Here is a 115343-nt window from a genome sequence, read left to right on the forward strand (position 1 = left end):
TTGTTCAAGCGCATTGTCGCCGCCGGTGCTGGTCGCCCGCTAGGATCCGACGGTCATACGGCAGGTCCATGGACCCCAGAGCTTCTTGCGGAGGCCATAACGCATGTAGATCCTAAGCGGATTGGCGTCGATCTTCGAACGGTTCAGCTCTGGTTTCAAGAGAATGAAAAAGGCATAAGCACGACCAACATCGGGTTGCTGGCAAGAGTTTTAAGTTGTGGTGATACGGTTGCTACAAGCGAATGGAGTATGGAACTCAGCGCTGCACACTCTCGGCTTGTCGCCAAAAGACGTGAGCAGAAGAAGACTGAAACAGCCGAACCGTCGGAGCCAGCCCAAGTAGAAGCCCTAATTGCAACATCGGACTCCGCAAGCGATAACGATGGTAAGCGATGGAATCTGACTAGATGGTCAGAGAAGCTTTTCGTTGAGGGGTCTCCTCTGAATCTGTCTGCCTCGGTTTTTGCTGGAATGTCGGCTCTCGGGTTCATTTCGTACATCATTGGCATTCACAACGTAACATTCACCCGATCGGATGGCGTGATCAAGCAGGTCGGATTCCTTTGGGCGGCGAACTGGACCCTCGTGTTCATGGTGTTTCTTCCGGTCTTCCTGGCCTTCGTTTCCGAACTGGTGCATTCGTGGAAGCACGAAGAACGTCGTCGGCTTTTCGATGGCGCGCCCGAGGACAGCGACCGCGCATGGCGACATATTATCGACGCCTCATCGGGTTCGTTTTGGGCAGTCTTCCTGATTTGTTTGCTATTTGCCGGTGTGTTCCAGTGGATCGGCGTTTGTCTGGTCCCCCTTATTGATGGAGGAGGAAATTACGCAACCGATTGGGGCACAATCGCGATAGTCCGGCCTGAAATCGTAACGAGACCTGCTGCGATCATTTTTACAGCTTTCGCCTACTTGTATATGAGCCTATCCTTTTATCTATTTTTCGCCGGTCTCATCCTGATTTATTCGGTCATCAATGACTTATCGAGAATCCGCGAGGCTGCAAAATTGCAGACCAACCCGGGCTGGAGCAATCCAAGCGAGACTGATTTTTGGGTCATGCGGTGGGTATTCCGCTGCACGGTCTTAGGCTTGCTGATCGCTACCGTTATGAAGCTGCAAAGCTCTTATCTGGCCTCAAATGGCACGAGTGTCGTTGCCTGGGTAATTAGCGATCTTTCATCGATCTTATACGAGCGTCCAGAGGCTCAGAGCCGCTTTAGCTATAGAATGCCTACGCACTACAGCAGCCTGCTTATCGCCATATCGACCAGTTTTGTCTTTTTATATGGAGTGATTCGCGCAGGGGCCGGAAGTCATTTCAAAGTGTCATTGTGGAAAATGACCGCGGTTGTGGTGCTTCTATTCGCAAGCTATTTATCTATCGACGCGTTTTTCGGCTTTACGGTGCTGATGTTTGCCGGGCTCTTAATCGCTATTTATGGCTTATTTGATCCGGCTTTGGGCCCCGGCGTGCGAGTGAGGTAAGTAATCAAAGTGTTTCATACTTGGCTTGATCAATGGGATGAGAAACGGGCACGACGCGGAGAAGATGCTAAAAAAGCAACAGCCGTTACTCTGGACGCAAAACGTGCGTTTCCGGACGCTGACAATGTTACCAATATCGAGGAATTCTGCCAGCTAGGCATGCAGGCTGCCGCTACGCCATCGTTCTTCAGAGCGCCATTCGGCAACGATATTGATTTCGAGCGGGCAGGCGATTTTCTCAAATTTCCATCTGACATTTTGACAGACGTTGAGGAAAATAACCTGGTCTGGTCCAAGATAACCGATAGCGGCTCGCGGGACAAAGCACTCGTGATTTTTCATCATTGGAATGCACGGTCCCGCAACCGTCAGATAGCAAGTTACTTGTCGAAAAGAGGCATTACGGTCGTCGAGATCGCTATGCCTTATCATTTCGAGCGGAGCCGTCCGGGGGCCGAATACGCCGATTATATGCTTAGCGCCAATCTCGGCCGAACGATTCAGTCGCTACGACAGGCCGTGTGGGATGGACAGAAGCTCATCCGCTGGCTGAAAAGCGAAGGGTATCGAGAAATTTCCGTACTCGGAATGAGCCTCGGTTCATGGGTCGCAGGGTTGGTAGCAGCCCATGATACCAACGTTTCGAAAGCTTCGCTGTTTCTCACAGCTGGTAGTCTGGCCGGGATGGTTTGGACTGGGCGTGCAACGCGAGCCATACGCGAAAGCTTTGAGCCTACAATAGACCTGTCTCATCTGCATAGGGCTTGGGCACCGCTCGATCTGGGAAATTACGCCTACAGTCTTGCTCGTCCCGATTTGGATATACAGATTGTTTTGGCAAAAAGAGACAAGGTTGTACTGCCAGAATTGTCAAATGCTCTGTTGGAAAGTCTGAATAATGCTGGCGTAAATCCGAATGTTTTGCGATTAAACTGTGGTCACTATTCACTAGCAATTCCTCCGTACATTCTCAGGGCTGGAATCAAATTAAAGCGATTTGTTGCCTCAACATAGACCTGCGGGTTCCATAATTTACATTATGTGATTGCTTTTTTGTAGCCGGGTGGGTTCTAGTTTGAAGTGCGACTTGTAAATGATAACAATGAGTTATCCGATGCAAGGAACCCGTCATGGAACGCACCTATTCGCATATTGATCTGGATGAACGTCGCAGAATAGCACGCTGGCGCATTGCAAAGCTTTCCGTTGACGTTATTGCTGAGAGGCTTGGAAGGCATCGCTCGACCATTTTTCGTGAACTTAAGCGTAACCAGTTTACCGATGATGAGATCAAGGATTTAAACGGCTATTACTGTACAATTGCTGATCAGAAATGCCGTGAGCGTCGCGCGAAGCAACGCAAACTCATCCGGTATGGTGAGCTCCGGCAGTCCGTGATCCAGCACATCAACGATGGATGGTCGCCGCAACAGATTGCCGGGAGAATGCGGTTGGAGCGGCATCCCATCTCTGTCAGTCATGAAACGATCTATCAGTTTGTGTATTCGACCGACGGTCGAAAAGAAGAGCTTTGGAAATATTTGCCCGAACGCCGTGCCCGACGCCGTCCACGCCATGCCCGGCGTCATCATGGGCGTCGATTTCCGCCTGAACTCAGCATCTTACACCGCCCGGACATGGTTGCCAGGCGCAAGCAGTTTGGACACTGGGAATGCGACCTCATCCAGTTTCGCAAGAGGTTCGGCAAGGCCAATGTAACGTCTCTGGTCGAGCGGGTGAGCCGCTTCACGGTTTTGTTGCGCAATAATGATCGTCAATCAAAGCCGTTGATGGAAGGTGTGATTAGAGCACTCCAGCCCCTGCCCCAAATGGCCCGCCGATCGATTACGTTTGATCGTGGTACCGAGTTTACAGAGTGGTCCTATCTGCAGAATGGGATAGGGTCGCAAATCTGGTTCTGCGATCCGCAATCACCCTGGCAAAAAGGCACCGTTGAAAACACCAACAGACGCACAAGACGCTGGCTTCCCCGAGACCTTGACCCGCTTACCCTCAGTGATCGAGATCTCGCATTCATTTGTCATCGCCTCAACAATACACCGCGCAAATGTTTAGGGTACAAAACACCTGCAGAAGTCTTTCGGCAGAAACTCTTCGCAAACAGACATCGTTTTGCGTAAACTCAAACCGAAAAGTCGCGCTTCAGCCTGACCTCACACGGCAATATACAGATGCGACACATGGGCAATTTAGAGATGCGACATTTTTTGCATCACTTGCCCTTTTCAAATCGAACGCGGAAAGGAAGACTGGGCTTTCAGCAGCAAACAGCGGATGGGAGCCGTCATGTCTTGTTTGATCACGATGTCGCAGAAAGAACTCAACCGGCTGAAGACCGTTCAGCAAATCAGAGATAATCAGCTTCGTGTGGTGGAGGCAGCGGCGCTGCTTGGCCTCAGTCGCAGCCAGGTTCATCGGATGTTACAGGCATTTGATCGGCTTGGTGCAACGGGCCTTGTTTCGGGCAAGCGCGGTCGCCCGAGCAATCGCCGTTATGGAGAGGATTTCCGGAATGATGTTCTGGATATTGTACGGACGTATTATCGGGACTTTGGGCCGACACTGGCCTGTGAGAAGCTGATTGAACGCCATCAGCTTTCAGTCAGCAAGGAGACGCTGCGGCAATGGATGACAGCAGCGGGATTGTGGACTTGTCACGGTTTGATTCCGCCTCCTTGAATAGACTATTTGTCATTAAGGAGAAGATTTATGGCAGTGTTACATACTGATGCTTTCCGACGCGAAGCCGTTCGGATTGCACTTACAAGTGGCCTTACTCGGCGCGAGGTAGCGTCTGATTTGGGCGTTGGCCTTTCCACTTTATCAAAATGGATACAGCGCTCTCGTCCTGCGGATATGCCTCCAGCTAGCGATATTGATCTGGCGAAAGAAAATGAACGCTTGCGCAAAGAGAACCGCCTACTTCCGGAGGAGTATCCGTCTTATTCAAGCGCGATGTTGGACCCATTTCCGGTCGGCTTTTAACAAGATGTTCGCTAATATTATTAGCTTACGCATAATCGCTGTCAGTGCGACTTTTTTTACCTTACCTGCCGTGAGTAATTGTTGATATTTCTCCCGCATATCTGGGTTAACGCGTGTGGCCACTAGGGCGGGCATATAGATTGCGCGGCGTAATATAGCTCGGCCACCTTGAATACGCTCCTTCCCTTGCCATTTCCCTGAACTCTGGGACATTGGGGCTAACCCTGCTAAACTTGCCGCTTGCTTATTATCTAGCGTACCTAACTCAGGCATATCTGTGAGAACCGTGATCGAGGTGAGCACACCAATACCCGGAATGCTGCTTAGAATATCAACCTGTCGAGCCATGGCTGGATCATCTGTCACATGCGCGATAATTTCTTTATCAATCTGCTCAATGTCGGATTGGATTTGCTTCAAGCGCCTTTCTAGCTGCCGTTTGATTAACGGAACCTGAGCGGTATCCAGACGTGCTTTGGCAGCTGTCTGGTCTTTAATAAGCCCACGTCTTGCCGCTATTAAATCCTTGAACAAATATAATATTTTAGGCTGGGGATCTCGTGCCGTGAGATCGAGTGCAACCCCCATGCGTGCCAGCATTGAAGCATCCACCTTATCTGTTTTCGCTAGCTTTCCAACAGCTTGCGCGAACCGCCGTGCCTGTTTGGGGTTTACCTTTACAAAGGGCGTGGATGATGTTCCCAATGCCATTTCAAACTGACGATGATAAGCTCCAGTTGCTTCAAATACGAAAAGGACTTCTGGCGCTTTTTCAATCCAGCGTAGGAGCTTTTGATAGCCTTTATAGTTATTGGAAACTTGTATCTGCTGGTTCCCTGGCAGCTTGCAGGCGTCAAGTGTCTCTTTGGAGATGTCTACTCCGATTACAACGCGGTTGGTCAATTGTACCTCCTCTTGTCGTACGGGCCCAAAGCCCTATTATCCGTTCAAGTCGACCAATTGAACAAAGGTGATCCTACTCCTCCACGGTCCATCATGACCCAGAGGGAAACGATCCATCCTCTGCCATGACACAGCACGGTATTAATACCGTGCTGTGTCATGGCCCCAGTATCGCACCGGAGCGTTGATATTCATAAGACAAGAGGGAAGTTTTAAAAAAAGCCACCGTGTTCTTCGCGAACCAAAACAAGTAAGGTTTGCTTTCGTGGAAGAACACCGCCATCAAATTTCAGTTCATCGGCTCTGCCAGATTATGGATGTTACATCACGTGGTTATCGTGCGTGGCGCAGACGACCATTAGAGCGTTTCCCTTTCAAGTTGGATCATATCCGCACGAGTTGAAGTAATTCTGAGCCTCTTGCGGTTCGATGAGTTCAACCATCTTACCGATGCGATCCCAAAGCCCATTGACTGTTCTCTCGGCAGCCTTTCGCAAAAGCGCCTTCAGCTTGGAGAAGGCCTTTTCGATCGGGTTGAAGTCTGGACTGTAAGGTGGAAGGAACATCATTGTCGCGCCGACCGCCTCGATCAATTCTCTTGCTGCCGGTCGTTTGTGGCTGGACAGATTATCGAGGATGACAATATCACCTGGTTTCAATGTTGGAACCAACACCTGAGCGACATACGCCTCGAACCAATCACCGTTGATGGGGCCGTCGATGACAAGTGGCGCGACCATTCCCGTGTTGCGCAGCCCCGCAACCAACGTGGTCGTTTTGCGATGGCCGTGAGGAAAACCCATTCGCAACCGCTCACCCTTGCGGCACCGCCCATGACTACGGGCCATATTGGTCGCTGTCCAGGTCTCATCGATGAACACGAGCCGCTCTGGATCGAGATCAAGTTGCTCCTCGAACTGAACCGTCCCACGTTTGCCGGAGGCTAGTTGGTTTAAGTTATGCTGCCATGAGCTGTTCGTCCAGTATGGCATAATATTCTTCTTCGGCCTCTGCGGGCGGGATATTGCCAATGGGTTCCAGCAGACGCCGGTTGTTGAACCACTCGACCCACTCCAATGTGGCAAATTCGACGGCTTCGAAAGAGCGCCAAGGTCCTCGTCGGTGGATCACTTCGGCCTTGTAAAGACCATTAATGGTCTCCGCCAAAGCATTGTCATAGCTGTCGCCAACACTTCCCACTGAAGGTTCAATCCCTGCTTCGGCGAGGCGCTCGGTGTAACGAATAGACACATATTGAGAACCGCGGTCGCTGTGATGAACCAGACCGCCTCGATGGGCTGGACGCCTCTCGTGAATCGCTTGCTCCAAGGCATCCAGCACGAAGCTGGTGTGAGCTGTTCTGCTTGCCCGCCAGCCCACAATCCGGCGAGCGTAAGTATCGATAACGAAGGCCACATATACAAAGCCCGCCCAAGTGGCCACGTAGGTATAATCTGAAACCCAGAGCATATTCGGCGCAGGAGCGGAAAATTGTCGGTTCACATGGTCAAGCGGACATGGAGCAGTTTTGTCGCTCAAGGTGGTGCGAACCGGCTTGCCCCGGATCACGCCCTGCAGGCCGAGATCACGCATCAATCGCGCCACAGTTGATCGGGCAACGGCAAAGCCTTCGCGCTGCATCTGCCGCCAGACTTTACGGATCCCATAAACACCAAAGTTCTCCGAAAATACGCGCAAAATCTCTGGTTTAAGTGCAAGATCGCGCTTCGCACGGGCCGACTGCAGCGCAGGATTGCGGCGCTGCGCTATGCGTTCCCAGTATGTGGATGGGGCGATCGGCAGAACACGGCAGATCGGCTCGACCCCATAGTCATCGCGGTGCTCGTCGATGAAAGCAATCATTTGCGAAACGGGCGGTCGAGTATCTGTCTTGGTCAAGGGCGGTCAGGCAGCCAATTCCGGCTTTCGCGCAGCAAGGTGTTTGCAAGAATGATGATGCGCCGCATGATGGCGGTAATGGCAACTTTCTTGGCTTTTCCGACCTTAAGTAGCTGCTGATACTTGTCGTGAAGGTCCGGGTTGAAGCGGATGGCGACAAGTGCGGGCATGTAGATCGCGCGCCGAATTGATGACCGCCCCCCGGTGATTCGCTCTTTGCCTTGCCACTTTCCAGATTGCTGCGTCATTGGCGCAAGTCCTGCTAAAGCAGTGATCTTCTTGCCGTCGAGGTACCCAAGCTCTGGCATGTCGATCAGCATGGTGGTCGCGGTCAGTCGACCGATCCCCGGGATGGTCATCAAACGGCGGATGCGCTCTTCAAGGGTACCCCGCTGCTTGGCGATCTGGGCGATGACCTCGTCAAGCGCTTGAATATCGGCACTGATATCTTCAATGCGGCGACCAAGTTGCTCTCGTACGAGCGGGTTCAGCGCAGTAGCAAGCCGCGTCTTTGCGGTTACCTGATCTTTGACCAAAGCGCGGCGGGCAGTCAGCAACTCTCTGAGATCATGAACATCTTCGCCCTCAACGACTTGAGGCGTCAGGTCAAGCACAACGCCCATGCGCGCCAACATTTTGGCGTCGACACTATCAGTCTTTGCCAGTCGCCCGATGGCCTGCGCAAAACGCCGCGCCTGCTTTGGATTGACTTTTATGAAGGGGAGCTCTGCCAGGCTGAGATGTCGCTCAAGTCCCCGGTGATAGGCACCGGTTGCTTCGAAGACGATGAGAACGTCTTCCTCTTTTGCCAGCCAGTCGCACAATTGCCCAAAACCTTCGGGCGTATTGGGTAAGCAGCACGCCTCCGTCCGGGAGTGCCAGAATGCGTCAAGACGGTCTTTCGACACGTCAATACCAATGGTATCCTTAGCCATCTTTTCTTCCTACCTATGCTTGTCGTTCGGGCCCGCAGCCCACGTATCTGTTCAGGTCGTTAGAAAAGACGGGGGCTCGTCAAACTCGACCGCGGTCCTGCAAGACCAAGCTCCGCACGACGCCACCCCCGCCGCTGCCCCGCAATTTGCGGTGCTGGGCAGCGGCTCCTTTTTGCATCAAGAGCCAAGAATTCCATAAGACAAGCTCCGCCTGGGCAAAATATGCCGAAGCCTTACGTAATATCTCGTTGGCTTGCCGTAGTTCACGGTTCTCACGCTCCAGGGCTTTTAGGCGATCTGTCACTTCGGTGGACACACCTACCCGTTTGCCACTGTCGATCTCAGCCTTCTTAACCCAGTCATGCAGGGTGGACGGTACACAGCCAATCTTCTCAGCTATCGAAACCACTGTCGCCCAGCGAGAAGGATAATCTCGTTCATGATCCAACACCATGCGGATCGCGCGTTCCCGAACCTCGGGTGCAAATTTGTTCGTCGTCTTGCTCATAATGGCTCCTTCTACTCAAGAGTTGGAGCCTCCGGCAAACGTGGGACGGTTCAAACCAGCATTGCCGCTTTTCCAGAACGTCTGGACGGCTTTGCTCTACAGCATGGCCAGTCTTTTTTTACGCGTTTGTTCGTGCCGGACAAGAAAGCGGTGCAGTGCCGACTTGCTGATTATGATGCCTTGGGCGGCCAAATCACTGCGAAGTTCGAAGAGAGTACCGTCCCTGTGTTCGGCGAGCCAGATCATGATCTGATCAGCATGAGCTTCTGTCTTGTGAGAATTGCGGTCGCCGCCCAGTGGACCGGGTCGAACATTTCCCTGCTGGAGTTGAAGGTTACGCCAACGGCTAACGCTGGCTGCGCTTACACCGAAACGCTCAGCAGCCTCTCGATGCGATGCACCGCCATCAACGGCAGCAACTACACGTATGCGAAGATCAATGGAAAGGGCTCGCGACATATCTGCCGACCTCCATCGGCAGATAGCTTGAATCAGAAAGTGACTGATTTGCAAAGCCTGCCGATTCAATCAGGCAGGGAAACGCTCTAAGCAAGCGGCAAAGACAGGACATGGTGATCCTCGCTCATATTCGAGAGCAATATCATCTTAGCCTTCAATCTTATGGTCGGCCTCGCATGACGCAAGAACTCCAGGATATAGGATTATCTGTTGGGCAACGACGCGTTGGCCGTTTGATGCGCCAGAACAACATCTATGCGGTTAGAACCCGCAAGCATAAGGTGACAACTGACAGCAACCATACTTTCAATATAGCCCCGAACTTGCTGGATCAGGATTTCACAGCTGACAAGCCCAATCAGAAATGGGCGGGCGATATCAGTTACTTATGGACACGCGAAGGATGGTTATATCTGGCTGTTATCATCGATCTCCATTCACGGCGCGTGGTGGGGTGGGCTGTCAGCGATCGTTTGAAACAAGATCTTGCATTACAGGCATTGAACAGAGCAATTGCTTTGCGCAATCCAGAGCCAGGCTGCATTCATCATACAGACCGTGGCAGTCAATACTGTGCTCATGACTATCAAAAGCGGCTGAAACAGCTCGAATTCCAGGTCTCGATGAGTGGAAAAGGAAACTGCTGGGATAATGCTGTGTCAGAAACATTCTTCAAAACACTGAAGGCGGAGCTGATTTGGCGCCATGCCTGGCAAACACGTCAGCAGCTGACCGATGCACTTTTCAAATACATCAACGGATTTTACAATATTCGCAGAAGGCATTCGACGCTCGGAGGAATATCGCCCGCCCAATTCGAAAAAATATCTGCCGAAAAGAGATCATGAGGCGGAAATAAAGCGGGACAAGTCCACATTCAATCTGCAACACTCTCATAGGCATCACCCACTATCAGCTAGGGGTCGGTGACTACAAACCTTCGCGTTCGACTTCCGTCACGCACATCAACGATACCCTTGATATGACGTCCCTGGGGCTGAAGTTCCCGGTGGAAAAAGATCGCGTTGAAATAAACAAACGCCGTTGCTACGGCCATCGTCCTCAACGGATAATCAACGAAGGAGTGAATAAGCACAAACAGGATGCCCAAAAACGCCGCTTTATGGAAGTGACTGTGACGGACACGTACGAGTTGGGAGAGTAACATGCCAAGATAGGCTAGCATGAGTAAAACAGCCAGCATTCCGCCCTCAAAAATCAATTCGAGATAATCATTATGCGCATGATTAACGTAGTGCTGGAATATCATCCCAGGGTCTTCATAGACCTGATAGGCGGCTGGAAAATTTCCGTAACCTATTCCCAGAAACCAATTATCTTTAATCCCAGTGATGGTTGTGCTGGCGAATTCGGCTCTAGTCAGATCGGAAAGATCGCGGGCTTCAATCAGGGCCCACGTACCTGCGCTATAAGCGCCCAGGACTGCTACCACTATAACCATGCCCCAGATCCCGATACGTGAACGTGATGCAAAGAAAGCAACCGACAACACCAATGCCGCAAGCCCAAGTAAAACACCTGCACGAGAACCAGCTGCCAAAAGTACAAGCAAAACAAGAAAGATGCCCAGAACTGACCACAGTCGCGATCCTTTGAAGGTCGCTAAATAAAGAAGAAATGGCAGCGCGGTATAAAGCAGTGAGCTGAAATGATTTCGATTGGCGAAGAAGCCAGCCATGATAGTGTACGGAAGCAGGCCGTCAATCATAACCCGTGAGGAGGCTGAATACTGGATCAATGCTGCAATACCATTGCAGGCAACCCCTACCAGCAGGAACGGAAGCAGTGCGTGGAGTTGATCGCCAGGCAGACGCAGCAGGGCAAGCTGAAGAATAATCAGCACCGCGACATATAGGAGTGCTTCCAATGTCCGGCCGAGACCAAGACTTATAAACTCTAGCCCTCCCCCAACGAGCTCCATACGACCACTCGAAAGGAGCTCGGTGCGAAATAAGCGTACCAGATCGACAGGTAACGGCAACAGCTGAATTGCGGTCACAGCTACTATTAAACCGCATAGCCATTTGACCCTGGGATCAATGGTTTCTCCATCCCGCGCTGCAAGGACCGGGGTCGCACAAACCAATATGAGTATCTGAAGAACGGTGTCGGTCCAAAGGCCCGGCGCTGCTCCTCCGCCAAGCAGGGCTGCGGCAATAAAGACAAAGCCAAGGAGATATTTGCGCAATTCAGCCTTCAGTTTCGGCAAGATCAGCTCTCTCTATCGTGACAAAATGAAAACGGACCTGACCTGAGTAGCGGTTCTGCCAACTCTCCGCGATTACATCTGTGGCAAGTTCGATCCTTTGTAGAGCGCACTTCGTTACATCAAAATCAGCTTCCAGACGTCGTCCTTGATAGCTTCCTTCAGGAATATCGAGACGTAGCAGTTCTTCACGCTGATCTTGGCATCTAACCCGCCAATACAATGCACGGGGCGCACGCAGGCTGGAAGCATCAACCTCGGCAACAAGCCTGTAGCGACCCGGCGCTAACACCAGTGTCTGGTGTAGTACAATGTCCTTGGCTGGCGCACTGAGGAAATTGACTGAGGCGCCGGATAAGGTACCAACCGCTGGCAGTCGGATTTCAGCTGCACGGCTATTGCGATACTGCCAAGAGAATGGCAGCGAACTCAACGAAGAGGGCAAAAAAGCACTGTTGTAGATGAAGCCCGCCAAAGCGCGCTCTTCCTGTGGAATGGTGAAGCGAAACAGACGATAAGCTTCGTCATAACGCTTTGCCGACATAAAGCCACGAATGACGGTCGAGATTTCACCTTGTTTGGCGGGATGCGTCGTATCGGCAAGCTCCAAAAGAAGCTGATAGGCAAAGCCAAGGCCTTCTTCCTGACGCGCCAAACCGTTCAGCAGACGCGCGCGCCACGGAGCGTCTGTTGCCATCGCTGCTGCGATCGTCGCATAGGCAGTTTTATGGGTGAGAAGTTGCGGTAGCAAGGGGAAAACAGCGTCTGCACGATCCGGCCATCGCCTTAACAGTACGTCGATATACTCCACCGCCTCGGCATAGTCACCTGTCTCAATAGCGTGTTCGATTAGATATTGAAGCGCATGCACTTCAGTATGCGAAAGTCGATGAGCCTGAAGAAAAAGCCTATGGGCCTCTTCATTATCACCTGATCTCAAGCGAAGCTCTCCAAGCAAGCTATGAAACCTTGCGTCGAGAGGGCTGAACAAGAGACCAGCATAAGTCACGCCCAAGAGATCCTCCAAAGAAGATCTTTCATAGCTTTCGTTTAGCGCTGCAATTAACAGAGCTGCGCGAGCATCAGAATTGAGCGGATCGTACTGAAAGGCGTGCCCGGGAGCAAGTGTCTCAATCGATCGGCTTAAGCCGTTGAGCGAGACGACCAGCAGAAGCACGAACGATACGCCCCAGACGATCCACGAATGACTTGGACTTCTCGATTGCAGTTTTGGGGTCACCCTGTCCCTCCGGCTTTGGAAGTTCATGACCATATTGGTAGTAATAGTAGTTGATGTATTTGTATGCGTAGTTATAGTCGAACTTTCCAACACTGAATCTGGTCAGTGCCGCCCCAATAACGTTGGCACCTGCAGACCGCAATCTTTTTAGAGCGGCTTTAGCAGACTTCCGCGACACATTATTCGACGAAACAAGCAGCAAGGTGCTTTGTGCGATACGACCGATAATTGGTGCATCTGAGAGGCCGATCACAGGCGGGCTGTCGATAATTACTAGATCAAACCGCGCTGTCATATACTCCACAAGAAGCGCCATCTTGGTTGATGACAGGAGATCCGCTGGATTGGGAGGAATAGTTCCAGAAGTCACCACCCAAACATTTTCTTCTTTTGTCTTCTTGACTGTACGTGGCAAATCCTCGCTTCGCACCGAATTCGTCAAAAGATTGCTGAGACCCAGTGTATTGTCCAGACCAAACTGCCGGTGCATGGTCGGTTTACGCATATCAGCGTCAATGATCAACACCTTCGTACCAAGTGCTCCAAAGTCCACTGCGAGTTTACGTGTTGTAGTGGATTTTGTTTCGCTTGGCTCGGAACTAGCTATCATCAGCGTCTTTGGCATACCCTCAGTTCCCGAAAACTGGATTGAGGTTCTTAAACTCCGATAAGCCTCAGACAGGCCCGATTTAGGATCCGCTAGGCTTGCTGCCAGATCTTCATCCTCAATCTTAGGTAAAATACCCAGAACTGAAAGACCAAGATCCTTCTCGATCTGATCTGGGTTTACGAAGGTATTATTGAGCAGTTCCAACAGATAAATGATCGCCGCTCCAAGTCCAGCGAACAGAGCAAGAGCGATAGCAAGGTTAATTGAAAGTCGTGGTGCCACTGGGCTGCGCGAAAGAACGGCCGGGTCAACGATCGAAGCTGTCTGGGTTCTTAGTTCAGAGCTAACCCCAACCTCGTTTAACTTAGTAATCAGTGACTCATATTGCGAGCGATTAGAATCGACCTCACGCTTAAGAATCGTATATTGAATGCTCTTGTCCTCATAGGCAATCTGATCTCGTTCAAGGTCGCCAAGCTTGGCCCGCAGTTCAGCCTCACGCTTGATCATCTCTTCGCGCTTCATGCGGATACCGTCGAGGATTACTGCTACACCGTCCTTATACTGCCGCTCAAGCTCGCTAATGCGCATTTGAAGCTGCTGCATATCTGGGAAACCCGGCTTGAATGCTGACAGCTTTTGCTGGTATTCGGCTTTAAAGTCCACAATGCTAGATCGTAATTTCTGAAGTGGTTCGCTGCTGAGAACCTGCCCAAGGCTCTCTCCGCGGTCCAGTTCTATCTGCCCAACAAGAACGTCACTGTCGAGCCTATCCTCAATCGCCTTGGAGAGGGCTGTGTTGATCGCCTCCATATTGGAAGCAATCAGTGATTTCTCATTGCCCGCAAGCGTAATTCCAGCCTCACGGGCGTAATCCACCAGCTCTTGTTCTGAAACCTGCAACCGATCCTTGACCTGCAGTACCTGCTCCTGAATAAACTGACGTGCCAATTCGGAAGTCTGACCAGTTTGATCGACGCGCTGATCTATGAAGCTTTGCGCGATTTGATTGGTAATGTCGCGGACATATTCGGGGTTCTGGCCACGGAACGAGATCGCCAATAGGCTGGTGTTCGGGACAAGATTCACAGACATGCCTCGAAGCACGCGCGATATGGCAATATTTTCACGCTGTTCAGGACTATCGACGGCAAGCTGCTGGCCAAGGCTAAGTCCAAAAGCCCGATTAATGATATTCACAGGCGAAAAATCGGGGGCAGGATAGAGGAAGTCAGGTCTATCAGCCAGACCCAGCTGGTAGACAACCCTCTGAGCGAGAGCCCGGCTCATTATTTTTTCGCGCGCTGTTTGAAAAGCCCGAATATCGGATGTCTCAGACATCACCTCAAGGTCTTGAAAGACACGGGCTGAAGGCACCATGACCTCCATGCGAACGGAGGACTGGTAGATGGGTGTCGTCATTAAGGTCACAACAACGCCAATGACGAGCGCGCAAGCCACCGTGAAAGCGATCAGCAAGCGATATTTTACCAGCAGAAACAGAAGCTTGAGCGGATCAAACAGCCTCTCGTGCGCAGGTTCATCAAAGCTATACGGGTGGTAGCTAGCTGGAACCTGCAAATGCCGCATCCCGCTATCTTGTACAAGATATCTGTCATTCGGCACTGAGCCTGAGCGATCTAACATATTATTTGCCTTATGAATATCGGCTTAAGGAAGAGTGGCGAGGCGGGCACCGGAAGTAGCAACGCCCAACACTTCCTTCAGATTTTGTAAGGCGACACGTGATTGGGACGGAAACACTACGACTACGTCTCCTCCGTGAACGGCAGGGTTTTTACGCTTACCTCGCCGAATATCATCAACGCTGTAATTGGCAACATACTTAGTGTTGCCCAACTGCCGAAACACAAATACTTTCGACGGATCAGCCACTTGGCTAAAACCTCCCGCGAGCGCGACCGCGTCTAGCAGTGACGACGAATGCGGTAATGGGAAGATACCGGCCCGTCTAACCTCACCATCCACCGTCACACGGCGCGCTGATGATTCTTTGACCAAAACGGAGGCACTGGGCGACTGGAGATAGTTACTTCCGTAAGCCTTCTCGATATCACGCTGCAGAACCTGAACCGACTTTCCGGCAGCATGGATCTGGCCAATCAGTGGAAGCGATATATAACCGCCCTCGTCTACTTGAACAGTTCGTGAAAGATCCGGCACTTGAAAAATTGTGACGTCCAAAATGTCCGAAACCGATACCGGCTGGGCAACACCAGCCTGGGTAGCGGGAGGCGATGGAAGTTCCGCAACTACACGTAGTTCACCGTCGGTTGCACCCGGTACAATGCCTGTTAACGCAGTTTGCATTCCGGTCTGATCAGCAGTCGGAGCAGACAATTCCGTTGAGGCGCAAGCCTGTAATCCGACCATCCCCACGGACATGAGAATAGCAATCAAGGGCTTTGACAGTCGTTGCCTAAACATTTTTTATCCACTCGACAAACCGGCTAAAACCCATAGGCTTTACACGCGGCTGCCCTGACCATGAGGCTGCAGCATTAGATGTGCTAAGAGCTGATGCTATCGGTTTGTTTTCCAGAATTAATTTTGGCCGGTGTATTACAAGATCATCCGCAAGGTCTTTACCGTAGCGAGCTTCAACCATATCCCTCGCCTTGGAGAGACCTGGTAACCTAGAATGCGTATTATGCGCATCACTTGCGATGATATCCACTCGGCCCTCCTCCAGCATCCGGTCTGCTAGGCTCTGCGCCCTGCGGCCAAATCCCCCGACCAAGGCCGCTGCTGTGATCTGTATAAGGCATCCTGCCACATTGATACGGTGAATGACGTCATAATGCGAATTTGTCCATCCCAATCGCTCAGGGTGGGTCAATATGGGCACGTAGCCCGCATCAATAAGACGCTTTACAAGGGTCTCAATATTCGGCGGCATAACCTGGTGCGGCGGCTCAAAAAGAAAATAACGTGAGCCATTGATCGTCGGGATAGATCCCATGTCAAGTTTGTCACGAAGATCCAGAGCTATATGAACATCCGCACCCATAACGAGCGTGAGATCGACATCTGCCCGAACCAATGCCTCACGGAGTGCAGTGACTCTGACTTCAATGCCAGCAGAGTCATTATCGTAAAGGCCGGGCAATATGTGAGGCGTACATGCCATAACCCTCACCCCATCATTCACCGCGATCCGAGCCATGGCTATCGCCGTCTCAAGATCTTCAGCGCCGTCATCACATCCAGGAAGAATGTGAGAATGAAGGTCGATCATATTTTGAAAACTAGTAGCTTGCTGATTGATGGCTATCTTCCTCCCCCCTGCCTACGCCAAAGCAGGAAATAAACATGGAGATATCAAATCCACCAGCTTCGCTCCACCAGGACCGTAACCTCTTACGAGCCTGGCTCTCTTATAGAAGTCTTACCCACGCTTTGAAATCCACCCATCAAAATGGGCCCAGCAACTGAAAACCAATCATGGGCTTGCCGGATTGTCATCTCCAGTCGAAATAGCAATGACACCAGCTGTAGCACCGATACCAGCAGCAATTCCCATTACAACAGGATTGTTAGCCTGAGCAGCGACAGGTGGGGTCGTGTTAGCAACAGCAACACACAAAGCCTGTTCCGTAGGGACAATAGAAAGCGCAGCCTGAGAACCCAAATTCAGCGAGCATTGGCCCACCGAAACTCTGGTCGAGCTTGCAGGACCCGTTTCAACCCTGCTACCAACATATAGCGGCGCTCCGGACGTGGCGGCGACCCAACCATTGCCACCTAAAACATTAATCTGGCCAACGGCAGAGGTTAGTTGCCCAATAATTTGCCCTGATTGAACACTTGATAAAGGGACGAGACAATCGCACTGCTGTGCGGATACACTCACCCCCGATCCAACAAACAAGCAACCACCAGCGATGATGCGCACGCTAATTGAATTTACGATTTCAAGCGCATTTTTCAATCTAAATGACATCAAAGCCTATCACCTTATCTATGGTATTCTTGTTACCACATATAACTATAACAGTTTTTTTATAACCCGCGTTTCGAGAGATGGCGGGTACATCACTGTCATAATCAAGAAATGGTTACTATGCATCTGCAACGTTCTCATGACAAAATATCATTCTCATGCTAACGGGCAAAAATGGCCTGCTGGCACAATCTAGAACGAAAACCGCGCCTACCGAACACGTCAACACACCAGGCGAGAATATTTCTTTGCCTGAGTCATTAAGGGAGGCTCGATCATTGTTTAATCAAACGACCGAATATCCCAATCTGGACAATAATCCGTAACTAGCGATTTATCGCCTATCCACCAAACTTCATAAGGGATTTGTGTAGCTCGATGCCAACTTCAATACCCTTTCTTAATTTTAAGACTGCACTTCAAAAGTTTCAGTCTAGGGAGGGGTAGGATATACGCCGAATCACGGGCTAGCGGGCTTGTCGTCCCCTGTGGAAACCGCGAGAACACCACCCACAGCCGCGAGCCCTACACCAACAGCAATAAGCGCAGTATTATTAACCGCCGGGGCCGTGTTAGCAACAGCAACACAGAGAGCCTGGTCAGTTGGAGTAATTGAAACTGTAGACTGAGCAGCCACATTAAGTGAGCACTTCCCAATCGATATCGACGTTGAGCTTCCAGGTCCAGTTTCAACCTTGCTATCAGCGAATAATGAACCGCCGTTCGCAGCACTGACCCAACCACCTTTACCAAGAACATTCACTTGGCCTGAGATCGAGTTAAACTGCCCAATCGCCTGTCCTGCCGGCACACTCGATACTGGAACAAGGCAACCACACGTTTGCGCGGAAGCACTGATCCCAGTATTTGCAACAAGAAAAAGCCCTATAGCTACGCTTTGAACCCGCGGCCGAAATTTAAAGCAAAAAGACATGATACTCAACAATCCTCATCCTGCATCTGTATCGATCATATATAACCCTAACGCTATCTTCAACCCATGTTTCGGACTGAAACAATCCGAAGCATTGTAAGATGCCATTTTTATTTGCATTGAGCTTAGAAAATATTGCCGGCACCAAGTGTCTGGACTTCCCCTTCAAAAGTGGAGTATCCGTTTTAATCAAGCAGTTTTATCGGACCACATTCGTTCCTGTTTAAGCAGCGCGTTCGCGATTATAATAAGCTTTCGCATGATTGCGGTTATGGCCACTTTTGCAGGTTTTCCTACTTCTCTTAAAGCGGTGTACTTTTGCTTTAAATCCGGATTGAAGCGCAGAGCAACTACGGCTGGCATGTACATGGCACATCGCAATGTCCTTCGCCCACCTTTGATGTATGCGTTGCCTTTCCATGTTCCGGACTGCCTGGTAAGCGGAGCCAAACCTGCGAGAGATGCGGCTTCTTTCGAATCCAAACTTCCGAGTTCGGGCATTTCAATCAACATTGTGATTGCGGTGATTGCGCCAATACCTGGAATGCTTCTGAGAATTTGATAGCGCCTGTTCAATTGATCATCACTTTCAATCAACTCGATCAGTGCGCCATCCAACTCGGCTAGCTGCTTCTCAATGAAACGAAGGCGAGCTTTTAGTTGACGTCTCACCAAAGCTTGCTGAGCTATTTGCAATCGGTTAGCCGTAGCTGTGCGATCCTTGATGAGCCCTAATCGAGACATCGATAGCTCTTTAAGCACATGTAATAGTTCGACTTTTACTGTGCTTTCTTTTAAATCAAGTGCGGCCTCCATCTTGGCGAGCATGGCCGCGTCTATTTTGTCAGTTTTTGCCATAAACCCTGCGGCTTCAGCGAAGCGGCGGGCTTGCCTTGGGTTAACTTTGACGAATGCTATTCCGGTCTCAGCAAGGGTTTTCTCAAGAACTCTATGGTAGGAGCCGGTCGCTTCAAAAATTACTTTGGTATGATCGAGCCAACGCAACAAGGCGCAGCATCCCCGGGAATTATTAGGAAATTGCTTATGCTCTTTTGTAGTTGTCTTATAAGCATCCAAAAAGGCTTTAGAAACGTCAATTCCGATAACGTCACGCATAATCTTTTCCGCTTCCTATTCTTGTCATACGGTCACAAAGACCAAGTATCCGTTCAGGACAGTTGAAAAGATAAGGGTGACCACACTCCACTTCGGTTCTTTAAACCAGGCCTTCTTCGATCCAACCCTTATCGCCACTGGCATGTTATTATAGCCTCGGCAAAAATTCATAAGACAAGGGCTTCTGTTAGATAAAACTGACAGGAGACTTAGAATTGAAGCAGCGCGAATTTACAGAAGATTTCAAACGGGAAGCCGTTCGTATTTTAACGACGAGTGGTCGAAGTATATCATCGGTTGCCGAGGACCTTGGCATTGGCAAATCAACACTTGACCGCTGGCGTCGCATTTTTGCTGAGCAAGATGTGCTCTCTGGTCCACATGAGGACATGAGCCAGGAACTTGCTCGCCTTCGCAAAGAAAACGAACTCCTGCGCCAGGAACGAGATTTATTAAAAAAAGCGACGGCCTTCTTCGCTCGGGAGACAAGTCGATGAAGTTTGCGTTCATCGACACGGAGAAGGCCCACATGTCTCTGTCGCGGCTGTGTACTTTTGCAGGCGTCAGCATCAGCGGTTATTATGCATGGAAGCATCGGCGCCCCAGTCGCCGTCAGCTTGATGACATGATCATCCTGGCCCATATTCGCAATCAATTTGCGCTATCACGTGAAACCTACGGCAGCCCTCGTATGCATGTCGAACTGAGCGAAGAAGGTATTCGAGCCGGACGCCACCGCACAGCACGATTGATGCGAGAAAATGGTCTCAAAGCTCGACAGAAGACGCGCTTCAAACGCACGACAGACAGCAATCATGGTGAGCCTGTCGCTCCCAATCTTCTGGATCAGAACTTTACGTGTGACAGACCAGATCAGAAATGGGGTGTCGACATCAGTTATGTATGGACTGCGGAGGGTTGGCTGTATTTGGCAATCGTTGTCGATCTTTATTCTCGTCGCATCATCGGCTGGGAAGCGCGGGATCGGATGAAGAAGGATTTGGCTATTTGTGCTTTGAAGAAGGCCATTGCAATTCGGCAACCAAAGCCGGGGTTGATCCAGCACTCGGACAGGGGGAGCCAATATGCCAGTTATGAGTATCGAAAAATCCTCAAAGCTCACGAGATACTTCCATCCATGAGCGGAAAAGGAAATTGTTATGATAATGCTATGGTCGAGACCATCTTCAAGACGATCAAGTCGGAACTGATCTGGCGCACTGTATTCCAGACCAGAAATGACGCGATAAAAGCCATTGGCGAATACATTGACGGCTTCTATAATCCTGTGCGCAGACATTCTGCACTCGGGTATAAATCACCGATCCAGTTCGAAACCATGAACCGGAAATTAGTGACAGAAACTCTCCATTACATCAGGGGAAGTCCACTTCGATAAGAGACTCATCCAAGGCGGGGAACTCCGCCTCGTTCAGTTTATCCACCAGCCAGCTTACACGTGCTTCAGTGTTGAGCGGGTTGATCCGAAAGGCACGTTCTGGCGCCAGCGTCTCAATTGACCGGCTTAAACCGTTCAGCGAGACGAGCGAAAGAACCGCGAGTGAGCCCAACCAGACGATCCAAGTATGACTTCGACTTCTCGACGGCTGTTTTGGGCTCACCCTGTCCCTCCAGTTTCGGAAGTTCCTGACCATACTGATAGTAGTAGTAGTTCATGTATTTGTAGGCGTAGTTGTAGTCGAACTTGCCGACGCTGAAGCGCGACAGAGCTGCACCGATCACATTGGCGCCGGCTGCGTTCAATCTCTTGAGCGCTGCCCTTGCCGATTTCCGCGACACGTTGTTGGCCGATACGAGCAGCAGGGTGCTGTGGGCTATTCGGCTAATGATGGGCGCGTCCGAGAGGCCGATCACCGGCGGACTGTCGATGATCACGAGATCGAACCGGGACGACAGATATTCGACCAGGAGCGCCATCTTTGCCGAAGAGAGGAGATCAGCTGGGTTCGGCGGGATGGTACCGGACGTTATCACCCAGACATTTTCTTCCTTGGTCTTGCGGATTGTGCCGGGAAGATCTTCGCGGCGCACGGAGTTGGTCAGCAGGTTGCTGAGGCCGAGCGTGTTATCGAGCCCAAATTGCCTATGCATGGTGGGCTTGCGCATATCGGCATCGATGATCAGCACCTTGGTACCAAGAGCACCAAAATCCATCGCCAACTTGCGGCTGGTGGTCGACTTGGCTTCACTTGGTTCCGAGCTCGAGACCAACAAGGTTTTCGGGAGACCCTCCGTTCCAGAGAACTGAATCGAGGTTCTCAAGGATCGATAGGCTTCCGAGAGGCCGGATTTCGGATCGGCCAGGCTCGCCGCAAGATCCTCGTCTTCAACTTTTGGCAGAATTCCCAGAACCGGGATGCCAAGTTCCTTCTCGATCTGATCCGGATTGACGAACGTGTTGTTCAGCAATTCGAGCACGTAGATGATGGCCGCGCCCAATCCGGCGAACAGCGCCAGACAGATGGCAAGGTTGATCGATAGGCGGGGTGAGACAGGGCTGCGCGAGAGAATGGCCGGGTCAACGATCGACGCGTTCTGGGTGCGCAGCTCCGACCCGACACCGACTTCATTCAGCTTGGAAATCAGCGAGTCATATTGCGAGCGATTCGAATCCACTTCGCGCTTGAGGATCGTGTATTGGATGCTCTTATCTTCATAGGCGATCTGTTCACGTTCGAGCTCGGCAAGCTTGGTGCGAAGCTCGGTTTCCCGCTTCACCATCTCTTCGCGCTTCATACGAATGCCGGCCAGGATGGCTTCCACACCATCCTTGTACTGGCGCTCGAGCTCGGTGATGCGCAGGCGTAGTTGCTGCATCTCGGGGAAGCCGGGCTTGAAGGCTGAAAGCTTCTGCTGATACTCGGCCTCAAACTCGACAATGCTCGATCGGAGTTTCTGCAGCGGTTCGCTCGCCATGACCTGTTCGAGGCTTTCGCCCCGGCCGGCGTCGATCTGGCTGATGAGCACGTCACTATCGAGGCGATCTTCGATGGCCTTCGACAACGCAGCGTTGATCGAATCCATATTCGCAGTGATGAGCGACTTCTCGTCGCCTGAAAGCGTAATGCCGGCCTCACGTGCGTAATTTACGAGTTCCTGCTCGGATTGCTGCAGCCGTTCTTTGACTTGCAGGACCTGCTCCTGGATGAACTGGCGTGCCAGCTCTGAGGTTTCGCCAGTCTGGTCAACACGCTGATCAATGAAGCTCTGCGCGATTTGGTTGGCGACGTCGCGAGCGAATTCAGGGTTCTGGTTGCGGAATGAAATCGTCAACAGGCTGGTGTTAGGAACCAGAGAGACGGACATACCGCTCAACACGCGTGAGACAGCGATGTTCTCACGCTGCTCAGGCGTATGAACCTCCGATTGCCCGCCGAGGCTCAGACCCAGGGCGCGATTGACGATGTTCAGTGGCGAGAAATCGGGCGCGGGATAAAGAAAGTCAGGCTGATCGGCCAAGCCTAACTGGTAGACTACTCGCTGCGCCAGCGCACGGCTCATGATCTTCTCGCGCGCAGTCTGAAACGCTCTGATATCAGATGACTCGGACACAACCTCAAGGTCTTGAAACACGCGCGCAGATGGCGTCTGGATTTCAAGGCGCACCGACGACTGGTACATCGGCGTCGTCATGAAGGTCACGACGACACCCACGACGACAGCACAGGCAAGCAGAAACGCGATCAGCCATCGATATTGGACCAACACAAACAAAATCTTGAGCGGATCGATGAAGTTCTCGCGCTCGATTTCGGCGTGCCCGTACGGATTGTAGTTGGCGGGATCCACGACATAGCGGCCGCCGGAATACTGCGTCAGAGATCTGTCGTTCGGCGTCATGCCTGGTCGATCCAACATTTTAAGAGCCCCTGGATGACGGCTTACGGAATGGTGGCAAGCCGGGCGCCAGAAGCAGCAACACCCAGAACTTCCTTAAGATTCTGCAAGGCAACACGTGACTGAGAAGCGAATACGACGACCACATCACCACCATGGACCGATGGATTGGCGCGAGCGCCGCGACGGATGTCACCGACATTGTAGTTCGCTACATACTTTGTATTTCCAACCTCACGGAAGACGTAAACCTTGGACGGATCCGCGATCTGGCTAAGCCCCCCCGCGAGGGCGATGGCATCCAACAGAGAGGATGAAGTCGGCAATGGGAAGACGCCAGCACGTCGGACTTCGCCATCGACGGTCACGCGGCGGGCCGCAGACTCTTTCACCAACACCGACACGCTCGGAGACTGGAGGTAGTTCCGTCCATAAGCCGCTTCGATGTCGCGCTGGAGCGCCTGAACGGATTTGCCGGCCGCCTTCACTGCACCGATCAGTGGCAGGGAAATATTGCCGGCATCATCGACCTGAACCGTCCGCGAGAGATCCGGAACCTGGAATACCGTGACCTCTAGCATATCGGACACCGCAACGGGTTGCGCGACGCCATCCATCACGGCAAGGGGAGCAGGCAACTCAGCCACAACCCTGAGCGTATCATCACCCGCTCCGGGCGCTAGGCTCGCCATTCCGGCGCTACTTGTCGGTCCCGACAATTCCGTGGTGCTGCAGGCCTGGAGACCAAAGATCCCGACGCAAAAAGCGCTGGCAAGAAGAAACTTCACTGGAAAAATCCTAGGCATTGCGTATCCACCCGACAAAACGGCGTAGCTTGCTTGACTTCGACCGGGACTTATCTGCTCCCGCTACATGGACGCTGCGACTTCTGTAGGCTGGCGCCACAACCTCATCGGCCAGTATCTTTGCTGGCGTATGAACCACAAGGTTATCGGCAATCGTCTTGCCCCAACGCGCCCTGATCAGATCTCGAGCTCTGGACAGGCCAGGTGATCTTGCCTGCAAGTTATGCGCATCACTGGCGATGATGTCCACGCGCCCCTCCTCGAGCATCCGCTCAGCCAAGCCTTGAGCCCGCCGACCGAATGAACCCGTCAATGACCCTGCTGTGATCTGCACAAGGCAACCAGCGGCATTGATACGGTCAATAACCTCATAATGTGTGCTTGCCCAGCCCAATCGTTCAGGATGGGTCAATATCGGCACATAACCACCGCCGACCAACCGATGAACTAGCTTCTCCAGGTTCGGCGGAAGTACCTGATGGGGCGGTTCGAACAGAAAGTAGCGTGAACCATTTAAGGTCGGCACGCGACCCGCTTCAAGCTTTTCCAGGAGATCTGGAGCGATATGGACATCCGCGCCCACAGCAAGCCTCAGATCGATCTTCTCGACAGCCAATGCGCTCTGGAGATCAGCGACCCGTCGCCGAATGCCACTCGCATCATTGTCGTAAAGACCCGGCATGATGTGCGGGGTACACGCCATCAACTTTACCCCGTCTGCAACAGCCATCCTCGCCATCGCAATAGCTGTTTCCAGGTTCTCAGCGCCGTCGTCACACCCTGGAAGGAGGTGAGAATGAAGATCAATCATGTCCTGAGTTTGATTAGCTTGCAGCTTACAACCGCCTGACTTTCCCTCTGGAGATCCCACCGATAGCGGAATACCAGAAAAGCCAAAGCCCCCATTCAAGTGACATCAAATGCTGGCTATGGCTTCCAGTTTGGCATCCCATCAGCTAAACAGTTCTGAATTACTGGCTGACCGGGTCGTCGTCTTCGGTGGCTACAGCGATCACGCCTGCAGCCGCACCGATGCCACCGGCAATGCCCATGACGACCGGATTGTTTGCAGCAGCGGCACCCGTGGTTCCGGTACCAGCAGCATCACCGCCAGGATTGGTGGCCGGCGCTGTTTCGCTCACCGCCACACAGAGCGACTGGTTTGCAGGGATCAGTGAGGCCGCAGATTGTGCACCCACGTTCAAGGAGCAACCACCGACTGACAAGGATGCAAGAGCACCAGCACCGGTTTCGATCTGGCTGCCGACAAACAGCGGCGTACCACTTCCAGCGCTTACCCATCCGTCGGCACCAAGGATGCTGACCGGACCGGAAGCCGACGTCAATTGGCCAATCGCCTGACCGGCAGGAAGACCGGACAACGGAACGACACAACCGCAATCCTGTGCATGGGCAATAGACCCAACACCTACCGCGAGGCAAAAGCCCGCGATGGCCCGCAAGCCAATCGTGCTCGCGACCTTCGTCATTTCTTTTAAGCTAAATGACATGATGTCTGCGATCCTCGTTAATGGCACTTAGGTGATATTGAATGATAATTATAAATGCAACCCTGTCTAGTTATGACACGATACATTACTAGCGATACGTTTATTTCCTGGTGGATGGTTACCAATGTGTCACATTGGAGCAGTTGTTGAACACAACGAATGCGCTCGTTGTTAGGTCTTGATGATCTTGTCGGATCGTATCCCGCGTCGTTCAAATGCGTTACGGGTATCCAGGATCAATCCTGCATGTTCATGAAGCAGGTGATAGTCAATCATATCGTGGTCTGTGGCGAGTACGACTCCGTCATACTCTTTTATGGCTTCCGCGGTGAGTTCGACTGACCTTCGCCCCGCCAAGGAAGCATGTTCGCGCGTCATCGGAACTTCAGGAACATATGGATCGAAGTAGTCGACGGCACAGCCGCGTTTGCCAATCGTCTCCAGCAACACGAGCGAGGGACTCTCGCGTATATCCGACACGTTCTTCTTATACGCCAGACCAACCAGAAGAACTCTCGAAGAACCCAGCGATTTAGAAAGACGCTGATCTAGCGCACGTTCCAGGTTTGCGATCACATAACGCGGCATGGCGAGATTGATTTCACCGGCCAATTCGATGAACCGGGTGGAGAGCCCATATTCGCGGGATTTCCACGTCAGGTAGAACGGATCAATCGGGATGCAATGCCCCCCAAGACCAGGGCCAGGATAAAACGGCATATAGCCGAAGGGCTTCGTTGCAGCAGCATCGATGACTTCCCAGACGTCGATTCCCATCGCATCGTAGATCACCTTCAACTCGTTGACGAGAGCGATGTTCACCGCGCGGAAGATGTTCTCCGTGATCTTGACCGCCTCTGCCGTGGCTGGGGAGGAAACAACCACAACGCGCTCGATCACCGCACCATAGAAGGCCTCGGCCAGGGCGGAGGCCTCCTTCCCATCGCCGGCAACAACCTTGGGGATGGTCGTCGTGACGAAGGATGCGTTGCCGGGATCTTCGCGTTCCGGAGAGAATGCCACGAAGAAGTCACGCCCGCTGCGCAAGCCGCCCTCCTCTAGAATTGGCTTCACGACTTCTTCCGTGGTGCCAGGATAGGTGGTCGACTCGAGAACGATCATTTGTCCCTGGCGCAGGTGCTTTGCAATGGTCCGTGCCGTTGCCTCGACGAAACTCAGGTCAGGCTCGCGTTGCTTGGACAGAGGCGTTGGTACGCAGATGACGATGACGTCGCAGGTGGCCAGTTCGGAAAAATCGCTGCTAGCGCGGAAAAGCTTCTTTGAAACATGTCGGGCAAGTTGGTCGGAAGGAACAGCGTCGATATAGGATTCACCTGCATTCAGGCGCACAACTTTGACCGCGTCGACGTCAAAGCCAATAGTCGCGAAGCCTCCGCGCGCCAGCGCCGCGGCAAGCGGCAGGCCGACATAGCCGAGGCCGATAACACCGGCGACAGCCTGGCGGCCCTTAATCTTCTCAGCCATCTCGACGTAAACGCCGGTACCGCTTGTGTCATGCTGGTTCATGTGCGTCCTGTCCGTCCTTGTTTCAGGTAATTCTCGATGATTTCAAGCATCCGCAGCGCCAGGTTCTTGCGGTCGAATTTGCTGGCAGCTGCCAATCCGTTTCTTCTGAAGCCCGCGGTCAGCTCCCGGTCATCTGCAAGCCTGACCAGCAAGTCACGCAATTCTGCCGCGTTCTCCGGCTCGAAGACGACGCCCATGGCTTCGCTCTCGACAATGTCCGCGGACTCACCCCGGACGCCCTGCAGAACAGGTATCCCCATTGCCATGCATTCAAACAGCTTGGAAGGAATAACTGTCGCGAAAAGCGGCGTATTGCGCAAATGTATTACAGATGCATCAAGCAGCGACCAGTAGCGCACAACGTCGGCTTTGGGTACGGAATCAACAAAGGTGACGTTGCCAAGTTGCAGGTCCGACGCGCGGGCAACCAAGGCATCCTTGGAAGCGCCGCCGCCAAGGAAGAGCAGGTGAATGTCGGTTCGACCCTGATCCTGGAGAGCCTTTGCCGCCTCAAGCAACGTCTCCAGGGCATGGGCCAGCCCATGGGTGCCGATGTAGCCAGCAACAAACTTGCCACCGAGGCCCAGCCTTCCAACCAGTTTGGCATCCTTCTCCATTGGCTGGAAGCGTGAAAGGTCCGCGCCATTGGTCACGACGTGGATCTTCTTCTCGTCGATGCCGCGCGCTTTCAGGTTGGCCTTGAACGCGTTGGTGACGACTACAATCGCATCGGCCTTGCGGTAGAGGAAAAGTTCCAGTTTCTCGAGCCAGTCAAGAATGACCGACTGCTTCATGGCACCAACGGCGCGAATGGACTCTGGCCACAGGTCACGCAGTTCAAGGATATAGGGAATGCGGCGCAATCTGCTGACGACATACCCTGCGCAAATCGTAAAGAACTGCGGCGAGGTCGCGATGACCAGATCAGGACGCTCGACGCGGAAGCTGGCGGGTATCGCCATCATCATGAAGCTGACATAGTCGAGCGTGCGACGGAGAAAACCTTCATTCGCTGTAATGTAGCTCCAGACGCGGATAACCTCGATTCCGTCCATCTCTTCGCGCGCAAACAGCCTGTTACGGTAACCCGGGAAAAGCTTTCCCGTCGGGAAATTGGGCGCACAGGTGATTACCGTGACGCGGTGCCCTGCCCTCACCCACTCACGACAATGTTCGAAGGTACGGCTTGCGGGCGCGTTCACTTCCGGAGGAAAATTGTCGGAGAGGAAAAGGATGTGCATCAGGAAAGCATTCCGGGGTCAGCAAGAACTTTGTAAATCGGATACCGCTGCGCGAAGGACCTACCAGGTCATCTGCATGGCGCACTCGCCATCAACAAGCTGTATTACGAGCCGCTGCGACGGCAGCGAAACACCGAATTCAGGATGCCAGGTTGACGGTTGCAGGGTCGCGAGGCCCCTATAGACCGTCCAGCGCAACAAGGTCGTTGCACCCTTGCCCACCATACCCGACCGACCATCTTCGAAGAGGGTCACCGTCAGATCCGGATGAAAGTGGAATACCGCCTCGGCATGTTGGAATCGTCCCGTAACCATATCCATGACAAGGAGTTTGTTCGGGCCGAATTCCCATGTGCGATGATGAACCGGCTTACCGGCCAGCCAGCGGTAACCATCATGGGAACAGGACACGACCCACTCATTGCCTGACTTCCTCATCTCAAGGCCTTGAGGGCGTGCACGCCGGGCAACGCGAAAGCCGGACCAGATCTCAGAGGAGTCCTTTTGGTCTATCGTGATCGTGTTATGGGCTGCGGTGCCGCGCTGGCGCGCGCGCTCGGGCCCATTGCCATAAAGCGACGTTCCGGAATTGACGATCACACGGTTTCCATCCACCGAGAGTTCGAATGACAGGGTATCGGCATGGGCGTGTCCGGGAAGATAGTCCGGCCCGACATGTGCGACGTCGAGCAACGTCACTGCGCGCTGGTTCTGAAGGCGGATGTAACCGCTGTCCTGGAGGTGAGTACACTCGTCCGCCATACCCTTCGTAGGCGCAAATCCCAGGTTTGAGGCATATCGCTCCAACTCATCACCTGAAGGCGCAATGCCAAAAGCCGCGTCGTTGAAGAAAGCGATACCTCCGTCCGGATGACTCATGGCGGCGAGCCATGCCCGCATCTCAACGATCTTCTTCTCCCAGGCTTCGGGAACAGGCTCATCAGAGCTGCGCATCATGTTCACGAGGTCGAGCATGTCTTCGAGCGCGAGCGCGTGATACATGGGCGACAATTCAAACTGCGCGCCATCGCCCAGTATCTGTTCCGGAACTTCGCGGGAAAGGATGCGCAAGCCGCGTTGCAGCCACGAAGCGGCTTCATCCCCCCTGAAGAAGCATCCGGCGAAAACCAGCGCCTTTGCGTTGGCGAAAAGATGGTTGCCGAGCAGATGGTATTCGAGCCGCCGCGTCAGCCACCGGGCTTGTACGGCCAGACTGGCAACCACGCCCGCCGGCAGTTGATTTCCACGCCGGGCCCATTTTATCCAGTTCACGATCCTCAGCGATGTCGGATACGGCTCCCAAGCTGATCCTGAACCTGGCGAGTTTTCTGCAATCCAGCGGATAATCAATGCCTCGTGCCAGGCGGTGCGGTCCTCCGCCCCTTCGGCATTCAGATCATCAAAGTAATGCAGATTATAGCGCCACAGCTTGGCAACTGCAGGATCGTCCCAGCCGAGTTTCGACAGATCATGGATCTCATTCAGGAAACGAAACTCGGTTGGTCCAGTCTGCCTCTGCACCCGGCAAGCCGGCTGCACCCATCGCTGCGACGTCTCACGAAGCGGCGGTGCAGGGCGCAGGTCCGGTTTCGGGCGCATCAAGCGGAACCACAGCCGGCCATAGAACTGCACCGGCCGCAAGTGACGGACTGTCTCCCACAGAAGAACCGGCTTCGAGGTCACGATGCGAGCATGCTTTCCAGTGCTTCAGCGATACGTTCGCCGGTCCTACCATCCCACTTCTCAGGTATGTCGCCCTTTTTCCAGCGACCGGCAAACAAACGGTCCAAAGCGGGGGCAAGAGCGGCCGGATCTGTGCCGAGGATCTCGTTGGTGCCGACCGTGACGGTTTCCGGACGCTCGGTATTGTCGCGCAGGGTCATGCAAGGCACCCCCATGACTGTCGTCTCCTCGGTGACGCCACCCGAGTCCGTGATCACCGCCTTGGCATTGCGGACCAGGTAGTTGAACTCGAGATAAGGCTGGGGTTCGACGAAGCGGATTGATGGCGGAAGCCCCGGCAGTACCTCAAGCGTTCTGGCTGTCCGCGGATGCACCGGAAAAATGATCGGCAGGCCGTGCGTACCTTCGCCAATCGCAGCCAACAGCCGCTCGAATGAGGCGACAGCATCGACATTTGCGGGACGATGCAAGGTAACGACAAGATATTGTCCGGAGACCAGGTCAAGTTCGTCCCAGAAGGACGGCGGCCGCAGCCGCTCCATATTGGCCATGAGCGTATCGATCATGGTGTTGCCGACGAAGAAGATGCGCTCAGGGTCCACACCGTTGCGACGGAGATTTTCGCCGGCACTTTCGCTGGTGGTGAAAAACCAGTTGGTAATGGCGTCCGTCACCATGCGGTTGATTTCTTCTGGCATCGACCAGTCACCGGACCGGATGCCGGCCTCGACATGGGCGACCGGGATCTTCAGCTTTTGTGCGGTGATGGCACAAGCCATGGTCGAGGTGACGTCGCCAACCACCAGGCAAAGGCTGCTTGGAGCCTCCAGAAGGAGCTTCTCGTAGCGAACCATGATGGCTGCGGTTTGCTCAGCCTGCGTGCCCGATCCGGCTTCGAGGTTCACATCGGGAGCCGGGATGCCGAGCTGAGCAAAGAATTCGCCCGACATGCGCGCATCATAGTGCTGGCCAGTATGAACAAGCCGGTACCTTAACCGGCTACCCGCAGCCTTTCGCCTCTCGATAGCGTGGATGATCGGCGCGATCTTCATGAAATTCGGTCGCGCACCGGCGATGATGTCGACCAGCGGTCCATCCTCAGAAATCATTGTCAAGCTTGCCCCACGATCGCAATCGTCACCCTGCTGACTTCCAGCAATTCTTCAAAGGGAATGGGCGCGGGAGATCCTGCCTCTATCGCCTGCACGAAGGCAGCCGCGCAGGCCTTCTGTCCCTTGTCCTGTCGCCATAAATTCATGCGGCTGAAGCCCGGCCAGCCAAAGCCGCGCAGGCGGCGGAAATTGTCGAGCTGCAGGATCCGACCGTGGCAAAACACTTCCAGCCGCTCCTTGGGAAAGCTCTTCGAACCATTGGCGAAATAGTGGACCGTGCCGATGGATCCATCATCGAAACCAAGGGTGATCGTCACCGTATCGCCACTCTGGGCATCCATGGCGCGAACATCGTGCGAGACGATCTCGCTTCCCGCCAGGTGGCGCAACAGGTCGATGAAGTGGCAGGCCTCGCCGACAATTCGGCCGCCACCAATCGCCCGATCCTGCGTCCAGTGTTCGCCTGGGATCGCCCCGGCATTGACGGTCATCACGAATGCCTTGGGGCCGGACGCCCCGGCAAGCAGGTCCTTGATCTTCTGCACCTGCGGCGCGAAGCGGCGGTTGAAACCCACCATGACAAGCGGGGCAGCACCCGCCGTTTCGGCCACTTCATTCCTGACGGCCGTAATCGCGGCAAGTTCATCCTCGGACAAGGCGAGTGGCTTTTCCACGAAGACGTGTTTGCCGGCCTTCAACGCGCGACAGACGAGGTCGGCATGCGTATCGTGACGAGTGGCAATGACCACTGCATTAAGCTGGGAATCTGCAAGAAGCTCGGCAACATCCGTGGTCGTCTTTTCGAAGCCGAACTTCCGCCCGACATGCAGCCCGCTGACCCCGGCGCTGGAGGCCACATTGACCAGCCGAGCCTCAGCCGCCTTGAAGGCCGGGATCAAAACCGCGCCGGCATAATTGCCCGATCCGATAAATCCAACCGCGGCCTTGCCTGCCGGTGCTGCCGGGCCCTGTGCCAAGGTCACGGTCCGTTCGGTGAGTGCAGGCTGCTCGCCTTGCGCCGCACCCGGATAGTCGAGCAGGATGCCGAGCGAAGTTTCCGCGCCACTGACGATCTCATAGGCGCGCGGCGCATCATCGATGGCAAAGCGGTGCGAGATCAACGGTTTCACATCGATCCGCCCGTCGGCCATCATGTCGAGCACGGCTTCAAAATTGCGCTGCTCGGTCCAGCGGACGAAGCCCACCGGATAGTCCTGGCCCTTTTCCTCATAGTCCGGATCATAGCGACCGGGACCATAGGAGCAGGAGACCTGGAAGGTGAGTTCCTTCTCGTAGAAATCAGCGCGGGAAAGCTCGAGCCCTGTCACGCCAACCAGCACGATGCGGCCGCGCTTGCGGCACATCAGGGCTGCCTGGTGCACCGGCTCGTTGCTCTTGGTGGAAGCGGTGATGATGACGGCATCGACTCCGCGGCCGCGCGAAAAGCTTTGCGCCGCAGAAACAGGATCAGCACCCTGCGAAAGATCGACCGTCTCGGCACCGAATTTTTCAGCCAGTCGCAGCTTGGCAGGATCGAAGTCGAGGCCAAGAACGCGGCAGCCATGCGCACGAAGCAACTGCACCGTCATCAGCCCGACGAGACCAAGACCGGTGACGACAACGGCTTCGCCCAGGGTGGGCTGAACCAGGCGGATGCCCTGCAGGGCAATCGCGCCGAGCACCGTGAATGCAGCCTCATCATCCGAAACGGCATCGGGGACCCTGGCGCAGAGATTGACCGGGACGGACACGATCTCGGCATGCTTGCCGTTGGACACGACGCGAGCTCCGGCCGCAAATGCGCTGACGCCGCTGCCGGTTTCCAGCACCTGGCCGACATTGCAGTAGCCGAGCGGCAAAGGCTGGTCGAGCTTGTTGAACACGGCCTCAAGCGTCGGCGCGAGGCCGTCGGTGCGGATCTTGTCGAGAACCTGCCGGACCTTGTCCGGCTGCTGCCGCGCCTTGCCGATTAGCCCGGCCTTGCCGAAGTCGACCAGCATTCGTTCCGTACCTGCCGAAACTAGCGTCCGCGACGACCGTATCAGCACCTGCCCCCGCTCAATGGCAGGACAAGGGACCTTAGCAACTTCCGTAGCGCCGGTCTTAAGCGATTGGAGAATTTGTTTCATGAAACAACTCAGGCTTGGAGCGCGTCAGGATGGGGAGTGCCTGTTGGCGACGCCGGAACATTCAATTCTTTGAAATTCATACGCATCTCAAGCAGCTTGAGGGCACGCATTTGATAAACCTGACACCTCAACTTTGCCCAGATGAAGCCGACACGCCCTGCCTGCCAGGCACCCTGAACTAGATATGCGTGCAGAAATATGACAAGCGAGCGGAGCGGAAATTGCATCAGTTTCGACTTAAACCACATCCTACGCTGCAACTTGTTTCCCCAGAGCTTTGGTGTAGCAGCAAGTCGGCCACCTCGGTAAGAATTGAGCGCCTCTGCGGATGAATATCGGTTTTGCTTCTCGAACCAATGGTGCAGATCGGGACTGTCGTGATGCTCTAGAAAGCCCCTAGCCTTGATCCTATGAGCTTCAACAAGTGGATGTTCGTTGACTAGGACATCGCTGAAGTTACACGTTCCGGTTTTCCAACCTCTGAGGATCGTTTGGATCACTGGCAGAGGACGCCCCATGAACCACAGCCGACGCCGAAGAGTGAAGGCGCCGGCGCGATCACTCTTTATGATCTCGGCGATGCTCTGCTTCAGCTCGTCGGTGAGCCGCTCATCTGGATCCAGCTTCATTGTCCACGTCGACGCGATGGGTAATTCGTTCACAGCGTAGTTCCATTGGTCGCCAAAGCCACGAAATTTACGCTGAACAACGTGGACCCCATGCGCAAGAGCAATATCAACCGTTTCATCACTGCTATAGCTGTCGACGAGAAACACTTCTGAGGCAAAACCTTTCAGGTTCTTAAGCACAGCTGGCATATTGTGCGCTTCGTTGAGGCTGATCATCACCACCGCTATGGGAACGGTGCCGCCCGACCACCTGGCGAATTGCTCGCTATTATCCCGACCCACCGTATCTGCTGTTTCAGTCATTCCGTATCCATGCTGGCGGCGTGCCGCCTTCTCGTACCCATCGATAGGACTCGATCATCTGCGCTGCGATCTGGTCCCATGAAAAGTCCCGCTCCATCCACGCCCGTCCCCGAGCGCCCATGGCAGCAAGGTCGCTTGGGTCCTTTCTCATCGCGTCTTGCAGAGCACGCTTCAAGGGCTCGACGCCTAGATCGATCCACCAGCCTGCGCGATGATCAACGAGTGCGGACCATGGTGCACCTTTGGTGGTAATGACCGGTCGTCCGGATGCCAGAGCTTCGGCAATCGCCATGCCGAAGTTTTCGGAATGAGTTGGAAGCACAAAGAGACTGGCGTCCTTATAGGCACGCAATTTTTCATGGCCGTAAAGCGGACCACTGAAGTCAACACGCTCTGCGGCCAATGAAACCGCTAGCTTCTTGAGATCTGCAACGTAGCTCTCACTTCCGGGCCCAACGATGCGCAGACGCCATTCTGGAAAGGAAGCATGAAGAACCGACCATGCCTTCAAGAGCAGGTCTATTCCTTTTACAGGATGTACACGCCCCAGAAACAGAAGCGTTCTTTCGGACGAAGGCGGCGGCTCGCTGACGGGATGAACGTCTATACCATTCGGAATGACCGCTACCGGCTGCCGAAAACCGACGCGGCGAATGTCCTCGAATTCGCTTTCCGCCGTGGCATGGAAAAGCGCGGTATGAGCGAGTGCACGTTTCTGCAGCGCATGCCAGAATAGGAATTTCACACTACGCGAGCGTTTCATCGCCCACTGAGAAAATGTTCCATGTGGCGAAACCACAAGCGGCACAGTCGTACCGGCTGTTACCCATCCAGGATAAACATTCGGCATCATCCAGAGACTATTGTTGTGGATGATGTCCACCGTGTTGATAGATACCTCTGCTTCCAACCATCTTAGCATTTCCGGAGAACGACCGAGCCGGGACAAAACTTTTCGACGAGGGAAGAACCTTAGCCCGTCGACGGTGGTTTCCGATCCTTGTTCAGCGTTGTCGGTAGCAATGAGCTGGGAAGCCAGGCCCAAATCTCTCATGGACCTGTTCAAAGTCGTTGTGGAATAAGCGGGGCCGCTCGCTTCCTCACCAATATACGGAACAACGTGAATAATTCTCACCTGCAAACCTCAAGAAGTTCAACCGCTCTTTGCCACGGAGCGACAAGGGTTTTCGAAACTGGCCCGCCTACGGAATATGCAAGGATCTGATCGAGATACTCTGCCCCACTCCTTGCACCGAGGCACTGCGCCCATGCGGCCAGGCTGTGACGGGAAGAAGAGATCTGCCGCCCAGCTTCCAAGCTTCGCCACAGGGAACCACGAAGTGACAAGACATCACCCGTTCGAAAAACCCCGCCGAGTCCGCTTGCACGGACAGCGACCGCCGACCCGCAAGCATCTGAGCAGATAACTGGCGTTCCCGTCATCAATGATTCTGAAACAACGGCCCCCCATCCGTCGTAGCGGCTCGGGAGGACGAGACAATCCGCGCTCGCCATGATCTCGGGGATCTTGTCAATGGGCTGCCTTCCGACCCAGCGGACACGGCCCGGCAACTTCTCTTCGGCTTGGGCGCTAAGCGCAGCTTCCAGCGGGCCGGATCCTACCACTATCAGCTCGAAATCGTGTCCACTGATGGTCGCTAGGGCATCGATGAGCAGATCCACGCGCTTGAGCTCAATCAATCGTCCTACATACAGAAAGCGGAACGGAATGGCAGGATCGAAATCTGTGCTGTCGAGAACGTCCCCCTCAGGCAGAAAATAGGCGAATGGGAAAACTCTTTCCTGCGGCATTCCGCGGTCGACGAGCCATCTTGCTGTTCCATCGCCAATAGCAAGAATGCCTTCAAGACGACGACCTGCTTGATAGATCAAGCGGCGGTACTCCATCCGCTTGAAAATCCCGCGCCAACCGCTGTCCTCTATCGTTTCCAGAATACCCCACTGACGGAGGCCGCGTGCCGCAAGGAGCTTCTGCGCTTCCCCGACTAGGCCGTTGCCGCGAAGGCCTTGGCAGATATGGATACTGTCCGTGGGTGCTGCCTGGACGGCTCTCATTACCTCGTCAACCGAAGGCGTAAGGCGCAGTTCCGCCTTTCCCAAGGATGGCGCAATCCAGCCTTGTGCTGCCCGCTCAGCCGACATTTCCCGCTCGGCGACATAGGTGACTTCCCTCCCCCTAGCAGCAAGCGCGGAGGCAAGCACGGCCATGTGCGGCGAAACGATCCGCTGCCAGAACCAGACAGGATCAGCCATGGCGTCGGAATTCCACCTTCGAGCGCCCATTGGCGTAAGCCCAACCCATAAGGATCATGGGAAGAAGACCGAGCCCACCCGGCGAGAAAAAGGTTGCTTCGCCCATGTTCAATGCAATCACCGTCAAACAGACAGCGAGCGGTGCCACACCGCCTCGCGCGCCGCTGCGCAACAGACGCATCACCCATAGGAGGACGAAAAAAGCACCTAATATTCCAAGTTCTTCCAGAATCGCGACCGGGACCACGCCTTTTTCGATGGATGCGCCGACAGGGAGACCAAGGATTGGATCGCGCGACACATCCATTGTTTCCGGATGAGAGTCGATGCCAAACCCAATGCCGGTGAGCGGCTTCTCGGCGATATTGGCAAACATCTCGTCCATCAGCCCACCACGAGAACGGTCGTAAGCTTCCAGGAGGCTGCCGACCTGCGCTCGACCTGACTTCGTGATGTAGTGCTGGACACTCGTGGCAATAACTGGTGCCATGACGATGCTGGCAATGCCGACGGCGAGCAGAATACCCCAGACGCGGGCGCTACGCAAACCGGGAAGCATCTGCCCGATGGATCGACCGGCCAGGCCCGGTCCTATCATGACAGCAAGCGAGATGGCGAGGATCATCCCCAATCCGGCGGTTCTTGCCTCTGACATCATGATGCAAACAAGCGTCGCGCCGGCAACGCCAATCAACCACCATGGCGGTCTGTGGCCGACACCAAGCAGGCGCGCGGTCGCCCACGCGCCAAGCAATGCCATCGTGGGGCCAAATGCCTGAGGATGGTTCAGAATGCCTTGAAATCCAGAGCCATTACGCATGTTACCGAGCGGAGTTGCCGCCAACGGCAGGCTGACCACGAGGAGAATAACCAGCCCCCAGAAGATCTGCTCTGACACCTGCTCCCGCTCCCAGGCAGACAGCCCGCACCAGATGGAAATCGAAGTGGTCATTGCCAGAGTCCACGACACGGCTTTCAAGACGGAGACATCGACCATGGGGCTGAACAGCACGGAATGGCCGATGATAAAGCCACCTAGCATGATCGTCGCAACAGTGAACGGACGCAGGCGTGGGTGGCTGAAAAAGCCGCTGTGGATCATCGCCGACAACGCTGTTGCGAACAACACTGCATACCGTCCAACCGCGCCGGCGCTTGCAGCCGGCGCGATGCCGGGGCTCATCAACGTGAACAGCCATGACATCGCCAAAGCGCGGATTGCATGCGGTTTCCCGAGAAGCGCATATCCGGCAACCAACAGATAACTGAGATTTGCCGTCGGCCCTGACGCAACCCGCAAAGTCAGCGCCAGCACCAGGGGCGCGTACTCCCAGAAATCCATGCGGGCGGTAGGTATCCGCCGCGACATTGCTCTGGCTGGAAAACCGGTTGTCATTAAATAATGATTGCTCCTCACCCCTTGATGGCTTTCCGAGTAATCTTACGCCAAAGGGGCATGTTACCGAATTCCGGACGAAGATCCGGACTGAGATAAAATTCCACAACCTCGCTCGGCACAGCACTATGCTGTCCACGCCCATCATCGAAGCCACGCAAGGCTGCTTTCCACAAAGGCATCACGAAGCGCACCCCATGGGTGCGCACCCCCGAGACAAGATGGCTCAGAAAGTACCGGAGTGCCAACGGCAAGGCAGCCCGCCGCGGAAAATGCTTGAAGAAAACTCGGGTGAAATTATAGACCCAGCGTTCGCGTCGATCGCGTCCGACTTCACCCTTGCGTGCAATATTGTCATGAAGAACGGTTGCCGCCCCGACATAGCGGAAATCGAAACCCACCGCGCGAGCCCGGATTGAATAATCGAGCTCCTCCCCTTCGAAGGTGCATCCTTCATCGTTAAAATATGGCTGCGTGAGCATCTTTGATTGATCGTTCCTGATTTTCTTCAATCAGATTGTATTGTCGTCTGACGTCCATGTTTGAAGAGTCCAGATCTTCGCACCCTACCGCCAGAAGATACTCCGGACCGAGGAAGCCGCGAACGTCCGTCAACACTTTTACGTTTGGAAGCCCCCTTGCAGCTAAATTGGCGTACTTAGTGGCCCCACTTCCTCTACAATGAAGGATAACCTGCGTTTTCGCAGACTATTTCGATACCTTCCTCCGGAGCATGAATACATTGCTAGCGATCCGAAAAGGTCTGAAAGGGACTGAAAATATATACCGAATCGTAATGTCATGTTCAGCGTAAACTGATCTCGCGAAATCCCGAAGCCTTTGAACTGTCCGAGATTTGCGCACTTCTGCGACCGGAACGATGTTCACAATCTGCACGTCAAAGCCGACCTTTCGCAGCAGGGACATTGGTTTGATAACTTGCGGGACAAAGATCGTTGAGAACAACTCTCCCTCTGATAGATGAATGACGACTACGTTCTCTTGATAGGATCGCCTCTCCGCTGACACTGACCTATCGCCCCTGCGAGATCCATGTTGAGAGCTCCTACACCTCTGCTAGAAAGCATGCTTAGTCTCACCTTTGGGTTGAAACTCGAGTCGGTGGCTGTTCATCTAACCGTACCACCATGTCACACCCCTCCAGCGTCGAAAGCCTGTGCGCAATGATAAGAATGGTAAGGTTGCGATCCAAGCGTTCGATGGCAGCCATCACCGCGCTCTCCGTTTCAGTGTCGAGTGCGCTTGTCGCCTCATCAAAAACCAGCACGCTCGCCTGTTTGTAGAGTGCGCGGGCGATGCCGATGCGCTGGCGCTGACCGCCGGAAAGCTGGATGCCGCGTTCGCCGACGCGTGTGTTATAGCCCTGAGGCAGGGCTGCGATGACGTCGCCGAGTTCTGCCTGCTCTGCGGCACGGCGGACACGATCATGGTCGATGTCCTCGGCACGCATACCGAAAGCGATGTTCTCCGCAATGCTCGCGTCGGTGAGGAAGATGGCCTGAGGAACATGCGCTATGTTCTGTTGCCACGCCGCGCGGTTTGCGGGTGTGAGCTCAACACCATCGATAAGGACGGAGCCTGCTTGAGGCTCAAGAAGCCCTAGGACGATGTCCATCAGCGTCGATTTCCCGCTGCCCGTCTTGCCCGCGATACCGACTCGCGCACCTTTCGGGATTTCAAGGCTTATACCCTGAAGCGCCGCATTCCTTCCACCGGGATAGGCGTAGGTCACTTCATCTAGCTTGATCGAGTGTTCGAACGGGAGCGGGGGCGACTCTTCAGGCATGCAGGCGGCTGGCCTGCTGAGGAGCGCCACCACATCCACGACGACGCTCCTATTGCCCATTGCCGATGCCCAGCCGCTATAGACTTGTTGGATCAATGGTAACAGACGCTGTGCTCCAAGCGCCAGGGCGCCAAGGACCGGTAGTGCAGCAGCCAGGCCACCGGGACGCTGGACAACCACCACTGCAACAATCGCGATCAGCACCATGCCGACAGCTTCAACAATGAAACGGGGGGCTCCACCAAGCACGGCATTTCTGACCCGCGCATCCCGGAAGCCCGCTTCTGCTTCTTCATAGATTTCGACAAAGACGGGCTGCGAACGATCGAGCAGGATGTCTCGAATACCGCCCACGCCTTCCTGCATGGTCTTTACGCGCTGGCTCTGGGCAGCGGCGATCACGCGGCTGTTTCGGCGTAGCCGCTTGCGCGCTGTAACTGAGGCGACAAGATAGATGGCCCCGAAGCCCATACCGGCGACGACCGCGACCGTCGGGTCGATGATCACGAGGCCCGCGATGATGAAGAGGCCAATCACAGAGGCAATACCGGCTTGCATGATCGGGACGAGCACTCCGTTGGTCACCATCTGCACCTTGTTGATCGATGCGATGATTTCGCTGGAGTTGCGTTGCGTGTGATAGGTGTAGGGCTGGTGCAGCGTGTCTGCGTATAGTTTCACACCCAGTTCGTAGGAAATGCCATAGATGAAGCTGTTGCTGACTTGCAGGAGCAGCAATCGAAGCCCGGCTGCTATCAGCGCGGCCAACGCAAAGAAGCCAGTGACAATATAGACCGTCGTGGCCGGATCCCCTGCTCCGAGAAAATTCAGCAGTCTGGCCGCGGCATCGTTCTTGATCGGCATGCCTGCAGGTGCGGCGATGAAGGCGAGGAGCGGCACGATGGCACCGATCGTCACGACTTCTGCCACGGCACCGGCGAGCATCAGCAGCAGCAGAGGCAGAAATGCCCGCCGGCGCTCCGGCGACAGGTGGTCGAAGAGCAGCCGCAGGGCCTGAGGTAGGGCCATCTCCTGCAGATTGGCCGTCGAATCGCTTGTCGTCGCCGTCATGCGCAGCTTCGCCCGTTCATTGAACGCTTCACCCGTACCTGTTCCTTTCCTGACGGCTTCCATTATTTCGCCCCGAAGCCCGTAAACATGATCCGGACCGTTCGCATCACGATGACGAGGTCGAGCCAGGGAGAGATGTTCTTGATGTAATAGAAATCGTAGTGCAGTTTCTCATGCACCTCGTTCACGGCCGCTACATGCCCTTGATTGACCTGAGCCCAGCCAGTGATGCCCGGACGAACGATGTGTCTGTAGGGATAGAACGGCAATTCAGCATCATACCACTGCGCTAATACTACAGCCTCGGGACGGGGTCCAATCCAACTCATTTCGCCACGCAAAACATTGATGAGCTGTGGCAGTTCATCAATCCGCGTTCGTCTCAAGAAATGCCCTAGACGGGTGATGCGAGGGTCCCGAACACGCGTAATTGCACTCTCCTTGTCCTCCGGGGTGCCGTCAATGCAGCGCATCGTCCTGAACTTGTACACCAAAAAGCGTTTGCCGCGATAACCGATACGCTCCTGACGGAACAAAGCCGGACCCGGAGTTTCAAGGCGTATTGCTGTAGCCACAATCAAGAACGCCGGTGAGGCAATCACCAGTACGAAGAGCGCGGCCAACCAGTCGACGATCTGCTTTATCTGGAGATATGCCTGGTTGGGATTAAGCGATCCCAAGGTATTTTCCGAGATATGCTCAATGTCCACGCGACCGGTCAGTGACTCCAGCACCTGCTTTACATGGTACACAGGTGTACCGGTCAGCACGCAACTTGTGATGAACCGATCCCATGAGTCTGAGAGATCGGCGCGTAGATCTGCGACGACGCCTTGCACTCGGCCCACAGCAGCTGTCGGTGATGGAAGGACCTGCCAGACAACTCCACGCACGGACTGCAGACGATCGGCGCCCCCTCCGGGGATAACCGCAAGCCGATAGGGTTCACGGCGTCGCACAAACATATTAATCCCGAAATACCATGAGATTGACATGAAGAACGAACCGAACGCTTGGAAACGACTGTAATCCAGTCTGAAGAAAAAGATCGTTACGAAGACCAGGCCGTAAGTGAAGGCGAAAGTTGGAAGGATATTGCTATAGGCCGTCATGCCGGGGAAGGTCTCAAGCCTCCGATACAACATATATCCCATCACGTGCGCGACGATGGCCGCAGTCACTGTGACCTGATGATTGATGGAAAATACAACGTTCGGGTTGAAGCCCATACGCATAAGGAGCGGGACACCGGTTGCGAAAACGAGCCCACCAAGAAGTTGGTACCGCCGGCGCAGGAGCGGATGTCGCGAGTACGCAACAGTGCTAACGAAGTGATACATCAGCTATAGCAACTCTTGTTAATCCAGATATCTTCGATTGCTGGTGATCATTACCGTGAAGCGATCAGCACAACCGCCAATTTAACCATTGCTACCGCACTCCGAGGTGCACTCGGAGCACTGACGTCAGACGATCGTTCCTGCATCTTCGATCACCAAGATCATAGATGCATGACTTAGTGGGTTGCCGCAGGCTTAAGCTGCGGCAGATATCAAGTCGTGAGCGCGCAAAGACACCGCGACCTCACCATGCATCATCTTGAGCAGGATACGGACACGGCCTACCCCATCAAGATGGACCAGCGTTCCGACAGCTTCCGAAAACGGTCCGGAGGTAATGCGGACACTCGCGCCGAGTGTAAACGTCTCCGCGACATCTACGATCCCTTCGGAACCAAACTGCGTTTGAAGCGCCTCAATCAGCCCGATGGGACAAGGTACTGGGAGGTCACCTTGCATGATCAGGGACCTAACCCCCACCGTCCCGTTCACCTGTCGCCAACGCTGCTTATTCAAGTCCAACGATATGAACATGTATCCGGGAAAGAATGGAATACGGCGTTCGTATCGGCGCCGAGCATGGGAAACCCAACGAATCTGGCGTGGCATCCAAGTCTCAAAGCCTTGCCTCTGGAGATTCAATTCAGCGACATTTTCTCGCCCTGCCTGAAACGACAGTACATACCAACGCGCTACCATGCCAAGCTTTTCAATCTAAGCTCAGGATCATCAATGATGATCCTGCCCCTCCACAATCCATCCGTGTGTTCGGATGGTAAGACGCTGTTTGCTGGCTGTCAACACTGTTATACTGAATTACTTTTTCAAAGCAAAACGTGGCAGAAATGACGCGTTACAGGAACGACACAGCTCAAGATTTTTGATGCCCGTCGCGTTAAGATTGATGCAGGTCAATGCGCCCTCGGCAGCCGAGACACCGCGGCTATAGCATGCTGACCATCATCAAAGATCATCGGTTTGAGTCCGGTGTGAAGCGGGGCTTCATGTCTTGGCGTGAAAAACTGAGCAGTACGACAGTGATGATGGTAGGAATAGCAACGGTCACAATCGTATCGCCTAAAGCGCCCAGCAAGAACGTCGTCACCTGCTGTCCCTTGATCACGTAGTCGTTAACCTCGTTGACGAGTTGTATTGCCAGAATTGCCCCGAGTGCGATTGTTGCTGAGCGCCCTAACGCCAGTACGACGAGGTAGATCAAAAGGCCCAAGGCAGCATGCAGCATCGGCTCTGGCCATCCCGTGAAAAAAACCATCCAGCCTTTCAGATTATAAACCGAACGAATTTTTCATGCTCCTTAGTCTCTCCGCTCAGGGAACGCGTGCTCGCTATCTATGAACCGTCCCACGTTTGCCGGAGGCTCCAACTCTTGAGTAGAAGGAGCCATTATGAGCAAGACGACGAACAAATTTGCACCCGAGGTTCGGGAACGCGCGATCCGCATGGTGTTGGATCATGAACGAGATTATCCTTCTCGCTGGGCGACAGTGGTTTCGATAGCTGAGAAGATTGGCTGTGTACCGTCCACCCTGCATGACTGGGTTAAGAAGGCTGAGATCGACAGTGGCAAACGGGTAGGTGTGTCCACCGAAGTGACAGATCGCCTAAAAGCCCTGGAGCGTGAGAACCGTGAACTACGGCAAGCCAACGAGATATTACGTAAGGCTTCGGCATATTTTGCCCAGGCGGAGCTCGACCGCCCGTTTCGCAAATGATTGCTTTCATCGACGAGCACCGCGATGACTATGGGGTCGAGCCGATCTGCCGTGTTCTGCCGATCGCCCCATCCACATACTGGGAACGCATAGCGCAGCGCCGCAATCCTGCGCTGCAGTCGGCCCGTGCGAAGCGCGATCTTGCACTTAAACCAGAGATTTTGCGCGTATTTTCGGAGAACTTTGGTGTTTATGGGATCCGTAAAGTCTGGCGGCAGATGCAGCGCGAAGGCTTTGCCGTTGCCCGATCAACTGTGGCGCGATTGATGCGTGATCTCGGCCTGCAGGGCGTGATCCGGGGCAAGCCGGTTCGCACCACCTTGAGCGACAAAACTGCTCCATGTCCGCTTGACCATGTGAACCGACAATTTTCCGCTCCTGCGCCGAATATGCTCTGGGTTTCAGATTATACCTACGTGGCCACTTGGGCGGGCTTTGTATATGTGGCCTTCGTTATCGATACTTACGCTCGCCGGATTGTGGGCTGGCGGGCAAGCAGAACAGCTCACACCAGCTTCGTGCTGGATGCCTTGGAGCAAGCGATTCACGAGAGGCGTCCAGCCCATCGAGGCGGTCTGGTTCATCACAGCGACCGCGGTTCTCAATATGTGTCTATTCGTTACACCGAGCGCCTCGCCGAAGCAGGGATTGAACCTTCAGTGGGAAGTGTTGGCGACAGCTATGACAATGCTTTGGCGGAGACCATTAATGGTCTTTACAAGGCCGAAGTGATCCACCGACGAGGACCTTGGCGCTCTTTCGAAGCCGTCGAATTTGCCACATTGGAGTGGGTCGAGTGGTTCAACAACCGGCGTCTGCTGGAACCCATTGGCAATATCCCGCCCGCAGAGGCCGAAGAAGAATATTATGCCATACTGGACGAACAGCTCATGGCAGCATAACTTAAACCAACTAGCCTCCGGCAAACGTGGGACGGTTCACTCGCATCAAAGCGAAATCTCCGCGGTAGCAACCGGGACGTTACGCCGCAACTGCCGCGGTGAGCCGTCAAGACGATCGGGCACCGCCTCAATCATCCGCATCGTTCCAAGGCTAGCCGCAGGCCTAGACATAGGTCCTCACACTCAGAGAAGGTCGTATGTCCGAAATACGCTGCCAGCATCAGCGACGCCAGATGGGGTCTTCTTGCCGCTTACGGAAGCCCTCTCGGCATCCGTTTTTCACTGAGTTCAGCCAGCCGAAGTTTTAATCGTTGTGGCTTGCTGCAGACTTCCCAGTATTTTTGCAGGAACGCCGCCTATGATACTGTAGGGTGGATACTCGCCGCGTACCACCGCACCAGCTGCAACTATCGAGTGAGCGCCTAACACAGTGCCGCCCAACACCGTTGCTCCTGCACATATCCAGCACCCGTCACCTACGTTTATCGGGAGCGAGTACCCTTCGCCGGCTGCCTTCGGGCCTGAGGCCTCTACTCTATGCGTACCAGTAACGAATGAGACTCGAGGAGCAATGTCGCAGTCAGTTCCGATTTCTATGGGAGCGTTCCCGCCAATGAAAAGCGTGTCGTGGCCTACCCATGTATTTGCCCCGAGCTTCAGAGGCCCCCCAACGAACGTTCTGACGCTCGAAGCACAGCGAACGTTCTCGCCGACCTCAGCGCCGGCAAGGCGCAGCAGTTTTCGCTTAAGAGCGAAGGCGCGGGTAGGCGGTATCAGGTGCCAAAGTATGCTGTTGAAGAACGAAATTGCGGCGTTCATCAGTGGCCTTTTGGGAATTGAATAGCATCACGGTAGACTTGCTGCAGGCGCTTTCCGTAGAGATCGGAAGAGAAGCGATCACGAACCCATGCCTTTGCCGCTTCTATCATCTCAACCTGCGCTTCGCGATTTGCGTCGAGATCAATGATTGCGTCTCGCAATTTCTCGAAAGTTCTTACGTCTTTCTCCCGACAGAACTGCCGAGAGGACCTGGCTATCAGCAGAGAGTTTTCTTCGGTGACCAGAGGGTACTCTGGTTCGGCTATTTCGCCATCGCCAATGAGACCAACAACGGGAATCCCACAGGCCATAGCTTCAGCGACCGACAGTCCGAAACCCTCGTACCAAGACATGAATAGGTAGTAGTCGATTGTACTGTAGAATTCGTTGATGTCCTGCACCGAACCGAGCCACTCGACCCGGGATGAAAGTCCCTTTTGATAGCTTAGTTCTTTGAGGCGAGGCAGCGCCGGGCCATCACCAGCTACAGTGAGAACATAATTGCCCGGCAGGAGTGAGAGCAACTCTAGAGCGTCTTCGACACCCTTGTCCTCGACGATCCTGATCGCCATCCCAAGTCGGCGCTTGTCCGTTGGGTCCGGGCGCTTGGCAGTTAGGTACCCGTCATCAATGGCATTGTGGACGGCGGCCACCTTGCCTTCAGGTATGCCGCAGAGGCTCGTTAGTTGTCGGGCTGCTTCATAGGAAATGGCGATTACTCGATGGGATCCCACCATCCCCACCCGAGCGTAGCGGATATGCTTGTTTGCATTGGCCCCGATATTGGGGCGAAAGTGCTGATGCTTAATCCGCCTGGGACGGAGACCCAGAGTAGACGCCACCATCCAGTTCGAAGCTGATGCAAAATGGATGATGTCGGGAGACAGGTGTTTCATAAGTCGTCTCATCCGGAGCCAGCCCCGATAATCCTTCCAAGACCTTGCCGCTATCAGGTGGCATTTCTCGCCCAGCAGTCGTTTGATCCGCCCAGCAGCGCCATAGCCAATGACGGCATGAACATCGACTCGGAGACGCAGCAAAGATCGGATGGCAACTTCAGCAACTCGGAAACTTCCGCCAGAACGCTCGCTATCGCGAGAGATGCAGATCACAACCTTCATAGTCACGATTTCCGGACATTATATGGGAAGAAATGCGTAAACAAATTTTGAGCCCGATAGAAGGTTTTGCTTATCATCTTCCTCACGTTTCGGCGACCGCTGCGAGACCTTGGAGCTCCTAACTGAACTGAGGTCATAATTTCATTGTCTTGATCGTAGATCGCTGGTTTCGCTACGAAGATATTTTCTATAGCCCCTCTATGGAGAAAAGAAAGAAAATCGTCCGCAAGACACTTAATATCACCTTGGTTCGAGATTCTAAGTGCCGCTGACTTTGAGATCAAATATGCGTGGGCCAGCCAGATGTCTCGACCTTTATCAGAATGCAGTACGATGTCGGGTCTTCTGCGCCCATCGGGGAACTTTACTCCACGAACCTTCCCGTGTCGGAAATAGCTATTTTCTACACCCAGGTGGCAAATAAAGGCATGCCCTTGGTGCGCTGGGAGGGCCAGCGCAGTACAAATCGACTGTAAATCGGCGATATGACTATTAGATCGCGGTAAAATGTCGTCTTCTAGGACGAGCATCAAATCAAATTCAGATGAGGCAAGCCACTTGTAAGCGCCGATGTGCGACATAGCGCAACCGATTTCTGCTGGCCGGAGTGGTGCCCCATATAAGTGGTTGATAGCCAAGTTATCAACGTATTTTTGGGCGACCGATCCATTATCGCCTCGCAAGTCTGTTGCCTTGAAATAGTGAGATATCCACTCCTGGGGGATACCTGCCTTGAGCAAACGTTCTCGCCTATGCTCCGCATCGCTCAACGAGATAATGCAGATTGGGACGGAATACCGGGTGCCAGGGATCTCTATGGAAGGTGGAACTCCTACCCTATTGTACATGGCTGTCGCGCTTCTGTTGCTTCAAATACAAGACCTCTCGACACAATTCCGTTTGAACGGAGTCATCCTTCAAAGCTCGCTCCCAGATTGCATTTTTCGGGTTGCGGTCCAAAGTAACCAATCGCTTGGCGGGTCGAGCTATGCACAACAATGGCATCGCTACACGGGCCGCCTCTAGAGCGAAGCATGGATCTACCATGTTGGTATATTGCCATTCGCGGACATCGAACCTGAGGGTACCAGTCCAGACGGCCGAGGTGCCTGTTCCAATGATATCCACAGTACGGGTTTTCGCCAACTTCGATTGAAAATAGAACACCTCGCGGCCTGTGGTGTACCTCTGAAAAGGTCTTTGTAGATTGTAGCCGTGGAAGCCAACTGCAACTTTACGCCCATTCTCGTCAATCTTATCAATCAATCGCTGAGCATAATCTCTGCAATAGTATATGTCATCGTCTACTGACAGGTAGTAGCAGGGACTTTCTTCGAAAATCATGCCTAGAAACTTGCCATTCGCATGTAGGCTCGGGTAATCTTTCGAAAGAAAGGCTCTTACTTTTTTATTAGATTTTATCTGTTCCGGTATGTCTTCGAACCCGTCGAGATAGAGATAAATACGATCAACCTGACGAACTACGCTATTGAATGCCTTATAGAAGCTCTCAAAGCGAGAGGGCATTGTTGCCATCCCGGCAACGACAGCCTCTGTTGCCCTCCGTGCGGGTGGAAGGTAGGGATCCATCGCTAACCGCGCACCATGTTGGATTGCGCTGATTACCGATTTCGCCTTAACAATAATCATGCGGCATCACCCTTTGTGAACCGTTGTAATAGCCTCGCAACATTGCAGAGGACGACCTGGTGTCGAAATGCCTTAATCCGAGTGACAAGGTGAACCTGTGAACTTCAGGTGAAAGATGTCAGGCGTCGGTCGGATACCGCAAGCATGTCGCCTCCGTGGGAGTAGAGAGTGTAACCGTTGATTTCAAGATGCTGCTGCACCTGTGATCGGGACGCATCAGCGAGGGAGTGCCACTCGAAGTTTATCAGAGCGGGTCTAGTTCGCGCGATGTCGCTTTGATAAATGACATCGTCATCGTGACCTTCAGCATCGATCTGCAGAACGTCGATCGACCTATCCCAGCCGTACTGGTCAAGCAGCGGGAGCAAGGGTGATGATGGAACGAGAAGCCGCTCAATGACTTCATCCTTCGGCTTTGATCCCTTGTAATATCGCTCCAGCCAGTCACTAACATGTTTGCGGCTAGCTGAGGTTACACCAGTCGGTGCGCGGTAGATCGGCCACTCCTTGGCGTATGGAATGTCGAGGTCCGCCCAGGCTGCCTCGCTGATTGAATAGAGTTCAAGCTGCCCATTTATCCCGACCGCTCCGTTGTGGATGGTGGCATCTGGGTGAAACTTGTAGTTCTCGGACAGACGCGCGATCAGAGTTGGCTGGGGTTCAATGAGAAGTATCTTTGTCCGGGCGGAGAACTTCCGCAACATCGGATGAAGTGGATCGTTCAGGGTGCCGTCGTTAGCGCCAACTTGGACGATGGCCGCGCATTCCTTGGTGCTCATCAACGTCGAGAACGCAACCTCAAATGCATCACTTGATGGCGGCCGTTTCTTATTGATCCTACGGAGTTCGTAGCCGGAACGACCGAGCAAACGTTGGATAGTAGCTTTCATCGTGCCTCCCCAAAGTGGGGGCATATTTGACCGGCATCACGGAACAACACAAGGGAAATATCCATCTTTGCAAAAGGGTTCGAATAGTACCCAATGTTACGGAGATGCAGTTTGCCGTCCAAAATGAGTGGTAACGGCATCTTTGATGCGAGCAGTGTTGGCCTCAAAAATAGCTGCGAAGGCCCACGCCACAATCATGCAGACCGCCATCATCAATAAATAAACCGCGACCGTGAAGAGGCTTATATTTGTAGCGGGTCTCAAATACGGCTCCATTAGGTAGAGGACTGGAACATGAACAAGATAGAGAGAATAAGAGAATGCTGCTAACGAGGTTCCAAGCTTTGCGAGCCGACTAGCAGCACCGAGACGTACCGTCCGAAGCTGAGGGAGGAGAAGGGCGAGACCGAGCGATACGCCCAAGATGCCAAGTCTCAAACTGGTGGCATCTCCTGTGGTACCCATGAAATCGCTGGCGCGAGACATATGACTATAAGCCGTTGCGCCCAACATGAGTGCCACCGCTGTTCCAGATTGCAAAAATCTGAATCGCTCTGGTCGATAAAGATAGGCGATAGCGCCAGCACCCCACGGGATGAACAGAAATGGATCAAGTCTAACGAATACCGCGACTGCCTCTGCCAACATCAGAATGGAACGTAGCCGATACCGCCTTGAGGTAAGAAGAGCGGCTAAGCTACCAGCGACGATGTAGAACCAAACCTCGTAAGCCAATGACCAAAGCGGTTCGTTCTTTGGGTGGACAGGGACGATACTGCCCTGGAGGGAAAGCATGTTGCCAAGCGTTATTACCCAACGAGCCGGTTCCCCCTGCACCGCTGCAACGGCGGCAGCAAAAAGGACAGCAGGGATAAGAGGAACTTGGATACGAATAAACCGATCAAGTACGTACTGCCCTGGATGAAACGAGCCCCTGCGAACTTTCTCGATTACACGACCACCTACTAAAAAGCCGCTTAATACAAAGAAGGCGATTACTGCCTCGTTAGCTAGACGAGTTGACGCGAACCAGATTGCAGTAAGCAGATGCTGGTCAGAACTCCCAAGCGAGCCATAGGAGACGAACGAAAAATGTCTCGCATGAGACGCGAGAACCACAAAAGCTGCTAGAAAGCGCACCCAGTCCAGCCAGACGATATGGTCTGGAATAATTGCATTCGATTTCATCCGTCTGCCAGTCTACTGCGGGGCGAGTCGTGGAAGTGTCCACCTCGCATCTACGGGGATAATGCTATAGTTTGCTACGTCTTTAGTATGCGTTTATGAGGCAGACTGGGCTTCCTGTCGAGTGGGGACGCAGACACTCTGTCACCTTCTCAGGAGAGTAAGCGCCATGCGTTCAGAACGAAACAGCACGCGCTCTTTCGATCTGATAGCATAAACCGGGTTGAACTTCAGCCTGCCCAAAAACGGCACATGAATAGACATGGTTGCCACTCCCTTCCTGCATCATTGATGCGGTCCCCCGACCGTGCTGTGCCTATAATGGCCTGACCCCATACGGTGATCCGATTTCAGTCTTAATGCATGATGGGCTTTTCGGCTATTGCCTGGGCAGATGGTGGAGCTGATCCGCGCGGCGGCGCAGGCCAGATAATAGCCTACGGTACAGCATATATCCCATCAGATGCGCGACAATGGTTGCAGTCACTGTAACCTGATGATTGATCGAGAATACAACGTTGGGGTTGAAGCCCATACGCATAAGGAGCGGGACACCAATTGCGAAAATGAGCCCACCAAGAAGTTGGTACCGCCGGCGCAGGAGCGGATGTCGCGAGTACGCAACAGTGCTAACGAAGTGATACATCAGCTATAGCAACTCTTGCTAATCTAGATATCTTCGATTGCTGGTGATCAACACCGCGAAGCGATCAGTTCAACCGCCAATTCAACCATTGCTACCGCACTCCGAGGTGCACTCGGAGCACTGACGTCAGACGATCGTTCCTGCATCTTCGATCACCAAGATCATAGATGCATGACTTAGTGGGTTGCCGCAGGCTTAAGCTGCGGCAGATATCAAGTCGTGAGCGCGCAAAGACACCGCGACCTCACCATGCATCATCTTAAGCAGGATACGGACACGGCCTACCCCATCAAGATGGACCAGCGTTCCGACAGCTTCCGAAAACGGTCCGGAGGTAATGCGGACACTCGCGCCGACTGTAAACGTCTCCGCGACATCTACGATCCCTTCGGAACCAAACTGCGTTTGAAGCGCCTCAATCAGCCCGATGGGACAAGGTACTGGGAGGTCACCTTGCATGATCAGGGACCTAACCCCCACCGTCCCGTTCACCTGTCGCCAACGCTGCTTATTCAAGTCCAACGATATGAACATGTATCCGGGAAAGAATGGAATACGGCGTTCGTATCGGCGCCGAGCATGGGAAACCCAACGAATCTGGCGTGGCATCCAAGTCTCAAAGCCTTGCCTCTGGAGATTCAATTCAGCGACATTTTCTCGCCCTGCCTGAAACGACAGTACATACCAACGCGCTACCATGCCAAGCTTTTCAATCTAAGCTCAGGATCATCAATGATGATCCTGCCCCTCCACAATCCATCCGTGTGTTCGGATGGTAAGACTCTGCTTGCTGGCTGTCAACACTGTTATACTGGACTTCCCCTTCAAAAGTGGAGTATCCGTTTTAATCAAGCAGTTTTATCGGACCACATTCGTTCCTGTTTAAGCAGCGCGTTCGCGATTATAATAAGCTTTCGCATGATTGCGGTTATGGCCACTTTTGCAGGTTTTCCTACTTCTCTTAAAGCGGTGTACTTTTGCTTTAAATCCGGATTGAAGCGCAGAGCAACTACGGCTGGCATGTACATGGCACATCGCAATGTCCTTCGCCCACCTTTGATGTATGCGTTGCCTTTCCATGTTCCGGACTGCCTGGTAAGCGGAGCCAAACCTGCGAGAGATGCGGCTTCTTTCGAATCCAAACTTCCGAGTTCGGGCATTTCAATCAACATTGTGATTGCGGTGATTGCGCCAATACCGGGGCCGGAACAAGATTTGCTTAAAATCGTACGCTAAGCTCGAACGGACCGTGAATCTTCGTCCCTTACCCTCATAATGGTCTGGCGGCTGGTTCCGAATTTCCTAGCGATCGCCGAGACACTCATCTCTTTTGCGAGATCGTCGCGAACGCCTTGCTTTTGTTGCTCGTTGAGCGTTGAGGGACGACCAAGTGTCTTGCCTTCCGACTTGGCGCGCTTCAGGCCAGATTGCGTCCGTTCAATCAGCAAATCCCGCTCGAACTGCGCAACGGCATTGAGCACCTGCATGGTCATAATGCCAGAGGAGCTGGTGAGGTCCGCGCCACCGAGAGCGAGACAATAGACTTTCACCCCCATTTCCGAGAGTGCCTTGACGGTGGTGCTGACATCGATGGCATCACGGCCGAGCCGGTCGAGCTTGGTGACAATGAGAACGTCGCCGGCTTCAAGGTGGTCCATGAGTTTGGAAAATCCACGGCGCTGCGCAATGGCCGTGCTGCCGGAAACCGTCTCGGTGACGATCCGGCGCGGCTCGACCTGGAAGCCGGCGGCTTCGATATCCTGGATCTGATTTTCGGTGGTCTGGCCGGTTGTTGAGACACGGACATAGGCGAAGGTGCGGGGCATTTAGGCTCAATTTCGTCCGAATAGGCTGTCCGAAATATCTCCTTTGTCCGAAACCATGTCAAGATAATTTGTGGACAGGGTGTTTCGCCCCTGTACGCAATCGGCCGTTTTCGGACAGAGGATTGGCCACCCAGCGCACATTATAAGGAGTAAACGGTGGCCCGACGAAAACTTCTCCATGCACAGGATCGGCGGGAGCTATTTGATATTCCGACTGATGAGGACAGCCTGATCCAGCACTACTCTCTGTCGCCAGTTGATCGGCTGGAAGTCGAGCTTCGCAGACGCGGACATAACCAGCTCGGGTTTGCCGTGCAACTCTGCCTGATGCGCTATCCTGGCCGGACGCTGCTACCAAACGAAACCCCGCCTGCTGCGATGCTCAATTATGTCGCCGGGCAGTTAAACGCCGACCCCCGGCTATTCGAATTCTATGCCCGGCGTGAGGAAACCCGCCGCGAGCATACTGCTTACCTTCTCGGATATCTCGGGATGAGAAGTGCAACGGCGCAGGACCGGCGCGCCGCGTTGCTGGCGGGGATCGAAGCCGCGGCGACAACAGATAAAGGAGTGACGATCGCGAAGGCAATCGTCGGCTCCTTTCGGGAGCGTCGAGTTCTGTTACCGGCAATCAATACGGTCGAGCACCTGGGACTGACAGCTCGCCGCATCGCCCGTCGTCGCGCCGAGAGCGCATTACTGTCGGATCTCGATCCGGAAAAGCTCGAAACCCTCGATGCGTTGTTAGACGTTGATCCGTCGATCGGGCAGACGCGCCTTCATTGGCTGCGGTCTGGTCCCGACGCGCCGGGCGCCGACAACCTGGTCGGATTGACGGAACGCATTGCGTTCCTACGCTCGCTCGGGATCAATCCCAGGTTACAGGCCCGCATTTCCTCCGGGCGATGGGAGCAGATGATTCGAGAAGGCGACGCAGCTCCGGCCTGGCTTGCCGAAGACTATGGCGCCAGCCGCCGGCACGCGACGATCGTGGCGCAGATCGTCAAGCTCGGCCAGAAGCTCACCGACGATGCCGTGATGATGTTCATCAAGCTGATGGGCCGGCTGTACTCGAAGGCAAACAACCAGAAAAAGCAGCGTCACATGGATGCCCGCCTTGAAACTTCCAAGGCACTCCGGTTGTTCCTCGACACGATCGTCGCCCTGCAGGCGGCCAATGACACCGATGAAGATGCGCTTGCGATAGTTAACCGGCAAGTCGGCTGGCATCGACTGCTGCAGATCAAGCCCGGTCTTGAAGCGATGGTTGAGAGCGCCAGTGCTTCGCCTCTCGTGCTGGCGGCCGAGCAGCATGGGAACATCCGAAAGTTCGCAGGGGCCTTCCTTCAGGCGTTCAGGTTTAAATCGCGTCGCCGACATGATCCGCTTCTGGCGGCGGTCGCGGCTCTGCAACTGCTTTATGCGGAAGGACGGCGCGTTCTGCCGGATCGCGTGCCTGTCGGCCATCTTGGGGCAAACGAGAAAAAGCTCATCTTCGAAGACGGGAAACCGGATCGTCGGCTTTACGAGATTGCAACGCTCACGCATCTGCGTGACCGGCTACACCGGCGAGACGTGTGGGTTGAGGGAAGTCGTTCGTTTCGACCGATCGATGAAGATCTGATGTCGAAACCCACCTTTGCCACCCTGAAGGAAGAAAACCAGCTCGGCCTTGGTGTTCCAAGTGATGGCGCTGTCTGGTTGGCAGAGGTTGGCCAGACGATGGACGCCAACCTCAAACGCTTGGCCTGGCAGGCCCGTTTCGGGAAACTCGATGGGGTAAGGATGGAGAATGGCACGCTTATCGTGACGCCGCTTGCCAGCAATGTACCGGTCGCAGCCGAAGCCATCAATGCCGAAATCACGGAGATGTATCCCCTAGTTGAGGTCCCCGATCTCTTGCGGGAAGTGCATGAGTGGACCGGGTTTGCGGACCAGTTCACTCACGTCCGGACCGGCGATGTACCTCAGAACGTCGCTGCCATGCTGGCCGGCGTGCTTGCCGATGGCACGAATCTCGGCCCAAAACGGATGGCCGGAGCGTCGAAGGGCATCAGCGCTCATCAGATCGGCTGGATGCGTAGCTTCCATGCCCGCTCCGAAACTTACCGGGCCGCGCAGGCCGCCGTGACCAATGCCCACACTGTGCATCCGCATTCGCAAATCTGGGGCAACGGGAAGACTGCTTCATCCGATGGGCAATTCTTCCGTGCCAGCGACCGGGCTGCCAGACGCGGCGACATCAACCTTCATTATGGCAGTGAGCCTGGCACGAAATTCTACAGCGGGCTTTCCGACCAGTACGGCTATTATAGCATCCTGCCGATCAGCCCGACCGAAAGCGAGGCCGTGTATGTGCTCGACGGCCTGTTCGACCACGACACCATTTTGGAGATCGAGGAGCTGTTCACGGATACCGGCGGCGCCAGCGACCATGTCTTCGCGCTATTTTGCCTGATCGGCAGGCGCTTCTCGCCGCGTCTTCGCAACATCAAGGACCGGAAGTTCCACACCTTCGAGAAGGCCGATATCTATCCGACGCTGGCAAATCACATCGGCGCGCCAATCAATACCGCGCTTATCATGGAGCATTGGGACGAACTGCTGCGCTTTGCGGCCTCGATCATGACGCGTGCCGTCGCGCCATCGACGATCCTCAAGTGGTGCTCGTCATCGAAATCCAGCGATTTGGCCAAGGCATTGCGCGAACTCGGTCGCATCGAGCGCACCATGTTCATGATCGAATGGTATTCTAGCCCGGCGCTGCGTCGGCGTTGTCAGGCGGGTCTCAACAAGGGAGAAGCCGCGCACAAGCTGAAACGCGCCGTCTTTTTCCATGAGCGTGGCGAAATCCGTGATCGTTCTTTTGACAGCCAAGCGTTCCGTGCCTCAGGGTTGAACTTGGTGGTCAGTGCCATCGTGCATTGGAACACCGTCTATCTCAGCCGGGCAACCGCGCACCTACGTCAGCAGGGTCGGCATATTCCTGACGAACTGCTGAAACATGTCTCGCCGCTCAGTTGGGAGCATATCAACCTTACCGGCATCTATTCGTGGGACGCCGAGCAACAAATGCCAGACGGCTTTAGGCCGTTGCGGGTTCCCGCACGAAACCTGCGTGCCGCGTGACGTTCATGCTCCGTTCGAGCTTAGCGTACGATTTTCTGCAAATCTTGTTCCGACCCCCACATGCCCTGAAACCTATGTCTGGCGCGCAGCTACAAGCCGCTCGCCGCGCTGCCGCAGATAGATTCTATCAAATCGGCATGTCATATGTTCCTGAAGATTATACCGTAAAATTCAGGAAAAGCTTAACCGGGGTTGCTCGTGGTCATGTCCGGCAAATTGAGGCCCCACGACCTGTCACACGCAAAAGCCTTTACATCTTTTTACACGAATGCGCCCATGCTCATCTTCACTTCGGCGGAACAAGGTTGCCACGTCACGTAGAGGAATTACAGGCTGAAAAATGGGCGCATAGCAAAATGAGAGAACACGGCATTCCCGTCCCTCGTACTATGACAGAGCGTGCCAAGAAGTATGTTGCCAGGAAGATTGTGCAAGCCGAAAAGCGAGGCGCAAAATCAATCGACCCCGAAGCCCGACGCTTCGCTTCTTCTCGCTGATTTCCACGAAAGCAGGACCAGTCAAAAAGCAGCGGTGTGAGGTGTAAAACACCGTTGCGTTTGCAGTCGTCTTACGTTGAAGATAATGATGATCTTCTCCATGATAGTCACGATTGCGCGTTAGAGCGTCGGGCGATTAATGTGCAACGCAACCTGCAGCCTTGAAATAGTTCCAGCATTCCTGCGGTGAGAATAGTCCGCAGACTTTTCCGACGGCTTTCCAGAGATCGTCGTAGGTCCTTGCCTTCGCCTTGCGCAACAAGGACTTGAGCTTTGAAAAAGCCATCTCAATTGGATTTTTGTCCGGTAAATATTGCGGGAGGAACAGGATCCAAGCGCCCTTTTCAGCGATGGCCGCAGCCGCTCTGGGGCTTTTGTGGACGTTGAGATTGTCCCAGATCACCACATCGCCCGGCGTGAGCGTCGGTGCAAGTTGGGTGCGTACGTAGATGTCGAACTTCTCGCCGTCCATGGTACCATCAACGACGAAGGGCGCGGTGATGGCATCGCATCGCAGACCGGCGATAAAGGTCTGGGTATTCCATTTACCAAATGGTGCATCAGCTTGAAGGCGTTGGCCTTTTCTGCTCCTGCCGCGTATCGGTGTCATGTTGGTCTTGATGGACGTTTCATCGACAAAGACGAGACGACCGGGGTTCTTTTGCATGGCGGGCTGGCGATGCTCACGCCACTCATCACACTCCTTGCGCACGTCGGCGCGTGCGCGTTCGGCTGCCATCAGCGTTTTTTTATAGGTAAAGCCCGCTCGGCAGAGCAGCTTCGACAGGTTCGAGGTGTCGGCCTTTAGTGCGTGATGCTCCTCCAGCCACATCGCCAGGTCAGGCATGGTGATATCCGGCTGCACTTCCACCTTGGCAATGATGACATCCCGGCAAAGACCCAGTTTACCGCTACCACCGGGCCGTCCACGGCGGGAAGGATCGACCGAGCCCGTTCGATCCAGCCGCTGCTTGAGCCGAACCGCTGTGGCGGGGGAAACCTTGAAAGTAGCCGCAGCAGCCCGCCGCGACTGGCCCTCTGATATCGCATCGACAATTCGTTGACGAAGGTCCAAAGAGTAGGCGTGAGACATGGCAAATCCTCCTGCCATGTTGAATCACAAATCTGCAGCCGATGGAATCGGCAGATTCACAAAATCAACCCGACGCTCTAGCTGAGCTTGAATCGAGAAAACCATGCCGTTTGCCCGCGGTCGAATAACCTGACATGGCAGCCCGCACTGAGAATATCTTTCAGATCATGTTTGTGAACACGTGACCCCGGCCAGTTCGATACCGACACGTTTCAACCCATGGACAAGTCCCTACCCCGCAATCTGACCGCAGAAAATTTGCGACAGAACTCCACAGTGTGATGCAGATCATTATGTCATTCGGATACCGTAAATTTCGTGGTATAAGCCTCAAATAAATCGAGGACGATGAAAATGCCAAGACCGTCAACTTTGCTGAAGAGAAATCGCAAGTTCATTCACCAACTTGCCGAAAAATATCGCGTTCGCAATCCGCGTGTATTCGGATCGATCGCGGCTGGTACAGATACGGAAGAAAGCGATATCGATATTTTGGTCGATGAAACTCCAGAAACCACATTCTTCAAGCTCGGTGGCCTTCAAATCGAACTTGAAGAAAGGCTTGGCGTCAAGGTTGATGTATGTACACCGGGAGATTTACCTGAGAAGTTCCGCCAGGATGTGATCAACAGGGCCATCGCCATATGAGCCAACCGGAATTGCGTCTGTCCGACTACCTGGCTCACATCAGAGAAGCCTGCCAGGAAGCCATCAACTTTACAGATGGCATGAAATTCGAAGACTTTACACTTGATATCAAGAGCCAGCGGGCTGTCATGATGGATTTCATCATGATCGGAGAGGCTTCGTCCCGCATAGCAAAAGAGTACCCCGAGTTTATTGCCAGCCGCTCGGATATCCCATGGATCCAAATGCGCGGCATGCGCAATCGCGTGGCGCACGGATATTTTGACCTGAACCTCAGCACAGTATGGAAATCAATCCAGGTAGAATTGCCGGAGCTCCTGACCGCTCGTTCGAAATAATCAACGACCGCCAAGAGCGCCGCGCCAGTATGATCGATATCTGCTCCTAACAACAACGCCATATCGACGGCCTATTCTTCCTTGCCTTGGAAGGTGTGAACCGTTCCGGCACCGACCTTCAGCCAATCCGAGAGTTCATCGGTTTCAGTGCAACACTTTATGAGAGACCGCTTCTTCGGGGACACACCTATCAAAGCTCAGTGTAGCTACACCGCGAATTCGAAGGGTGCCAGGCAGGCGCCGTAAGGGACGCGCACTGTCAATAGTGCGGGTACGGCTGGGTTCGCAACGATGTTGACCATGCAAGGCACTAACTCACAAACTTTCGTAAGCGGGTAGGCTACCCACGTATCTTTCGTCGGTATGATGGGCGATTTTCTGCGTGAATCATGCGGAGAATCCTATGAGCGACACTGTGAATCAGGCCCGGACATTCGAGGTTTTGACGGCGGAACCTGTGCGGAGCCGACGGCCGCCGCGTGACTGGTCGGATGACGCTGAATGCTTTGTTGGCTGCGGAAATAAAGCTGGCAGCATCATGTGTCGTGACGCCGGCGAGCCTTGCGACCTGCCCGCCTGCAAGGGGGACTTCTATCGTGGTGAAACCCAGCGTGCTGGTAATCTTTGCCGGGCCAGCCCAGGAAGAAAAGGGCGCCTGATGGTGGCTACCAAGGAAGTTGATTCCTGTGGCAGTCAGCTCCGCGGCCCATGACGCGTGACCGAGGGAACGAAGGAATACTCCCTTCCATGCGCGTCTTTTGAGCTGCTTTGGCGCTGTCATTTTTCGGCGCCTCCGCTTGCTATCAGAATGTCCTGGGTAGCGCGAAATGCGTCTTGCAGCGACTTGTGGTTATCGAGACCTTCGAGAGCATAGCTGTTGAGGAACTGGCGCCCGGCGAACAGCTTGCGGTCGACGGGGTTCAGGTCTGCTTCGTCGCAGACGCCTTGCCAGTGCTCGGCGATGGTTGTGATCTGATGTTCGATCAGCGCGGCGGCTTCGGTTTCTTTCAGGTGATAATCCGGCGCGGCGGCGAGCAGAGTGGCGAGCGTGCTGGCGCGGCTATCGCCCTTGATGAGCATGGCCTGCGTGGCTTCGTTGCCGGTACGGCCTTGCGGGCAGATGTCATAGGCAGGCGTCAGCGTCAGCATCCTGCCATCCCAGAAGGCGGCATGATTGCGGGCATGGTCGTCGGTGTTACCGCACAGCACATTGAAGCAGATCCGTCCGTAGAGCTCCTTAAGAGTGTCCTTAGGGTCAGTGAAGCGGTGGCGGATGAGTTCGGCCAAGTCTTCGTAGGAGGCATAGCGGGCCATCATCTCATCGAGGCCCAGCATGGTCAGGGCAGAAACCATGGCGTGCCGCGTCCAGCCATCTTTTGTATGCGTGCGGTCAAAGCGCTCGATAAGCAGCACGTCCTTATGGGCGGCGCGGGTCATCGACACGGGCGCTGCGCTCAGTTCGCAGGCCGCTGCCAGCTTCATCGCGATGAATTCGGCCTTCACGACGCTGTAAGTGTCGTTGGCGGCCGAGAATTTAGCGATGAATTTCTTTGCGCCGTCGTCGATGAGAGCCTTGGGGCGTGCACCACCAATCGACGTGCCGTGATTGAGGGCCTGATCGAGTGCCGGGGTCAGAGGCACGCCTTTTTCGATAAGGGCGGCCGCTTCCATGAGTTCGGCGAGCGATGCTTGTGCGGCAAGGCGGGGGACATACTCTGTGGCCGATGCCTGGAAATCGAGGGCGCCAATGCGGTCAGAGCCCGATTGGAGCAGAAAGGTCAGCTCGCTGATCTCCGGCACGCCAGCAGCGTCGGGCTTTTTGCCCGTCAGCCTATTGATGATGACGCGGCGACCCCAAGCGTCCGGCGAGGCGTCGCGAATGCAGCTTGCCATTTGTAAGCCGTTGATGGGCGCGATGACTCCTTCCTGGAGGGGGAGTTCAGGTTCATAGAGGGAAATGGCGCTCCTACGGCGCCGGTAGCTCGTACCGTAGGTAAAGAGCAGGCGTTCGCCATCCTGGTCCAGGCGGCCCGCGACGACCGGTTCCGTCGCCCCCGGCAGCCACATCCAGACAAAAGCTTCGGTAGCGTCCGCCTTAGAAGTCATCATCGATTTCCTTCACACTGTGGCGGACGCTCTTAGGCAGAAGGGTCAGTTTTTCGTCAAGGCGGGCATTGTGCATCTGGAGGGTGCGCTCGTCATAGTCGAACAGGCGTACGCCGACGATGGAGGCGACCTCAAAGGCGATGCCGATCTCGGGGCCCGGCGCGCCTTTTTCGATGCTGGAAAGGGTCGTGCGGCTGATGCCGGCGCGGTCGGCCAGTTCTTGCGCGGTCAGGCCGCGCTCGGCACGGCCGACGCGGATCAGCTTGCCGAGCATGGCGAGCGCCTGGTGTGTGACTCTGGAGTAGCTTCTCTGACGGGGCACGGTTATACCTGATTTGTTCATTTGAGTGGACGTGATGCCTTCTCATGTCCGGAATTTTGCACATTATGCCATAGGGCTGACGTCTAGTCAAGCTTTGTTCATTTGATTGATCATAAGAGTTGTTCGTGCCCAGAATTTTGTACAAACTAAAAGTCTTGCGCGCCCGCGAGCGGTCAGGCTCTAGTCTTTGCCCGGAGCCCCGCAACGGGTGGCACCGTTACCTTAATCAGAGCGTAAACATCAGCGGCGATAACAGGGTATGACGGAACCTCGCGCCTCACTTTATCACCGCCATCGTTTTCCAGCCGAAATCATCGCCGAAGCTGTGTGGCTGTATTTCCGCTTTCCCTTGAGCTTTCGCATGGTTGAAGACATGCTGGCCTACCGGGGGATTATTGTTACCCGCAAAACGGTCCGCGAATGGGCTGAGAAGTTCGGGCGAGACTATACCAACAAAATCCGTCGCCGTACCCCACGCCTTGGTGATAAATGGCACTTGGATGAAGTCGTTATTACGATAAAAGGCAAACGCCATTTTTTGTGGCGCGCTGTTGATCAGGATGGCTTTGTGTTGGAAGTTTTGGTTCAAAAACGCCGTGATACCAAGGCTTCCAAGCGTTTCATGCGTAAACTGCTATCCAGTCAGGGTGCTTCTCCTCGTATCATGGTCACAGATAAGCTTGGCTCTTATGGAACGGCCAAGCGGGAGATCGGTCTCACTCTATGTGATCATCGTCAGCATAAGAGGCTGAACAATCGGGCTGAGAATTCCCACCAGCCCATACGGCGGCGCGAGCGGGTGATGAAGCGATTCAAATCAGCACGACATTTGCAACGCTTCGCATCAGTCCACGACCCGATTTACAACCTTCGTCACTTTCCCCGCAATCAATTCAACGCCACTGATCATCGCGAACTACGACAAACCGCCACCAGCATGTGGCGTGAAATCGCATGCCTGAAAGCCAAGTAGGAACAACAATATAGGCCGAGTTACGCTCGCGCTCCGATTAAGGTAACGGTGCCCGCCCCATATTCTCACGGACATATCCGTTACATCAGAGAAAAGCGGATCACATCTGGCTTCTGCTTTATTCCGCACCCAAAACATAATCCACCCAAGCAGGCCTATGTTCCGGCATCATCAATAAAGATGCCGAGATGCCATGGCGCAACAATGCAATTAGCTTGAACGCATCATGCCAGATCGGGCAATCCATTTGCATTCCCGCGGCTCATTTCGTTTATGGTCTTACGGTAACGGGTCTTGCGACCAGTAAGGAGGACAAATGACTGTCATACTTCCTAGCAGCGGACGTAGCATAGTGACTGCCGCTGTCACGCCGTGCGAACATCTCCGATGAATTCCTCGAGTGTGATCAGATGTGGGCGCACCGCTTGTAGATAGGCGTCATGGATTCCAGCCGGGACGACAAGACGCACGCCTACTTCGGTCATTTCACGGAATTGCGCTTCTGAAACATCTTCCTGAAGGGTCAGACGATGTTTCGTTCGAATGCGTTCGACTTCATTTATAATCTGCCGCCATCTGTCCTTGCATGTTGTTTTTGCGCCAAGCATACGTAATCGATGCGCTGGAAATGATGCGTCCTCATAGGCTGTAATGTTCGGGACCAACCCATCAGATTCAATATCAGTTGCCGGGTCAATATTGACATGGACCATAACATGGACCATTTATTATGCAAAGTATGTGCGAAACACAAAGGAACATGGACCATGCGCGTATCTGTCAGTGACGCGAAAGGCCAGCTCACCGAACTGGTAAAGCGAGCTGAAGCCGGGGATGAAGTCATTTTGACCCGTCGCGGCCATGAGATCGCACGGCTTGTAGCCGTTGCGACAGCGCCCGGCCCTAAGGGCCGACGCGCACTGATGGAAAGGGTGAGGGCAACGGCGGCGGCGAAAGCATTACCCGGGGCTAATGCTGCGCGTAGTCAGGACTTTCTTTATGACGACGATGGGATGCCCATATGATCGCCGTCGATACATCCGCGCTCATGGCGATCGTCCTCAATGAGCCCAAAGGCGAAGCTTGCATGACCGCAATCGAACAGTCTGATGAGCTATTGATTTCCGCAGGAACAGTTACTGAAGCCCTCATTGTTGCTGCGCGACGTAATGTCGGTGAAGAGGTTGACGCATTGATTTCCGGGCTCGGCTTCGAAATCGTATCCGTGACAGCCGCTTCCGCACGCCGGGTCGCTAACGCTTACGCCAGATGGGGCAAAGGCATTCACCCAGCTTCGCTCAACTATGGTGACTGCTTTTCCTATGAAGTTGCTCACGAGCATGGCTGTCCCTTGCTCTATGTAGGAGACGACTTCGTTCAAACAGACCTGCGCTCGGTTCTATAATGGTTGACTCCAGCCAATGCGATATCCGGTTAACCGGCGATGCAATGTTTCTCACCGCTATGACTTCTTCGAGAAAGCAGCGTCGGTATTGTCTCGACCAAATGAAATAAGCTGGTTGCGCGCCTAGGATGCATTATTTTCCCATCGGTTCCAGAATAACGCGCCTGCTAATAACACCATTTCGGCACCAGAACCCTTTTCTTTCACGATGACTCATATCCGCATGATGCGAAGTAGTTTTGAGCATTTTGTGAATCGATATAGGCTCTAACGGTGAATGAACCGCAATACTATCCGATTCCTGGACACGCTGCCCCGGACGCCTACCAAATTCCCGATGCGTGTTTTCGGATATTGTTTCCTGCACACTTCAAATTTGAGATCGTGCTTGATAGGATCCGCCGCGTGTAAACATCACCGATAACGTGACCGGAGATGTCTGCATATCCCCGGCGGTCCGGGAAGAGCGTCGGGGATTTAAATGATTTGGGCAATTACGATGACTGTCGCAACACAGCACATGCACACCATAATGACGTATCGTACAGAAAACAGTTCGCTGAACCAATCATCGAAACGATGATCCTGTGCTGATTCCGCCTGTTCGTTGGCTTCAGTGGTGAAAAGCGCGTTTAACACTTTTGATTTATGATAATCGAGACGACCATGCATGACCCCGCTCCTGCATATTGAGAGTGGTATTTATCATAAAGTCAAATTTCGATCATCTTTGACTTTCGTTGATCGACATAAGTTTACAACCGTACCGTCGTCAAACGGTAGCGGGCTGTAAAACCGTGAACAGCGCCCCACCATCGCGGTCCAGATCCTGAATATCCAGGAGAAGCAAGCCATCGGATTCGGGCACCACGAGTTCCGTCTTTGTGGCGTTCATTGCGGCTGCAACGGCCTTTTTGTTTCCCCACGCTTTTCCACGCCTGGTCACATCCGGACCATCTTCAGGCCTAGCGATGCTGAATTCAACGCCGCCCACATCAATGCCGTCGCAGATGAGATTTCCGGTTCCATGCAATAATGTAACAGCCATCACTACTCCCTGTTTCTTAATCAAAATCATCCAAAGTTTAGCAGCTTGTCAGTTTTCAGAACCATCCTGCTTCGCTTTTAACCGCTCATTCAATAGGAGCTTGAGCCGCGCATTTTCCGCTTCCAGCTCTTCCAGTTCTTCGTCTGTCACCGGTCCGTCTTCAGGCTTGGGATTTGGCCTTTTCGCACGAGGCCGCTTTTGCGGTGATTTGAGAACGGGAGGCGAGGCTAGAATTTCATCTATCCCCTCCTCTTTCCGCTCGGGCTCCACAACAACTGGCCCTTCTTGAGGGACCTTCGGCTCTTCAGCGGACGATAACACCTCAGAAGAAGCGACGGGCTCGACCTTTGGGGCTGCTGCCTTGCCATTTATTTCATCGGGATCTGTGGTCGTAACTTTGATGGATAGTCGCGTTGGCAATATAGGTTCAGGCTGCTCAGAGCTTTCGCCGGCTGTGGGTTCAGCATCTGGCTTTTCGTTCGGCAAAGCCGACCTCTTCCGCGATCGCCAACTCTTCAACCGCGCAACGAGACGTTCCCCCAGTGACTTCATCGTGATCGACCTCCCTATCTGGTGTGCCGAGATGCTGTCAGCTTGAGCCTGACAACACAATAGTTTTGGCAACCATGGGCCCTTACACATGTCACCAGAACGCTTGAACAGATCAGTTATCGAGGCTGGCAGAGCAGTCTTAGCGATCGTTTCTCTACTGCTGTTCCAATCGTCGAAGCATTTTGAGCAACTGTCTGTTCGGTGTTGTCACGTTAACTGGGCTACAGTTGCCTGCCTGACGGTTTGGGCGTAAATTTTGGCGATGCAGACATCAGATATCATCTTCAAGCGTCACCGTTTTCCGCCACAGATTATTGCTCATGCGGTGTGGCTTTATCTGCGGTTCAACCTTAGTCTGCGTGAAGTTGAAGAAATGCTGCTTGAGCGTGGAATTGACGTATCATACGAGACAGTTCGTCGTTGGATCGCCAAGTTCGGACCCCAGATCACACGCAACTTGCGGCGGCGTCAGGCGCGCCCTGGCGATATTTGGTATTTGGACGAAGTGGTCGTCAAATGCGCTGGAGAGAAATTCTGGCTCTGGCGTGCGGTGGATCAACATGGCTCCGTTCTCGAAGAAATCTTGCAGAAGCGGCGTGATAAAAGGGCGGCAAAGCGACTGCTCGTGGCGTTAATGAAGCGCTATGGCTTTGCTCCCAAACGGATCATCACCGATAAGCTCCGCTCCTACGGTGCAGCAAAGGCAGAAGTGGCGCCCGGCCTTGACCATTGGTCGCACAAGGGCCTCAATAATCGGGCCGAAAATAGCCATCTGCCGTTTAGGAAACGGGAGCGAACCATGCAAGGTCATCGGTCGCCTGGAGCGTTGCAACGGTTCGTCTCCATGCACTCAGCGACCCGCAATTGTTTCTCTGTTCCATCTCGTCGCCGAGCCGCACACACAATTCGCTACCATCGCCTCGAAGCTTTCGATGCATGGAAAATTGCGGCCTGTTTCGCCTGAATATCTACGAGCCACGGGCCTTTCCGGCCAGAGAAACTTAACGTGACAACACCTCATAGATGCTTACGCATCACCCTTTTGGATGACTATTCACGCACGGCGACCAGCTGTTGTGAGGCAGTTTCAGTTTCCGATATCATTGCAGGAGGTTGCGGCTGTTTCCGTAAATGACTGTATCGCAAAGGGTCACAAGCGAGAGCACGACCTGCAATTCATCCCAACCCGCTTTCTTCGCCTCGTCGAGCAGATGATTAAACGCGGCTTGCAGCGCAAATTGGCATTCGATCGCATAGCCTGTTTCGTCGACCTTCTTGGTTGGCGGATTGATCGTTCGCACCATCAGGCGGCCTTTCCAAATGGCTCGGGATAACCGAAGAAATACCCCTGCATCACGCTCACGCCGAGATCCTTCAGACAGCGCGCCTCGATCTCCTGCTCCACGCCTTCGGCTATCAACATCGATTTGAGATTCTCGGCTGTTGTCACCAAGCCATCGACGATGGCTTGTCGTGTGGTGTCGAGATGAATGTTGCGAACAATCGTCGCCGAAATTTTGAGAATGTCCGGGCGCAAGGCGATGATCGTTTCCAGATTGCTATATCCGGTTCCGCAATCATCGACGGCAAACCGAACTCCCAGTTTTCTCGCTTCATCGATGCTGTTGCGCAGAAATCGGAACGTGTCGTGATGATCGTCCTCGGTTATTTCAAACACGAGACGGCTATAAGGAAATCCGTGCTCCCAAGCATACGCAATGGTATCCTCAATGCCGTAGAGATAGTCAGCCAACGCACCCGCCGAGATATTTACGAACAGGCTCTTGTCGGAGGAATAATCATCAATCGCAGATCGACGGCATTTCGCATCGAAGCGATTGAGATGGCAGGCCCCAACAGCTTTAAACAGTTCTGCCACAGAGGAATGTGCCTGGCTTCGAACCAATGCCTCATGTCCGAGCACCAGGGTGTCGTTCGAATATTCGACAATTGGCTGATAGTGCATCTGGATGACTGGCAGATCGGTATCCGCCAGTTCATTTAAGGGTCGGTCTCGTCTGCGACCAAAGGGAGCGGCCACGCGTTTTATTTTCGATTTCAGCATGCCCGCCCCTTTTGGCTCCCCACTAGCTCACTTGAAATGATACGAGGCTTTGAGGAACAGGCTGTGGAACCTGACATTGTTTCGGAAGACGTCGTTGCTCGATTTCTTGCCAAGATCGGTGAACAGGTATTCTGCACCAACGCTGACATTGTCGAAGGCGAGGAAGTCAATGCCCGCGCCAACTGCATAGCCAAAACGGGTCTTGGTCTCGGACTCGACAGTCGCTCCGTCCACTGACAGACTGTTCTTGATACCGCCATAGGCCAGACCTCCCGTACCATAGACGAAGACACGATCAGCCGTGTAACCGAGCTTGGCCCGAACCGTGCCCAGATATTTCAGAGATTGGCGAGCCTCAAGAGAATGGCCCTGGTAGCTGGCACCGACGTAACGATCCCAGTCAAGGAAGTTGATGTCGGCAACGGCACCCAGAACGAGATTGTTTTCGAATTGATGATTATATCCGATATGGACACCGCCGATGAACGTATCCCGATGACCACCGGAGCTATAAGAAATAGCGTCAGCAGATCCGGCATCGTCCGCCACTGCCAGCGTTCCGGTGTCGAGCGAGGCAGTGCTCAGAGTTTGCATCGATGCGGCAGCAGGTGCTGATGCAGCCTGATCGACGGCTATTGCTCCCGCTCCGGTATTCGACGTCTGGCCGATGCCCCACGCCTTGCACGGATCGGCCCATGCTATGGCACTGGTATTCGTGGTCGAAGCCGCTGCCCAAGCAAAATCGCCGAGGTCACAGCTCTGCTCCGGATCAGTCGGGTCGGTAGGATCTGTAGGATCAGTGGGATCTGTCGGGTCCGTGGGATCAGTTGGGTTTACCGGGGTCGGTTTCGAGCTGGCGGGAACATGTGGTGCTCGCTGTCCCCTCGCCCAGCCAAGTTGACCGCCGATATACAGACCCGTCCACATCGGCAATGCCTGGTAAACGGGTGGCTCAACGACGGGATCGGGAATGACAGGATCTGCTGCAAGCGCCGGAACAACCGAGCTGAGCAGAAATCCAATAGCGACGGCTTTTTTCATCTTGTTTCGATTCCTGATAGTTCAGACTGCGACCGCTGCCTCCCCATTCGGGGGCGGGGTGATGCTTGAGACGGCGGCCGCAGTCGATCAGCGATGGAGAGGGGCTATATTAGTTTCCACCGCCATTGATGGCGCTGTTCAGACCTGCGCCATCAAAGCCGAGAGAGATCGTACCGGTATTGACAGCGCCAGCGGCAACAGTCGAGATGCCAGCGAGATCCGTGCCGTTGCTGAGGATGTTCACGCTGCCATTGATGTCGGCATTGTTGAACGCTTCGTTGACGGCGTAGACGCCAATGGCGGGACCGGAAGTCGAGCTGGCGACCGTCTGATTGATGCCGACGCTAAGATTGCCGAGCGATGCGAACGTGCCTTCAGCGGCCAGGGCATCAGCGGCCGTGCTGGACGTCGAAGCCGAGGCCTGGGACACTTCACCATCGAGATATTTCAGATCGGTCAGCGAGATGTTGGCAGTAGTCGAGGACGAGTTGCTCGCAGCCGAGACAGCGGTGGCAATATGGCCCGTGTTGACCGCGCCTGCAGCGACCGTCTTGATGACGTCCGTCGACTTCACGATTGCGCCGCCGATGCTGCTTGCTTCGTCGATATCCACGTTAGCCAGCAGATGAGCATTCACTGCGGCTTTCACCTGAGCGGCCGCAGCGGCCGGATCGACGAGGGAACCCTGAATGTCCACGTCACCTGCGACGCCAATATCGACCGCGCCAGAGATCGACGAAGACTCGTTGAAGTTCGGAACGCCGATGATGTTCACGCTGCCGTCAATTTCGGACGTGTTGATCGCACGGTTGATCCAGTTACCGTTTTCGAACTGGCTCATCTGGTCGATGACAGGCTGGCCAATCGTCTTCGAGAGGCTCTGAGCCTGTGCAGCCGGACCGATGCCGAGAATGATTGCGGCGACAGACGCCGATGCAAGAAACTTGTTCATTTTCGTCTCCACGGCAGTCCCCCATTACTGCCTTTGATTGCTATTTCAGGTGCTGGGGTGCACCATCCGACCTCCCGCGATGCGGTAAGTTCGATCCATCAGGAACCGGGCTTTTCAGCTCCGCTGTTGTTTGGAACCCAGCCGCCTTTGGCAGCGTCCCACTTCATGAGGCTCTTCTGCTGACTTCCGTTCGCTGGAATAGAACCTGAGGAAACAGTGTTATTGGTGGGACGAGAAACCGCAGTTGGCGTTTTCGCAAGCGTCAGGTCGACTGGTTTCGCCGCCTGGGCCACCTGCACCGATTTCTTCTTTTCAAGGGATGCCATGGCATCGCTCGTGCTGGTGTGGGCGATCACACCGTGCATTTTCTCAATGTGGGCACGGCAGTCCGCGTAATTCTCAGCCTTCATCACCTGCGTCAGCAGCTCGAACGTGCCGAGATAAAGCATCTGACGAAGGGCGAAATGGAGAGCTTCTCGCTCGCGCCCACCAATCTGGGCGTTCACCAGGGTGTCACCGAAGAAACGACCAGCCGTCGCGCCATATTCGCTGGCATAGATTTGCTTGTGGATCGGCACATTAGCGACGATGCGGCCGCTGCCCGCGTCGGTGAGTGCGAGATCGATGCCTACAAGCATCCGGTTTTGCCGATACTTCGCCCCGACACCAGCCACCTCCGCTTCCACGCCACCGCCTGGAATGAAATCGAGGCTGTTGATGCTGCCTGTGACGTAATAGCTGGTTGGAATGATCCGCCGATTATCGCGGATCTTCCATTCCATCTCGGTGGTGGTCACACGCGGGTCGCGGCGATTGACGATGGTGGTCCCGGCCTTGAACAAAGCAGACTGGACCATGTCTCCCGCGCCCTGGGTGACGAACTTGCCCACACCACCATCGGTGAAGCTTTCCTTCCCCGTCTGGTCTAGAATTGCGCCGACGGAGAACACGACATTTTTCGACACGCGGCCATTCAGGCACATTAGCGCTCTGTCGAACGGCGTCACGATGTCGGAAACGGGTGGCCCTTCCATGAGCTTTGCATTCATTTTCGGGGGCGTAATAGCTGTTGCCGTGCAGGCCGACAGTGACAAAGCCACCCCGAAAGCGGTTGCGATACGAGAAACTTTCATTGACCCCGCCTTCAGCCTTACTGGCAGCCCGACGTGGCAGATGTCGTACCGGAATGACCGATATTGACACTGCCATCCTGACAGCCGTTCGAATTCGAAGAGCTGCTGATATCGATGTTGTTATTATTGCCCGACAGATCGATGTTCGTGGTCGTGTTGTTCACCGACCCGATGGCATTCGTGTTCTGCCCAATCTTGGTGACGGAGTTATTCGTTACTGTCTGATTGATCGTCGTTTTGCCGAGAGACTCGTAATACCCCTTCTCGCGCTTTTCGATCATGTCAGCCTGAAGAAGGCGGAGGTTTCGATCAGCAGTCGACGAGAAGCTGTAATTGCCTGTCCAGTCCGTTGCTGGTGACATTGTGCTCTGTGCGTTCGAAGCAAAAACTGCTCCAAACACAAGGGCTGCACACCCAAATGCCTTGAAAAAAGACGCAGTAATTCCCCGCACTGGAAGCCCCTCCTAAGTGCACTACTCATATTCCCGTGATATTTACTGCGTATCACTCAATATTGTTTGTGAAAATCCCTTGATCCGGGGATTTATTACATATTACGTCTGCTTTTCGTCACTTTTTTGCTTTATTTACGATGACCAGGCCGAGCGCGATAGCTTCGTGAACCGCATGGGTTCGGCTCGCAGCATTTAGTTTCTTGAGAATCGATTTTGAGTGGTCGCCAACAGTGTGTTCGGAGAGTCCCAATATTTGCGCCACCTGGCCGTTCGTGTGACCTTTGGCAAACTCGGAAAGAACCTGCAGTTCTCGTTTGGTCAGTTTCGCCCTCGTCTCATTCATCGGTGCGGGAGCAGGACTATCAGAAGCGTCCAAAGCAGAAGCGCTCTCTCGGCTACGTTCGACGAGTTCCATCTTCCGCGTGATCTTGGTTTCGAGCAGATCAAAATCGATTGGCTTGGTCAGATAATCGTCCGCGCCCAACCTTAAGCCCTCCAGGATGTGAGAACGATCAGCCAGAGCTGATAGGAAAATGAAAGGAGTGGAACTTAGGTGAGGCATCGTTGAGCGGATTCGCTTCAAAAGTTGCAGGCCACCAAAACCGGGCATGAGAACATCGCAGAGGATCAAATCGGGACGCTCTGCACCTAACAGCGATAAAGCTTCTTCTCCGCTCCTTGCAGACATGACCTTGAAGCCAAATTTCGATAGCCCGAATATGAGTTCCTTGCGAATATCAGCTTCGTCCTCGATACAAAAAACCGTTCTCTGTCCGCACATGTTTGATTTATTCATGATTTTTTCCCATCCAGCGGCAACGTAAGCTCGAACGTTGTTCCGCTACCTGGTGTTGATTTGCAGGTGATCGCACCCCCGTGCAGCTGTGCCAGCATCGAGGAAAGGCTCAACCCAAGGCCGCTACCTGGGAGGTGTGAAACGTTCGCTGCGCGGAAGAACCTGTCAAAGATTCTGTTCTGATCCCCGGCCGGAATACCAATCCCATAGTCCGTGACCGAGCAGACGATCTGATCGTCGCGCGTCCGGAGCCTGACGTCGACTGGTGTCGACAAGCTCGAATACTTTTCCGCATTCGAGAGAAAGTTGATAATCACCTGCTCCAGATGCGTTGCGTCACCACAAGTCCAGATCGGTTTTTCAGGAAGAAAGAGGTTCACGCGTCGCTCTGGATAGATATCTGTGTGATATGAACAGGCCTTCTGTACGACTTCCGAGAAATTTATATTTGTTACCAACAGATCGAGACTGCTTTCAGTCAGCCGATCATTGTTAATCGTGCTATCTATAATCAAATTGAGACGCTTGATGGCAGTTCGAATACGCTGTGCCTTCTCAACTAGAATCTCTTTCGTCACATCCTGTGGCCAGCGAACAAATCTTTGAGCAATCAGGTCGATAATCGCTATGGGTGTGCGAAACTGGTGCGATACCGTGGTCAAGAAGTTTATGTAGACCGCGTTCGTCTGGCGCTCGTTTTCCAGCGACTCCTTGAGAGCAGCTGTTCGTTCGGCAACGGTGTCTTCCAGTTTCTCATTATAAGCGAAGAGATCTGCATGTGCCTGATTGAGCGCACGGATATTCGACATCAGGAGCCATGACAGCGCCGCTCCCGAAACCAATAGCCCTACACTCGACATCATTAGCAGGTATATGGCGCGCAACTGATTATCACGCTGCCTTCCTGCTTCCACACGCTGCTGGATCATCGTCTTGTTGCCCAAACGCGACAGGCTGTCGAAGATGGGATCGAGCAATGCATAGACGCGTCTGGCATTACTCTTGCCGTCATCGAGAGCGATTTGGACGACATTCAAAATACGATTCAGCTCATCGAGTTGCTCTTGGCCGTCGATGCTGACATAAAAGTCGTATTGTGGGCTGTCGTTAATCAATTTGACCCTGCTTAGCAGGATATCGTATCTGAAGGCGACGTCTTCATATTCATAATACTCAGGAGATAATAGCAGCGTTTCAGCGAGCTTACGCGCTTCTCTTTCTGTCTCCGTAACATTCCAAAGCATATTCTCTCCCGTGAACGTTGAGAGTGCTTTGTGAATAGAAAGAAGCTGGATGAAGGCGTACGCAAGTACGGCAACGAATACGATAATGGCAACACTTGCGACTACATAGCCACGTCTGTGGGTCATCATTTTATGATCGATATCTCTTTCAGCTGCCAGGCCCAGCGATGGTCGAACCGGGAGTCTTCCAGCTCCGTGAATTCGTCGCGCGGATAGACCAGCCAATAAGGTCCCTTATCGCGTACCGTCAGCCTTTTGCCGTCCATATAGGCTGCGACAAGCACCTTGTACTTGGTCGCATCTTCCAGCGGAATATTGACGACATAATCGTTCAGCGCCAGCGCACGCAATTTCATGCCGCCCGCTGACGAAACATCAATACCTGCCTTGGCTAGAACATCAGAGAGTAATATGCCTTTGAACTCATGCTGCCCTTTTGTCCACGCCGTGTGCGTATTAACAATCTTAAGTGGCTGAGCCAGCAATTCAGCCTCGGGAATTACGATAGTTTTTCCGTCTACCGTTTTAATGGTCAGATCGCCAATGGTTCTGCCAGCCGCCGAATTGACCATGCCAATGGCGCAGACCGCCAATACGGCCACGGATTTTAAAAGAAAGCGCTTTGAAACCTGCATTCCCGCCCCGCCAATCTTTATTGGAAGCGGCATCGCAAATCATAGACATGCCGAGTAAATCTCCGCACATGCCTGTACAATTTCCCGCCCCAACAATTCTAACAGGCTCTGTCCCAAGCCACAGAGCCTGATCTAATCACTTAGCATTTCCACACATACTAACATATCTCCCGATCAGGGGGTTTTTGCTGGCTCAGTCGCTTTCATGATCGGTTTTGATCCTTAACTTCTTTAAAAGTGACTGCACTTATTATGAGCCTGTCACGCAATCTCCCCTTTGGTTGGAGCTAATTGTTATACGTATATAACTTTAAACGCAATGGTAGAATTCATGAATGCTAAGAAAGGAGATCGAACACGTCAGCAGCTAATTGAAGCTGCTGCGGCTGAGATCGCTGCACTTGGCCGAAAAGCAAAGATGGTCGATGTCGCCGCACGGTTGGGCCTTACGCAACCTGCGGTCTACCGACATTTCAAGTCCAGGAACGACGTCCATGATGCGGTCGTCACCGACTTTCGTGAAAAGCTTCGCGAGCTTGTAAAAAACTCGCTGATTCCTCCGTCCGCCAGCGCTGACGATCTCAAATCGCTAACCGCTGCCGCCATTACCAATCTGCTGACATTCATGCAAAACAACCGCGATGCCATGACCGTAGCAATGCTACATGAACCCGAGGGTGAGGAGACACGTCAGGAGCTTATCAGCATGATTGCGGCGAACGTCAAAGCTGAGATCGAAGCAGGGCATTTTCGACAGGATGTCTCTGCTGAATTCTTCGGTACCTGCCTTGTCGGAATCGTCGTTCAATTTGCCCGCCATCGCAGACCTACTGAGGATCTCCAATCTAAGGCCAAGTTGATTGCGTTGGTGCTTTTGCAAGGAATGCAATGCGCTACCAACTAGCACTACTTTGGCAGATTTGTGATTTTTGGGATTCCCCCAGGAGCGAATGCGTGATTCATGGGGAGCCAGCTTTGATGGAAGCTCGCGATGGATGCGGACTGGCAGAGCGATCTTGAGCGTTGGCTGGAGCCGTTTCTGACGGGGCTCTGCAACAAGACACGGCGTCGGATGTGTCCGGCCTATATCGCAGGATTGATTGGTCCTGGCGACCGCAAAAGCATCCAGCCCATGGCGGCCCGCACCGACGAGGTGAGCTCCGACCGCCTGCACCGCTTCATAGGCGCTGATGTCGGACAGGCGGCGCGATAACGCGGCTTCCTCCTGGCGAGACCAGTTCTAGCGGTTGGGGTTCGGACTACGACTTCGAATACCAATAGGAAGTAGCGCGAAGCCCCCTCCCCTCCCCCGAAACAAGGTAATCGTGATTACGCTAATTAGGATTACGCTAATTGCTCCTACGACGAAGAGAGAGCGACGGCTGTCTCCGAATTGAAACAGCCGCCCAAACTCCCCTCACGACATCGCCGCCATTTCCCTGTCGAACAGCCTCGCACGTTTAACTCGAACTATTAACTATAGCGCGAACGGCACGGGCTGAGATCTTATATTTCTTGGCAATTTCTGAGATGGATGTTTTTCTCATAAACGCACTTTTTATTTCCTTTCGCTCATTGCTTTTCACTTTTCGCGGCCGTCCTATATGCTTTCCTTTCAATCGTGCTGCTTCCATCCCAGCCCTGGTTCGTTCACTAATAAGAGATCGTTCAAACTCAGCTAACGCGGCCATAATGTGAAATATTAACCGTCCACCAGAAGATGTCGTATCGATACTGTCCGTCAACGACTGAAATTCGACACCTTGCATTCCAAGATTATTAACAAGTTCAACGAGATTAACGAGAGACCTACCGAGTCGGTCAAGTCGCCAAACCACCAACGTATCTCCATCGGAAAGGTGATCCAGTGCTCCCTGAAGCCCAGGCCTATTAGATACTTTCCCAGAAACGCCTTGATCTATATATATTGTGCTACATCCTGCTAAGCGAAGCGCATTCAGCTGCAAATCAAGGTGTTGATCGTCTGTAGAAGCCCTCGCATAACCAATGCGAGTTATTTCTTTTTTTGGTTTTACCAGATCTTCGTTCTTCTTTTCTGTTACTGGGCGCATAGTAAATATTCTGAGCTTTGCCATTTATCTTAACGCCATTTTTGTTCTCGCGAACCCCCTTGGCGTTGACATAAAGGGAACCCTTATGGTAAGTCCACGACAAAAGTTATTCGCATTGGATTAAAACACAGATTCGTCAGCAAAAGCGGCCTGTCGGCCAATTCCGGGGGGGGGGGGACTTTCATTGCGAAAAATGTTTATAAATATAAGCGGAGGAAAGGGTTCCCTTTCGTTCCGAGCTTCTCTGTCCTCTATCGAACTAAACTGAGGTGAGTCATTTGATGGATCACCTCGATGTCGCCGATCCCGCATTATTTTCTGCAATAACGGATGCAATTCTAGAAAACCGTATTGAAATCGCGGTTCAGGGAATACATTGCGTTACAAATGCTGACCGTTTGCTTTACGGCGAGTGCCTTGCACGACTTCTGAACCGTGACGGTACCATCACCAGTGCTGGCGAGTTCATTCCCATCCTGGATATCTGGGGCAAAACACCGCTCCTTGATCAGCACATGATTAAGCTCGTTCTTGATGAACTGGACGCTGATCCACGCGCAGTTCTGGGTTGCAACATTTCAACAGATAGCCTCACGGACGCCGAATGGTCGTTGATATATCGCCAGTTGGTCGAACGTGCTCACTTAGTTCACCGTCTGGTTCTTGAAATCACTGAAACAAGACCGCTCAGCGATATTATGACCGCCAACAGATGTCTGGCCGCTGCTCGTAAACTCGGTTGTCTAATTGCCGTCGATGATTTCGGCAGCGGTCAGGTCACGCCCTGGCAGTTGCTGCGGCTGGAGGTCGATATCGTGAAAATCGACGCTTCTTTCGTGCGCGACATCAAGGAATCCCATTCTCGAGGCAACAGCCTTCAATTCATGATCGGGCTGGCGAAGTGCGCAGCTCCGACTGTTATCGTCGAAGGTGTCGAAAACAATTCTCATCTGATCGATGCCGTGTTGGCCGGGGCTACTCATGTCCAGGGCTTTCATCTTTCTCGACCAGCATTCCTGCATTCAATCGAGCCTGTGTTTCGGGCTAATTCTGAGGGTAAGACATGTCATTAGTTTCCAGGGTGTTGTCACGTTAACTGGGCTACAGTTGCCTGCCTGACGGTTTGGGCGTAAATTTTGGCGATGCAGACATCAGATATCATCTTCAAGCGTCACCGTTTTCCGCCACAGATTATTGCTCATGCGGTGTGGCTTTATCTGCGGTTCAACCTTAGTCTGCGTGAAGTTGAGGAAATGCTGCTTGAGCGTGGAATCGACGTATCATACGAGACAGTTCGTCGTTGGATCGCCAAGTTCGGCCCCCAGATCACACGCAACTTGCGGCGGCGTCAGGCGCGCCCCGGCGATATTTGGTATTTGGACGAAGTGGTCGTCAAATGCGCTGGAGAAAAATTCTGGCTTTGGCGTGCGGTGGATCAACATGGCTCCGTTCTCGAAGAAATCTTGCAGAAGCGGCGTGATAAAAGGGCGGCAAAGCGATTGCTTGTGGCGTTAATGAAGCGCTATGGCTTTGCTCCTAAACGGATCATCACCGATAAGCTCCGCTCCTACGGTGCAGCAAAGGCAGAAGTGGCACCCGGCCTTGACCATTGGTCGCACAAGGGCCTCAATAATCGGGCCGAAAATAGCCATCTGCCGTTTAGGAAACGGGAGCGAACCATGCAAGGTCATCGGTTACCTGGAGCGTTGCAACGGTTCGTCTCCATGCACTCAGCGACGCGCAATTGTTTCTCTGTTCCATCTCGTCGCCGAGCCGCACACACAATTCGCTACCATCGCCTCGAAGCTTTCGATGCATGGAAAATTGCGGCCTGTTTCGCCTGAATATCTACGAGCCCCTGGCCTTTCCGGCCAGAGAAACTTAACGTGACAACACCCTCTTAAGTGACGAAGCGATCAAGACGAGCGCGATCGAAGGCGAAACATTGGACCGCTTGAGCGTTCAGTCATCACTGCGGCGACAACTCGGCCTGGACACGGACCGGCGTTCGGTGCAACCACGTGAACACGGGATCGCAGAAATGACGGTCGACGTTTATGGCACCTATGCCCTGCCGCTTGATGACGCCACTTTGTTTCGGTGGCATACCATGTTGATGGCAGGCAGCCGACATTTGGAGAGTATTGGTGCTTATCGCAGCCATTCCGACGCTATGCAGATCGTCTCTGGCCAGTTGGACCGTCCGACGATTCATTTCGAGGCGCCGCCATCAGCGCAGGTACCAGACGAAATGCACCAGTTCATATCGTGGTTCAACGCAAGCGCTCTTAATGGCAGTGCACCCCTCCCCGCGCTTACCCGCGCCGGACTTAGCCATTTGTGGTTCGAAAGCATCCATCCGTTCGAGGACGGCAATGGGCGGCTTGGTCGCGCACTGGCCGAGAAAGCGCTCGCCCAATCGCTTGGGCAGCCGAGCCTGATTATGCTCAGTTTTACCATCGAACAGCAACGGAAGGCCTATTACGATCAGCTGGAAATCCATCAGCGAACCCTCGATGTCACTAAATGGTTGGTGTGGTTTTCCCAAACTGTGCTGACGGCTCAACAAACGACGCTGGATCGCGTCGCCTTCTACATCGCCAAGGCGCATTTCTACGACCGGTTCAGGGGAACGTTCAATCCCCGTCAGGAGAAAGTCATTGCGCGTCTGTTCGAGGCAGGACCGGAGGGTTTTATCGGTGGCCTCAGTGCCGACAACTATCTGGCCATAACAAAGACCTCACGCGCAACCGCCACCCGCGATTTGCAGGATCTGGTCGACAAGGGCGCATTGACGCGCAGTGGTCAGCTTCGATTCACCCGATATGCGTAAGCGGGGCAAATTTGGTGGCCAAGACCCTGTTTCTGATTCCAAGTCAGAAAAATTAAACACTGTGCATATCGTGAGTTCCGCATCGATATTTCATGGCTATGGGATTCCTGATTTTGGCAAATCATGATTCTCTTTTGCGATGCCGAAGAGAATGCTTCCCTCGCCCAAGCATGCTGACACGCTTTCACTGAACGCGTTGCGCAGTCTGGTCACGGGTTTGGTTGAGAAAACCGAACGTGCAGAGGCTCGGCTTGAAAAACTGGAAGCTGAGAATACAGCACTCCGTAAGGAGAATGCCGAGCTCCGTCTGGAAAACACCCGGCTTAAAGTTGAGAACCAACTCCTTCGCGATGAAATTGCGCGACTGAAAAACCTGCCGCCACGGCCGCCGTTCAAACCGTCGGGCATGGATAAGGCAACGGACGCGAAAGCTCAGGACAAGCAGGCGGGCAAGAAGAAGCCGCGTGGACCGAAACTGGATGTCGAGCGCGTTGATCGGGATGTGGTTCTTCATGCCCGTGTTCCGGACGGTTCACGCTTCAAGGGCTACAAGAGCTATTACGTGCGCGATATAGTTTTGCGCGCTGAGGTTATTCACTACCGGCGCGAATGCTGGGTTGCTCCGAACGGTAAGACTATTCTTGCGCCGTTACCTGCCGGAATCGTCGGTGGTTATGGCCCAAACCTCAGGCGGCTCTGCCTGATGCTGCATGCGCAAGGTCAGGTCACAGCGCAACGGTTGTCGACCCTGCTTAATGACATCGGCATGGACATCTCCAAACGCCAGGTTGTGCGTTTGCTCACCAAGGGGCTGGATGGCTTTGTTGCTGAGGATGCTGCCGTTCTGCATGCTGGCCTGGTGTCGGAAGCCTATGTAACGGTCGATGACACCGGGGCCCGTCATGCGCGTGATAACTTCTATACCACCCATATTGGCGGCGAGCATTTTACCGTCTTTCGCACCACGAAAACAAAATCCCGCCTGAACTTCCTGTCGCTCTTGCGCGGCAATTATCAGGATTATGTGCTTAACGATGCTACTTCTGATTATCTGAAGACGCGACATGGCGTGGATCCGACAGTCATCGCCAGGCTGCAAACACGCACGCCTCAACGCTTTAGCAACCAGGTCCCCTTTCTGGAACACCTGGCGCAAAAAGGTGTCGACATCTTCGATAAGGACATGGTTCGGGTCGTCGCGGAAGCGGGCATCTGGGGTTCTGTTCGCCACCACGGCCTGCTGGGCAATGCCGTCATTATCTCCGACGATGCCGGCCAGTTCCGGGTTGGCAATCATGCGCTGTGCTGGGTGCATGCGGAGCGGCTGCTGCAAAAGCTGATGCCGGCGACGCCACAGCACGTCCGGTGGGTGGAAAATATACGCGATCTCATTTGGAGCTTCTACAAGGCGCTCAAGGCATTCAGGCAGAAGAGCCCCTCACCAGGATCAATCAGCGCTTTCCGGCAACGGTTTGACCGCATCTTCTCTATCCGGACGGGTTGTATGGAGCTGGACAAGCTGTTGGCACGCCTGCTACGCCGCAAGGAAGAACTGCTCAAGGTTCTCGAACGACCAGAAATCCCGTTGCACACCAATGCTTCCGAGAATGATCTGCGCAGCTGCGTCACTAAACGAAAAATCTCCGGCGGCACCATGAGCCGGGATGGACGTATCGCCCGCGATACCATGCTGGGTCTTATGAAGACCTGCAAGAAACTCGGGCTTTCCTTCTGGCACTACCTCGGCGACCGGCTTGGCGTGCCCACTCAACGGCCAACGACCCCGGAGCTTGCAGCTCTCATTATCGCAAAAGCCTGATCCTACTTACTTACGACGGCCAGGCTTTGAGAATGGGACCACCTGCCCTGCTCTTGTTGGTGCTTTACCATAATATGACCGCCCGTTAAGCTCAGTAACGACGGTGAAACATTCCACTGTTTGTCGTCATCCGTGTGCACCGTCACTGTCTTGCGATTGCGACGAATAACAAAGCCTCGAACCATCGTACCATCTGGCCCTTCAAACATCACGCCACTGCCGAGCTTGATCTCCTGCAGCACAGCGGCTGTCTTTTGTTGATGGAGAAACTGCAATCGCTCAACGATGCGACGGTTCAGTGCCGTCAACATGTCTTCATCCAAACTATCAATATCGAGCTCTATCATCCGCGCCTTCTTCAAAATGCAATTGTAAGCAATCTTCTGTCAAAGACCGGATTATGATAGATTGCGATACTGCGTGCAATTGCCCGGTAAAATGGCACTGCCACCATACCTGCCCCGCTTACCTGGAATTTCTATCGGCATTGGAAGGCTTTTCAAAAGCTAACCTATTTAATATATTATACAAATATCGATATACGAAACCGAATATAGCTCTTGCTTTCGTTACTGTGACGTTAACCATACGGGTTTCTAACATCTGATAAGTATAGGTTATCGGATGTGATATGTACGAGGCACTTGTACGTGCTGTAAAACAATGGTATCAATGGCGTACGGCCAATTTCGGAGGTCCCGATGCCCCAGACAAGCTACAAGATCAGCGAAGCCCGCAAGAATTTCGCCGAAGTCCTCGATCGCGCCAACCAGGGCGAAGAGATCGTCATCATGCGTGGCAACGAAGTTTACGCCCGCATCGGTCCAGCAGCTGACGGCGGCAAGCGCCCTTTTGGCCTGTTGCGCCATCGTCGCCTGCCCGACAACCTGTTCGATACGGTTGATGCAGAGCAGGCGGCGATCGATGCCGGAGACTGGAATGATGATACCGGCGTCTGGCTAGGCAAATCCAACAATAGCGAAAACACGCAATGAAAATCCTGCTCGACAGCCACGCCGTCTACTGGTGGACAATCGGTAGTGATCGCCTGTCCACGAAGGCACGATCGCTGATCGAGGACAAGGCAAATGCTATCCTCGTCAGTGCGGTCTCGTTCTATGAACTGGACAACAAGATGCGCCTGAACAAGCTTGATCTCAAGCCCCAGGAACTGCGGGCAGCCGTCACGGAAAGCGGCCTGCAAACACTAGCCATCACCGATCTGCATGCCGAACTTGCAGCAAATTTTGATTGGGAACATCGCGATCCGTGGGACCGGATTCTCGCCGCTCAGGCGCGGCTTGAGCACTGCACTTTCATCTCGACGGATCTGGCGTTCGACGCGATTCTGCATGAGCGCGTCTGGTAAGGGCAGTGGCGGTGAAGGTATTCGTGGACATTGCCGAGGCGGCGGAGCGATTTGACGAACTGATTGACTTCGTTTTGCGCGATGACGAGGTTGTCATCTGTCGAGCTGGCGATCCTATTGCCGCGATCGTGCCAATTTCGCAGAACGGCCAGGGCACATGGGATGAAGTCTGGGCGCTGGCGCTTAAGGGAAGGCCTGCAAACACGCACCAGACTTCGAACCACGATGAACTATATGACGAGAACGGACTGCCGAAATGAGCAGCTCGTCGTCAGGTTCGATTGAAAAACGCACCGAGACTTTAGATACGATTGCTGCTGTCTTGCCGATGAACCGCCGCGACATGCTGGCTGGCATTTTGACCGATGAGGATGTCGAGACGCTGCGCCATCTGGTCAATGAAGGCATGGGCGAAAACACGCTCCGTGCCCTGACCTCGGATCTGGCCTATCTCGAAGCCTGGTCGCTGGCTGCGACCGGCAATCCCCTCCCCTTTCCGGCGCCGGAAGCCCTGTTGCTGAAATTCGTCGCGCATCATTTGTGGCGGCCGCAACAGCGCGAGATCGAACCCGATCACGGCATGCCGGTCGGCGTGGAAGAGGAATTGCGCAGCCAAGGCTTTCTGCGCGTGTCGGGACCGCATGCGCCGGCTACCGTGCGTCGCCGTCTCGCCAACTGGTCGACGCTGACCCGCTGGCGCGGTCTGGAGGGTGCGTTTTCATGGCCTTCCGTCAAATCGGCAATCCGGCTTGCGGTGCGCGCCCTGAACCGGCCGCGTAGCCGCAAGAGTGTCCATGCGATTACCGGCGATATTCTGGGCAAGCTGCTGGCAACCTGTTCCGGAGAGGATCTAACGGCTTTGCGGGATCGGGCCATCCTGATGGTGGCCTTTGCCTCGGGCGGTCGTCGGCGTAGCGAAGTCGCCGGCTTACGTGTAGAACAGCTGGTCAAACAGGCACCGGTCACCGATGAGAACGGCTCTCCCCTCCCCTCGCTCGGCATTCGTCTCGGTCGCACCAAAACCAGTGGTGCCGATCACGATGAAACCGTCTATCTGACTGGCCGGCCTGTTGAAGCCCTCACCCGCTGGCTGGAAGCGGCAAAAATCGACAAAGGCAGCGTGTTTCGAAAAGTCGATCGCTGGGGCAATGTTTCGGCACGGGCGCTGGAACCGAGCGCCATCAACCGAATCGTCAAGCAGCGGGCGCAAATGGCTGGCCTCGATGCAAAAGAATTCTCAGCCCACGGCCTGCGCTCCGGCTATCTCACGGAAGCGGCCAATCGCGGCATTCCGCTCCCCGAAGCCATGGAACAATCGCGCCATCGCTCCGTGCAGCAGGCGTCCGATTATTACAACGACGCCAAACGGCGTAGCGGGCGCGCATCGCGGCTATTATGATACTATTCACGGAGGGACCTCCAACTCTTCGATCGCACTAAGCATGAACTGGACCGCGTTTACTTATAAACTGCCACATGCAGCTTGTTAACAGCGGTCGTTCATCGTGATGACCGCTCGAGAACGTGCCTGATCAGCTACGCTGGCTTGAAAACAACAGCGTGGGGTTTAGTTCTTCAGTGCCGATATATGGATTGGCATGGATCGCAAGAATCCACAGGCTGATCGAAGCCGTTGCTGAATAAAGTAGCAAGGCATGCCTCCCAGCCCGCACCCGATCCGCATGGGTCGAGGCAATAGTGGCGATAGTCAGGAATGTCAGCGCCAGTACAAGATACCATTTATATTGGTCGATGGACGTATTAGCGATAGCGATGCGATCATTGCGCGCATTCTGAAGCTCGTTAAAATCATGAATGAGCTGGGATACGATCGGAGAGGGCGTGCCGTCGCTGGCCACCGTCTGGACAACGGAACGAATGGCAAGAAGCGACTTCTCCACCTTGGGCGAAGGCACGATATTGTCGTCGGCTCCCCATTCATCTGACACCACCAGATTCCGATAGGTTTCCACTGCGTTCTTAAGTCTCTCATTGTTCAGGACCGTGGGATGAGCAGTCCCCAACATTCGAAATATCGCAGACCGTTCGTTGCTGGTCGCGAGATCCGCTCGAGAGTTGAGTGTCCATGCATCTGCCGCGACGAAGCCGAGAGACAAAGCCCATGCGGTGGATATCGTGCCGACAAAGGCACCAATGGGCACCGAAGTTGGATCTTTCAACGCCCGCAGGCCCCGCAGCTTCAGAAGGAGCCAGCCGCAGGCATATAAAAGCGCCCCGAAAAAGCAAAATGCCAAGAATGATACGTAAATCGACATCCCCAGTAATGTTGTCATGAACGCCCCCCAAAAAATACGTTGGCGCAACTCATTATATAGAGGGCGTAAATAAACCGTGTTCTCTAGAAGGGAATTGGATATAGGTCCTCTGGTTTATCGCGGCGTTTATTCGAAGTTACACAGAGTGTGACGACCGATCTGAATGAAATAGATCAATGTTTTAAAATCTCTTTTCAGCACAAGTCTTCTCCGAAAACCGTTTTACCCTTTTCGGGGAGGCCTCTATGTAGAATTTTTGCAATTTCGGCTTTACTAATTGAATACGAAGAGCGGTGTATTGGACGATGGGGTATCATCGATTCTATTCTTTTGGGTTGGGGCAAAGAATTGAGACTGGAAGCAGAAGTCGACAGCGTTGAAACACAACGCTCAAGTGAAAAAAGTTCGCTCCTTTCCCTTGCCATCATAATTGCGACAGCGTCAATTTTCGGGCTCACTTACAGCCTGACGGCTCCGCTGGTGGCGCATATGCTTATCAAAAGCGGGCTGACGGAAACGCTTGTCGGTGCCAATGCCGCCATGCATGCGCTCGGCGTCCTGTGCATAGCCCCCTTCCTTTCGGGACTGGCTATCCGCTACAAGCCCAAATATCTCATCATGGCCGCGCTACTTTCATCAGCGTTGCTTCTGATCCTGTTTCCAATGGTGCCTAGTTTCTGGTTCTGGTTTCCGTTGCGTTTCCTGCTGGGAATTTCTGCCGAAATTCTGTTCGTGTTGACGGAAACCTGGGCCAGCGAGCTGAGCGACAATAAAAATCGCGGACGCATCATGGCAACCTATACAGCGTCGCTCTCGCTGGGCTTTGCCGGCGGCCCGCTGATCCTGTCGTTTACGGGGTTTGAAGGGCTGGTGCCATTTGCAATCGGGGCGGTCGTCGCCCTCCTCGCCTTTGTCATCATGAGCCTGCCGGGACTTCGACAAATTGAAATGGCCCAGCAAAAACACTCAAATTTCTTGCGTATGATGCGACTGTCGCCCATTGCCATGGGAACAACGGCAATCAATTCGGCAGTTGAAACAGCCGGACTGTCTTTCCTTGCCATTTATGCCATGCGGCTCGGCTGGAACGAAACCGAAGGTGCACAACTGATCACGGTTCTCATGGTCGGTGCCATTGCGCTGCAGCTTCCCATCGGCTGGCTATCAGACAAGATGAACCGGGTTACACTGATGATCGCCCTAACGGCGGTCTCCGCAGTAACGGCATTTCTCTGGCCCCTGCTTCTATCGGTGAGCTGGCTGGCCTACCCGGCATTGTTCATCTGGGGCGGAATTTTCGTTGGCATTTATACGACAATGCTCGCGATAATCGGCTCGCAGTTCCGTGGGGCGGACCTTATCAGCGTCTATGCTGCGATGGGGCTGTTCTGGGGCGGCGGCGCCTTGGTGGGACCGATGCTGGCAGGCGGTTTCCTAGACGTGATGCAGCACGGCCTACCGACCTTTGTGGGAATGGTCTGCGTCGTTTTCATGGTGTTCGCCCTGATCGTAAAGCGCACGCTTAAACCCAGTGGAGCCCCCCAGGCATGATACGCATCGTTCTTATTCTCCTTGGCCGGGAAATTATTCAGCGTCACTGGAAAATACTACTCATTACCGGCGGCGTCTGGCTTCTGCTCGGCACATTCATCGCTATAGATGCCTTGGACGGAAAGACGATCATTCCGTCGCGCTTTTTTGGCTATTTCCTGCTGCCGGAGGCGGCTGTCGGCCTCCTGGCTGCCGCGTTCAGTCAGGGAACGGCGAGACGAATGCGTGTCGTGCAGGGTATCGCGTTGTTCGCGGTCGCCTTGCTGATCCTCAGCGCCACCCCCGCCAGCCACTTCACGCTTGCGATGGTGCTGGGGTTCTGCTTCCTTGTGGATGGCAGTGTGCGCATTGGCAGTGCATGGGTTGTCCGCTATCCCCGCTGGCGGCTGGGGTTGATGGGCGGCATTGCGGAAGTTTGCATCGCCATTGCAACGCTTCAGCCATGGCCAACATGGTACGCCGGAACAGTTGCCTTCAATGTCGGCGCCGTCATGATCCTTACCAGCCTTGGCATATTGAACATTGCGACACGGGTGCGACGGCTGGAAGAAGGCGCATCGATCAGCAGTATCTTCAACAGAAATCCTTTATGGAACAAGCCGGGTTCCAGCTCCCTCGCCCATTCTGCCAATCGCAGCGAGCTGATCGTCCATGTCTGGACTCCCACAGGTCAGGTCATGACCCCGCTTCATCAAAGGGCCATCAATCGATATATCGCAGCCGTCGATACAAACGGCGTCATTTCCACGGGCCATGCGGCTCTGGAAATGGCCCCAAACGTCTATATCAGCCATTATCCGGCAGTCGAGATCGACCGATCGCCGGACGAATTCACCCGGACATTACGCGCCACCGCAGACAACAATGTGCCCGGACGTTTCCTGCCAAGCTATCAGGAAGAATCCGCCGAATGGTGCCAATCGACAGTGCAGGTGGTGATCAAGAATATCGACGCATCGCGATTGAATGCATTCTGGCAAGATTACAGCGCAGACAACACCTATAATCTCACAAACCGCAATTGCTCAAGTGCAGTCGCTGATGCTCTGGATGCAGCGCTGGAAGGTGTTTATCGTGACCACAACTGGCCAATAATTACAGCGTTGCGCGCGATCATTTATCCTGAGCTATGGGCAGCGGGACTGATGCGCAAGCGCGCAGAATCCATGGCGTGGACGCCTGGTCTGGTGCTGGATTATGCGCGCGCATTGTCGGCTCTGGTCGACCCACCAAAATCGTTCTTGACGTTTCCCAAACTTCGCCTGCTAAAAAAATACGCAAACACGAAGCAGGACATAAACTAGGACACGTCTCGCATATATCCGGCCTAGCTAGAGCGGTTCCGGTTAATACGGAATCATCAGAACCGCTCTAACTATTTGTTTTACCGCATTGTCCTACGCAAAACCGCTTCGCACTTTTGCTGGAAATGCTCTAAGTACCGGCAGGCTGCCGGATGACCGTAGAAAACTGTTCGCGCTCCATTGAGCGAACCGGCGTCAGCAAGGCGCGCTGCTGGATTTCACTGAACGGCAGGTCGCTGTTCATGAGCAGCTCATTGTCATAGAGAAACTCCGGCAGATAGCCGGAGAGCAAAACCCTGTAATCAAATGGAAAACCTGGTTCCAGCAGGCGAACAAGGTCGAAAACGACCGTCGTGCAATTGGACGTCAGTGTATTGTAGAAGGCCGGGTTTCTGGCAAGATCGTTGGCCTTTTCGATATATTTGAGCAACATCGCCTGCATAAGCTCTTGACCAACATCGACCGGATATCGATAGACGCGCTCGTCGCGGACATTGGTTCTCAAATAAACAATGTCCCGTTCTTCCGCCGCTATCATCGCCAATTCGAAACTTCTGAAAAAGCCACCCAGCGAAGAAAATTCCTGACCTTTTTTCTTGCGTATTTCGGCAGAGAACACCAGATGGCGACCATCTGCAAAGCCGAATGAAATCAATGTATGTGCAATGGCCGGATGCGTCCAGTAAGACAATATGACATCCACCGAATTGAGTTCGCTCAACCTGTACGTCCCGGATTTCCACCCTGGCACAAATATCCGGCTGTCATTCCATGTGAAGTCACGAATGTTGTGAAATGTCACCTCGTCGCCCTGAACATCCGCTGTCACCGTGTGCTGGACATCTGCCGCCCAATCCCGCGTAAGCGAAGGCTTCATCGAAAACCAGGAGACCAGAAAGAGGGAACCGAGGCAGATGAATGCGACGTTACTGAAGCTTATCAACTGGCTGCTCGAACGCGGTGAAAACAGGACCGAGATATAAGCTGCAAGAACAAGCGCGGTCAGGGCCATGACGCAGATTTTGATCGTCTGCCCCACCTGCAAATGAAACCAGAGCGCCATTGCCGCCCATAACACAATCATCGAGCATAGCGATGCCCAGGCAAACATAAAAAGCAGTTTGATCATGGTATATTCTGTGGCCTCGGATCAGCAGTCATAAATGGTAATATTGCGAAAACCGGGCTGGTGCTGGCGCTACAATGGCCCCGACGCCAGTGTTTCAGACGATGATAGGTTTTGTTGGAGCAAATTCGGGCTAACCGGTTTCTTGACGCCTGCATCGGACTGGACTTCGCGAATGGCGTTCTGGAGGACGGCGTTTCTTTTAAACGCCACGCGACCGGCGGCAATCACCTGATCCACCTGTTCTGTCGGAAGCACGAAGCGGGTTGGCACTTCATTGAAACTTGCAGCCATGCCAGCGGGAAGATCTTGTATCGACAGGCGTTGTACATGAAATCGGACATCGCGGCAGTTCCATCCTTTCAACGAGCCGCGATAGCGCGCTACTGTGGCTGCAGACAGGCTGCACCGATATGCAATGAGTTCGTCGCGCCATTGCGTTGTCGCCAGCTTCAGCGCATCAAACCCTTCCCTGACCGACGAGGAAATGGCAGTATCCGTAACCGCACCGAGGATTTCAGAAATCCCTGGCCCTTGCAGCTCCTTTACCCATGGATATTCCATCTCACGGCCAGCATCCACGACAATGTAAAGAAAAGTCTTCAGCTTCACGGCATCGGCAGGCGACAATGGCCCATAGGGTGTTTGCGCCGAGGCTCTGGCCATCGCAAATGGCGTAAGCCCCAGATTATCGGTCAGCGCGCCATCGAGCAATTTTATGAAATTCACATTGCTCGACCGGTAAGTGTGCAGTGCGCGCCCATAGGCCTTCAACCTATACGACGCCTCGGGATCGGCCATGACCCGGCTTAGCCAATCGGGCTGGCGATAGGTGCAGGCACCATGGTTGGATGCAACCGAAATGGGCTTGAAAACGACCGGAACCGCCGCTGACGCCGCGACTGCGTCAGCAATCCGCACATCCTTCAGATTGCTGCACAGTGCTGCAAAGGTTTCTACGCTGAAGTGAAATGGAACCCGGTTGTAGATATCCGATGCAGAGATCCAGATCGATGGCGCATTGGACCAGTCAAACTTTGAATAGGTCGCACCATGGAAAATATTGTCGTCGAGCCAACGGGCAAGCGAGGATCGGTCATTTGCGCCGCCATTCAGGACGCCAATGGCGACTGCTGGCGACAAGGCATTGGTGCGCACGCGTTCTTCAGCGTTCCTGACCAGAAACGTTTCACGGAAATCCCGATAATCATCGCGCCCTTTCATGCCGAAATAGGCTGCAAGAACCGCGCCTCCAGACACGCCGGATATTATCCTGATATTATCGACCAGGCTTCGCTCATAGGGATATTCGTCCACGATCGTATCATCGAGCGCCCGCATGACTCCATAACCAAAAGCCGCCGCCCGCGTGCCGCCGCCAGAAAATGCCAGGCCAATGATCATTGCGCCATCATCCCCGTGATCGGGAACGAAATGATTGTTAAACGCGAATAATTGAGACGTTGAACGATTGATCGGCCCGACATCGGATACCGCGCAGCCCGCAACAAGAAAACTGACAACAAACCCTGTTATCAAGAAAAGAAACGATCGATTCTGTATCATGCCCCCACCCCAATTGAACGACAATTAACACTGCCATTGAAGCAAAAGCAAATGGCAGATCAAGGAACGTATCTCCCGCCACAATCTAAGGATTTAAAGTATCGTCGAGTTGACATTTTCTCCAATCGGTCGCACCTATTTTAGGAAAACAGTTCTTTTGAAGCCCTTCTCACGGCACTGTTCTCCGCAAGGGACGCCAAGTGTTCTTACCTTTCATTTTTTCGCCAAGGACGAGCTATCATACTACGGATTGCTCGGTGTCTACCGAGGCTCTCGGCTTATCTCTTTTCGCCGCCTACCGTGATCATTCCAGCTTATCCAACCCTCTCCCTGTTTATAGATTTGGACCTTTTAACTTAGGTAGGCCGCTGGCGCGCAACGGTTGTTTTGATGAGGGTTTCCTCGTCTACCCATTAAAATCGCTTCTGATGGCGGTTAAATTGCATAGTAAAACTCGCTTGCAACTAACCATTTTCTCATGCATGCCTTATTTGAACAAAGCCGCTTCAAGCGCGGGAGAAACAGCCATGTCAAAACGTCAGGCCACCAGTGCGTTGCCCCGTCCCGCTCGCCTCATCGGTTACGCACGCGTCTCGACCGACGATCCGGTCCATGATGCACAGATGGACGAGTTGCGGGCAGCTGGCTGTGATCGCATCTTTCAGGAGCAGGGTTCCGGGACTTCACGCGCCCGCCCGGTCCTGACCCGGCTGCTTTCGGAACTCGTTGCCGGTGACGTTCTCGTCGTGGTCCGGCTGGACCGCCTCGCCCGCTCGGTCAGTCACCTTCTGCAGGTTATCGAAGATCTCGAACAACGCGGCATCCACTTTCGATCTATCCGTGATCCCATCGACACATCCACGCCGCAAGGCATGTTTTCTCTGCAGGTGCTGGACGCCGTTGCACAGCTCGAACGCGCGCTGATTGCAGAACGGACCAAAGCGGGGATCAAAGCTGCAAAGGCGCGCGGCAAGCTTCCGGGAAATCCCGGCTTGAGAGAGCGCAAGCCGGAAGCGATCCGGGCGGTATCTCAAGCGCGCAACAAACGCTATCTCGATGAACTGATCACCTCGGCACAGACCTGGTTGCCTCTGGTGCAACAAATGCGCCCGGTCCACAGCTGGGAGAATATCGTACAGGTGCTCAATAGGCGCGGACATGACTGGACGGTCGAGCGTCTGCGCCGCGCCGTGCATCGTCTCGTCCGCGAAAAAATCGCCGACAAGAAGCTTGTTGCCCGATCCCCTCGCCGCATCCCTTCTGATCACCTGATGAAACTGGTCGCCGCAATTGCGATTGCCGATCCCGGATTGTCGCTTCGCGATATCGCGGCCCAGCTCGATCAGATGGGAGAGCGGCCGACGCGCGGTGGGAGGAAATGGCAGCCTTCCTCCGTTCGTCACCTTTTAGATGAAGCCCACCGTTTTGGTCTCATTCGTCGCTAAGCGCCTGACCGATCATTCGGCCGAGAGGCCGTCTTTCAATCAATGTGACAGACAATCCTCCGTCATTGGAACTTTCGATAATGCAACACAATATGCGTTACATGTGCCGCCCAACATCCATACGCCCGTGCAAAATACGCACAACAAGCAGCGTGTTCTCGTGCTCCCGGAAATAGATCACATGGGATCCGACGGCATATTTGAGATAGCCAGGACGAATGTCTGCAAACCGCCCACGCTTGCTGTCATCCCTTAATCCTTCAAAAGCATCCATGACGTCAGTGATATAGCTGTTTGCTTGCTCTAATGACCATTCGCGTAAGGTGTAAACCCAGATATCTTCGAGATCGGCCTCGGCAAGCGGTGTAAGCTGATACCCATCAAAGCGCATGCTTCGTCTTCATCCTCTGCAGGAAGCCCTCACGATCCAAGGGCTTCGACTGACCAGACTCTTCGCCCGCAATCAGCGCCTCCTGTAGAGACTTAACACGCGTTTCTTGTTCCTCTAAAAGACGCAATCCTGCACGCACGACATCACTGGCAGAGCCATAGCGCCCTCCCCTCACCTGTGAATCGATGAAGTTGACGAAGTGATCACCGAGGGAAACTGATGTGTTTCGTGACATGTATTTACTCCTTTGCACTATAGTACCAACTTTTGGTAACAACACAAGCTCAACTCCGGCACTGCGCTCCCCCTACCTGACGTTTCACCTCAAAGAACCAAAAAGCATTGGCAATGGACGGGAGGAAGTCGTTTATCTGACCGGGCAACCCGTCGGATGCCTCACCCGTTGGACGCAAACGAACTCTCCGCGTATTGCCTACGCTCCGGTTATGTCACCGAAGCGGCCAATCGCGGCATTCGCGTGCCCAATCATGCAACTAGCGCGCCGTGGACACTACTGATATTCATCTGCTGGCAATTATTCGTACACGGCTGTTTGGGTCAGTAGAGCGAGACCTGGTTTTGAATGCTTGATACATCAGCCTGAATGACTTATGTTTCTCTATTAAGGTAACAGGCATCAAAAGCGATGTTGACTTCAGCTCAATTGCGTGCGGCGCGTGCTCTGCTTGGCATTGACCAGAAAACTCTGGCGAGCATGTCGGGATTGTCTTTGCCTACCATTCAGCGGATGGAAGCTACCGATGGAAATGTGCGCGGCGTCGTTGACAGTCTCGTGAAAGTGGTCGGCGCCCTTGAGGCAGCCGGCATTGAATTGATCGCTGAAGGGGCGTTGAGCAATTCCGGTGGGCGCGGTGTACGTTTGAAATCCCCGGTTTGAAACCCAGATAATCTATACCCGACGGCGACCGCCGACGATATTCTGCCGACGATCCCGCCGATTCCTTGTGGAGACGCGGTTAATCATGACGACACTGGTTACGGATACGCCCAAGAGCGACTTTCTCGAACTCTTCACGCCGAAGCTTGTGACGGTTCTGCGAGAAGGCTATTCATTGGCGAATTTGCGCGCCGATGCGCTGGCGGGATTGACGGTGGCAATTGTCGCCCTGCCGCTTTCCATGGCCATAGCGATAGCATCCGGCGTCAGTCCCGCGCAGGGCCTATATACTGCGATTGTCGGGGGATTTCTGGTTTCGGCTTTAAGTGGTTCACGGTTCCAGATTGGCGGACCAGCCGGAGCTTTCATCGTACTCGTTGCCGCCACGGTTGCTCAGCACGGCATGGAAGGGCTTATCCTTGCAACTTTCTTGTCCGGTATCATGCTCGCGGCTGTTGGTCTTCTTCGCTTCGGCACTTTCATCAAGTTCATTCCTTATCAAGTGACCATCGGGTTCACCGCAGGTATCGCCGTCATTATCTTCGCCAGCCAAATCAAGGAACTTTTTGGACTTATGCTCGAGCATGAACCGGGTCCGCTTTTGCAAAAAATTGCGGCTCTTTGGCAAGCTCGTGATAGCTTCACACCCGCTGCCGTAGCGATTTCCATCAGCACGATTGCGATGATCTTGGGCCTCAAGACGTTTCGCCCACACTGGCCGGGCCTGTTGATCGCAGTCGGACTTGCGGCTGCCGCCGCCGCATTGTTTGGCCTGCCGGTCACAACCATCGGTTCACAATTCGGTGGCATACCGTCCAGCCTGCCAGCGCCGGAGTTGCCTACCCTGACGGGAGGGAAAATTCTAGCTGTTCTTCCTGCAGCGGTTTCATTTACCTTGCTGGGAGCCATCGAATCCCTGCTCTCCGCCGTCGTCGCCGATGGCATGACCGGACGCCGCCATCGCTCGAACTGCGAACTGATGGCGCAGGGCATTGCGAATATCGGTTCAGCGTTGTTAGGCGGTTTCTGCGTGACCGGCACGATTGCCCGCACAGCCACCAATGTCAGATCCGGCGCGCATGGGCCTGTATCCGGCATGTTGCATTCAGCGTTCCTACTTTTGTTTATGCTGGTGGCCGCCCCACTTGCTGCCTACATACCGCTTGCCGCATTGGCCGGCGTTCTTGCGGTTGTCGCCTGGAACATGGTCGAAAAACAGGCAATCGCCGTCCTGCTACGGTCGGGATGGGGAGAGGCGGCGGTCCTTACCGTAACCTTCCTGCTCACGGTCTTCCGCGATCTGACCGAAGCTATAGTAGTGGGATTTGCATTGGGCTCGGTGCTATTTATCCAGCGAATAAGCAGAGTGACGACAGTGCGGTCCCACAACCCCAATCTGAAACCGCTTGTGGCAAGCGACATACCGGATAGTGCCCTGCCTCGTAAAGACTATGACGAAACCCAGTCCTCCGACCCTGAAACCGTGATTTATCGTATAAACGGGGCGCTGTTTTTCGGAGCCACCGCTTCCATCGGCACGGTTTTGGACAGGATCTCAGACAGCTACAAAACGTTCGTGATCGATTTCGAGGATGTTTCATTCCTCGATTCCACAGGTGCCAATATGATTGAAGGACTGGTCCAAAAAGCCAATCGGCGTGGAATCGAAGTTTGGCTCACAGGAACGAGCCGCGCCACGCGACGCTTGTTACTACAACACGGCTTACGGCGTCCGCTGTGCCGGTATGCATCGTCTATCGCTGACGCGTTGCAACGCAAAAGGATGGTTCTTTCGCGCAGGTGACTATCATTTCTTTTTTTGCGCTTTCAATATAATTACAACCGCCGCGCTCATGATAAACATGGACAGGATCAGTTCTATTATTAGCCTCCACTCCATGACCCCAATCTCCATCTGAATGGATCGGATGCTGACAGTATATAGCAAGACGAGGCTGCGTCACATCAAGTTTACGAGTTGAGGAAATCCACTGCTTCTCATTCATAAGCGAAACAGGTCATAACTGTCAGAAAATCAAAGCCTTTAGGCGATGATGACAAATTGATTTTGCCGTGCGGCGGCGACAGAACTGTAAAACAATCGCGAGGAGCGGGATCGCTGTTCTCTTATTTATTGGCTTGAGGCGCCGCTCTCGATTTAGATATTCTATTGGCACCTACACGAAGCCTGCACTACCTTTCGCTCAAACGCTGGAATAACGGGCCCAGGCACCGGGGTTCGTCCCGTTCTTAACTATACGACAATGCCAGTCAGCACAGTTTTTCAAGGCTGCGTTGAAGTCAGGCAATCTGGTTCATTTGTCTAAAGCTTCTCCCATGCGCTAGTATCTGGATACCTGTTGTAACAGACTTTTATCGGGAGGATGCCACGCCAAACGTTATCGATAGCCGTCTCGTCAAGGCTTTCCTTGATAATGCAAGCTTGTCGGAAACCGATCTTTTGCCAGATACAATCTCTGGTCAGATTGATGAGCGTCGTCGTAGGCAAGGTGGATAGTGGGTAGGAGGCAAGTGCGAACTGACAGCCGCCACTCTGAGTTTCCGCCCAAACGACATGAACCGGGCATTGCATGCTCGTCCTGACAAATTGAGTGTTGAAATACATTTGGAGGACATCGTCGGGACTTCAGTTCAACGCAGACTGATTACAGACGCAATAACCTTCAGATTTGCTACCGGGGTACTGAAAATCCGATGCTTTAGGGCCAAATCCTTTACTGCGGCAATCGAGGCTGCGCGACTGACCATCATGAACAGGCCGTCAAAACGGAGCAGAGACAGCCCAATCGATAGAAACACGAATAGGAGGACCAGACCGGAACGGTGTTCACAACAGTGCCCCCTTCCCTTGTTGACAAAAGAAATGCCGTTGAGTTTCTGAAACACCCACCAACGCGGAGATGGCATTCATCAGTTTGCGGCCAAAACGCAGGCCATTACCTATGCTCTCGAAGCAATAACCGAAGAGAGCCTTCTTGAGGATTTTCAGGTACAGGAAAAGTATGGCAAGGGGAGCGGTGGTCTTTTCGTTGGCGAGTAGAAAACGGACGGATGCCATGGCATTGTCGCGGCTATGACAGATGAACCCAATTTGCACTTTAGCGGCTTTTCGCTTTGGATAGAAGGACGCCAGTTTCCGGATGTGTTGGACTTCTGGGATAGGAATTGGCTGATGGTTCGCGCGCGCATGGAGGCTAACGGCGCACACGTCGAATGTGCAGGGCCAATCCTGATGACTATGGACATCAGGAAATTCCGCGATCAACTAGATGTAATGGCGACTTCTTTGGCAGGCGAAGCCACACTCAAGGGCTTGGAACCGGAAATCAATGTCGTTCTGACAATGCAGAAGTTAGGACATGTTGAAGCGGCGATTGAAATTACTGCTGATCACATCAATCAATATCATCGTTTCATCGTGGAGGGAGACCAGTCCTACCTGCCCGGACTTATCCGTTCATGCGATGCCATTCTCTGCAAGTTTCCTGTCATCGGAAAGGACAGTGTCTGATCGAAACGCAACCAGCCAGTTTAGCTATTGCGAACTAAAACGGCCGGGTTGAGGGGGAAAACGGTCAGTCGGCTTGCAGGCAGGGAGGGCAGAAGCGGCATGTAGTGCCGCAAAAATCTGCCGTGCAAGTCGGACTTTCACATCCAACTATCGCGACAGAAGTTCCCGTGAGAATTCAAAGTTAGCGCGTCCCGAGGCAAACTTCAGGATTTCCGAGACAAGTTAGCCGCAACCGCACAGAGTTCTGCGATCATGCAGTGAGAAATCCATCCGATAGCAGGATCAAACAACTAATTTTGCGGCGAACGGAGCAGGCAGAACTCTTCGCCCCGGAATCGAAGTGCAACATAGCTGCATTGGTTCATGTGATCGATCAAACAGGCTTGCTCCGGCGTTGCCATTTCTTCCATCGTGCAGCGCTCTTCCGCACATGTCTGACTATAGATCTGACCGGTGGGAACATACGCCACAAAAAGCGAGGTCTTCGGTCCCTTCGGGTTGAGGGTTTCATATGCGGCCGTTAACCTCTCGAAAGCCGCAACATCTTCACCCACAGGGTCGCGGTCGATCCCCATCTCGCCAACCTCGCCGACCATTTTCATGTAGCGCAGATGTTCTGATTGAGAGCAAACTAGTCGATCAGCCTTTGCAGGGATCGAATACGCCAAGACAATGGCACTGAGGATAACCGCCAACTTCCGTATCATTTCGCGTTCCGTCTGCGCTTGAGGGTCGTATAAAGTTTTTGGTTTTGCTGTCAATTTCCTGTCTCTCTTGACGCGTCAACCAAAAAAACCTGCGACAACTCCAACCATCCTAGTGTCCATTGCAAGGAAAGTCATTCATAACAACAAAAGTCGCAATGAGGTCCAAAAGCCGACAGTGTCGAACGCACAAAAGAGCGATAGGAATCTAGCGCAAAGCTGCCGGCCATTTCGGCAACAAAGCACAAAAAATAAGGCTAGATCTAGAGCGCGTTGCGGCACCAACGATTGGAACAAATATTATGGCCACTTTTATTCTGATACCCGGGGGATGGCAGGGCGGGTGGGTCTACGGGAACTTAGCAGACATATTGACGAGGCACGGGCACAACGTCGTGCCGGTAACGCTTTCGGGACTGGGCGATGTTCCTGCTCCAATGACCAACCTTGAAAGTCACATAGGCGAAGTCGCCGAATTGGTGCAGTCGCAGACCCACGATGATCTAGTTCTTGTCGGGCAATCCTATGGCGGGATGGTCGTGAGCGGCGTCGCAGACATCAAACCGTCGCGAATCCGGGCCCTGGTCTACGTCGATGCCTACGTGCCCGATTCGGGAGACTCTGTGTGGTCGCTGACAACACCCCGTTTTCGGGACATGTTTGTCGCAGGCGCAGCGGCTGACGGGTTGAATTGCGCGCCACCACCCAGTCTCGACCCGAGATGCCGCCCGCATCCGATCGGAACGTTTCTCCAATCAATTACTCTCACTGGACGCTGGCGAGATGTTCCGCGCAAAACATTCGTAGGCGCGCATGGCTGGGAAGGAAGTCCTTTCCTTGAGCTTTATCGACGCCTGAGCCACGAACCGGACTGGACAACCTTTTCGCTCAATTGCGGACACAACGTAGCGCGTCTGCAACCGGAGGCCTTAATTCGAATATTGTTGGAACAGAATTGATCGGCAAACCACCGCAGATCATCTGAGATGTCTCGGGATGACTGGGGCCCGCCACACCTAGTCTACCCGTCCAAATCGACCCCAGCATGCTTCGAAGCGACTGCTGTCATTGACTATTCGTCAGTTATGGAGTTTACGGCCGTAAACTTACGGGGTAGCGACTTGTGTTAACCTTTCGTTAACTTAAAACTCCTTGCAGAACCCGGAGAATCGGAGCTAAATGCGATAAATTGCTTTTAGAGCAAATAAAATCGCACTTTCGGGTTCCGCTCTATGAATATCGCATTTGATGCCGACAAACCACTGACAGACTTCGATCAACTCATCCTGAGGCAGGGATCAGCGTTGTCGGGTCGACTGGAAAAGCATCGCTTGGAGAACTTCCCGCCGGACGCAGTAAAGACGCTCCGCGTATTCCAGCTTGCTGAAGCAGCAGAGTATATAGGGGTTAGCCAGGGACATCTTAAGAATCTGTCGCTCAATGGCAAGGGGCCACAGCCAGCCGTTACCGCTACTGGCCGTCGTTCTTACACGGCAGAACAGATGCTGGAAATGCGCCAGTATCTCGATGCCAATGGCCGCTCCGATTCACGTATATATGTTCCTCACCGTAAGACTAACGAGCATCTGCAAATTATCGGTGTCGTGAACTTTAAGGGCGGCTCAGGTAAGACTACGACTACGGCTCATCTCGCACAGCACTTGGCACTGACAGGCCATCGTGTCCTCGCCATTGATCTCGATCCCCAGGCATCTCTGACAGCGCTTCATGGCATCCAGCCAGAACTCGATCATATGCCCTCGCTCTACGAAGCCATTCGCTACGATGATGATAGAAAACCTCTCAGTGCACTTATCAAGAAAACGAATTTTCCCGGTCTCGATATAGTGCCTGCCAATCTTGATCTGCAGGAATTCGAATACGATACACCGTTGATCCTGAGCGAGAAGGGCACCCGAGACATGGGGCGCACATTCTTCACCCGCCTCGACGCCGCTCTGTCTGAAGTCGAAGATCAATACGATGTGGTTGTTCTCGACTGCCCTCCGCAACTGGGGTATCTGACGCTTACCGCATTGTCTTCGGCAACTGCTGTTCTCGTTACAGTGCACCCTCAGATGCTAGACGTTATGTCGATGTGCCAGTTTCTGCTCATGCTTGGCGAAATCCTGGACCCGATTAAGCGTGGCGGTGGCAACATGTCTCTAGATTGGATGCGATATCTCGTTACTCGTTACGAGCCTGGTGATATTCCACAACATCAAATGGTTCACTTCATGCGGTCATTGTTTGGCGGCTTCGTTCTCAAAAACGAAATGTTAAAGTCGACCGCAATTTCGGATGCAGGCATCACGAAGCAAACGCTGTACGAGGTCGAGCGCTCACAGCTTACGCGTTCAACATATGACCGCGCTATGGAAAGCTTGCACGGTGTTAACGGTGAGATCGTGAACCTTGTCCACAAAGCATGGGGTAGGATGGTCTAATGGCACGTAAAGGCATCATGTCCGGATTGTTGGACGATACTAAGGATGAGAAGTTTACTGCCGTAAACGCTGAATCGGAAACACCTACACCCACAGTTGCAATAGAGACATCAGGTCGTCGTGGCGCTTTTGGGATGATGTCTCGTGCTGCCGATGAAATGGCTTCTAAGGTCGCCGCGGCTGAAGAAATCGAGAAGCGGCTTCAAAGCGGTACCCACATCATTGAGCTCGATCCGAATGAACTGGAGACTTCATTTGTCGTTGATCGCTTAGAAGATGATGACGATACAAGCCTTCAGGAACTTATTGCAGCAATCCGTGAACGTGGGCAGGACACGCCGATACTGGTGCGTCCCAATCCAACTGTTGAAGGCAAATATCAGATTGTTTTTGGTCATCGCAGAGCAAAAGCTGCAAAGGCTTTAAATATCAGAGTCAAGGCCACTGTGAAGCCACTCTCTGATCGCGACCATGCTATTGCACAAGGTCAGGAAAACACAGCTCGTGCTGATCTCAGTTTCATTGAACGTGCACTATTCGCCAAAAAGCTCGCGGAGCAGTTCGACAACGAAACGGTGATGTCTGCACTAGCTGTCAATAAGACCGTTCTCTCAAAGATGCAGTCAGTGACCAACTATGTACCGTCTGATCTCATTTTGAAAATTGGACCATCTAAAGGTATTGGTCGAGATCGATGGTATGACCTTTCGGTCGCATTTAAAGATGGAATTGCAACCGACATTGACTCGATGACGGACCAGCACAAGTTCTATTCAGCGTCATCTGATAATCGCTTTTTGATGGTTCTCGATACCATCAAGTCAGGTACGAAACCTGTAACTGCGCAGAATGCGAATGTTGGTAAGAAACAACAGCCAGCAAAGTTCTGGAGATCCAAGGACAATTCAGTTGCCTTTTCCATGAATCGGAAACCAAAGAAAGTCGATATCTCTCTGAAGAGCGATGATGCAGGATCCTTTGGTGAATGGCTATCAACTCGTCTGGAAGGCCTCTATGAGGAATTCAGAGAATCTAAACCAGATAGTGGAGAGTAATCCGCAAAAGAAAAAGCCCCCACAAACGTCAGTCTGCGAAGGCCATTTCGTTTTTCTGTAGCAAGATACGAATCGCATTTCTCAGAATCAGTGTCAAGAGTCATTGGCGTCATTTTGGCGGGTGGATTTCTTTTGCCTTTTGAAAGGTGAGAGGGAATGCAACTTTTGGGAACTGTCACGTCCGCGTTTCGCGGGCGAAGGAATAGTTTTGCCCAAAATCCTGAACTGCAGAATAAGCAGGGCAGGGGGGTAAACAGATGGGTGATTTACAAACAGCTCTGTGTGGCCAAGTCGGCACTCGATCTCAATGATCGCTGCCTTGCTGTGCTCAGTTCGCTTTTGTCATTTCTCCCTGACGATGACATGAATGAGAAAACCGGCCTCGTCGTTTTCCCATCCAATCGTCAACTGTCGCTGCGTGCCCACGGCATGCCTGAATCAACGCTGCGCCGTCACCTGGCTTCGTTGGTTGAGGCCGGGATCATTGCGCGCAAAGATAGCCCGACCCGCAAGCGTTATGCGCATAAGGACAGGGAAGGGGCTGTTGAACTTGCCTTCGGCTTTTCCTTTGCGCCGTTGCTTGATCGCGCGGCTGAGATTGCCGGTATCGCAGATAAAATCCTTGCGGAGCAAAAAGCCCTGAAACGGCTTCGCGACGAGGTGTCCGTCATGCGCAGAGAGATCGCTTCGACTTTTTCAGAAAACACGGATGGGTCCGGTGACCTTATTGAGGGTCTTGAAGGGCTATTTGTTAGCTTCCGTGGGCTTGTGGACACCATTCCGCGCCGAGCATCCCTCGATGAGCTGATGATTATCAAAGCCAATCTTGCAGCCATATACGATGAATTGGCTATCGCTTTGAAAAACATGGCAATTGTTCCAGAAATGAGCGGCAGCGTCGCTCAATCTGAGCGGCAGCATAATGAATCCCTGCCAGAATCCCTTTTTGAATCTCAAAATAGCAAGAAGATTGATTTGAAGGTGTCTTCTTCGGAAGCGACGGATCCTTCGATCTCCGAAAGCAAGAGCAGTATCCCTGTTTCAACCCCCATTTCGCTCGATCAAGTACTGCGAACATGTCCCGATATTCGCGAATATGGACCAAACGGCATCAGCACATGGCGAGAGCTTCACGATGCGTCACAGATCGTTTCCGGGTTCCTCGGCATTAGCCCATCCGCCTATCGCGAAGCACTAAGCTTCATGGGAGCAGAAGCGGTATCAACGGCCATTGCCTGGATCCTGCAGAAACTCACGACCATCAGTTCACCAGGCGGTTATTTGCGATCTCTTACCCAAAAGGCGAGGGCAGGGGGCTTCTCCATCAGCCAGCTTCTGTTCGCTGGGATGAAAAGCAATGGAAACCTGGCATTGGCAGGATCGCAATGAGCTCCGACGCGCAGGAGGCGACGGAGTATGGACTTTTACCATCCTTTGTCGGTTCATACCGTAGCAACCTGTAACGTGAGACGTTTACTAATTTCGGTACTTCGCACGCTGCGATGCAAACAAAACACGCAGCGCAAGCCAATTGGAGTTCTAGCTATGAGCTTTCCCGAGGAGAGAAGCACGGATCAAATCTCTTTTGTTGTGTGCCTCCAAAGCGGGGGAGGGGCTGTCGATGAGCTCAGAACCTGGTTCGTTTGTTGTCCGAAGGCGGCCAGACTCTCCTGAGTATTTATTCTGTCAGTGTCCGAAACGGGCTCTATGGGATTCCCGTCAAGGTGATGGCGGATCGCGCCAGCTTTGCTGCAGCTGAGATAATAGCGTTTCGAATGAACATAAGCGCCGATAGCGTGTCATTAAGCATGGAATAAGATGGGGTGGTTGCCGCCCTCCCCAGACGGCATCGCAATGTGCCAGAGTGTGATCGTTGGAGATCATGTAGCGGAGAGGATGGCAATGAAGTATACAATGATCGGGGTTGATCTGGCAAAAAATGTTTTCCAGCTTCACGGCGCGTCGCTGACGGGCGAAGTGCGGTTCCGCAGGAAATTGTCGCGCGGTCAGTTTCTGCGTTTTATGGGAAGCCAGCCCGCTTGCATTGTCGTCATGGAGGCATGTGGCAGCGCCCACCATTGGGCGCGGGAGATGGCGGCGCTGGGCCACGAAGTCAAGCTGATCGCGCCGCAATATGTGCGACCATTCGTGAAGCGCCAGAAGAATGACGCCGCCGACGCAGAGGCCATTGTCATCGCGGCGCGTCAGCCGGAAATGCGGTTTGTCGAACCCAAAACTCCCGATCAGCAAGCGCGCGCTATTCTGTTCCGGGCAAGAGAGCGCATTGTCCACCAACGCACGGAGTTGGTGAATGCCCTGCGCGCAATGCTCTATGAATATGGCCATGTCGTTCCTGTGGGCATCGGACATATCAAGCGGCTGGAAGCGGCGCTGAACGACGTGGCCAATAATTTGCCCGATCTGGTGCGCGAGGAAGGCCTTGATCTGCTGGCCCAGATCGGTGAAATGACCGCCAAGATCGATAGCAAGACGCAGAAATTGGCCTCACTTGCCAAGCAGACCGATGTGGCGCGGCGTCTTCAGACAATGCCTGGCATCGGGCCTATGACAGCCGTGGCTGTCGAGGCTTTTGCGCCGGCAATGGAAAGTTTCAAGTCGGGCCGTGACTTTGCAGCCTGGCTCGGCCTTGTCCCGAGGCAGTTCTCATCCGGAGGCAAGGAGCGGTTGGGCAAGGTCTCAAAGGCCGGGCAAGCGGACATTCGCAGGCTGCTGATCATCGGCGCGATGGCGCGTGTGAATTGGGCGAGCCGCAAGGAAGCATCAGCGGATCCCTGGATGATGCGTATGCTTGGGCGAAAGCCCCGAATGCTGGTGGCGATCGCGCTGGCGAACAAGATGGCACGCATGATTTGGGCGATGTTGATGCGGCAGGAAGATTATCGAAATCCGACGTTGACGACGGCGGCATGAAGGCTGCTATCACCAACGTTGGCAAGGAGGTGTGAGAAGTCGATGACCTGAATGGGCGCAAGATCGAACGATCCGGATCAAGAAAACCAGTGGGAGTCCTTCGAGCGTCATAGCTCGGGAATAAGATTTGGACCTGATCCGCTGATCACCATCCCGGCCAGCGGCTTCTGAAAGCGCCGCAAACGAAGGCCTGACAGAAGACCGCATTCGATCACACGTCCAAAGGCTCAGAAACAACTTGCACAACGGGCGGCAACCACAGAAGGACCCCATTTAAGGGGTTATCGGCATCCAAACGGGACCCCTTATTTAAAGGGTAACATGACCTTCGATTTCAATCGGAGGTTTTCTATTGGATGCTTATTGTGGAGACTATTTCGAAGATACGGCGTCTTGCTCATGTGCAGGGCAAATCGATCAAAGCGATCTGTCGGGAACTGGGCGTTTCGCGCAAGGTTGTGCGGAAGGTTCTGCGCAGTGAAGAGACTGAGTTCAAATACGAGCGCTCCCGTCAACCGCAGCCAAAGCTCGGTCCCTGGCGTCACCATCTTGATGGAATACTGCTAGCTAATGAGGCAAAGGCCTCGCGCGAACGCCTGACGCTGATCCGGATATTCGAAGATTTACGCGATCTGGGTTACGCGGGTGGCTATGATACGGTCCGGCGTTATGCACGCTCATGGTCGAAAGAGCGTGGGGCCGTGACGGCGGAAGCCTATGTACCACTTTATTACGCACCGGGCGAAGCTTACCAGTTCGACTGGAGCCACGAGATTGTTGTTCTGGGCGGTGTGACGACGACCGTGAAGGTTGCGCATGTCCGGCTCTGCCACAGCCGGATGATGTATGTGCGGGCCTATCCGCGCGAGACGCAGGAGATGGTCTTCGACGCCCATGACCGGGCATTCGCCTTTTTTGGCGGGTCCTGCACGCGCGGCATCTACGACAATATGAAGACAGCAGTGGAAACAGTCTTCGTCGGTAAAGAGCGTCAATACAATCGCCGCTTCCAGCAAATGTGCAGCCATTTCCTTGTCGAACCGGTGGCTTGTACACCGGCGTCGGGCTGGGAGAAAGGTCAGGTCGAGAATCAAGTTAATCTTGTCCGTGAACGCTTCTTCACGCCGCGGCTGCGCTTCAAATCCTACGATGAGTTGAACGGCTGGCTGCTGGACAAATGTATCAGTTACGCCCGGGCTCATAAGCATGTTGATCAGACGAAGCGCACGATCTGGGAGGTGTTCGAAGAGGAGAAGTCCCATCTGGTCGGCTATCCCGGCAAGTTCGATGGCTTTCACGCGATACAGGCCTCGATCGGCAAAACTTGCCTCGTGCGTTTCGACAACAACAAATATTCGGTGCTGTCGACTGCCGTTGGCCGCCCAGCCGAGATCCATGCTTATGCCGACCGCATCGTCATACGGCAAAATGGTGTCGAGATAGGCCAGCATGAACGCTGCTTTGGTCGTGGCGAGACAATTTATAATCCATGGCATTATGTTCCGGTGCTGACACGCAAACCGGGAGCACTGAGGAACGGTGCACCATTCCTTGATTGGGTTCTGCCAGCTTCCATGGAGCATGTTCGACGGAAGCTTAAAAGCATGCATGATGGGGACCGACAGATGGTGTCGATCCTGGAATGTGTCGGTATCGACGGTCTTCCTACAGTCGAAGCGGCTTGCCAGGAGGCGCTTGATCAAGGCGTATTTTCCGCCGCTGTGATCATCAACATTCTGGCTCGCAAGCGAGACCCACAGCCCGCCGCCATTCTTTCCATCCCCGATGCGCTTCACCTAACGCATGAACCTTCGGCCGATTGCGCCCGTTACGATAGCCTCAGGAGGGCAAGCTGATATGGAACGATCTCAAATCTTCGACATGATGAGCACGCTGAAGCTTTACGGCATGCGCAGTGCCTATGACGAGATCATGGCCTCTGGCATCAAGCGCCAGCACGAGCCACCACGCATTGTCGGCGACCTGTTGCAGTCGGAGATCGCCGAGAAACAGGCGCGCTCAATCAAATACCAGATCACCGTCGCAAAGCTGCCGCTGGCCAAGGACATCGACGACTTCGACTTTACTGACACGCCGGTCAACGAAGGACTGGTGCGCCAGCTCGCGAGCGGAGCTTTCCTTGCCGAGCAGCACAATATCGTCCTCGTTGGAGGAACTGGCACTGGAAAATCCCATTTGTCCATCGCACTTGCCCGTGCCTTGATCCGCAACGGCGCGCGCGGGCGCTTCTACAACGTCGTCGATCTCGTCAATCGTCTTGAAACGGAAGCGCGTAATGGTAAGCAGGGGCGTCTTGCCGACTTTATCACAAGGCTCGACTTCGTCATTATGGACGAGCTTGGCTATCTTCCGTTCGCCCAGGCCGGCGGACAGTTGCTGTTCCACCTCATCAGCAAGCTCTACGAGCGGACTTCAATCATCGTCACCACAAACCTGACGTTCGGCGAATGGCCGACAGTCTTCGGCGACGCAAAAATGACCGCCGCTCTGCTCGACCGGCTTACCCATCATTGCGAGATCGTTGAAACGGGAAATGAATCGTGGCGTTTCAAAAACCGCTCTCAAAGCTCACATGAGGATTTCGTCGTCAAGATCAATCATTGTTCCATAGCTTGTCCCCTTCGATTTTGTATCGAACCCATGGTCTGAGCCATCTTGCTTGACGCGGCACGTTTCCGTCACCGGTTCAAACTCACATACGGTCGCCGTTTTGTCCGGCAGCACCATCATCCCGCTTGCGTAGCGGCAAGGCTCAGGAGAACGGGACCAATCTAAAGCGCGGCATTTGAAGCCCGACTTTGAGGCGGTTCGCTCACCTGGATCCGCCAGGAGTGATCAGTCCTGGAAGATTTGTGTATTCGGTAATTTTTTGGTCGTCACGCAGTCTTCATGACAGCCCCCTCGATGACAACACCCGCAGTGACAAACTTCCACAGCGCGATAAGGAGTTTGCGCGCCAGGGCAACTATCGCGGCTTTCTTTAAGCGTCCACCATTCGACTGAACCCGATCCACAAACCAACGGCTGAGCGCTGATGCTGGCTGATTGCGTAGCCACAACCAAGACAGTTGAATCATCGTGGTGCGCAGCCGAGGGTTTCCTGCTTTTGAGACACCCTGTTCGTGATCGATGGTCCCGCTCATCCATGGGGTTGGTGTCAAACCGGCATAGGCGGCAATCTGCCGCCTATTATCAAAACGCCGGGACAGGGCTTCGGTCCAAAGGACGGCGGCAAACTCAGCGCCAATCCCCTTCAGGGACAGCAGCATCGCCGCGGGCGAAGTTGCCTCAACCGCTGGCTGCTCATACGTTGACAGGAGAGAATTCCGCTCGCTCTCCACTGCAGCAATCTGTTCCAGCAGCAAGTCGAGACGGTCGAGTTCGCGATTAATTTGAGCCTTCAGGTGTTTCGGTAACTCACGCCCATCTCCGGTCTGGAGCTCCTCCAGCCGCCGACGGCGATCTTTACGGAGCGGTTGATAGCCGCTGACGCCTTGAGCAAAGAGTAGCCCCTTAACGCGATTGACATGCCTGACCCGCTCAGCAATCAAAACTTTGCGTTCCCGGCATATCCGACGCCGATCTTCGTCCTTCGGATCTGGCGCTTTAACCATCGCACATACGCGTGGCTCGCCGCGCTTGAACGCAAGCAATGTGCGCGTCAGAGCCTCTCCATCAATCTTGTCGGTCTTGGCACGCCGACGTCGACGAGACGTCGCGATCGAAGCTGCGTCTACGACGTGACTCTCGATACCATTGGCCTCCAGCACCCGGTGTATCCAGAAGCCGTCCAATCCTGCCTCTTGGATTGTTACGATAGGAAACAACGTTCCTGTTCTCAACCGCGCTTTGTGCTGTAGCTGCTCAAATCGATCCAGCAGCTCTGCCACATTGCCACCGGCCACTACATGCTTCGACATCTTCTCGCCACTGCCCGGCGACAACGAAGTGATCAACCAAGTCGATCGGCTTAGTTCCAATGACACAAAAATTGCGCCAAGATCAGTGCGGACAGCGGTCGGATGAATGGATGCGGGTTCCATAAATTGCTCCTCCTGAGCGAGTGTTTTGATGCAACCTCACTCTGCCAGAGCGACGGCCGCTGTTCACTCCTCATGGGATCTAAAGCCGAAGAACGCTAACGATCCGCGCGCGCAGACCCTGCACTAAATTTAAAGTTACGGGCCCGCGCACGCTAAACCTTGCAACCTAAAGGAGGGGTACTTTTTGGACGCCGATAAGGGGTCCCGTTTAAACGCCGATTGACAGATAGCGCGACGAAGGGTAGTGACGCTTGCGTCCGGCTTGAGAAGATTAAGAGAAATGAAAAACCCCGGCGCTCTTCCCAAAGACACCGGGGCCGTTCATCGCAATCTGGTCACGTTTCCATCCGCTCTGAACGCGGAAGATATAACCACCTTCTAGTGAGATTCCAACCTGGCGTTTGTCTCAAAACGTCGAAGAGGCATCGGTAGAATCCCGATCTCGCGTTTATCAGGATTGGCTCCTCAAACGATGCCAGTGCGCCATTTTCGGTGTGAGCGTAGCGAGCGCCGTCGGCCGGAGGCACCCGCGCTCTCATATCGCGCTGTAGGGTTGCCGGAGGCCCATTCGGAGAGGCGAAACGGCTGAGGTTATTGCAAGCGATAGTATGAGTGACATTGCCAAAAAGGTAATATTGGAAGGCCGGTGAGGCGGACCTATAGAGGAAGATTTCGTCCAATTTCTAGAGATAATGGCCTCATATGGCGCACTTCTCTTGCCGTACGCCTGTTTTAGGGTTGCCGAAAAGAACCAAATCGGTAACATTCGTGCCGTTGAATACCAAACTTCAAGGAGAATGTGGCCGGGTAAAAAGAAAAACCGCTCCCGAAAAAATCCGGAAGCGGAGTGCAAATTTCAAACGTTTAGTCAAAATAAAATCGCACTCCCATCTTCCAAAGTCAATAAAAAACGCTTTTCGGCGAACGGGAAAGCTTTGCCTGGTCTTTAAGAGGAGACGAGGAGTATGGGGGAAGCCCTTCAGCCAGTGCGGCGGGTTGGCCGTAAACAGACACCACAACGAACCGAGTTTCGTCGAATGGGTCAGTTCGCAGAGATCGGAACTGTTACACGGGGCCAGTTGACTGGTCTTGCTCAGTCACTCCCTTGCCTTGGCCTCATCAATGGCACCGAGGCGCACTTGCTTGTTGCCCTGATCATTACGGCTCCGGCAGAGAGCTATGACAAAGGCGGCCGACCGATCGTGTTCAAATCCAATGCGGCGCTTGCCTTTGAGATCGGGCGATCTGAGGGTCGTGTGAGCCGCATGTTGTCACGGCTATTCGATGCCGGTTTAATCACCATGCAGGACAGCGGCAATTACAAGCGCTATCCGGTGCGTAGCGGGGACGGCAGTATTGCCGACGCTTGCGGCATCGATCTGCGCATTTTGATCGCCCGCTTCCCGGAACTCGATGGGATGGTCCGGCAAGCAAAGGCGGAAAAGAAAGCACTCAATGCGATCCTGCGTCGCTATCGCGGCGCTGTTCGCAATCTGCGTTACGCGCTCGCCTCTATAGATGAGCTGCCCGCTCGGCTGCGCTCAATAATTGAGAAGCGTTTCGCCCGTGTTCGTGATGCCGTAGGCATCGCGACAAAGGCATCCAGCACCGTTCTCCGTCGCGCAACAGGCCTAATTGAATGGATCGTCGAGCGGGTAATGCAGCTGCCTCACCGTGAGCAGCCGTCCGATAGAAATGAAGATTCGACATGCCCGTATGCCGAAAACGACATGCACAAACAGATTACAAACCCCTATTCCTTTGAAAATAGTAGAGTTGAAAAGCGTTCGGCTAACGCCGAACAAATCAGTTACCCAAAGATCGGCTTGGTCGGTAAGAGGGCTTTAGAAAAAAGCCTGGGGCGCAATTCGTGCCAAGTCAATCAACCCCATCACCCGCCACAGGTGTTAGTGGCCCTGCAGGATCTGTTACGAGCAATACCGGCGCTGACTGCCTATGGAATGTCGCGCCCCCGAACCTGGGCTGAATTGGCGCGGCTCGCGCCACAAATCTGCCGCTTGGCCGGCATTTCCGAAGATGCTCACCGCCGCGCGGTCGATCAGATGGGGGAACAGGCTGCCGCGATTGCCATCGCTGTCACGCTGCAGAAGTTCGACGAGAGGCATGTGACGTCGCCAGGCGGCTATTTGCGCGCCATGACTGAACGCGCCACCGCCGGCGAACTACATCTAGCCCGCTCGGTTTTCGGGCTTGTTGCCCGTCATGGAATGGAGGGTATAAATTGATCGTTGGCTATTTTATCACTGCCGCGGCGGCCCTGCTGATGAATGTCGGTCTTGCCGTTGCTAAACAATGGCCGGGTTCCGTGGCCGGAACGGCCCGCGTCATCGATGGCGATACGATCAGCATACGACAACAGCGTGTCTGGATCGCCGCTTGCGAAAAGAAGCAGAGCGGCTTTTAGAACGGCAGTTCCTGACATCTGGAGGAAGTTCAAAAGCTCAGGTCAATAGGCTCTCAAGACGGTTTTCCTGACCCTTCTTCGCACTGCAGGGTTTATTGCAATTCGGTTTGCTGTAATTGGCCTGTCCAAGTACAACGTGGGAAACTCCTCCGTCGAGGATTACACCAGGATTAGTTAATGCGATTGACGCTTTACACAGACTTCTCACTTCGCGTTTTGATCCATCTCGCATTGCACCGGGAACGTTTGTGCTCGATCAGGGAAATCTCGAATAGTTACGCAATATCACATAACCATCTTACGAAGGTCGTGAAGGGGCTGGTAGACGACGGTTTCATCGAAACTATTCGTGGACGGAGCGGAGGTCTGCGTCTGGCACGGGCTCCAGACAAGATAACTGTCGGCCAGGTTGTCCGACGCACCGAAGAAGGTCTTCAACTGGCAGATTGTCCTGATTGTGTGCTTTCGCAGGCTTGTGGCCTTACCGGCGTCCTTGCCAAAGGGGTTGAAGCGATGCTTGCTGTGTTCGACGGCTACACAGTTGAAGATTTGTTGACAGATAAAGTGGTCCTGCGGCGACTGACAAAACAACAGTCACCTCTCGGTTTCAGCGTGACCTGAAGCTTCTCTGCACGAGACAGGCCGATTGCCATGCTGGAATACGTAACGAGGGAAAACATTCTATTTTCCCTCGTACTCATCATGATACAGGGCTAACGGGCATAAGCTATGCGGCCAGAAGCTCGTCTGCCGGTCCGAAAAATTCATAGTGAATGCGATCCGACGGCACGCCGGCAAGCGACAGGGCTGAAACCGCTGCGCGCAGGAAAAGGCGAGGGCCGCAAATATAATAATCAGCGCTACCTACGGGTGTGTTTGTAATCAGCCAATCATCAGTGATCAGTCCTGCACGATCGTAGTCCTCACCAGGGGTTTCGTCAGGGAGAGGCGTCTGATGGAAGTTTGTAACCGTGACTGCTGTACTCCTGGCGGCAAGGGCATGAACGTGGTCCCCCATGGCATGGGTCTCACGGTCATGTGTGCCGTGAATATAGTGTGTTGGAGCTTCCGGATATCGATTGGCGATTGTTTCAAGCATGGCGATCATTGGCGTAAGACCGACACCGCCTGACAAAAGGACGGTTGGCCGCACTGGCCGTTCCGCCAGAAAAAATTCGCCAGCCGGCGCTGCGACCTTGATCACTGTTCCTACGGTTGCATGATCGTGAAGCCAGTTCGAGGCAACGCCTTTCGGCTCGCGCTTCACGGAGATGCGATAGGTTTCCCCGTTGGCCGCACTGGAAATAGAGTAATTCCGTTTCACAGCAGGCTGGCCGTCGATGTCAAACGAGAAGGTCAGGTATTGACCGGGTTTGTGCTCCATAACTGGCTGGCCATCGACCGGGCGAAGAATGAAAGACGATATGACGCTGCTTTCGCGGGCAACATGTTCAATGCGGAAATCACGCCAGCCATTCCAGCCGCCTGTTGAGCTTTTTTGATCCCCGTAGATGCGGTCTTCGCGGGCCATGAGGATATTTGCCAGAAACCAGTATGCTTCTCCCCATGCTTCAAGCACTTCTTCAGTTGCCGCGTCTCCAAGAACGGCCTTAATAGCGCCAAGCAAAGCTTCTGCGACATGTGGGTAGTGTTCCGGCAAAATCTGCAGCCCGACATGTTTTTGTGCAATGCGCTCTACGGCTGGCGCCAGTGCGCCAAGGTTATCGATATTGCTCGCGTAAGCGAGTATGGCGCCGGTCAATGCCCTTGGTTGCGCGTCGGTCAGTCCTTGATGGGATTGATTGAACATATCCCGAATCTCCGGGCTCTGGAACAGTCGTGAATACATCTCATTCACGATATCAAGCCCATGAGCGTTCAGCGCTGGAACGGTTGCCTTGACGATTGCAACGGTTTGTTCACTCAGTGTTTGTGACATTTGTGCTCCTTTTGACCGCGCTACTGGTTCGGAAATCAACATAAAGCTTCTTGGGTCAAGCTAACGGAACCGGGCTAAACGCGGCGCGTTGGTCGCTGCATTAAAACATGTAGCTGAGATGCATCTATAGAGCTTGCAGAAAACATGCAAGTGAAATGCATCTTAAAAGATGAAGCGTGAAAATCGTTGCAAGCCTTTCAGCATGCCAGCTATGCGAATCTGGCGCTTCTGCCCACGCTAGCTCAGACCTATATGCTGTTTGCAAGACAAAGAGAGAATTTTTGAGGAGAGAGAAATGAACCTGATCCGCTCGTACAGCAACTGGCGCCGTTATCGTAACACCGTAAACGAACTGAGCCGCCTGAATGCTCGTGAACTAAACGATCTGGGCATCATGGCTTCGGAAATCCCGTCCGTGGCTCGTCAGGCCTCGGGTCGCTAATAAATTTTGATTATCGCTGAGGCCGTTCCTCCCAATTCCTCGGCGATCTAAGACCAGACATCTTCCTCCCAAAGTCTGGTCTTCACCATAAACACCCGTCGCTCCTCCCGCGGCGGGTGTTTTATTTTACGCTACCTTTTCGGCCCGCGGCGGCCTAGCTGATGACTGTCGGCCTTGCTGTCGCTGAACAATGGCAGGGTTCCGTGGCCGGAACGGCCCGCGTCATCGATGGCAATACGATCAGCATACGACAACAGCGTGTCCGGATTGCCGCTATCGACGCTTGCGATATGCAGCAGAGTGGCCTTTTGAACCGCAAGACGTGGCCATGCGGCCTGGTTGCGCGCAGCTACCTTCGCAAAATGATCGACGGGAAGCACGTGTTCTGCCGAACCGTTGATGTCGATCGCTATAAGCATACCGTTGGTCAGTGTTATCTTCAGAACAACGATATCGGCCTTGCAATGTTGCGCGCGGGACAGGCAGCAGCGATGTTGCGCTTTTTGCCGCGAAACCACGGCATCGACTTAGCCGAATACGGGTATGCCGAGAACGGAGCACGCGAGCGTTTGCTTGGAATATGGTCGGCGGACGCAGAGAGCCCACATCTCTATCGACGGGCCCATGCCTCCAGAGAAGCCCGCTAATGCATAGCCATATTGGCATTGTCGAATGATCAGCGCAGAGAACCGTTACGGTTATCAAATTTTACCATTGGTAACACGATACACGTTGAAAATGCGCTGTATCCGGCTATTATGCGTTGCAATATCGGTACCGTATCAACGGTCTATGCCAACGAGAGGAGTTGCCATATTGGCGCATAGAGCACACCTCTAATCGGTTGTTTTTGACGCTCGTTCGCACGTCGACGCGGTTGCTGCAAAGCCGGAAGCCTGAAAATTTCCCCGCCTGCGGCTCCTCGCGCGACAAATTTTTCGGCCCTCGGCTTCCTCCGCTGCGCTCCGGCCCAAGGGTGCAACACCGCTTACCGTCGTGCCCGTGAACGATCATCGCAACCACATAGAGGAGTGAATACCATGGCCAACGAAATCACCAACTTCATCCAGTTCGACAGTGAAGACCTCGACACCGCATCCGGCAAAGGCCGCATCTCGACCCTGACCGATGACATCGACATCCAAGTCGTGCCTTTCAACTCGGAAAACCCGGATGCTCCTACGCACCGCGTGTTCGCCAAGTCCCCGCGTGGCTTCAATATCGAGGTTGGCGGAATCTGGAGAAAGGCTAAGGTCGATGGCGAAGGCTTCAAGCGCAATCTCTCGATCCGTCGCCTGAACTACAACGCTAACCTCGGTCGCTTCGGCGGACAGGACGACCCAAGCCTTCAGGCTGTTCTCGAATGGGAACCGCGCAATTGATAGCCCAACAGCGCCCGGCCAAGTGCCGGGCGCAATGCATCGAAAGCCTCAAAAATCCCTTAGTTTTCTGGATTTTGCGCTAGGGTTTATCACAACAGGAGTTTTGACGATGAACTTTCATGCCCCCCGTCCGGATCGATCTCCAGAAGCTGTTGCCAAGCGCAAAAAGGCTACTGATCAGGCGCGCGCCGTGAATATGCGCCAGGGCTATGTTCACGATCCACTGTTGGAAGCGGCAACCGCGGCCTATGTCGCAGGCGATATCACGCGCGACGAATACAAAGAGCGCGTTGTCCGCAAACCGCAATAGTTAAGGCGGAACCTCGTTCCTACACGGCTCGCGTATCGAGATGGGCTTGGATGAAGCCTTTAGACCCATCCGGAATCCCGAAGTTTTGCGCGGATAGTCGGTCGAACGGTTCGCCGAAATCGCCGGTAAAGTTTTGGCAGAGTTGAATTATGTGCACCCGTTTCGAGAAGGAAACGGACGGACGCAGGAGGCGCTGCTAGCATCTCTTGGTCGCGAATATGGTCATGAGGTTGACTTCACGGTCATTACCAAGCCGCGCATGATCGAAGCGTCGATCGCGACGACCAACGACCCCTCCAATCCGGCGATGAAACATGTCTTTGAAGACGCGATCGATCCAAACCGACAGGAAGCCATAAGAGCTGCATTCGTCGATCTGGAAATGCGCGGTGAGAATGCTTTCGAGCACAACGTGCGCAGCGCCAGGCCGGGCGAACAGGTTTCAGGTCAGGTTCTCGGTCACGATATCCGTGTGGCCAGCCTTGTTACCGATAACGGGATTGTTGCTGTCGATCGCGCCGACCTTCCAGAGCGGTTGCCCAATGATGATACCGAAATCACATTCACGGCTCGTCCTGACTTCTCCCGCTTGTCACGCCCGGATCAGGTCAGAAATGCAGATGGTCCCGCCGTTGAGCGAATGCCACCAGAGCAGAAAAGCGCCGCGGACCCGTCCCGGCTTGCAGAGCTGTCGTCGCCAAAGCAGCCCGCGCGGGATTCCGACGACCGCGAACGATAAACGGCACCCCTTCCGTGCCGAGGCCGGTCCCGTTCGAAACCGGTGACTGACATCTAGGCCGTCTCGTTCGTTGGCTGATTGACGGACAAGCTGCGATAGCCACTCTCCCATGCAACCGCTTCGCGGTCCTCCTCTTCCGTTGCGGCCCAAAGGGTGCATGGACTCGTCTCGGCTATCTCCGTTTCTTGCCGTCAACCAACGAATGGAGACGGTTATGAACCATGTCAGCGACACCTATCAGCGCATCACAAACCTCATCATCGAACAACTGGAAGCCGGCACCAAACCTTGGGTGCGGCCGTGGCGCGGAAATACCCGCCCTACCTCCATCATCCCACGCCGATCCAGCGGCGAGGCCTATCGCGGCATCAATGTCCTTATGCTCTGGATCGCATCGCAGATGAACGGCTACGAGGACACCACCTGGATGACCTATCGTCAGGCGAAGGATCTCGGCGGTCAAATCCGGAAGGGCGAACGTGGATCGCTTGTCGTTAAATATGGCACCTTTACCCCGAAGGATCAGGACGCCGATGACGACCGTTCAATCCCTTATCTCAAAGGCTACACGGTATTCAACGTAGAGCAGATCGAACACCTGCCTACCGAATATTACAGCCCGGCCGAACCGATGCCGACGGTGCCCGTGCCGCACAATGAAACCGTCGACACCTTTGTTAGCCAGACCGGAGCTATCATTCACTACGGCGGCACGAAGGCTTGCTATCGTCCTAGACCTGACGACATTCTCATGCCCGACCGGGAGCGTTTTTTAAGCGACGTCCACCTGTACTCGTCGCTTCTTCACGAAATTGGTCATTGGTCAGGCGCAAAACATCGCCTTGATCGTGATATGTCGGGCCGCTTCGGCACCAACGCTTATGCGCTCGAAGAGCTGGTCGCAGAACTGTCCGCAGCATTCCTTTGCGCTGACCTGGGTGTATCCCATGATCCTCGCGAAAACACAGCCGCTTACCTTGAAAGCTGGATGTCCGTCATGAAGGCGGACAAACGCGCCATTATCACCGCAGCAGCCAAAGCTCAGGCGATTGCCGATTATCTGCATGGGCTTACATCGATACACGGATCGGAGGTCGCGTAAGCGACCTCCATGTCAAACAGGCCTTTTCTGCCGCATCGGATCTGACAGAAATAACAAGATTATGAGATACTACTGTGTTCTGGAGCGAGCGGTATTATAAACATCTCCACGCTCACGTTTTCCAACTGCCACGACCAACACCGTTACAGTGTCGTCGTTGACGGAATAAACCAGCCGATAGCCTAATTGACGTAATTTTATCTTGTAATGGTCAGGCATACCGTGAAGTGAGGCGCTAACGACCCGCGGCGTTTCCAAACGTTCACGCAGTTTTTTCTTTAATTGCTCTTGGATTGTTGAGCCGAGTTTATTCCATTCTTTGAGTGCCGAGGGCAAGAATTCAAGCTTATAAGGCATCGATATCGACCGAAATTCCTTTTTCGTCGGCTCGTTTCCTGATTATCTCAGTAAGGCGAATATCGTCCAGCTTCTCGAGCA

106 protein-coding genes, 13 pseudogenes and 2 other annotated features (2 of these 121 running past the window's edge) are annotated in these 115343 nt (G+C 53.8%); of the genes and pseudogenes, 48 read left to right on the forward strand and 71 right to left on the reverse strand.

Features of this window, described 5'->3' with window-relative positions; translation table 11 throughout:
• The 5 genes and pseudogenes from MKS82_RS28430 to MKS82_RS28450 form a co-directional block, all read left to right on the forward strand.
• Window positions 1–1520, forward strand: a pseudogene (locus MKS82_RS28430) (RcgA family putative transporter) (it extends 60 nt beyond the left edge of the window).
• Complete coding sequence (locus MKS82_RS28435; RefSeq protein ID WP_240579596.1) at window positions 1501–2505, forward strand: RcgR family putative quorum lactone hydrolase; 1005 nt, start codon at window positions 1501–1503, stop codon at window positions 2503–2505. The pseudogene MKS82_RS28430 and the gene MKS82_RS28435 overlap by 20 nt, the downstream one beginning before the upstream one ends.
• Before the next feature lie 116 nt (window positions 2506–2621).
• The gene (locus MKS82_RS28440) at window positions 2622–3632 is read left to right on the forward strand and encodes an IS30 family transposase (RefSeq protein WP_240579597.1); all 1011 of its coding nucleotides are present in this window, start codon (window positions 2622–2624) and stop codon (window positions 3630–3632) included.
• 166 nt (window positions 3633–3798) lie between these two features.
• Window positions 3799–4161: pseudogene (locus MKS82_RS28445) on the forward strand (helix-turn-helix domain-containing protein); the annotation flags it as partial.
• Window positions 4162–4221: 60 nt separating this feature from the next.
• Window positions 4222–4446, forward strand: a pseudogene (locus MKS82_RS28450) (transposase); the annotation flags it as partial.
• Between the two features lie 12 nt (window positions 4447–4458).
• Here MKS82_RS28450 and MKS82_RS28455 read toward each other — a convergent pair.
• The 6 genes and pseudogenes from MKS82_RS28455 to MKS82_RS28485 all read right to left on the reverse strand — a co-directional run.
• Window positions 4459–5400: an IS110 family transposase gene (locus tag MKS82_RS28455; RefSeq protein WP_240579598.1), complete on the reverse strand. Its 942-nt coding sequence runs from the start codon at window positions 5398–5400 to the stop codon at window positions 4459–4461.
• A 374-nt stretch (window positions 5401–5774) separates the two neighbouring features.
• A pseudogene (locus MKS82_RS28465) lies at window positions 5775–6317 on the reverse strand (IS630 family transposase); the annotation flags it as partial.
• A gap of 40 nt (window positions 6318–6357) precedes the next feature.
• A pseudogene (locus MKS82_RS28470) lies at window positions 6358–7281 on the reverse strand (IS3 family transposase); the annotation flags it as partial.
• Window positions 7189–7304, reverse strand: a sequence feature (AL1L pseudoknot). Its footprint overlaps the pseudogene before it by 93 nt.
• Complete coding sequence (locus MKS82_RS28475; RefSeq protein ID WP_240579599.1) at window positions 7296–8234, reverse strand: IS110 family transposase; 939 nt, start codon at window positions 8232–8234, stop codon at window positions 7296–7298. It overlaps the preceding feature by 9 nt.
• Window positions 8235–8437: 203 nt before the next feature.
• Window positions 8438–8742 (reverse strand): annotated as a pseudogene (locus MKS82_RS28480) (transposase); the annotation flags it as partial.
• Window positions 8743–8791: 49 nt separating this feature from the next.
• Window positions 8792–9201, reverse strand: a pseudogene (locus MKS82_RS28485) (helix-turn-helix domain-containing protein); the annotation flags it as partial.
• A gap of 89 nt (window positions 9202–9290) precedes the next feature.
• Between MKS82_RS28485 and MKS82_RS28490 the strand changes: the two are divergent.
• Window positions 9291–10049, forward strand: a pseudogene (locus MKS82_RS28490) (IS3 family transposase); the annotation flags it as partial.
• Between the two features lie 68 nt (window positions 10050–10117).
• Here the strand turns inward: MKS82_RS28490 and MKS82_RS28495 are convergent.
• From MKS82_RS28495 to MKS82_RS28525, 7 genes are all read right to left on the reverse strand, one after another.
• Window positions 10118–11431: an O-antigen ligase family protein gene (locus MKS82_RS28495; protein WP_240579600.1), complete on the reverse strand. Its 1314-nt coding sequence runs from the start codon at window positions 11429–11431 to the stop codon at window positions 10118–10120.
• A complete protein-coding gene (locus tag MKS82_RS28500; RefSeq protein ID WP_240579601.1) occupies window positions 11412–12605 on the reverse strand; it encodes a tetratricopeptide repeat protein in 1194 nt (397 codons plus the stop codon). Before MKS82_RS28500 ends, MKS82_RS28495 begins: the two co-directional genes overlap by 20 nt.
• Window positions 12559–14925 (reverse strand): GumC family protein, encoded by a 2367-nt coding sequence (locus MKS82_RS28505; protein ID WP_240579602.1) that lies wholly within the window; start codon window positions 14923–14925, stop codon window positions 12559–12561. The genes MKS82_RS28500 and MKS82_RS28505 overlap by 47 nt, the downstream gene beginning before the upstream one ends.
• Before the next feature lie 24 nt (window positions 14926–14949).
• Window positions 14950–15726, reverse strand: coding sequence for a polysaccharide biosynthesis/export family protein (locus MKS82_RS28510; RefSeq protein ID WP_240579603.1), 777 nt, complete (start codon window positions 15724–15726; stop codon window positions 14950–14952).
• The gene (locus tag MKS82_RS28515; protein ID WP_240579604.1) at window positions 15719–16537 is read right to left on the reverse strand and encodes a CpsB/CapC family capsule biosynthesis tyrosine phosphatase; all 819 of its coding nucleotides are present in this window, start codon (window positions 16535–16537) and stop codon (window positions 15719–15721) included. The genes MKS82_RS28510 and MKS82_RS28515 overlap by 8 nt, the downstream gene beginning before the upstream one ends.
• Window positions 16538–16741: 204 nt before the next feature.
• Complete coding sequence (locus MKS82_RS28520; protein WP_240579605.1) at window positions 16742–17242, reverse strand: hypothetical protein; 501 nt, start codon at window positions 17240–17242, stop codon at window positions 16742–16744.
• 1123 nt (window positions 17243–18365) lie between these two features.
• Window positions 18366–19292, reverse strand: coding sequence for an IS110 family transposase (locus tag MKS82_RS28525; RefSeq protein ID WP_240579606.1), 927 nt, complete (start codon window positions 19290–19292; stop codon window positions 18366–18368).
• Window positions 19293–19489: 197 nt separating this feature from the next.
• Between MKS82_RS28525 and MKS82_RS28530 the strand changes: the two genes are divergently transcribed.
• Window positions 19490–20691 (forward strand): IS3 family transposase gene (locus tag MKS82_RS28530; protein WP_445558112.1). Its coding sequence is split into 2 segments (ribosomal slippage): window positions 19490–19769 and window positions 19769–20691, totalling 1203 coding nucleotides; the frame shifts between segments, so codons are not numbered across the junction.
• 113 nt (window positions 20692–20804) lie between these two features.
• Here the strand turns inward: MKS82_RS28530 and MKS82_RS28535 are convergent.
• The 18 genes from MKS82_RS28535 to MKS82_RS28620 form a co-directional block, all read right to left on the reverse strand.
• Window positions 20805–23153 (reverse strand): GumC family protein, encoded by a 2349-nt coding sequence (locus MKS82_RS28535; RefSeq protein WP_240579607.1) that lies wholly within the window; start codon window positions 23151–23153, stop codon window positions 20805–20807.
• Window positions 23154–23194: 41 nt separating this feature from the next.
• The gene (locus MKS82_RS28540; protein WP_240579608.1) at window positions 23195–23938 is read right to left on the reverse strand and encodes a polysaccharide biosynthesis/export family protein; all 744 of its coding nucleotides are present in this window, start codon (window positions 23936–23938) and stop codon (window positions 23195–23197) included.
• A gap of 10 nt (window positions 23939–23948) precedes the next feature.
• Window positions 23949–24767 carry a CpsB/CapC family capsule biosynthesis tyrosine phosphatase gene (locus tag MKS82_RS28545; protein WP_240579609.1) on the reverse strand — a complete coding sequence of 273 codons (819 nt, stop codon included), beginning with the start codon at window positions 24765–24767 and terminating at the stop codon, window positions 23949–23951.
• 160 nt (window positions 24768–24927) lie between these two features.
• Window positions 24928–25446, reverse strand: a complete 519-nt coding sequence (locus MKS82_RS28550; RefSeq protein WP_240579610.1) for a hypothetical protein — start codon at window positions 25444–25446, stop codon at window positions 24928–24930.
• 192 nt (window positions 25447–25638) lie between these two features.
• A complete protein-coding gene (locus MKS82_RS28555; protein WP_240579611.1) occupies window positions 25639–26994 on the reverse strand; it encodes a nucleotide sugar dehydrogenase in 1356 nt (451 codons plus the stop codon).
• On the reverse strand, window positions 26991–28235 hold the full coding sequence (locus tag MKS82_RS28560) for a glycosyltransferase family 4 protein (protein WP_240579612.1): 1245 nt from the start codon (window positions 28233–28235) through the stop codon (window positions 26991–26993). Before MKS82_RS28560 ends, MKS82_RS28555 begins: the two co-directional genes overlap by 4 nt.
• A gap of 60 nt (window positions 28236–28295) precedes the next feature.
• Complete coding sequence (locus MKS82_RS28565) at window positions 28296–29918, reverse strand: heparinase II/III family protein (protein ID WP_240579613.1); 1623 nt, start codon at window positions 29916–29918, stop codon at window positions 28296–28298.
• Window positions 29915–31027 (reverse strand): non-hydrolyzing UDP-N-acetylglucosamine 2-epimerase, encoded by a 1113-nt coding sequence (wecB, locus tag MKS82_RS28570; RefSeq protein WP_240579658.1) that lies wholly within the window; start codon window positions 31025–31027, stop codon window positions 29915–29917. Before wecB ends, MKS82_RS28565 begins: the two co-directional genes overlap by 4 nt.
• 2 nt (window positions 31028–31029) lie before the next feature.
• Window positions 31030–33159: a bi-domain-containing oxidoreductase gene (locus tag MKS82_RS28575; RefSeq protein WP_240579614.1), complete on the reverse strand. Its 2130-nt coding sequence runs from the start codon at window positions 33157–33159 to the stop codon at window positions 31030–31032.
• 8 nt (window positions 33160–33167) lie between these two features.
• The gene (locus MKS82_RS28580) at window positions 33168–34091 is read right to left on the reverse strand and encodes a glycosyltransferase family 2 protein (RefSeq protein WP_240579615.1); all 924 of its coding nucleotides are present in this window, start codon (window positions 34089–34091) and stop codon (window positions 33168–33170) included.
• Window positions 34084–35226, reverse strand: coding sequence for a glycosyltransferase (locus tag MKS82_RS28585; protein ID WP_445558104.1), 1143 nt, complete (start codon window positions 35224–35226; stop codon window positions 34084–34086). Before MKS82_RS28585 ends, MKS82_RS28580 begins: the two co-directional genes overlap by 8 nt.
• On the reverse strand, window positions 35223–36365 hold the full coding sequence (locus tag MKS82_RS28590; RefSeq protein ID WP_240579617.1) for a glycosyltransferase: 1143 nt from the start codon (window positions 36363–36365) through the stop codon (window positions 35223–35225). Before MKS82_RS28590 ends, MKS82_RS28585 begins: the two co-directional genes overlap by 4 nt.
• Window positions 36358–37761: a hypothetical protein gene (locus MKS82_RS28595; protein WP_240579618.1), complete on the reverse strand. Its 1404-nt coding sequence runs from the start codon at window positions 37759–37761 to the stop codon at window positions 36358–36360. The genes MKS82_RS28590 and MKS82_RS28595 overlap by 8 nt, the downstream gene beginning before the upstream one ends.
• 17 nt (window positions 37762–37778) lie before the next feature.
• The gene (locus tag MKS82_RS28600) at window positions 37779–38273 is read right to left on the reverse strand and encodes a glycosyltransferase family 2 protein (protein WP_240579619.1); all 495 of its coding nucleotides are present in this window, start codon (window positions 38271–38273) and stop codon (window positions 37779–37781) included.
• Between the two features lie 584 nt (window positions 38274–38857).
• The gene (locus MKS82_RS28605) at window positions 38858–40702 is read right to left on the reverse strand and encodes an ABC transporter ATP-binding protein (protein ID WP_240579620.1); all 1845 of its coding nucleotides are present in this window, start codon (window positions 40700–40702) and stop codon (window positions 38858–38860) included.
• Complete coding sequence (locus MKS82_RS28610; protein ID WP_240579621.1) at window positions 40702–41874, reverse strand: exopolysaccharide biosynthesis polyprenyl glycosylphosphotransferase; 1173 nt, start codon at window positions 41872–41874, stop codon at window positions 40702–40704. Before MKS82_RS28610 ends, MKS82_RS28605 begins: the two co-directional genes overlap by 1 nt.
• Before the next feature lie 300 nt (window positions 41875–42174).
• A complete protein-coding gene (gene nusG / locus MKS82_RS29595) occupies window positions 42175–42678 on the reverse strand; it encodes a transcription termination/antitermination NusG family protein (protein WP_276313512.1) in 504 nt (167 codons plus the stop codon).
• 271 nt (window positions 42679–42949) lie between these two features.
• Window positions 42950–43252 (reverse strand): hypothetical protein, encoded by a 303-nt coding sequence (locus MKS82_RS28620; RefSeq protein ID WP_240579623.1) that lies wholly within the window; start codon window positions 43250–43252, stop codon window positions 42950–42952.
• Window positions 43253–43385: 133 nt separating this feature from the next.
• Here MKS82_RS28620 and MKS82_RS28625 point away from each other — a divergent pair.
• A protein-coding gene (locus MKS82_RS28625; protein WP_240579624.1) for an IS3 family transposase occupies window positions 43386–44614 on the forward strand; the annotation gives its coding sequence in 2 pieces (ribosomal slippage) (window positions 43386–43674 and window positions 43674–44614; 1230 coding nt in all).
• Window positions 43667–43783, forward strand: a sequence feature (AL1L pseudoknot). Its footprint overlaps the gene before it by 117 nt.
• Window positions 44615–44902: 288 nt before the next feature.
• Here the strand turns inward: MKS82_RS28625 and MKS82_RS29740 are convergent.
• From MKS82_RS29740 to MKS82_RS28660, 9 genes and pseudogenes are all read right to left on the reverse strand, one after another.
• On the reverse strand, window positions 44903–45433 hold the full coding sequence (locus MKS82_RS29740) for an acyltransferase (RefSeq protein WP_445558105.1): 531 nt from the start codon (window positions 45431–45433) through the stop codon (window positions 44903–44905).
• Window positions 45433–46554, reverse strand: coding sequence for a glycosyltransferase family 4 protein (locus MKS82_RS28630; protein ID WP_240579625.1), 1122 nt, complete (start codon window positions 46552–46554; stop codon window positions 45433–45435). Before MKS82_RS28630 ends, MKS82_RS29740 begins: the two co-directional genes overlap by 1 nt.
• A 2-nt stretch (window positions 46555–46556) precedes the next feature.
• Window positions 46557–47402, reverse strand: a complete 846-nt coding sequence (locus MKS82_RS28635) for a glycosyltransferase family 25 protein (protein ID WP_276313513.1) — start codon at window positions 47400–47402, stop codon at window positions 46557–46559.
• The gene (locus tag MKS82_RS28640) at window positions 47392–48204 is read right to left on the reverse strand and encodes a hypothetical protein (RefSeq protein ID WP_240579627.1); all 813 of its coding nucleotides are present in this window, start codon (window positions 48202–48204) and stop codon (window positions 47392–47394) included. The genes MKS82_RS28635 and MKS82_RS28640 overlap by 11 nt, the downstream gene beginning before the upstream one ends.
• A 104-nt stretch (window positions 48205–48308) precedes the next feature.
• A complete protein-coding gene (locus tag MKS82_RS28645) occupies window positions 48309–49094 on the reverse strand; it encodes an FkbM family methyltransferase (RefSeq protein ID WP_240579628.1) in 786 nt (261 codons plus the stop codon).
• A gap of 96 nt (window positions 49095–49190) precedes the next feature.
• Window positions 49191–50282, reverse strand: coding sequence for an acyltransferase family protein (locus MKS82_RS28650; protein ID WP_240579629.1), 1092 nt, complete (start codon window positions 50280–50282; stop codon window positions 49191–49193).
• A gap of 838 nt (window positions 50283–51120) precedes the next feature.
• Entirely contained in the window at window positions 51121–51624 is a 504-nt protein-coding gene (gene nusG, locus MKS82_RS29745; RefSeq protein WP_445558106.1) for a transcription termination/antitermination protein NusG, read from the reverse strand.
• Between the two features lie 149 nt (window positions 51625–51773).
• Window positions 51774–52127, reverse strand: a pseudogene (locus MKS82_RS28655) (transposase); the annotation flags it as partial.
• A gap of 30 nt (window positions 52128–52157) precedes the next feature.
• Window positions 52158–52751 carry a recombinase family protein gene (locus MKS82_RS28660; protein ID WP_240579630.1) on the reverse strand — a complete coding sequence of 198 codons (594 nt, stop codon included), beginning with the start codon at window positions 52749–52751 and terminating at the stop codon, window positions 52158–52160.
• Window positions 52752–52907: 156 nt separating this feature from the next.
• Between MKS82_RS28660 and MKS82_RS28665 the strand changes: the two genes are divergently transcribed.
• Window positions 52908–55880, forward strand: coding sequence for a Tn3 family transposase (locus MKS82_RS28665; protein WP_240579631.1), 2973 nt, complete (start codon window positions 52908–52910; stop codon window positions 55878–55880).
• 633 nt (window positions 55881–56513) lie between these two features.
• Here the strand turns inward: MKS82_RS28665 and MKS82_RS28670 are convergent.
• Window positions 56514–57470 (reverse strand): IS630 family transposase, encoded by a 957-nt coding sequence (locus MKS82_RS28670; protein ID WP_138787118.1) that lies wholly within the window; start codon window positions 57468–57470, stop codon window positions 56514–56516.
• Between the two features lie 354 nt (window positions 57471–57824).
• On the opposite strand from MKS82_RS28670, the gene MKS82_RS28675 reads away from it, so the two are divergent.
• From MKS82_RS28675 to MKS82_RS28685, 3 genes are all read left to right on the forward strand, one after another.
• A complete protein-coding gene (locus MKS82_RS28675; RefSeq protein ID WP_138787136.1) occupies window positions 57825–58118 on the forward strand; it encodes a nucleotidyltransferase family protein in 294 nt (97 codons plus the stop codon).
• Complete coding sequence (locus MKS82_RS28680; protein ID WP_138787117.1) at window positions 58115–58456, forward strand: HepT-like ribonuclease domain-containing protein; 342 nt, start codon at window positions 58115–58117, stop codon at window positions 58454–58456. The genes MKS82_RS28675 and MKS82_RS28680 overlap by 4 nt, the downstream gene beginning before the upstream one ends.
• Before the next feature lie 403 nt (window positions 58457–58859).
• The gene (locus MKS82_RS28685) at window positions 58860–59168 is read left to right on the forward strand and encodes a hypothetical protein (protein ID WP_235894944.1); all 309 of its coding nucleotides are present in this window, start codon (window positions 58860–58862) and stop codon (window positions 59166–59168) included.
• 65 nt (window positions 59169–59233) lie between these two features.
• On the opposite strand, the gene MKS82_RS28690 is transcribed toward MKS82_RS28685, so the two are convergent.
• Both MKS82_RS28690 and MKS82_RS28695 read right to left on the reverse strand, forming a co-directional pair.
• Window positions 59234–60562: a type II toxin-antitoxin system HipA family toxin gene (locus MKS82_RS28690; RefSeq protein ID WP_138787135.1), complete on the reverse strand. Its 1329-nt coding sequence runs from the start codon at window positions 60560–60562 to the stop codon at window positions 59234–59236.
• Entirely contained in the window at window positions 60552–60836 is a 285-nt protein-coding gene (locus MKS82_RS28695) for a helix-turn-helix transcriptional regulator (protein WP_168436837.1), read from the reverse strand. Before MKS82_RS28695 ends, MKS82_RS28690 begins: the two co-directional genes overlap by 11 nt.
• 307 nt (window positions 60837–61143) lie before the next feature.
• Between MKS82_RS28695 and MKS82_RS28700 the strand changes: the two genes are divergently transcribed.
• Window positions 61144–61857 (forward strand): IS6 family transposase, encoded by a 714-nt coding sequence (locus MKS82_RS28700; protein WP_138787116.1) that lies wholly within the window; start codon window positions 61144–61146, stop codon window positions 61855–61857.
• A 365-nt stretch (window positions 61858–62222) separates the two neighbouring features.
• Here MKS82_RS28700 and MKS82_RS28705 read toward each other — a convergent pair whose 3' ends face one another.
• Window positions 62223–62582 carry a type II restriction endonuclease gene (locus tag MKS82_RS28705; RefSeq protein WP_138787115.1) on the reverse strand — a complete coding sequence of 120 codons (360 nt, stop codon included), beginning with the start codon at window positions 62580–62582 and terminating at the stop codon, window positions 62223–62225.
• A 42-nt stretch (window positions 62583–62624) separates the two neighbouring features.
• Between MKS82_RS28705 and MKS82_RS28710 the strand changes: the two genes are divergently transcribed.
• Window positions 62625–62882 (forward strand): type II toxin-antitoxin system Phd/YefM family antitoxin, encoded by a 258-nt coding sequence (locus MKS82_RS28710; protein ID WP_138787114.1) that lies wholly within the window; start codon window positions 62625–62627, stop codon window positions 62880–62882.
• Window positions 62879–63262 carry a type II toxin-antitoxin system VapC family toxin gene (locus MKS82_RS28715; RefSeq protein ID WP_112591076.1) on the forward strand — a complete coding sequence of 128 codons (384 nt, stop codon included), beginning with the start codon at window positions 62879–62881 and terminating at the stop codon, window positions 63260–63262. The genes MKS82_RS28710 and MKS82_RS28715 overlap by 4 nt, the downstream gene beginning before the upstream one ends.
• A gap of 477 nt (window positions 63263–63739) precedes the next feature.
• Here the strand turns inward: MKS82_RS28715 and MKS82_RS28720 are convergent, their stop codons facing one another.
• The 3 genes from MKS82_RS28720 to MKS82_RS28730 all read right to left on the reverse strand — a co-directional run bounded on the left by MKS82_RS28720 (window position 63740) and on the right by MKS82_RS28730 (window position 64796).
• Window positions 63740–63934: a hypothetical protein gene (locus MKS82_RS28720; protein WP_138787113.1), complete on the reverse strand. Its 195-nt coding sequence runs from the start codon at window positions 63932–63934 to the stop codon at window positions 63740–63742.
• 100 nt (window positions 63935–64034) lie between these two features.
• Window positions 64035–64340 (reverse strand): hypothetical protein, encoded by a 306-nt coding sequence (locus tag MKS82_RS28725; RefSeq protein WP_138787112.1) that lies wholly within the window; start codon window positions 64338–64340, stop codon window positions 64035–64037.
• A gap of 18 nt (window positions 64341–64358) precedes the next feature.
• Window positions 64359–64796, reverse strand: coding sequence for a hypothetical protein (locus tag MKS82_RS28730; RefSeq protein WP_235889905.1), 438 nt, complete (start codon window positions 64794–64796; stop codon window positions 64359–64361).
• Between the two features lie 328 nt (window positions 64797–65124).
• Between MKS82_RS28730 and MKS82_RS28735 the strand changes: the two genes are divergently transcribed.
• Window positions 65125–65826, forward strand: coding sequence for an IS6 family transposase (locus tag MKS82_RS28735; RefSeq protein ID WP_055661736.1), 702 nt, complete (start codon window positions 65125–65127; stop codon window positions 65824–65826).
• 136 nt (window positions 65827–65962) lie between these two features.
• Here MKS82_RS28735 and MKS82_RS28740 read toward each other — a convergent pair whose 3' ends face one another.
• The 9 genes from MKS82_RS28740 to MKS82_RS28780 all read right to left on the reverse strand — a co-directional run bounded on the left by MKS82_RS28740 (window position 65963) and on the right by MKS82_RS28780 (window position 73183).
• A complete protein-coding gene (locus tag MKS82_RS28740) occupies window positions 65963–66166 on the reverse strand; it encodes a hypothetical protein (protein WP_240579632.1) in 204 nt (67 codons plus the stop codon).
• A complete protein-coding gene (locus MKS82_RS28745) occupies window positions 66166–66927 on the reverse strand; it encodes an EAL domain-containing protein (protein WP_240579633.1) in 762 nt (253 codons plus the stop codon). The genes MKS82_RS28740 and MKS82_RS28745 overlap by 1 nt, the downstream gene beginning before the upstream one ends.
• 27 nt (window positions 66928–66954) lie before the next feature.
• Complete coding sequence (locus MKS82_RS28750) at window positions 66955–67968, reverse strand: outer membrane protein (RefSeq protein ID WP_240579634.1); 1014 nt, start codon at window positions 67966–67968, stop codon at window positions 66955–66957.
• Window positions 67969–68077: 109 nt separating this feature from the next.
• Complete coding sequence (locus MKS82_RS28755; protein WP_240579635.1) at window positions 68078–68920, reverse strand: hypothetical protein; 843 nt, start codon at window positions 68918–68920, stop codon at window positions 68078–68080.
• A 98-nt stretch (window positions 68921–69018) separates the two neighbouring features.
• Entirely contained in the window at window positions 69019–70053 is a 1035-nt protein-coding gene (locus MKS82_RS28760; RefSeq protein WP_240579636.1) for a CsgG/HfaB family protein, read from the reverse strand.
• 17 nt (window positions 70054–70070) lie between these two features.
• Window positions 70071–70415, reverse strand: a complete 345-nt coding sequence (locus MKS82_RS28765) for a hypothetical protein (protein WP_240579637.1) — start codon at window positions 70413–70415, stop codon at window positions 70071–70073.
• 208 nt (window positions 70416–70623) lie between these two features.
• Entirely contained in the window at window positions 70624–71304 is a 681-nt protein-coding gene (locus MKS82_RS28770) for a response regulator (protein ID WP_240579638.1), read from the reverse strand.
• Entirely contained in the window at window positions 71301–72677 is a 1377-nt protein-coding gene (locus MKS82_RS28775; protein WP_240579639.1) for a sensor histidine kinase, read from the reverse strand. Before MKS82_RS28775 ends, MKS82_RS28770 begins: the two co-directional genes overlap by 4 nt.
• The gene (locus MKS82_RS28780) at window positions 72674–73183 is read right to left on the reverse strand and encodes a molybdopterin-dependent oxidoreductase (protein ID WP_240579640.1); all 510 of its coding nucleotides are present in this window, start codon (window positions 73181–73183) and stop codon (window positions 72674–72676) included. The genes MKS82_RS28775 and MKS82_RS28780 overlap by 4 nt, the downstream gene beginning before the upstream one ends.
• 331 nt (window positions 73184–73514) lie before the next feature.
• Between MKS82_RS28780 and MKS82_RS28785 the strand changes: the two genes are divergently transcribed.
• Together MKS82_RS28785 and MKS82_RS28790 are read left to right on the forward strand one after the other, a co-directional pair.
• Window positions 73515–74087: a TetR/AcrR family transcriptional regulator gene (locus MKS82_RS28785; protein WP_240579641.1), complete on the forward strand. Its 573-nt coding sequence runs from the start codon at window positions 73515–73517 to the stop codon at window positions 74085–74087.
• Window positions 74088–74174: 87 nt separating this feature from the next.
• Window positions 74175–74390, forward strand: a pseudogene (locus tag MKS82_RS28790) (transposase); the annotation flags it as partial.
• Window positions 74391–74643: 253 nt separating this feature from the next.
• On the opposite strand, the gene MKS82_RS28795 reads toward MKS82_RS28790, so the two are convergent.
• Complete coding sequence (locus MKS82_RS28795; RefSeq protein WP_276313515.1) at window positions 74644–75279, reverse strand: recombinase family protein; 636 nt, start codon at window positions 75277–75279, stop codon at window positions 74644–74646.
• A 257-nt stretch (window positions 75280–75536) separates the two neighbouring features.
• On the opposite strand from MKS82_RS28795, the gene MKS82_RS28800 reads away from it, so the two are divergent.
• The 4 genes and pseudogenes from MKS82_RS28800 to MKS82_RS28815 all read left to right on the forward strand — a co-directional run bounded on the left by MKS82_RS28800 (window position 75537) and on the right by MKS82_RS28815 (window position 79907).
• Window positions 75537–76328, forward strand: a complete 792-nt coding sequence (locus MKS82_RS28800) for an EAL domain-containing protein (protein WP_240579642.1) — start codon at window positions 75537–75539, stop codon at window positions 76326–76328.
• Window positions 76329–76397: 69 nt separating this feature from the next.
• Window positions 76398–77099 carry an IS6 family transposase gene (locus tag MKS82_RS28805; RefSeq protein ID WP_139975392.1) on the forward strand — a complete coding sequence of 234 codons (702 nt, stop codon included), beginning with the start codon at window positions 76398–76400 and terminating at the stop codon, window positions 77097–77099.
• A 53-nt stretch (window positions 77100–77152) separates the two neighbouring features.
• Window positions 77153–78088 (forward strand): annotated as a pseudogene (locus tag MKS82_RS28810) (Fic family protein); the annotation flags it as partial.
• A gap of 139 nt (window positions 78089–78227) precedes the next feature.
• Window positions 78228–79907: an IS66 family transposase gene (locus MKS82_RS28815; protein WP_240579643.1), complete on the forward strand. Its 1680-nt coding sequence runs from the start codon at window positions 78228–78230 to the stop codon at window positions 79905–79907.
• A gap of 6 nt (window positions 79908–79913) precedes the next feature.
• Here the strand turns inward: MKS82_RS28815 and MKS82_RS28820 are convergent.
• A pseudogene (locus MKS82_RS28820) lies at window positions 79914–80254 on the reverse strand (hypothetical protein).
• Between the two features lie 354 nt (window positions 80255–80608).
• Here MKS82_RS28820 and MKS82_RS28825 point away from each other — a divergent pair.
• From MKS82_RS28825 to MKS82_RS28840, 4 genes are read left to right on the forward strand one after another with little or no spacing between them, the layout of a single operon-like run.
• Window positions 80609–80902, forward strand: coding sequence for a type II toxin-antitoxin system Phd/YefM family antitoxin (locus MKS82_RS28825; protein WP_240579644.1), 294 nt, complete (start codon window positions 80609–80611; stop codon window positions 80900–80902).
• The gene (locus MKS82_RS28830) at window positions 80899–81276 is read left to right on the forward strand and encodes a type II toxin-antitoxin system VapC family toxin (protein ID WP_109989466.1); all 378 of its coding nucleotides are present in this window, start codon (window positions 80899–80901) and stop codon (window positions 81274–81276) included. Before MKS82_RS28825 ends, MKS82_RS28830 begins: the two co-directional genes overlap by 4 nt.
• A gap of 11 nt (window positions 81277–81287) precedes the next feature.
• Entirely contained in the window at window positions 81288–81536 is a 249-nt protein-coding gene (locus MKS82_RS28835; protein WP_374844116.1) for a type II toxin-antitoxin system Phd/YefM family antitoxin, read from the forward strand.
• Complete coding sequence (locus MKS82_RS28840; RefSeq protein WP_109989467.1) at window positions 81533–82675, forward strand: site-specific integrase; 1143 nt, start codon at window positions 81533–81535, stop codon at window positions 82673–82675. Before MKS82_RS28835 ends, MKS82_RS28840 begins: the two co-directional genes overlap by 4 nt.
• Before the next feature lie 133 nt (window positions 82676–82808).
• Here the strand turns inward: MKS82_RS28840 and MKS82_RS28845 are convergent, their stop codons facing one another.
• Window positions 82809–83570 (reverse strand): bestrophin-like domain, encoded by a 762-nt coding sequence (locus tag MKS82_RS28845; protein ID WP_109989468.1) that lies wholly within the window; start codon window positions 83568–83570, stop codon window positions 82809–82811.
• Window positions 83571–83900: 330 nt separating this feature from the next.
• Between MKS82_RS28845 and MKS82_RS28850 the strand changes: the two genes are divergently transcribed.
• Window positions 83901–85103: an MFS transporter gene (locus tag MKS82_RS28850; protein ID WP_276313516.1), complete on the forward strand. Its 1203-nt coding sequence runs from the start codon at window positions 83901–83903 to the stop codon at window positions 85101–85103.
• The gene (locus tag MKS82_RS28855; RefSeq protein ID WP_171058842.1) at window positions 85100–86407 is read left to right on the forward strand and encodes an HdeD family acid-resistance protein; all 1308 of its coding nucleotides are present in this window, start codon (window positions 85100–85102) and stop codon (window positions 86405–86407) included. Before MKS82_RS28850 ends, MKS82_RS28855 begins: the two co-directional genes overlap by 4 nt.
• A 130-nt stretch (window positions 86408–86537) precedes the next feature.
• Here MKS82_RS28855 and MKS82_RS28860 read toward each other — a convergent pair whose 3' ends face one another.
• Together MKS82_RS28860 and MKS82_RS28865 are read right to left on the reverse strand one after the other, a co-directional pair.
• The gene (locus MKS82_RS28860) at window positions 86538–87536 is read right to left on the reverse strand and encodes an Lnb N-terminal periplasmic domain-containing protein (RefSeq protein ID WP_181394334.1); all 999 of its coding nucleotides are present in this window, start codon (window positions 87534–87536) and stop codon (window positions 86538–86540) included.
• Window positions 87537–87605: 69 nt separating this feature from the next.
• A complete protein-coding gene (locus MKS82_RS28865; protein WP_109989469.1) occupies window positions 87606–89099 on the reverse strand; it encodes a patatin-like phospholipase family protein in 1494 nt (497 codons plus the stop codon).
• A gap of 527 nt (window positions 89100–89626) precedes the next feature.
• Between MKS82_RS28865 and MKS82_RS28870 the strand changes: the two genes are divergently transcribed.
• Complete coding sequence (locus MKS82_RS28870) at window positions 89627–90544, forward strand: recombinase family protein (RefSeq protein ID WP_109989470.1); 918 nt, start codon at window positions 89627–89629, stop codon at window positions 90542–90544.
• Between the two features lie 97 nt (window positions 90545–90641).
• Here MKS82_RS28870 and MKS82_RS28875 read toward each other — a convergent pair whose 3' ends face one another.
• Together MKS82_RS28875 and MKS82_RS28880 are read right to left on the reverse strand one after the other, a co-directional pair.
• A complete protein-coding gene (locus MKS82_RS28875; RefSeq protein WP_109989471.1) occupies window positions 90642–90935 on the reverse strand; it encodes a type II toxin-antitoxin system RelE/ParE family toxin in 294 nt (97 codons plus the stop codon).
• Window positions 90925–91170, reverse strand: a complete 246-nt coding sequence (locus tag MKS82_RS28880) for a type II toxin-antitoxin system ParD family antitoxin (protein WP_109989472.1) — start codon at window positions 91168–91170, stop codon at window positions 90925–90927. The genes MKS82_RS28875 and MKS82_RS28880 overlap by 11 nt, the downstream gene beginning before the upstream one ends.
• A gap of 411 nt (window positions 91171–91581) precedes the next feature.
• Here MKS82_RS28880 and MKS82_RS28885 point away from each other — a divergent pair, with 411 nt between their 5' ends.
• Window positions 91582–91833 carry a helix-turn-helix domain-containing protein gene (locus MKS82_RS28885; protein WP_109989473.1) on the forward strand — a complete coding sequence of 84 codons (252 nt, stop codon included), beginning with the start codon at window positions 91582–91584 and terminating at the stop codon, window positions 91831–91833.
• Window positions 91834–91918: 85 nt separating this feature from the next.
• The gene (locus MKS82_RS28890; RefSeq protein ID WP_109989474.1) at window positions 91919–93637 is read left to right on the forward strand and encodes a SulP family inorganic anion transporter; all 1719 of its coding nucleotides are present in this window, start codon (window positions 91919–91921) and stop codon (window positions 93635–93637) included.
• Between the two features lie 1044 nt (window positions 93638–94681).
• Here the strand turns inward: MKS82_RS28890 and MKS82_RS28895 are convergent.
• Window positions 94682–94912 (reverse strand): hypothetical protein, encoded by a 231-nt coding sequence (locus MKS82_RS28895; RefSeq protein ID WP_146206500.1) that lies wholly within the window; start codon window positions 94910–94912, stop codon window positions 94682–94684.
• 15 nt (window positions 94913–94927) lie between these two features.
• Between MKS82_RS28895 and MKS82_RS28900 the strand changes: the two genes are divergently transcribed.
• On the forward strand, window positions 94928–95365 hold the full coding sequence (locus tag MKS82_RS28900; RefSeq protein WP_146206501.1) for a WapI family immunity protein: 438 nt from the start codon (window positions 94928–94930) through the stop codon (window positions 95363–95365).
• A gap of 290 nt (window positions 95366–95655) precedes the next feature.
• On the opposite strand, the gene MKS82_RS28905 is transcribed toward MKS82_RS28900, so the two are convergent.
• Entirely contained in the window at window positions 95656–96126 is a 471-nt protein-coding gene (locus MKS82_RS28905) for a hypothetical protein (RefSeq protein ID WP_146206502.1), read from the reverse strand.
• Window positions 96127–96371: 245 nt separating this feature from the next.
• Here MKS82_RS28905 and MKS82_RS28910 point away from each other — a divergent pair, with 245 nt between their 5' ends.
• The 4 genes from MKS82_RS28910 (at window position 96372) to repC (MKS82_RS28925) (ending at window position 100960) form a co-directional block, all read left to right on the forward strand.
• A complete protein-coding gene (locus MKS82_RS28910) occupies window positions 96372–97028 on the forward strand; it encodes an alpha/beta fold hydrolase (RefSeq protein WP_109989479.1) in 657 nt (218 codons plus the stop codon).
• 273 nt (window positions 97029–97301) lie between these two features.
• Window positions 97302–98516, forward strand: coding sequence for a plasmid partitioning protein RepA (repA, locus tag MKS82_RS28915; RefSeq protein WP_140905760.1), 1215 nt, complete (start codon window positions 97302–97304; stop codon window positions 98514–98516).
• On the forward strand, window positions 98516–99571 hold the full coding sequence (gene repB, locus MKS82_RS28920; RefSeq protein WP_140905761.1) for a plasmid partitioning protein RepB: 1056 nt from the start codon (window positions 98516–98518) through the stop codon (window positions 99569–99571). The genes repA and repB overlap by 1 nt, the downstream gene beginning before the upstream one ends.
• Window positions 99572–99727: 156 nt before the next feature.
• Window positions 99728–100960, forward strand: coding sequence for a plasmid replication protein RepC (gene repC / locus MKS82_RS28925; protein ID WP_140905762.1), 1233 nt, complete (start codon window positions 99728–99730; stop codon window positions 100958–100960).
• 185 nt (window positions 100961–101145) lie between these two features.
• Here the strand turns inward: repC (MKS82_RS28925) and MKS82_RS29750 are convergent, their stop codons facing one another.
• The gene (locus tag MKS82_RS29750; RefSeq protein ID WP_445558113.1) at window positions 101146–101364 is read right to left on the reverse strand and encodes a ProQ/FINO family protein; all 219 of its coding nucleotides are present in this window, start codon (window positions 101362–101364) and stop codon (window positions 101146–101148) included.
• Window positions 101365–101473: 109 nt separating this feature from the next.
• Between MKS82_RS29750 and MKS82_RS28930 the strand changes: the two genes are divergently transcribed.
• The 3 genes from MKS82_RS28930 (at window position 101474) to istB (ending at window position 105172) form a co-directional block, all read left to right on the forward strand.
• A complete protein-coding gene (locus tag MKS82_RS28930; RefSeq protein ID WP_240578277.1) occupies window positions 101474–102502 on the forward strand; it encodes an IS110 family transposase in 1029 nt (342 codons plus the stop codon).
• Window positions 102503–102858: 356 nt separating this feature from the next.
• Window positions 102859–104358 carry an IS21 family transposase gene (istA, locus tag MKS82_RS28935; protein WP_240579646.1) on the forward strand — a complete coding sequence of 500 codons (1500 nt, stop codon included), beginning with the start codon at window positions 102859–102861 and terminating at the stop codon, window positions 104356–104358.
• 1 nt (window position 104359) lies between these two features.
• Window positions 104360–105172, forward strand: coding sequence for an IS21-like element helper ATPase IstB (gene istB / locus MKS82_RS28940; RefSeq protein WP_240579647.1), 813 nt, complete (start codon window positions 104360–104362; stop codon window positions 105170–105172).
• Window positions 105173–105399: 227 nt separating this feature from the next.
• Here istB and MKS82_RS28945 read toward each other — a convergent pair whose 3' ends face one another.
• Complete coding sequence (locus tag MKS82_RS28945; protein ID WP_240578266.1) at window positions 105400–106566, reverse strand: IS110 family transposase; 1167 nt, start codon at window positions 106564–106566, stop codon at window positions 105400–105402.
• 965 nt (window positions 106567–107531) lie between these two features.
• On the opposite strand from MKS82_RS28945, the gene repC (MKS82_RS28950) reads away from it, so the two are divergent.
• The 3 genes from repC (MKS82_RS28950) (at window position 107532) to MKS82_RS28960 (ending at window position 109612) form a co-directional block, all read left to right on the forward strand.
• Window positions 107532–108812 carry a plasmid replication protein RepC gene (gene repC, locus MKS82_RS28950; RefSeq protein WP_240579648.1) on the forward strand — a complete coding sequence of 427 codons (1281 nt, stop codon included), beginning with the start codon at window positions 107532–107534 and terminating at the stop codon, window positions 108810–108812.
• Entirely contained in the window at window positions 108809–108991 is a 183-nt protein-coding gene (locus tag MKS82_RS28955) for a hypothetical protein (RefSeq protein ID WP_140905765.1), read from the forward strand. Before repC (MKS82_RS28950) ends, MKS82_RS28955 begins: the two co-directional genes overlap by 4 nt.
• Before the next feature lie 177 nt (window positions 108992–109168).
• Entirely contained in the window at window positions 109169–109612 is a 444-nt protein-coding gene (locus MKS82_RS28960) for an RrF2 family transcriptional regulator (RefSeq protein ID WP_140905766.1), read from the forward strand.
• A gap of 106 nt (window positions 109613–109718) precedes the next feature.
• On the opposite strand, the gene hmpA is transcribed toward MKS82_RS28960, so the two are convergent.
• The gene (gene hmpA / locus MKS82_RS28965) at window positions 109719–110930 is read right to left on the reverse strand and encodes an NO-inducible flavohemoprotein (RefSeq protein WP_140905767.1); all 1212 of its coding nucleotides are present in this window, start codon (window positions 110928–110930) and stop codon (window positions 109719–109721) included.
• Between the two features lie 295 nt (window positions 110931–111225).
• On the opposite strand from hmpA, the gene MKS82_RS28970 reads away from it, so the two are divergent.
• Window positions 111226–111372 carry a DUF1127 domain-containing protein gene (locus MKS82_RS28970; RefSeq protein WP_140905768.1) on the forward strand — a complete coding sequence of 49 codons (147 nt, stop codon included), beginning with the start codon at window positions 111226–111228 and terminating at the stop codon, window positions 111370–111372.
• Window positions 111373–111503: 131 nt separating this feature from the next.
• Here MKS82_RS28970 and MKS82_RS28975 read toward each other — a convergent pair whose 3' ends face one another.
• The gene (locus tag MKS82_RS28975; RefSeq protein ID WP_240579662.1) at window positions 111504–111791 is read right to left on the reverse strand and encodes a hypothetical protein; all 288 of its coding nucleotides are present in this window, start codon (window positions 111789–111791) and stop codon (window positions 111504–111506) included.
• Here MKS82_RS28975 and MKS82_RS28980 point away from each other — a divergent pair.
• The 5 genes and pseudogenes from MKS82_RS28980 (at window position 111681) to MKS82_RS29000 (ending at window position 114905) form a co-directional block, all read left to right on the forward strand.
• Window positions 111681–112019, forward strand: coding sequence for a thermonuclease family protein (locus tag MKS82_RS28980; RefSeq protein ID WP_240579661.1), 339 nt, complete (start codon window positions 111681–111683; stop codon window positions 112017–112019). The genes MKS82_RS28975 and MKS82_RS28980 overlap by 111 nt on opposite strands.
• A gap of 393 nt (window positions 112020–112412) precedes the next feature.
• Complete coding sequence (locus MKS82_RS28985) at window positions 112413–112754, forward strand: DUF736 family protein (protein WP_240579649.1); 342 nt, start codon at window positions 112413–112415, stop codon at window positions 112752–112754.
• Between the two features lie 109 nt (window positions 112755–112863).
• On the forward strand, window positions 112864–113064 hold the full coding sequence (locus tag MKS82_RS28990) for an antitoxin VbhA family protein (protein WP_240579650.1): 201 nt from the start codon (window positions 112864–112866) through the stop codon (window positions 113062–113064).
• 4 nt (window positions 113065–113068) lie between these two features.
• A pseudogene (locus tag MKS82_RS28995) lies at window positions 113069–113803 on the forward strand (Fic/DOC family protein); the annotation flags it as partial.
• A gap of 214 nt (window positions 113804–114017) precedes the next feature.
• Complete coding sequence (locus tag MKS82_RS29000) at window positions 114018–114905, forward strand: zincin-like metallopeptidase domain-containing protein (protein ID WP_240579651.1); 888 nt, start codon at window positions 114018–114020, stop codon at window positions 114903–114905.
• A gap of 69 nt (window positions 114906–114974) precedes the next feature.
• Here MKS82_RS29000 and MKS82_RS29005 read toward each other — a convergent pair whose 3' ends face one another.
• Together MKS82_RS29005 and MKS82_RS29010 are read right to left on the reverse strand one after the other, a co-directional pair.
• Window positions 114975–115262 (reverse strand): type II toxin-antitoxin system RelE family toxin, encoded by a 288-nt coding sequence (locus tag MKS82_RS29005; RefSeq protein WP_165902970.1) that lies wholly within the window; start codon window positions 115260–115262, stop codon window positions 114975–114977.
• Window positions 115252–115343, reverse strand: the final stretch of a protein-coding gene (locus MKS82_RS29010; RefSeq protein ID WP_094544282.1) for a type II toxin-antitoxin system Phd/YefM family antitoxin. The gene runs 154 nt beyond the window's last position; 92 of the gene's 246 nt are visible here — the last part of the coding sequence; its start codon lies beyond the right edge, outside the window; it ends in the stop codon at window positions 115252–115254. Before MKS82_RS29010 ends, MKS82_RS29005 begins: the two co-directional genes overlap by 11 nt.

Origin of the sequence: Ochrobactrum sp. A-1 (assembly GCF_022488005.1) — a bacterium.
Classification (GTDB): Bacteria; Pseudomonadota; Alphaproteobacteria; order Rhizobiales; family Rhizobiaceae; genus Brucella.

Excerpts from the sequence above, each read along its gene's own strand:
- MKS82_RS28805 (WP_139975392.1), top strand. The coding sequence starts at position 76,398 with ATGCAGACATCAGATATCATCTTCAAGCGTCACCGTTTTCCGCCACAG.
- MKS82_RS28945 (WP_240578266.1), bottom strand. The coding sequence starts at position 106,566 with ATGGAACCCGCATCCATTCATCCGACCGCTGTCCGCACTGATCTTGGC.
- MKS82_RS28900 (WP_146206501.1), top strand. The coding sequence starts at position 94,928 with ATGACAGATGAACCCAATTTGCACTTTAGCGGCTTTTCGCTTTGGATA.
- MKS82_RS28735 (WP_055661736.1), top strand. The coding sequence starts at position 65,125 with ATGCAGACATCAGATATCATCTTCAAGCGTCACCGTTTTCCGCCACAG.
- MKS82_RS28760 (WP_240579636.1), bottom strand. The coding sequence starts at position 70,053 with ATGAAAGTTTCTCGTATCGCAACCGCTTTCGGGGTGGCTTTGTCACTG.
- repC (WP_240579648.1), top strand. The coding sequence starts at position 107,532 with ATGGGGGAAGCCCTTCAGCCAGTGCGGCGGGTTGGCCGTAAACAGACA.
- MKS82_RS28885 (WP_109989473.1), top strand. The coding sequence starts at position 91,582 with ATGTTGACTTCAGCTCAATTGCGTGCGGCGCGTGCTCTGCTTGGCATT.
- MKS82_RS28690 (WP_138787135.1), bottom strand. The coding sequence starts at position 60,562 with ATGACTTCTAAGGCGGACGCTACCGAAGCTTTTGTCTGGATGTGGCTG.
- MKS82_RS28580 (WP_240579615.1), bottom strand. The coding sequence starts at position 34,091 with ATGACTGAAACAGCAGATACGGTGGGTCGGGATAATAGCGAGCAATTC.
- MKS82_RS28895 (WP_146206500.1), bottom strand. The coding sequence starts at position 94,912 with ATGGCATCCGTCCGTTTTCTACTCGCCAACGAAAAGACCACCGCTCCC.
- repA (WP_140905760.1), top strand. The coding sequence starts at position 97,302 with ATGAATATCGCATTTGATGCCGACAAACCACTGACAGACTTCGATCAA.
- MKS82_RS28660 (WP_240579630.1), bottom strand. The coding sequence starts at position 52,751 with ATGCCCCGCACCTTCGCCTATGTCCGTGTCTCAACAACCGGCCAGACC.
- MKS82_RS28985 (WP_240579649.1), top strand. The coding sequence starts at position 112,413 with ATGGCCAACGAAATCACCAACTTCATCCAGTTCGACAGTGAAGACCTC.
- MKS82_RS28845 (WP_109989468.1), bottom strand. The coding sequence starts at position 83,570 with ATGACAACATTACTGGGGATGTCGATTTACGTATCATTCTTGGCATTT.
- MKS82_RS28755 (WP_240579635.1), bottom strand. The coding sequence starts at position 68,920 with ATGAACAAGTTTCTTGCATCGGCGTCTGTCGCCGCAATCATTCTCGGC.
- hmpA (WP_140905767.1), bottom strand. The coding sequence starts at position 110,930 with ATGTCACAAACACTGAGTGAACAAACCGTTGCAATCGTCAAGGCAACC.
- MKS82_RS28710 (WP_138787114.1), top strand. The coding sequence starts at position 62,625 with ATGCGCGTATCTGTCAGTGACGCGAAAGGCCAGCTCACCGAACTGGTA.
- MKS82_RS28560 (WP_240579612.1), bottom strand. The coding sequence starts at position 28,235 with ATGCACATCCTTTTCCTCTCCGACAATTTTCCTCCGGAAGTGAACGCG.
- MKS82_RS28535 (WP_240579607.1), bottom strand. The coding sequence starts at position 23,153 with ATGACGCCGAACGACAGATCTCTGACGCAGTATTCCGGCGGCCGCTAT.
- MKS82_RS28975 (WP_240579662.1), bottom strand. The coding sequence starts at position 111,791 with ATGCTTATAGCGATCGACATCAACGGTTCGGCAGAACACGTGCTTCCC.
- MKS82_RS28575 (WP_240579614.1), bottom strand. The coding sequence starts at position 33,159 with ATGAAACAAATTCTCCAATCGCTTAAGACCGGCGCTACGGAAGTTGCT.
- MKS82_RS28620 (WP_240579623.1), bottom strand. The coding sequence starts at position 43,252 with ATGGTTTTTTTCACGGGATGGCCAGAGCCGATGCTGCATGCTGCCTTG.
- MKS82_RS28650 (WP_240579629.1), bottom strand. The coding sequence starts at position 50,282 with ATGAAATCGAATGCAATTATTCCAGACCATATCGTCTGGCTGGACTGG.
- MKS82_RS28880 (WP_109989472.1), bottom strand. The coding sequence starts at position 91,170 with ATGTCACGAAACACATCAGTTTCCCTCGGTGATCACTTCGTCAACTTC.
- nusG (WP_276313512.1), bottom strand. The coding sequence starts at position 42,678 with ATGGTAGCGCGTTGGTATGTACTGTCGTTTCAGGCAGGGCGAGAAAAT.
- MKS82_RS28720 (WP_138787113.1), bottom strand. The coding sequence starts at position 63,934 with ATGCATGGTCGTCTCGATTATCATAAATCAAAAGTGTTAAACGCGCTT.
- MKS82_RS28890 (WP_109989474.1), top strand. The coding sequence starts at position 91,919 with ATGACGACACTGGTTACGGATACGCCCAAGAGCGACTTTCTCGAACTC.
- MKS82_RS28695 (WP_168436837.1), bottom strand. The coding sequence starts at position 60,836 with ATGCTCGGCAAGCTGATCCGCGTCGGCCGTGCCGAGCGCGGCCTGACC.
- MKS82_RS28870 (WP_109989470.1), top strand. The coding sequence starts at position 89,627 with ATGTCAAAACGTCAGGCCACCAGTGCGTTGCCCCGTCCCGCTCGCCTC.
- MKS82_RS28780 (WP_240579640.1), bottom strand. The coding sequence starts at position 73,183 with ATGCAGGTTTCAAAGCGCTTTCTTTTAAAATCCGTGGCCGTATTGGCG.
- MKS82_RS28745 (WP_240579633.1), bottom strand. The coding sequence starts at position 66,927 with ATGCTGAAATCGAAAATAAAACGCGTGGCCGCTCCCTTTGGTCGCAGA.
- MKS82_RS28645 (WP_240579628.1), bottom strand. The coding sequence starts at position 49,094 with ATGAAAGCTACTATCCAACGTTTGCTCGGTCGTTCCGGCTACGAACTC.
- MKS82_RS28635 (WP_276313513.1), bottom strand. The coding sequence starts at position 47,402 with ATGTACAATAGGGTAGGAGTTCCACCTTCCATAGAGATCCCTGGCACC.
- MKS82_RS29005 (WP_165902970.1), bottom strand. The coding sequence starts at position 115,262 with ATGCCTTATAAGCTTGAATTCTTGCCCTCGGCACTCAAAGAATGGAAT.
- MKS82_RS28750 (WP_240579634.1), bottom strand. The coding sequence starts at position 67,968 with ATGAAAAAAGCCGTCGCTATTGGATTTCTGCTCAGCTCGGTTGTTCCG.
- MKS82_RS28630 (WP_240579625.1), bottom strand. The coding sequence starts at position 46,554 with ATGAAGGTTGTGATCTGCATCTCTCGCGATAGCGAGCGTTCTGGCGGA.
- repB (WP_140905761.1), top strand. The coding sequence starts at position 98,516 with ATGGCACGTAAAGGCATCATGTCCGGATTGTTGGACGATACTAAGGAT.
- MKS82_RS28875 (WP_109989471.1), bottom strand. The coding sequence starts at position 90,935 with ATGCGCTTTGATGGGTATCAGCTTACACCGCTTGCCGAGGCCGATCTC.
- MKS82_RS28550 (WP_240579610.1), bottom strand. The coding sequence starts at position 25,446 with ATGACGAAGGTCGCGAGCACGATTGGCTTGCGGGCCATCGCGGGCTTT.
- MKS82_RS28605 (WP_240579620.1), bottom strand. The coding sequence starts at position 40,702 with ATGGAAGCCGTCAGGAAAGGAACAGGTACGGGTGAAGCGTTCAATGAA.
- MKS82_RS28440 (WP_240579597.1), top strand. The coding sequence starts at position 2,622 with ATGGAACGCACCTATTCGCATATTGATCTGGATGAACGTCGCAGAATA.
- MKS82_RS28815 (WP_240579643.1), top strand. The coding sequence starts at position 78,228 with ATGCCGAAGAGAATGCTTCCCTCGCCCAAGCATGCTGACACGCTTTCA.
- MKS82_RS28860 (WP_181394334.1), bottom strand. The coding sequence starts at position 87,536 with ATGATCAAACTGCTTTTTATGTTTGCCTGGGCATCGCTATGCTCGATG.
- MKS82_RS28775 (WP_240579639.1), bottom strand. The coding sequence starts at position 72,677 with ATGATGACCCACAGACGTGGCTATGTAGTCGCAAGTGTTGCCATTATC.
- wecB (WP_240579658.1), bottom strand. The coding sequence starts at position 31,027 with ATGATTTCTGAGGATGGACCGCTGGTCGACATCATCGCCGGTGCGCGA.
- MKS82_RS28680 (WP_138787117.1), top strand. The coding sequence starts at position 58,115 with ATGAGCCAACCGGAATTGCGTCTGTCCGACTACCTGGCTCACATCAGA.
- MKS82_RS28510 (WP_240579603.1), bottom strand. The coding sequence starts at position 15,726 with ATGTTTAGGCAACGACTGTCAAAGCCCTTGATTGCTATTCTCATGTCC.
- MKS82_RS29000 (WP_240579651.1), top strand. The coding sequence starts at position 114,018 with ATGAACCATGTCAGCGACACCTATCAGCGCATCACAAACCTCATCATC.
- MKS82_RS28700 (WP_138787116.1), top strand. The coding sequence starts at position 61,144 with ATGACGGAACCTCGCGCCTCACTTTATCACCGCCATCGTTTTCCAGCC.
- MKS82_RS28595 (WP_240579618.1), bottom strand. The coding sequence starts at position 37,761 with ATGACAACCGGTTTTCCAGCCAGAGCAATGTCGCGGCGGATACCTACC.
- MKS82_RS28930 (WP_240578277.1), top strand. The coding sequence starts at position 101,474 with ATGAAGTATACAATGATCGGGGTTGATCTGGCAAAAAATGTTTTCCAG.
- MKS82_RS28590 (WP_240579617.1), bottom strand. The coding sequence starts at position 36,365 with ATGGCTGATCCTGTCTGGTTCTGGCAGCGGATCGTTTCGCCGCACATG.
- MKS82_RS28765 (WP_240579637.1), bottom strand. The coding sequence starts at position 70,415 with ATGTCACCAGCAACGGACTGGACAGGCAATTACAGCTTCTCGTCGACT.
- MKS82_RS28725 (WP_138787112.1), bottom strand. The coding sequence starts at position 64,340 with ATGATTTTGATTAAGAAACAGGGAGTAGTGATGGCTGTTACATTATTG.
- MKS82_RS28520 (WP_240579605.1), bottom strand. The coding sequence starts at position 17,242 with ATGTCATTTAGATTGAAAAATGCGCTTGAAATCGTAAATTCAATTAGC.
- nusG (WP_445558106.1), bottom strand. The coding sequence starts at position 51,624 with ATGGTAGCGCGTTGGTATGTACTGTCGTTTCAGGCAGGGCGAGAAAAT.
- MKS82_RS28715 (WP_112591076.1), top strand. The coding sequence starts at position 62,879 with ATGATCGCCGTCGATACATCCGCGCTCATGGCGATCGTCCTCAATGAG.
- MKS82_RS28865 (WP_109989469.1), bottom strand. The coding sequence starts at position 89,099 with ATGATACAGAATCGATCGTTTCTTTTCTTGATAACAGGGTTTGTTGTC.
- MKS82_RS28675 (WP_138787136.1), top strand. The coding sequence starts at position 57,825 with ATGCCAAGACCGTCAACTTTGCTGAAGAGAAATCGCAAGTTCATTCAC.
- MKS82_RS28770 (WP_240579638.1), bottom strand. The coding sequence starts at position 71,304 with ATGAATAAATCAAACATGTGCGGACAGAGAACGGTTTTTTGTATCGAG.
- istB (WP_240579647.1), top strand. The coding sequence starts at position 104,360 with ATGGAACGATCTCAAATCTTCGACATGATGAGCACGCTGAAGCTTTAC.
- repC (WP_140905762.1), top strand. The coding sequence starts at position 99,728 with ATGCAACTTTTGGGAACTGTCACGTCCGCGTTTCGCGGGCGAAGGAAT.
- MKS82_RS28855 (WP_171058842.1), top strand. The coding sequence starts at position 85,100 with ATGATACGCATCGTTCTTATTCTCCTTGGCCGGGAAATTATTCAGCGT.
- MKS82_RS29740 (WP_445558105.1), bottom strand. The coding sequence starts at position 45,433 with ATGAACGCCGCAATTTCGTTCTTCAACAGCATACTTTGGCACCTGATA.
- MKS82_RS28515 (WP_240579604.1), bottom strand. The coding sequence starts at position 16,537 with ATGATCGACCTTCATTCTCACATTCTTCCTGGATGTGATGACGGCGCT.
- MKS82_RS28685 (WP_235894944.1), top strand. The coding sequence starts at position 58,860 with ATGAGCGACACTGTGAATCAGGCCCGGACATTCGAGGTTTTGACGGCG.
- MKS82_RS28740 (WP_240579632.1), bottom strand. The coding sequence starts at position 66,166 with ATGGTGCGAACGATCAATCCGCCAACCAAGAAGGTCGACGAAACAGGC.
- MKS82_RS28545 (WP_240579609.1), bottom strand. The coding sequence starts at position 24,767 with ATGATTGATCTTCATTCTCACCTCCTTCCAGGGTGTGACGACGGCGCT.
- MKS82_RS28910 (WP_109989479.1), top strand. The coding sequence starts at position 96,372 with ATGGCCACTTTTATTCTGATACCCGGGGGATGGCAGGGCGGGTGGGTC.
- MKS82_RS28610 (WP_240579621.1), bottom strand. The coding sequence starts at position 41,874 with ATGCGTATGGGCTTCAACCCGAACGTTGTATTTTCCATCAATCATCAG.
- MKS82_RS28670 (WP_138787118.1), bottom strand. The coding sequence starts at position 57,470 with ATGTCTCACGCCTACTCTTTGGACCTTCGTCAACGAATTGTCGATGCG.
- MKS82_RS28830 (WP_109989466.1), top strand. The coding sequence starts at position 80,899 with ATGAAAATCCTGCTCGACAGCCACGCCGTCTACTGGTGGACAATCGGT.
- MKS82_RS28840 (WP_109989467.1), top strand. The coding sequence starts at position 81,533 with ATGAGCAGCTCGTCGTCAGGTTCGATTGAAAAACGCACCGAGACTTTA.
- MKS82_RS28525 (WP_240579606.1), bottom strand. The coding sequence starts at position 19,292 with ATGCGTGACGTTATCGGAATTGACGTTTCTAAAGCCTTTTTGGATGCT.
- MKS82_RS28960 (WP_140905766.1), top strand. The coding sequence starts at position 109,169 with ATGCGATTGACGCTTTACACAGACTTCTCACTTCGCGTTTTGATCCAT.
- MKS82_RS28555 (WP_240579611.1), bottom strand. The coding sequence starts at position 26,994 with ATGAACCAGCATGACACAAGCGGTACCGGCGTTTACGTCGAGATGGCT.
- MKS82_RS28785 (WP_240579641.1), top strand. The coding sequence starts at position 73,515 with ATGAATGCTAAGAAAGGAGATCGAACACGTCAGCAGCTAATTGAAGCT.
- MKS82_RS28990 (WP_240579650.1), top strand. The coding sequence starts at position 112,864 with ATGAACTTTCATGCCCCCCGTCCGGATCGATCTCCAGAAGCTGTTGCC.
- MKS82_RS28970 (WP_140905768.1), top strand. The coding sequence starts at position 111,226 with ATGAACCTGATCCGCTCGTACAGCAACTGGCGCCGTTATCGTAACACC.
- MKS82_RS28475 (WP_240579599.1), bottom strand. The coding sequence starts at position 8,234 with ATGGCTAAGGATACCATTGGTATTGACGTGTCGAAAGACCGTCTTGAC.
- MKS82_RS28825 (WP_240579644.1), top strand. The coding sequence starts at position 80,609 with ATGCCCCAGACAAGCTACAAGATCAGCGAAGCCCGCAAGAATTTCGCC.
- MKS82_RS28705 (WP_138787115.1), bottom strand. The coding sequence starts at position 62,582 with ATGGTCCATGTTATGGTCCATGTCAATATTGACCCGGCAACTGATATT.
- MKS82_RS28800 (WP_240579642.1), top strand. The coding sequence starts at position 75,537 with ATGGATCACCTCGATGTCGCCGATCCCGCATTATTTTCTGCAATAACG.
- istA (WP_240579646.1), top strand. The coding sequence starts at position 102,859 with ATGCTTATTGTGGAGACTATTTCGAAGATACGGCGTCTTGCTCATGTG.
- MKS82_RS28505 (WP_240579602.1), bottom strand. The coding sequence starts at position 14,925 with ATGTTAGATCGCTCAGGCTCAGTGCCGAATGACAGATATCTTGTACAA.
- MKS82_RS28640 (WP_240579627.1), bottom strand. The coding sequence starts at position 48,204 with ATGATTATTGTTAAGGCGAAATCGGTAATCAGCGCAATCCAACATGGT.
- MKS82_RS28795 (WP_276313515.1), bottom strand. The coding sequence starts at position 75,279 with ATGGCAAAGCTCAGAATATTTACTATGCGCCCAGTAACAGAAAAGAAG.